Source organism: Enterococcus sp. AZ095b (genome assembly GCF_051714725.1).
GTDB lineage: Bacteria > Bacillota > Bacilli > Lactobacillales > Enterococcaceae > Enterococcus_B > Enterococcus_B pernyi.
The window spans coordinates 2,579,460-2,680,000 of record NZ_JBIOSL010000001.1 but is presented as its reverse complement, the minus strand read 5'-3'; the positions used below and the strand labels follow the sequence as shown (position 1 = coordinate 2,680,000).

Here is a 100,541-nt window from a genome sequence, read left to right as displayed (position 1 = left end):
AGGTCATACAAAAAAAGAAGAGCCTGCGACTTCAATAGTTTTAGTTGAACTTCAAGGAGCATCTTGTCGAACAACACCTATAAAAGTTGCAGAAGTTTATTGGAAACGTCAGCAAATTTCTCTCAGAGAAGTGAAACAAACGACGGATGTATTGAAGAAAATCCAGCAAGAATTAGTTGAACCCAATAAGATGACTCTCATTGAATTTGAGATCATTGATTATGAACACTTAGATCAGGAAGTGTTGGATCGTATTTATTCTGGAGAATTATTAGATTATTTGAAGGAAGAAACAAACAGGAAATTTTCGAATTTAGTTATTTGGCGCATCTCTACTTTAGAAAGAGATAACAAGGTAAAAATTTCTTTGTCTGCTTCCACATTGATGTTTGAACAACTATTCGAAAATTACCAAACAAAAGAAGATTTTCAGCATATATTACATGAAGCCTACACAAATCAAGAGGCAATCAAAGTGTTGGATCTGCTACCGGACTTTCAAGAATCTACGATACAAAAGGCCCAAGAAATTATTCGGCAAGACTTTTTGTTTGAGGGGGGTACTGAATGAATATTTTAAAAATCGAAATAGCAGCTTTTGGAAAGTGGCGTCAGCAAACCTTTGATTTTACCTCTGGCAATCAGTTGATTTACGGTGAAAATGAAGCGGGAAAGTCAACAATTTATCAATTTATTCAAGCAATCCTTTTTGGTTTTCCATCAAAAGGGAAGAAAAAGAAAGATTACACACCGAGAGACGGTTCTGCATATGGTGGGAAATTATGGCTGAATCATCCTGTACATGGAGAAATTTATGTTGAGAGATATAAACAACAAAATAGAGGTAAATCGAAGGTCACATGTAATGGCCAAAGTGGAAGTGATGAACTCTTAGAAAAACTACTTTCACCTTTGACGAAAGAGTTATTCCAGCAGGTTTTTACATTTCAACAAGAACAACTGAGTGAACTTGCTCATTTAACAGAAAAAGAATTACATGATGCGCTGATTTCATTAGGAATCACTGGGAGTTCTCATGTCTTTCAAAAAAGACAAGAATATTATCAATCAGCTGATAAGTTGTTTAAAAGAAAAGGTCAAAAATTAGTGATTAATCAGCGACTAAATGAATGGAAACAACTACAAGAAAAGATTCATCAAAAGCAAGAACAAGAGGCGATCTATAGTGAATGGATCATGGAGGAACAACGACTAGCAGAACAACAACAGCTCTTATTGCATGATATCGAACAAATCAATCAAAAACTTACGCTGTATCATCAACAAGAATTGAATTTCTCTTTATATGAAGAGTGGCAATCACTGAAAAAAAATATGCTAGCTGAAGTACCGGATGAATCACTAATACAAGATTTAGAAGTATTTACCAAACGTTATCAACAAATGAACGAACGTCTGGAAGAACTTGAGGCTTCGTTAGAGCGACATAGTGGGATGGATCAACAGTCTGCACGTTATTATTTTTATTTAGAACAAGAACAAGAGTTGAAAGCACTACAGCAAAAGCAATTTTCAACTGAGCAATTAATGGATGAGTGGCAAAGACTGCAAGTAGAGACAAGGGAAACAGCGTCAGAATTGAAAATCTTAGAACAACGTTGGCGCTGGGATCGATTGCAACGACCACAGGAATTTATTGATGATCCAGAGTGGCGTTCTTTGTATACGATGGCGCAACAATTAAATGATGAACACAGTCAGTTAGCGATTCGTTTTGATATTGTGAAGGAACAGCAACAAACACTAGAAGCAGAGATCAATGAATTAGAACTAGCCCATCCAACGCTGATCCAAACAAGACCGACCCAGGATGTTCCAGAAAAACAATCCTTTTTCAAATTTTACGTTAGTGCGTTAGTGTTAGCTGTGATTGGTTTAATCTTACCTATGCCTGGAAAAATATTGGGGCCATTGCTTGCTTTGGGAGTGGTTGGCTATACGTTGACTCGTAGAAAACCTAAGAACACTACAAACCAAAATTTGCCAGAAATCAAAGGGAAATGGCAAGAGAAACTAGGACAACTGGATATTGTATTGGCACAATTAGAAGAGATTACTCAAACAATCAATGAGAATAAACGAAAGCAACAAAAAATGGAACAATCAGTGGCTGATTTTGCCTATCATCACTCATTAGGAATAATGAACACGCTTGAAACGATGAAAAATGAGGGCCAAGAAGTAACAGATTATCAAAAGCTTTATGCTGTTTTCCAAAAAAAGCAACAACGAGAACGTGAGATACAGGAACAACTCTTACAGATAGATGGGGAACTTGACCTAGCAAAAGAATGGCTACCTCTCCAACATAAATCTCTCTCGGAAAAAATGGCGCTATTAACCACGTTCATCCAAGAGATGGAACAAATGAAATATGCTAGAAGTTATCAACAGAATACTTTATTGAAACAAGAAATCAACGCATTGAAAAAGAAACAAAAAATGTGGTTGGAGGAATACAAAGAACAATTTACTAGAGCAGAACTTTCTTACCCATCAGAAGTACCGATTTTTTTACAAAAGGTGGAGCAAACGAAGCAACAACAAGCGCGTTTTGAAGAATTGACGCATATTCTTTCCCCAATTTTTAAAACTGTCATTACTTATAGCCAGTTGCAGACTCAGATTGCTCATGAATCCGAACGATTGCAAGAACTAAAGAGGGAAGAAAGTAGGAAGAGTGAGCAACGTCAACGTTTGCAGTTGCAAATTGAGGGATTACAACAAGACGGGACATTAGATGAATTATATCAACAGGAAAGTCTACAAAAAGCACAACTACAAACTTTATTTGAAGAGTGGGGAGGCTTAGTGATTGCTGGGACATTTTTAGGTGATCTTTCGACAGAATTAAGTGAACGGCAATTACCACAGTTACTCAAATTAGCTGGAGACTATCTAAGTATCCTAACTGATCGACAGTACCAAGAAATACAATTGAAAAACGATACATTGACATTAACAAATGGTACAGATGAGTTTCCAATTTATGAACTATCGACAGGGACAAAGGATCAGATGATTATGGCGATGCGTTTTGCATATCTTGCTTTGGAAGCGAAACGTTCGATCTGTCCAGTGATCATTGATGATGGCTGGCTACACTACGACCATAAGAGAAAATACCGTTTAGCTAAACTACTAGCTGAATTTAGCAAAACCTATCAAGTAATCTGCTTGTCTTCTGATCAAGAAATGGTAAGCTATTATCATGAGCTAGAACAATCTGTGAGAAAGTTAGAAGGTGCAAATAGTGAAAAAAATACGTGAATTAGTCGTTGATGAACAATTCGAACAATTCGTTTTGATCAAAAATGCAGATGTAAGAATTGCTAAGAACGGTAAGAAATTTATCGCTTTTACATTTCAAGATACATCAGGAACAATTGATGGCAAATATTGGGATGCATCAGAGGACGAGATCAAAAAATTTACACCGGGAACAGTTGTCTTTTTAAATGGTAAACGCGAGGTCTATCAAGGAAACCCTCAAGTTAAAATCTTGCATATGCGTTTAACAAAAGTTGATGAACCGAGTGATCCCAGTTTGTACATGGAAAGAGCACCATTGAGAAAAGAAGAAATGGAAGAAGAAATCAACCAATTGCTATTTGAGATCACCAATGCACATTGGAATCGAATCGTACGTTATTTACTCAATAAATACCAAAAACAATTTTTTGAATATCCAGCAGCAAAACGAAATCATCACGCATTTGCTAGTGGATTGGCTTATCATACAGTATCGATGTTACACTTAGGTAAAGCGATTGCTGATGAATACCCTGAATTGAATCGCCCGCTACTTTATGCGGGAATTATCTTACATGATTTAGGGAAAGTAATCGAGTTGTCTGGCTCAATGGCAACAGAATACACATTAGCAGGTAATTTAGTAGGGCATTTAGTTTTAATTGATGAAGAAATAACAAAAGCTTGTTTAGCGTTGAAAATCAGTGAGGAAGAAGAAGATGTGCTGATCTTACGTCATATGGTTCTATCACATCATGGATTATTAGAATATGGTTCGCCTGTTCGACCTCGAATCATGGAAGCTGAAGTCTTACACCAAATCGACACGATCGATGCTTCAATGCAAATGATGACTACTGCGATTCGTCAAACAGAGCCAGGGAAATATACAGATCGAATATTTGGGTTAGATAATCGTAGTTTTTATGTACCTAAACAGAAATGATGGTAATTGTTCGATAGACAATGAAAGATACGTAACAATTTATTGATAGCATCTCACTAGTTTTAAAGAGGGCAAGACGGAAGTATTTAGCCTCGATAAATAAGACGACATCCACGAAAATTGTTTTTCAAACTTTTGTGGATGTCGCTTTATTTCCGAAGAGGGAACTTTTGTTCCCAACATTTATTCGCTTTTAGTTGGTTCAAAGAGAACTATGTCCCTAAACATTTTTTTATGAACCCAAAGAATGTTTTACTTTCCGTTAGCAGAGATGAATAATGAGAACTTATCGTATTCAAAAAAGTGGTTTAGGAAGAATTTTCTCTTCCTAAACCATTTTTTAAATACTTTCTAGCATTTATTTTTAATGTGTAGAAGCGTATAGTATTTATTCGTTTGTTGATTCAGTCGTGCTTTGCTCTGTTTCTGATGTTTCAGTAGAATCAGTTGATTTTGTTTCAGAACTCTTTGTTTCTGAGCTTTCTGTTGCTGAGTCTTCAGTTGAAGATGTACTTGTTGTAGCTGAAGTAAATGGTGTCAAGATGTTCTGGAATGCGTCATCTTTGATTTTTACATTCGCTTCTTTTAGTTCTTCACCGATTACTTTTGTTGTAAATTCGCTGTCATTCACTTTTGCTTGAGTCGCAATTTCTTCTAATTGATCTTTGAATTTATCCATGTCATTTCCTTTATCTTGGTTTTTCACCATTTTAACGACATAGTATTCTGTTGCATAAGTAGAAGGATTTGTTGCAGTGATCACATCTGAGATCTCACCGTCTTTAAGTTTGAAAGCAGCTTCTTTTACTTCAGATGGAACAGTTTGTGTTTCTGAATCAAACTTGATATTACCACCATCGTCTTTAGTTGTATCTGTTGATTTTTCTTTCGCTAGTTCTTCGAAATCTTTGCCGTCATCAGCTGATTTCTTAACTTCTTTTGCTTCGTCTTCACTAGCAACTTTAATGATTTGTGCTTCTACTTCTGGATGGAATGTTTCCCACGTTTTCTTCAAGTCTTCATCTGTCAATTTCACATGAGATTCGATCCCAGCTTTAAAGACAAGATTATTACGAAGGAATTCTTTGTAGCTTTCTTCTGTAAATCCTGCAGATTCTAATTGTGTCTCGAAGCTGTCACCATAAGTTTCTTTTGTTTTATTATATTCAGCATCTACTTCTTTATCTGAAACTTTATCATTGTATTTGCTATTGAATACATCATAGATCACCATTTGTTGAAGTAATTGTTGGTTAGCGGATTCAGATTTTGCTTTTTCATAAAAATCAGCAACTGTGATTGTGCCGCCTTTCATGGTTACGATATCCTTGTTTGTATCCCCGCCACCAGAACAAGCTGCTAGTGTTAGAATAGCTAACGCACTTGTCGCAGCTAAAATTATTTTTTTCTTTTTCATTTAAGTTTTGCACTCCTGTAATTTATTATTGGTTTTCACAAATATTACTATACCATATCTATGAGCGAATAAAAACGTTCTGACTGATAGTTTCAAACAAAATTCAAATTTTTGTCACATTCCATACATCTAGGCACATGAAAAAGACATATAGTTATCAAAAGCGCTTGATTTTTGATCATTATTGCACGTCTGTCAAGCTTTCAGGTAAATGTGCCGAAAGTTTTTCTACTTGTTCTTGGATTTGTGTAACTCGTGGTTCTGCTTGGAATTTGAAATTTTCAAGGTCTTTTTCGATTGATTCTTGAAAAGGTGGAATAACAGTTTCAGCTGTTTTTTTTGTTTCAGATAGCGCGTGTTTAAAATGATTCAAACTGTTATTTAATTCGTTGGTTAATTCAGTTGCTTCATCTAATTCTGCAATCAATTTCTCTCTGGTCTCATTTCCACTACGTGGTGCAAATAATAATCCTGCTGCTGCACCGGTAACAGCACCGAATACTAATCCTTTTAGAAAATTTTTAACCATGAATCGTCACCTGCTCTTTGATTTTTTCTTGGATAGCAGTCATTTCTTCCGTTGTATAATCTGCTTGATGGTTTCCAAAGTGAATGGAGAAGTCATCTTGTTTACTATAACGCGGAATTAAATGGATATGGGAATGAAATACAGTTTGATAGGCTAGTTCTCGATTATTATTGATAATATTTAAACCTTCCATTTCCGGAAATGCTTTTTCGATGGAACGAGCGATTTTTGGGATACGGGCAAAGACATCACTGGCTAATTCCTCGTTGTAATCAAAGATATCAGTTACGTGTTCTTTAGGAATGATCAATGTGTGTCCTTTAGTTGATTGAGAGATATCTAAGAACGCATAGATTTTCTCGTCTTCATAGATTTTATAGCTAGGGATCTCTTGATTGATGATTTTACAAAAAATACAATTGTCCATATAAAAACACCTTTCTTCTATTCAAATTTCGTTACCTCAACTTTAACATAAGTTCGTGAGAATGCACGTAAAAAATAATTGGACGTGATTTGCTTCGTGGTATAATGAAGATAATATAATAACGGAGGAAGAAATATGAGTTTAAAAATCGAACATGTTACAGGTGGCTATGGTCATTTACCTGTTTTGAAAGATATCAGTTTTAACGTTCAACCTGGAGAAATGGTTGGGTTGATTGGTTTGAATGGAGCAGGAAAAAGTACAACGATCAAACATATTATCGGTTTGCTTGAACCAACGAAAGGCAAAATCGAGATCAATCAATTATCCCTTAAAAAGGATGTAGAAAATTATCGTAAACAAATTGGTTATATTCCAGAAACACCTTCATTATATGAAGAACTTACGTTAAAAGAACACATTGAAGTAACGGCGATGGCTTATAACATTCCAATGGATATCGCGATGAAACGGGCAGAAAAGTTGTTACACACGTTTCGTTTGTCCAATCGGTTAGAGTGGTTTCCAGCGAATTTTTCAAAAGGGATGAAACAAAAAGTAATGATTTTGTGTGCTTTTTTGATTGAACCATCTTTGTATATCATTGACGAACCTTTTCTAGGGCTAGATCCGTTGGCAATCAATGCTTTGTTGGAATTAATGGTCGAGATGAAAAATGAAGGATCGGGTATTTTGATGTCTACGCATATTTTAGCCACTGCTGAAAAATATTGTGACCGTTTTGTTGTTCTTCATGAAGGAGAAATCAGAGCAGATGGCACGTTAGCAGAGTTGCAAACTGCTTTTCGAATGCCGGAAGCATCCCTAGATGAAATCTACATCGCATTGACGAAGGAGCAAGGTTATGAATGATTTTTTTCAAAAAAGACTAGCAAAACATCATAAAAAAATGATGAAATATTTACGCTATGTATTCAACGACCATTTTGTATTAGTCTGTTTATTTTTGATTGGGGGTCTAGGCCTTTATTATTCTAACTGGCTAAAAACACTTGAAGCTCCTTTTTCGATGGGAGGTATCATCGTCTCATTGATTTGGATGATTTGCTTGATCGTTGGGAAAATCGCGACTTTTGCGGAGCCGGCAGATTTAGTTTTTCTTTTACCGAAAGAAAAAGAAATGAAAGGCTATTTGCAACGAGCTTTTCGTTATTCTTGTATTTTTCCTATGGTTTTTCTAGGATTAGTGTGTGGATTTGCGATGCCGTTAGTTGTGGTTTCAACGCAACAACCATTTTCGCTATTTTTTGTTTATCTACTTATACTATGGAGTTTGAAGTCTAGTCATTTACAAGTGAAGCGAGTAGATTTTTATCGTATGGAAGAAACACGTAAAAACCTGTTTAAATATGGTTGGTGGGTCTCGTCATTTGGGATCTTACTTCTTTCTTTTTATGGGAATATTTGGTTGGGCTTGATTCTTTCATCTGTTCAAGCTGGGATCTATTATGGGTTCTTATGGAAAAAACTGTCCGCTCATTTGGACTGGGAAAAAATGATCAAATTAGAAAAACAACGTTTGCACCAAATCTATCAGTTCATCAATTTGTTTACAGATGTGCCGGAGATCACCGCGAAAGTCAAAAGGCGCCGTTATCTTGATCCGGTGTTACGAGGAATCAAGAAAGAAACGAAAAACACGTATTTTTATTTATTTGTTCGACGTTTTGCTAGAGGGTCAGACTTTATTGGTTTGTACGTACGTTTGACAGTGATTGGCTCGATCATTATCGCCGGAATCAACGATCTATACTTTACTTTAGGTATTGGCTCATTATTTCTATATTTGATTGGCTTTCAGTTATTACCGTTATACAGTCAGTTTCGCTATATGATCTTGGTCCAATTGTATCCTATCCCACAGAGTCAAAAAAGTGGAGCACTCCAACGTCTTTTGACGTGGTTATTGACTTTTGTTGCTGTTTTATTTGGAGTGATCGCTGCTGTTGTTCTTGATGGAAATGAGAGATGGCTACCTATCTTAGTCTATCTTGTTGTCAACGGACTCTTGATCAAATGGTACGTGCCATCGCGGCTCAAGAAGGTTGCGGAGTAGCCTTGAGAAATCAAGCAGAAAAATTTTATTATTTTACGAGAATAGATCACAAGAATTGTGGGGAAGTCCGAAATTACTTTATGTTTTTTCGAACTTTCCTATTTTTTTCCATGGTCAAAAAAGGATGTATTAAACCTTATTAATAGGAAGAAATCACTAGGGACTTTTTTTATTTTGATAAAAGTTGGTTTTTTAGAAGGCAAAACATAGAAAAAGAACGTATATGTGCTTGACGTTCAAGACTTGGGCGACTAGAATAATAGATACTGCAAACATATAGTAGAGGACGGGAGAATGCGCGATGGAGTTTCAGTTAGACCAAGAGTGGCGGTTACGCCCCATCAAAGGTGACACAGGAAAAACATACATAGGCATGCGTGATAAAGACAAAGTTTTTATCAAGAGGAACACAACGCCAATGCTCGCTGCACTCTCTCGTGAAGGCATTACGCCTAAATTAGTGTGGACTAAGCGAACAGGAGATGGCGATACCTTGACCGCACAAGAATGGCTGGAAGGCCGCTTGTTGACGCCTAGTGAGATTGGCCAAAGAAATGATGTCATTGATGTACTTTATCATCTACATCATTCAACGTCTTTAAAAACCATGCTTTCTCGAATTGGTGGTAGAGTATTGACACCCCAGAAAATGCTGCAATATTATGAACAAGATTTGCCGGATAGCTTAAAAAACAATCAATTTTTACAACTCGTTTATCGCTATTTGTGCCAACAAGTTCCTTCGGTAGACAAGGAAAAATTAGCGGTCGTGCATGGAGATGTCAATCATCGGAATTGGTTAGTCTGTAAAAATTATTTATATTTAGTTGATTGGGATTCAATCATGTTCGCTGATCCAGCGGTAGATATCGCGACTATTTTAGGAAATTACGTGCCATTGTCTAGTTGGAATCAGTGGTTGATCAGCTACGGTATCCGACCAACAGATGAAATTTTAGAAAAACTACATTGGTATGCGGTGATGAACCTATTACAAGAAATCACACGCTACTGCAAACGTGAAGATTATCGACGAATGAATGAAGAGATTTTACAACTCAAACGAATTTTTAGTGGTTAAGCTCGGATATTCAGTTGATTTTTTTATTTTTAGGGGTAATACCAATAGCGGTTTACAATAAATTCAGTGAAATACAAGGAACAATCTTTTATAGGAATAGAGAGGAAGAAAAAGATGCGTGTTCGCAACCGACCAAATGCAGCAGAAATGCTAGCCGCTCATCCAGAGATCGTCATCAGTGAGCCAACAAAATGGCGTGGAAAATGGAAAGAATTATTTGGCAATGATCAACCAATCCATATTGAGATCGGCATGGGAAAAGGACAGTTTATTACTGGGATGGCCAAAGCTCATCCAGAAATCAATTATATTGGGATCGAAATGCAAGTAAGTGTCGTGTCTATTGCTTTAGATAAAGTATTGGAGGAACCATTACCTAATTTAAGATTATTGCACGTGGACGGTTCTGCTTTGACTGAGTACTTTTCAGAGAATGAGATCGATCAGATTTATTTGAATTTTTCAGATCCATGGCCTAAAAAGAGACATGAAAAACGGCGCTTGACGTATCGTACATTTTTAGCTGTTGACGAAGAGATCCTAAAACCAAATGGCGAAATTCATTTCAAAACAGATAATCAAGGATTGTTTGAATATTCGTTGGCTAGTTTTTCACAATACGGGATGCGTCTAAAAAAAGTCTGGCTTGATTTACATCAAAGTGATTTTGAAGACAATATCATGACAGAATATGAAGAGAAGTTTTCTTCTCGAGGACAACGGATCTATCGTGTGGAAGCACAGTTTGTGGACAAAACCAAATAGAAAAAAGAAGAGAGTAGGAACTGTAAGTTCTTGTCTCTTCTTTTTTATTTTTTTAGTCTTGTTGATCACAGACGGGAATCAAGTCAAATTTTGAAAAAGAGAAGAGCCCCATATCAGTGATTTTCAATTCAGGAATAACTGATAACGTTAAAAATGAAAGTGTCAAGAATGGATCGAATGCTTCACTTGCGCCTAAATGATGTGCTTGGTCAGTCAAGTTCAGTAATTGCTGATTAACTGTTTCATAAGATTCGAGTGACATCAAACCGCCAATAGGTAATGGTAAACAAGCTAATTCAGTTTGTTGATCTACAACAATCATCCCGCCGCCTTTTTGGATTAATTGTTCAGCAGCGTAGCACATATCTTCATCATTTGTTCCTACAACGACGATATTATGTGAATCGTGAGCCACCGTAGTAGCTAAGGCCCCCCTTTTTAGTTGGAATCCTTTTACAATTCCTAGACCAATATTTCCTGTAGCATGATGTCGTTCGATGACAGCAATCTTTAGTTGATCATCTGCCACTGAAGGAGTGAAAGAACCATTATCGACTTGAACTTGCTCCAATAAATCGTTGGTCAACAAACTATTTGGAATGATTTCTATGACATGAGCGGTTGATGAAGATAAAGCTAGTTCTAAAGAGTGTGGACCAAATGGTGCAACTGTCATTTTTGGTAATGCATCAATCGCTGGCTGAATTTTTAATTTTGTAACTTCAGGGACCAACTGTCCATCTATCACAACCGTTTCTCCTTGATAGAACACGGTATTGATCGGCAACTTTTTCAAGTCATCTGTTAAGAAAAAGTCTGCCTGATAGCCTGGCGCAACTGCCCCTAAATGTTGTAAGCCAAAACATTCTGCCGCATTCAATGAAGCCATTTGGATGGCTTGTAGTGGGTCCATGCCCGCCAAGATGGCTTCACGGACGATATGATCGATGGAACCTTCTGTTACAAGATCATTGATCAATTTGTCATCAGTCACGAATAAACAGCGACGTGAATTGTCTGGTGTGATAGCAGGTAAGAGTGCCTGGAGATCTTTTGCTACGGTTCCTTCTCGAACCATCAAATACATTCCTAGCGCTAAACGCTCCTCCGCTTCTTGGGCGGTCGTTGCTTCGTGGTCTGTTCGAATGCCCGCAGTTAAATAAACGTTTAAGTCGTCTCCGTTTATTCCTGCGGCGTGGCCATCGATTTTTTTGTTCTTTTGATGCATCAGCTGTAATTTATCGATAATCGTTTGCTCATTTGAAGCGACTGACTGATAGTTCATTACTTCAGCTAGACCAAGTACTTCAGGATACTCAAGAAAAGGAGCAAGTGCTTTTGCATCTAAGACAGCGCCACTTGTTTCAAATGGTGTGACAGGCACACATGAAGGTAGCATGATGAATATATTCATTGGTGTCTCTCTTGCATCTGCCAGCATAAATTCAAGGCCCACATTTCCGGCGACATTACCGATTTCGTGAGGATCAGTTACTACTGTTGTCACACCATGTAATAGAGAGATTTTCGCAAACTCTTTAGGTGCTAATAGAGAACTTTCGATATGCACATGACCATCGATCAGACCAGGAACTAAATACTGTCCTTTTGCATCATAGATAGTCGTACCTTCGTATTCCCCAATACCTACGATTCTTCCGTCGCAGACAGCGACATCACCCTCCATGATTGTTTTCGTAAAGACGTTGACGATTTTTGCATGTTTGATAACTAAATCAGCGGGTTGTTTTTTTCCTGCAACTGCAATGTGTTTGTTTAAGTGCGAATCCACTCTGAAACCTCCCCAAATAAATTTTTACTAGTATAACATAAATTCGGATTTAACCTATGATTTTCATTAAATTTTGTAAAAATAAACGATTCATCTTAAAAAGACGTATATTTTCTTGGAGGGCAAAGAAATGAAGATAAAAGATTTAGCAAATGAGATCATTTATGGAGGAGCTAAAAATAAAGTGCAAGATATCTATATTTTGCCATATGTAGAAGATTTTAAGGTTTATTTTCGTACAGGTAAAAGACGAACATTCCAAAAATCGATCTCCCTTGAGATTGGACAACAATTGATCGCTAGTTTTAAGTACCTGGGACAAATGGATATCGGTGAAAGAAGAAAAGCACAACTAGGCTCACTGACTTATTTAGTGGATCAACGAATGATAAGATTAAGACTCTCGTCCGTAGGTGATTATTTACAAAGAGAGAGCTTAGTCATCCGGATACTCTATGCATTGAATGAAAAAAGTTTTCGCTGTTTTGTCCCCAAAGACTTGCAAGTTATTGAGCGGAGTACGAACAACCGTGGATTGTTTTTGTTTAGTGGACCGGTCGGTTCTGGTAAAACGTCATTGATGTATCACCTTGCTCGTAGGAATGAGGAACAAGTGATCACGATCGAGGACCCAGTAGAAATTGAAGAGCCATTGTTTTTACAGTTACAAGTCAATGAAAAAATCGATCAGACTTATGATCAGCTATTAAAACTAGCCTTACGTCATCGTCCTGATTTATTGATTGTCGGTGAAATCAGAGATAAGAAGACAGCAGATGCAGCGATTCGGGCAGCGTTGACGGGCCATCGTGTATTTGCTACCGTCCATGCACGAGATCTCAAGGGGACTGTGGCAAGGATGAAAGAACTAACGAGAAACGATGGATTTGACGAATGTTTGTCCGGCGTTATCTATCAAGAGTTGCTGCCTGATTTTAATGAACAACTGACAGCATTGTGGTCTTATTGTTTTTCTGACAATGAAATCGAAAGAAAAGAATGGAGAGCTAGCTATGAAGAGGCACAAAAAAATGTTTGGCAATCCTATCCATTTTAAAAAGATGGATCACAAACAACAAACTCGTTTTATCCAAACGATCGGTGAGTTACTCTTGAATGGCTTTAGTTTACAGCAAGCAATTGATTTATTGGAATTACTGCAACTGATACCACAAGTTTATGTCCATTTCGCTAAAAGAAATCTTCAAGCTGGCGAATCTTTTCATTTTGTCCTTCAGCAATTGGGATTTAAGCAAGAGCAACTCGTACAGGTGGAACTGGCAGAAGTCCATGGAAATTTAGTCGAAACTTTAAAGGGCATCGCTGAACAATTTCGATTGATTGAACAATTTCGAAGAGACTTAAAAAAGGTCATCAGCTATCCACTGGTATTGTTGGTCTTTTTAGTCGGCATTTTAGTCAGTCTAAGTGAGTTCGTCTTGCCACAATTGCTTCAGACCGACATGGTCACCACGACACATTGGGGGATTCGATTGCTTCAAACAAGTCCTTGGCTATTCTTAGGTGCCGTTGGTAGTAGTATTTTTTGTGGTTCAATGATTTTTTTTCGCTTGAAAAAGTTGGAAGTTGTCAAGAGAAGTGAGTGGATAAGTAAGCAATGGATGATAGGAAAGATCTATCGTTCCTATCAATCAGCTTATCTAGCACTAGAAATAGGCAAACTATTTTATGAAGGCCTCGACTTGAAACAAATTATTCGCTGTTTGAAAGAAACTAAAGAAGGAAGTTTGGTTCAGTCTTTAGCGTATCAATTAATGGAAGGGCTCGAACTAGGTATTCCTTTGGCGCAACAATTTGAGCAATACGGTTTTTTGACGACCGAGTTTAGTCGAATCGTACTACAAGGAGAAGCCAAAGGAAATTTAGGTAAAGAATTATTGTTTTACAGTGATTTGACACGTGAAGAATTTTTTCAAAAAATCCATCGTTGGTTGCACTGGGTCCAACCAGTCCTTTTTTTAGGGATTGCTGTATTGATTTTGCTGATTTATGTGGCTATCTTGTTGCCAGTATATGGAAATATCGAGGAGGTTCTAAAATGAAGAATAGAAAAAGAATGGCTCGTCTAAAAGGTTTTACACTGATTGAAATGTTGATCGTCTTACTCGTCATTAGTGCGTTAGTTTTACTATTTATCCCCAATATTTCTCGTTATCGTGATCATGTCAATAAGGAAGGTCGTGAAGCAGTTATGCAACTGATTGATGCTCAAAGTGAACTTTACGCATTACAAAATGATGGAAAGATCCCAAGTATTGATGAACTATTACGAGAAGGATACATCAAACAGGAACATGCCGATGCGTATCGCAAGAACTAATAAATACCTCACCGAAGCTTACACTTTAGCAGAAACGATTATTGTCTTGATTGTCTCCCTTGCTTTCTTTATCTTTCCTGTCCTCTCATTCCATTCTTTAGAAAAAGAACAATCGATCCATCGTTTTTTTGATCAGCTAGAAAAAAGGATCGATCTCGTACAACAAAGTGCTATTATCCATCAACAAGTTACTCGTTTTTATTATGATCCAAAGCGTCATAGTCTTTTATTTGAGGTGCCTCCTTACTCATCAATGGAGTGGCAAGTGTTGCCGATCCCTGAAGCTTTGACCATCCAACATCATGCACCGATTACTTATGCTGCGAAGACAGGGAACGAAAGCTCGTTGAAGGCGTATGAATTTTATTGGCCAGAAAAGAAACAAAGAATCATTTACCAATTCCAACTAGGAGGTGGTCGTTATATCAAAAGAATCCAATCTAGCTAGCTTTGTACTGCTTGAATCATTAACCGCGCTAATGATCACAGCCATGAGTATTTATATTATGAGTTCTGGTAATTTGTTCTTGATCCAACAAGAACAAACCAAAGACCGAGAAATTCTTCTATTGAGGACATTGTATGAAGACGTGAGAAACTATCGTAGATATGGAGAGTTGCCGACAAGACCAGCAGAGTGGGAGCGGGGAACTACAGTAATCGATACGCAAAGCCAGAGAATAAGAAAAGTTTCAATCAATGATGGAAATGAAGTGATCGCCATTGAACGGAAGAAATAAAGTATCTGCTTTTACAATGATTGAATGTCTGATTGCATTACTTATTCTAAATACGATTCTTTTATCATTTGGTCTCTTTATTCGACAAAGCGAAAAGTTGAATACATTTTTTCAAAAAGACGAACAAACAGAATGGTTAATTTTCTTAGCTCAATTCGAAAACGAACTTGCTTCAAGTCAACGTATTTCGATCATTGAGAATCGCTTATATTATGAAAACGAGAAAACGTTCGTCATAGAAGGCTATCAGCAAATGATCAGAAAACGTGGAACTGCTGGTGGCCATCAGCCTATGCTGACAGGTGTTAAGCATGTCCAATTCAAAGAAGAAGATCGAGTGATTTTACTGCATGTTGAATTTATGAATGGAGATAACAAGTATGGTATTTGGACAAAGCAAAAAACATAAGCGGTTAAAAGGAAATGTGTTGTTTTCGAGCTTGGCTCTTTTTCTATTATGTATATTCTTCATGCAAGGATTACTTGAAAGTTATCGTCTAAAAATAGACAGTTATTTACGCATAAAAAAATATTACCAAGCAAAGATCATCAAGCAAATGTTTCTGATGGAATCCAATCAGTTGGAAGAGCAAGGCAAAGGGGAGTATGATTACAATGTAGGTACGGTCCAGTATACAGTCAAACAGGACCTAGTGGAGCTAGTAATAACTGTTTCACCTTTCCAATTTGAATTTACAGAGCGAATCATTGATACAGAAAATACTACAGATTAAGAGGTTCCAAAGCAATAACCGTTCTTTTCTATAATACAGCTGTTTTGAAGGTGTTGAATGTTCGCTATTTCACAAAGAAAAAGGATGAAAACGATTGAAATTTTAGTGATTGTTCGTTAGAATTAAACAGGTAAAATAATTGTTATAATATATCTAGAAATGAGGCGCACGATGTTACCAGAAAAAATGGAACAAGGGTTTGAGCAAAACCTGGAAGCTATTCAGCTTTTACAAAACGCATTGGGAACTTCTTTTTTAGAAGCTTATGTTGAAAATGCCGAAAATTTAAGAGACAACTATCAAGTACGTGTAGTAGATGGTGTACCAAATGAAAAGACAACCCAACAGATCTCAGAACTTTATCAAAAACTGAGTGAATTATCATTTGAACCGGAAGAGTGGCGTCGTTTATCGCAGTTGCTTTTGTTAAAGGGAAGTCAAACCGAGCACTTACAAGCAAACCATCAATTGACACCAGATAGTATTGGTTTCTTGTTTGTTTTCTTGATCGAACAACTATTCCCTGATCATAAAGGAAAAATCGGTGTCTTGGATATTTCAGCAGGAATGGGCAATTTGTTATTAACAGTTCTTTTAAACCTAAACATTGCTGGATACCATACAGAAGGTTTTGGTGTGGATATCGATGATACACTACTCTCTGTCGCGGCTTCTACAAGTGAGTTGGCGCAAGCGAGTGTTCAATACTTTCACCAAGATGGATTACAAGAATTATTGATCGAACCAGTTGATGTCGCTATCAGTGACTTGCCAATCGGCTTTTATCCGAATGATCAAAAAGCGCAAGACTTTTTGACAAGCGCGACAGAAGGTCACAGTTATGCTCATCATCTTTTATTGGAACAGGCAATGAAATACGTCAAGCCAGATGGTTTCGGTTTATTCTTGATGCCAAGCAATTTCTTGGAGACAGAGCAAAGCGAGGACATTAAAAAATGGTTTAAAGAAGAAGGCTATCTTCAAGGTATGATCCAATTGCCGGATGAGTTGTTCCGAAATAAGCAATCACAAAAAAGTATTTTGATTTTACAGAAAAAAGGCAAACAAGCAAAACAAACCAAGGAAGTACTGCTTGTTAAACTTGATTCACTAAAAGAGCCAGAGAAGGTGACGAAGTTTTTTAACGAATTTAAAAACTGGAAATCAGCTTCCTTATAACTATTTACCAAAAAGGAGAGTAACATGTCAAAAACAATTGCAATCAATGCTGGAAGTTCAAGTTTAAAATGGCAGTTATACCAAATGCCAGAAGAAACTGTAGTCGCTAAAGGAATCGTTGAAAGAATTGGATTAAATGATTCAATTTTTACAATCAAATATGGTGAAGGCCAAAAATTTGAACAAATCTTAGATATTGATGATCATGAAGTTGCTGTAAAAATGTTATTAGACCAATTGATCGAATTAAATATTTTAGGCGCATATGATGAAATCACAGGTGTCGGACATCGTGTCGTTCACGGTGGAGAAACTTATGGTGACTCTGTAGTCATTGATGAAGAAGTAATGGCACGCATCCAAGAATTAGCAGAATTTGCGCCATTGCATAATCCTGCCAACTTAATGGGAATCAAAGCATTTAAGAAAATTTTGCCAGATATCCAAAGTGTAGCTGTCTTTGACACGTCTTTCCATGCGACTATGCCAAAACACAATTACTTGTACAGCTTACCAATCGCTTACTATGAAGATTTTAAAGTGAGAAAATATGGGTTCCACGGAACAAGTCACCGTTATGTTTCTGAACGTGCGGCAGACATGTTAGGTAAACCAATCGAAGACTTAAAAATCATTACTTGTCATTTAGGAAATGGTGCTTCAATTACTGCTGTTGACGGTGGTAAATCTGTTGATACATCAATGGGCTTCACGCCATTAGCAGGTGTAACGATGGGTACTCGTTCTGGTGATATCGATCCAGCGATCTTACCTTATCTAATGGAAAAATTATCGATCGATATCAATGAAATGGTTGATATCTTAAACAAAAAATCTGGTCTTTTAGGGTTAACAAATCTATCTAGTGATATGCGTGACCTTGAAAACAATTACGATAAAGAAGAAATCCGTTTGGCTTATGATGTGTTTGTTGACCGTATCCGTAAATATATTGGTGGCTATGTAACAACAATGAACGGCGTTGACGCAATCGTATTTACTGCGGGTATCGGAGAAAATGATGGTCATGTGCGTAACGAAGTGATCAAAGGTATGACATGGTTTGGTTGTGAAATCGATCCAGAATTGAACAAATTACGTGGTGAAGAGTTAGACATCTCAACAAAAGACTCAAAAGTCAAAGTATTAGTCATCCCAACAGATGAAGAATTAATGATTGCACGTGATGTAGAACGCTTGCGTTAATTTGGATGACGCTAAGAAATTAGTCAGATTAACATAAGGGTTCTAAAAAAAGAGTTGGACATTGTCCAGCTCTTTTTGGTTTTTTGCCTAATTTAAATCAGCTGAACGAAGCTAGAAGCAACGCCTAAGAAAAGTATATCTTCTAGTAATAGGAAAATAGAAGATATACTTTCATTCAAATCGCTGATTGTTTCATGTCGTGCTTCCTTGAATCAATTTCACTGGCAACACATAGTTGGATTCAAGTGGTTTCTCTGGATCTTGGATCCGTTGGAGCATTAGGTCGACTAAGATGTCAGCAATATCTGTAATTGGTTGTGCGATGGTCGAGAGCTGTGGGAAATAATTTTGAATCATTTTTGTTCCATCATACCCGATGATTTTTATTTCTTCAGGAATTTTAATATGCAACTCTTGACAGAGATTATAGGCTAAAATAGCAGTTAAATCGTCTGTACAAAATAAACCATCAATTGTTTCCATTTCTAAAATCCGTTTGATCTCTAAATTTTTTAAAGCAGTTGAGCGGGCAGTAGAATGAAAATGAAACACGTGCGGCTCTAACTGGAATTCTTCCATAAATGCCAAATATCCATTCAATCGTTGATTGGTCGGTGAATTTGATTCTTGGGAGCCAGTTAAGATGGCAATGTTTCTGGCACCTTTTAAATAAAGGTTTTCGGTAGCTAAGTATCCACCACGTAAATTGTCACTACTGATAATTGGAATTCCTTCTGCTAAATAGCGGTCGAAGGAGACAATGGGTAGTTCAATATTTTCGTATTCTTGGATACCCAGATTATGCGCTCCAGCAAGGATACCATCTACTTTGTTTGCAGCTAACATGTTGAGGTAGTTTCGTTCTTTTTCTTTATTGTTTGCACTATCGCATAATATTGAACGGTATCCTAAATCAAATAGCTTACTTTCTAATTGTTCGACTAATTCACCAAAGAAAGGGTTGGCAACTGTAGGAAAAATCAAGCCAATCAATTGGGTGTTTTTTCCTTGAAGAGAACGAGCCAATGAATTGGGTTGATAATTTAATTCTTTCATTGCTTGATTTACTTTATCGATTGTTTTTTGGCTCAATGAGCCGTAGTTATTGATGACACGTGATACAGTGGTTGGTGAGACTCCAGCCTTTTTGGCTACATCGGTTAATTTAACAACCATTTAACTTACCCTCTATTCATTCATTTTACGTAACTTCCAAAGCGTTCCTGAGAAGGCATGGTCACATTCGATCAAGAGTGTGGTCTGTTCGCTTGAAGGGAAAATTCGGGCAGTAGCCGTTTGTTTACCGTCATTGATAAAGATTTCGACTACAGAAATATCAACAAAGATTTGTAAAGACAAAGGTTCTTGTGAAATTGTAAATTCTCTTGTGACACCATAATCTTCTGCAAATACTTCTCCTGATAAGCTACGATCTATTTTCATTTTACCATGCCTGCGATCGAAAGAGAGGATCAATCCGTTATTTCCCATGGGATCACTACATAAATGAATTTTTCCACTTTGATTTTCTTTAAACTCTAAGTTGATTTCGTAGCGATTTTGCTCGGTATTTATCTGTGAGACTGAATGATTCAAAGAACATGGCGGATCAATCCGTAATTGACTCATTTCTTTTACAGGACGTTGATGGAGTGTCCCATTTTCAATCGTCAACTCTTTGACGATACTTAAACAATGAGCCCAGCCAAATGGATCAGTCGGATAACTGATTTCAGGCAACCCGATCCAACTAACTGCTAAGGCACGACCATCAGGAGCGTTGAATGCTTGAGTAGCATAAAGATCAAAGCCTTCGTCAAGGTTTTTAAGGGTTGAAGGTTGGGTAAGTTGATTCGTTTCGATGTCATAGGCTTCTCCGATGATGTAAGCATTCGGGTATATATTTTGATACTCCAAAATTGACTGTTCTAAGCCTTGTGGACAAAAGAGCAATAGCGCTTTTCCGTCAATGAATACTAAGTTAGGACACTCGATCATAAATCCCATCGATTGTTGCGTAAATTGTAAAGGACCTGCGTAAGACCAAGTGTCTAGATCGGGACTACGGTAAACTAAAATTTCCCCTTGTTTATTTTGATTTTGTGCACCCAACAATAACAAATATTCGTCTTTATAAAAAATCACTTGAGGATCTCGAAATTCTTGTGTATAGCCGTAAGGTGGCTTAGAAATCAGTGGGGTGGTTAATTTGGATAGTTCGCCATTAGGTTGCATCCATGCACCCAACTGATACGAAGTGCGTGCCCAATTTTCATCACGGACATTGCCTGTATAGGCCAAAAATAATTTGTCATTAACCGGAAGTGCTGAACCGGAATAGACGCCATGACTATCATATGATGTGCTGGGTAGAAGTTTCAATCCTTCCTCTTGCCAATCGACTAAATTCTTAGAAGTCAAGTGGTACCAAGATTTTAACCCATGAACAGCGCCCATCGGATAAGCTTGGTAAAATAAGTGCCATTTGCCGTTGAAAAAAGAAAAACCATTTGGGTCGTTCAACAAACCAGAAGGTGGCTGAATGTGGTAATCCAAACGCCAAGGAGAATGAGCTACTTGTTCCTTTAACAGTGTTTGATACTCTTGAGGCCACGCCTGATAAGCTTGATAACGTAGTTGACGTGTCCATTTAAAATTATTATTCATAAGTACGACTCCTTGTAAACGTATTCTATTATAGAATAGCTCGAACCAGCATTAATGTCAAACGCATATCATTATTGTTGTTTGTTTTATCATTCTCTCTAGTTATTTATTATAAAATATAAGCTTTATTTTTGATAAACGTTTGACAATTATGAAGTGTCGTGGCATACTCAAGCTAGGATAACGGTTACAAAAAATTGATGTTTAGATTATATAGGGGGGACAAAAAGTGGATTATAAAAAAGTGGCAAAAGAAATCAATGACGCACTAGGGGAAAATAATATCCAAGCTGCCGCACATTGTGCAACTCGTTTGCGTTTAGTATTAAAAGATCAAGCGAAAGTGAATCAAAAGGCACTAGATGCCATTGATGAAGTAAAAGGAACCTTTGAAGCAAACCATCAATTCCAAATCATTATAGGCGCAGGTGATGTGAATAATGTTTACGACGAACTTATCCAGCTGACCGGTACAAAAGAAGCATCGACTGACGATTTGAAAGCGGTAGCACAATCAGGGAAGAAACAGAATCCTTTTATGTCCTTGATCAAAGTACTGTCTGATATATTCGTACCAATTGTTCCTGCTTTAGTCGCAGGTGGGTTATTGATGGCAATCAATAATGTTTTGACCGCACAAGATCTATTCGGACCACAATCAGTGATTGAGATGTATCCTAATTTAAAAGATGTGACTAGCATTATTAATTTACTGGCTTCTGCTCCATTTGCATTTCTCCCGATCCTAGTAGGTTTTTCAGCAACGCGAAGATTTGGTGGCAATCCTTATCTAGGAGCAGCAATGGCAATGGCGATGGTGATGCCGGAGCTGGTCAATGGGTACAGCGTAGCAAATGCTGTGGCAGAAGGAACAATGCCTTATTGGAATATTTTTGGGTTAAACATTGCTCAAGCAGGTTACCAAGGATCGGTCTTACCAGTTTTAGCTGTTTCATGGATTTTGGCGAATTTAGAGAAATTTTTCCATAAACGTTTACTTAATGCATTTGATTATACATTTACACCGATGTTAGCAATTATCATTACAGGTTTTTTGACATTCGTTGTGGTTGGTCCAGTGATGCAAACAGTCGGAGACAGCTTAACAGCAGGATTGAGTTGGTTGTATCAAACAACCGGAGCAATCGGTTTAGGGATTTTTGGTTTGTTCTATTCACCAATCGTGATCACTGGTCTTCATCAAAGTTTTCCAGCAATTGAAACATCTTTATTGGCTGATGTGGCTCGAACGGGAGGAACATTTATTTTCCCAGTTGCTTCAATGGCAAACGTTGGACAGGGGGCAGCAACACTTGCCATCATGTTATTGACTAAAAATACAAAGCAAAAAAGTTTAGCAACTTCTGCTAGCATCTCTGCTTTACTAGGAATTACAGAGCCAGCAATTTTTGGTGTCAATCTAAAATTAAAGTTTCCATTTATTTGTGGAATGATTGCTGCCGGGATTTCCTCCATGTTCATCGGTTTTTTCCATGTACTTGCTATTGCTTTAGGTCCCGCCAGCGTCATCGGCTTTATTTCAATTACGCCTAATCAGATTCCTTTTTTCATGATAGGTATCCTGATCAGTTTACTCGTTGGTTTCACTACAACATATCTTTATGGGAAAAAACATGCATACCTACTTGCTAGTGAAGAACCGGAAACAGCAGATGTACCGAGTGATGCAAAAGAAGAGGAGGAACGTGTGATAGAAGAAGTAATCGTCGCTCCTGTTTCTGGTGAACTGATATCACTGCAAGCAGTAAATGACCCTGTGTTTTCTCAAGAAATGATGGGGAAAGGAATAGCAATCAGACCAACGGAAGGACTTTTATTTGCTCCAGCCGATGGTGAACTGACTGTTGTTTATGAATCGAAACATGCCTATGGGTTGAAAACAGATGCTGGTGGAGAAATTTTGATCCATATCGGTATTGATACAGTTGAATTAAATGGTCAAGGGTTTTCGACAGAATTTCAGGTAGGAGATAAGGTAAAGAAAGGCCAGTTGTTGGGAAGATTTGATCAGCAAAAGCTCAAGCAAGCCGGCTATGATGATACGGTAATGGTGATTATTACCAATTCTTTATCGTATGAATCAATTACTCTTGTTACAGAAGGCACAGTAGATAGCAAAGAAAGATTGCTCATGCTACGTTCAAAGACAGAATCTAACTAATAAAAAGCATTGAGAAATTTTTATTTCTCAATGCTTTTTATGAAATAATTACTTATCTTCTTTTTTTGGTAATTGATTTTCTAAGTTTGTACGTACGACTAGAACATCACATGCTGCATTGCGAATAACGTATTCTGAAACAGAACCGATAAATAGACGTTCGACTGCGTTGAGTCCAGTTGCACCTAAAAGGATCAAGTCCACTTCATGGTCTTCAGGGATTTCTTTAGCAATGATATGCTTTGGAGAACCGTATTCTACCACAGTTGTCACTTGATGTAATCCAGCTTTTTTAGCTTTCATCTCATAATCGGCTAGTGTTTGCTTGGCCATTTCTGTTGCTTGTTCTGCCAACATGCCATCAAAGGATGAAACAGTTTGGAAAGATCGTGTGTCAATGACATGAGCTAATAAAAGCTCGCTGTTATTTCTTAAAGCAACGTTTACTGCTTTTTTAAACGCTAATTCGGCTTCTTCAGAACCGTCGACCGCAACCATGATTTTTCTATATTGTTGTAACATCAGCATTCACTCCTTCAAAAAAGATACTTGGTTTACAATTCTATTGTAAAGCAAATTCAAAGAAATGAGAATTATTTACTGTCAGGTTTCGTCATTTTTTTGGCAAAACCGATGCTGAAGACAGAGGCAACAGTAATTACGATGACTAAATAAAGTAATGCAAAAAAACGATGATTGATTGCTACGACAACGAGTCCTAGAAGTCCTAAAAATGCGTAGATCGAACCGAAAATACTTAGAAAATCTTGATTCTTTTTATTCTGTTCGATAAGAACGAAAAAAATCGTTTGTTTTTTAAATAAGTAATAACTGACAAATAATAGCAATAAGGCGGCAATCGCCATCAATAAACGAATCATTGTATCCACTCCTACTTTTTCTAAAACCAATCATACCATAAAAGAGGCAGCACCGATAAATCGGTACTGCCTCTTAATAGGTAAAAAAATGGTAATCTCCGTTAATGCCGTTGTTTGTCCTGTAGTATTGATCCCGCGAATTCAAGCAGGTGGGTCCCATGGTCGTCGCATCGAACTACCAAATGATAAGGCATGTTACCAGCTGTGACACAAGACAGGTCCCAAGATATCAATAAAAATGTTCGGTCAACACACAAAGAGGACAATTCGAACATCACAGATTTCCCACTTCTATAGTAGCACATGGATTTAAAAAGAGCAATGTGGGCGCTCAATAATTTTGAACGCTTTCAATGACGGTGGTTATTGTGTTTTTTTCTGCCATTCTTTAATGCGCTGATATTGCTGTCCTAAGGCTTGTTCGTACTTCCCAGTATTTTTAGGTTGATAATACTGTGTATGTTTCAGTTTATCAGGTAGATATTGTTGATCGACCCAAGCATTTTCGTAGCTATGAGGATATTGATAGTCTACACCTCGATTCAATGACTTGGCCCCTTGATAATGGCTATCTTTTAAGTGATCAGGAACTTCGCCTGCCTTTCCTGCTCTTATGTCTGCAATGGCTGTATCTAATGCGGTATAGGCAGAATTGGATTTTGGTGAAAGGCAAAGATCGACGACTGCATCAGCTAAAGGGATACGACCTTCTGGTAGACCTAAACGTTCGGCAGCTAGCACAGCGTTGACTGTTCGAGCCGCAGCAGCAGGGTTGCCTAAGCCAATATCTTCGTAGCCAATCACCATCAGGCGACGACAAATACTTGCTAAATCCCCAGCTTCGACTAAACGCGCCAAGTAATGTAATGCAGCATCCACGTCGCTCCCACGAATGGATTTTTGAAATGCGGAGATCACATCATAGTGAGCATCCCCATTTTTATCATGCGTCAATGCTTTTCGCTGGATACACTCTTCGATAATCGCGAGGGTGAGATGAATTGTACCGTCTTCTTGTTTTTTAGTGGAACGTACAGCAAGTTCCAAGCCATTAAGTGCGCTTCTCAAATCACCGTTAGTGGCACGAGATAGATGAAGCAAGGCATTTTCATCTATTTTAATCGATGATTCTCCTAAGCCATTTTCTTTATCGGACAATGCACGATGAATTGCTAATTGGATATCTTCTTCGTCTAACGGTTTTACCTCAAAGATCTGTGTCCGACTACGGATTGCTGGATTAATCGTGATATAAGGATTTTCAGTGGTTGCCCCAATCAAGATGATACGACCGTTTTCTAAATGCGGAAGTAAAAAATCTTGCTTTGTTTTATCTAATCGATGGACTTCATCAAGTAAAAGAATCACAGTACCGCTCATTCTAGCTTCTTCGGCGACAACTTGTAGATCTTTTTTAGAATCGGTCGCGGCATTCAACATCCGAAAGGCAAAATTAGTTGAGCCAGCAATGGCACTAGCGATACTTGTCTTTCCTGTGCCGGGTGGTCCATATAAAATCATGGAAGATAACATTTCTGCATCAACCATTCGGCGAATGATTTTACCTTCACCAACTAAATGGCGTTGGCCAACGACTTCATCGATATTTTTCGGACGCATCCGATAGGCTAATGGTTGTTGCATCAGTCTGCCTCCTTTAGATTATTCGTTCGTTTATTATAACATATCTCATAGGATAAAGGGGCGCAAAAGGCGGAGGAATAGTCAGAATAGGGCGAGAAGCTAGAAATAGGTTTCTCTAGTTCAGCAATGGTAATCGCCAACTCGTTGACCCGCTTTTTTCATAGCTTCTTTGCCTAATATTGTGTATGATAAAGGTGGTGAAGCAAATGACAAATCAAAAACAATTAGATGAACTTTTATTAAATAAAACAACGGCAGAAGTGGCAAAAGATTTACTAGGAATGTATCTGGAATATGAAACACCAAATGGGCGCTTAGGGGGCTATATCGTAGATGCAGAAGCTTACTTAGGTCCGGAAGATCTGGCTGCTCACAGTTATGGTATGCGGCGTACGCCTCGAGTGCGTGCAATGTATGAAGAACCAGGAACGATCTATCTCTACACGATGCACACCCACTTGATTTTAAATATCATCACACAACCTGAAGGAGTACCACAAGGAGTGATGATCCGTGCTATTGAGCCTGTGGAGGGGATTGAGCAAATGAGCCTGAATCGCAAAGGGAAGGCGGGTCCTGATATTAGTAATGGTCCAGGGAAATTAGTGGCAGCCTTAGGTCTATCACCAGATTTATATGGACAGTCGATTCGTGATAGCTCGTTGCGTTTGGTTTTTGAGAAAAAACGGCTACCAAAAAAAATATTGGCGTTGCCTAGAATCGGTATACCGAATAAAGGAGAATGGACGGAAAAACCATTGCGTTTTGTCGTTGCTGGAAATCCGTATCTTTCATTACAAAAAAAGAACCAAGTCGATGAAGACTGGGGTTGGAGGAAACAAAATGAAGAAAACAACAATATTGGATTACCTTGATACAGCCATTGAAAAGAAGATCACAGACTATGATGTGGCGTTAGATTGGGACACAAAAAACCATACGATTGAGATCGTGGTACGTTTATTTGCAGAAAATCAGGCACATTTTGAATTAGATGATGCCCAAGGTGTTGTCTCGGAAGAAGAAATCATTGAATTTGAAGATGGTGTCTTATTATTCAACCCAGAAAAATCTATATTTGATGAGCAAGATTATCTGGCAGTGATCCCTTATGAAGGAAAGAAAGGGTTAGCGAGTTCTGTAGCCGATGCACTGATTGACTACTTGAATGATGTATTAGCACAAGGTCAAAGTGATCTTTTAGATTTTTTAGATGCAGAAGACGAAACGGCTGTCTTTGAATTGAAATGGGACAACCATGTGTTCACACGTTTAGTCGAAGAAAAACAACAAAATGAAAAAGATGTATATCTACCCTATCCCAGCTATTAAGGAGCAACGTATATGAAATGGAATGAAGTCAAAATCGAAACGGCGAGTGAAGCGGTTGAAGCAGTCGCAAATATTTTAATGGAAGCAGGAGCGAGTGGTGTCGCGATCGAAGATTCATTGGACGTCGAAAATTTTAAATCTGATCCTTATGGAGAAATCCTGACAAAAGAAGATTTTACAACGATTGAAGAGGGTGCCATCGTGATGGCTTATTTCCCTGAAACGATCTTTTTACCGGAAATTTTACCCTTTATCAAAGAACGTGTGACAAAATTACCCGAATTTGGATTAGCGATCGGTAAGAACATTGTGACGGTGAGTGAAGTCGAAGAAAGCAATTGGGCAACGGCTTGGAAAAAATATTATCATCCGGTTCGGATCACACGTCTACTAACTGTCGTACCAAGTTGGGAAAGTTATCAAACGACTGATCCATTAGAAAAAATCATTACATTAGATCCAGGGATGGCGTTTGGAACAGGTACGCATCCAACGACTTCTTTGACATTACAAGCACTGGAGTCGACCTTGCGAGGTGGAGAAACGCTTTTAGATGTCGGTACTGGTTCCGGAGTGTTGAGTATTGCGGCGAAGCATTTAGGGGCAAAAGAAGTCTATGCGTATGATCTCGATGAAGTGGCAGTACGTTCAGCAAAAGAAAATATGGACCTAAATGAAGTAGCAAAAGATGTGCATGTGTCAGCCAATGACCTATTAAAAGGCATCGAGAGCGAGAGCGATGTGATCGTAGCTAATATTTTGGCAGATATCATTTTGTTGATGATTCCTGATGCGTGGCGTTTACTAAAACAAACTGGGACGTTGATCGTTTCTGGAATCATTGAAGAGAAGAAAGAAATGGTTCTTACGGCGATGGAAGAACAAGGTTTTGTTGTCGATCAAGTGTTCCAACAAAAAGATTGGTATGCCATTATGCTAAAAAAGCCTGAGGTGGATTAAATGCAACGATATTTTCTAGATGAGCCTTATCGACCACAAGAGCGTTTTGTAATAGAGGGTGAAGCCTATCACCATATGGTAAGAGTTATGCGAATGGCAGTGAAAGATCAGGTCTATTTAGCATTTAACGACCAGATCGCGATCATTGCAGAAATCAGTGAAATGAAGGAGAATGAAGTCTTCTTAGTCGAAGTGGCGAAAGAAAGTGTTCAAAAAGAATTACCCTGCAAGATCACGATTGCTAGCGGATATCCTAAAGGGGATAAGTTGGATTGGATCGTACAAAAAGGGACAGAGCTAGGCGCTCACGGGTTTGTGGGATTTCCTGCTGCTGCTTCTGTCGTTAAATGGGATACCAAAAAACGCAAAAAGCGACAAGAGCGGTTGGTCAAGATTGCACAGGAAGCGGCGGAACAGTCGCATCGCCAAGTCGTACCGCAAGTATCTTTAATGGAGACAGAAAAGCAATTTTATGAGACGCTCAGTTCGTATGATGTCCTTCTGGTTGCATATGAAGAATCAGCAAAACAAGGGGAAGCCGCTAATTTAGCCAAAATACTGCAATCTGTTTTACCAGGTACTCGGATCCTTGCAGTGTTTGGCCCAGAAGGCGGATTATCACCTCAAGAAATCGCTCATTTCGAATCACAAGGTGGCATTCTTTGTGGTCTTGGTCCAAGAATCCTACGAACAGAAACTGCGCCATTGTATTTGTTAAGTGCCGCAAGTTTCCAACTTGAATTACAAGCACTTAGCAAGTAATAGGCGAGTTAATCGTTAGGGATAACGATCTTCTACAAAACAAATGTATGAATTTTCCTATTTTCTTGATCCCTCAAAGTGAAAGTGGGATTTTGCCTTTTGTACGGAATTGAAAATCATTGACACAATCGGTATAATAAGAACAATTATTTAATCCTAAGCTATAAAAAAATGCTTTCTCACGACAAAAAATATCTGTTTTGATTATGAATAGAAAGGGGGATGTTTCCCATGCCAAAAGAAGAAATATTAACAGGGCCTGATGTCATTAAGATGGTTAGCCAATACATGGGACCTGAACATGTCGCTTTTGTGCAAAAAGCATGTGACTACGCGACCACTGCACATGAGGGACAATTTCGTAAATCAGGAGAACCTTATATCATCCATCCGATCCAAGTTGCAGGGATTCTTGCAGATCTACGAATGGACCCCCATACGGTTGCCACTGGTTTTTTACATGATGTGGTAGAAGATACAGAAGTAACCTTAGAAGATTTAAGAGAAGCCTTCGGGAACGACGTGGCAATGTTGGTGGACGGAGTGACGAAGTTAGGGAAAATCAAATACAAATCCCACGAAGAACAACTAGCGGAAAATCACCGCAAAATGTTATTAGCTATGGCTCAAGATTTACGTGTAATCATGGTGAAGTTAGCCGATCGTTTACATAACATGCGTACGTTAAAGCATTTGCGGGAAGATAAACAACGACGCATTGCGCAAGAAACATTGGAAATATACGCACCGCTTGCTCATCGTTTAGGGATCAGTCGAATCAAATGGGAATTAGAGGATACGGCGCTGCGTTATCTCAATCCAAAGCAATATTATCGAATCGTTCACTTGATGCAAACAAAACGAGAAGAACGTGAAAATTATGTCAGTGGTACAGTGGAGGATATCCGTTTAGCAACGGAAGAATTGGGGATTTTTGCAGAGATCTATGGTCGCCCGAAACACATCTATTCGATTTACCGTAAGATGAAAGACCAAAAGAAGCAATTCAATGAAATCTATGATCTACTGGCAATCCGAGTGATCGTGGATTCGATCAAAGATTGTTATGCAGTACTAGGAGCGATCCATACGAAATGGAAACCTATGCCAGGTAGATTCAAAGATTATATCGCGATGCCTAAAGCGAATATGTATCAATCGTTGCATACAACTGTTATCGGACCAGCTGGCAACCCTGTCGAGATTCAGATCCGTACCCAAGAAATGCACGAAATCGCTGAGTTTGGGGTAGCTGCTCACTGGGCATATAAAGAAGGAAAAGGCGACAAAGTTGAACCCGATGGGATGACAAAACAGTTAAGTTGGTTCCATGAGATCATCGAATTGCAAGATGAAAGTTACGATGCTTCTGAATTCATGGAGGGTGTGAAAGGCGATATCTTTAGTGATAAAGTCTATGTGTTCACTCCTAAAGGCGATGTGACTGAACTTCCTAAAGGATCAGGACCGTTAGACTTTGCTTATAGCATCCATACAGATATCGGGAACAAAACGACTGGTGCCAAAATCAATGGGAAAATGGTCCAATTAGATTACAAATTGAAGAATGGTGATATCATCGAGATTCTGACTTCGCCAAATTCATTTGGACCAAGTCGTGATTGGCTGAAATTAGTAGCCACAAGTAAAGCGAGAAATAAAATCAAGCGTTTCTTCAAAGGGCAAGATCGAGACGAAAATGTGACGAAGGGCCATGAAGCTTTAGTGAAGTGTATTATGGATCTTGGTTTTGTACCAAAGGAGATTCTTTCAAAAAATAAATTACACGACGCATTAGAACGCTTGAATTTTCAAACAGAAGAAGATATGTATGCTGCGATTGGTTATGGCGAAGTAAGTCCATTGACGATGGCTAATCGCTTGACTGAAAAAGAGCGGAAAGAACAAAAAATCGAGCAACAAAAACAAGAAGCAGAAGAGTTGATGAATCAACCTAAAAAAGAGCCTGAAAAAATGAAGGTTCGTCATGAAGGTGGCGTCGTCATCCAAGGTGTTGAAAACTTGTTGATCCGGATCAGCCGTTGTTGCAATCCTGTACCAGGGGATGACATCGTGGGCTATATCACCAAAGGACGTGGTATCTCGATCCATCGCAAAGACTGTCCGAATGTCCAACCGGATAAACCAAACGTGGAAGAACGGTTGATTGACGTTGAATGGGAAGACACTTCAAATACGAACAAAGAGTATGATGCTGATTTAGAGATCTATGGCTATAATCGTTCGGGCATGTTAAATGACGTCTTGCAGACAGTGAATGCGATGACTAAAAATCTAAACAGTGTCGAAGCACGAACGAATAAAGACAAAATGGCGACGATCCATTTGACAGTAGGGATACGTAACTTGTCACACTTGAAAAGTATTGTCGATAAAATCAAGACTGTACCGGATGTATATAGCGTACGCCGGATGAATGGCTAGGAGGTAGTACTTTGCGCGCAGTGATCCAACGAGTGAGTCAAGCAGCTGTGTCGATCAACGAACGAGAAGTGGGGCGTATCGATCATGGCTTGTTGATTTTGCTAGGTGTTCATGATACAGATACGCAAAAAGACGTCGATTATTTGATCAAAAAAATTGCCCAGATGCGTATCTTTGAAGATGAACAAGGAAAAATGAATTTAAGTATTGAAGATGTCAAAGGAGCGCTGTTGAGTATTTCTCAATTCACTCTTTTTGCAGACACAAAAAAAGGCAATCGACCAAGTTTTATCGCAGCAGCACGTCCGGAAACAGCGATTCCTTTATATGAAGCATTTAACGAAGGGCTAAGACAACGAGGAATCACAGTTGAAACAGGAGAATTTGGTGCAGATATGGCGGTTTCTCTTGTGAATGATGGCCCAGTGACGATCATTATTGATTCTCAAAATAAATGATAAATGAATAAAAAAGATCAGTCTGATTTTGATGAAGTTTCTCAAAATCAGACTTTTTTTATTCTCCCTCATTTTGGCAGCCATTTTTATTTTTTGTTCGTTAGTATTACTGAGATGAGAGAAATCAGACAACGATAGACGAGATACTTTCCCGCCGCTATGATAATGGCTTTGATTACTGGGCAATACCAGACAAAAAATTGATCAAAGAAGCCCCTTTCACTACTTTAGAATGCCATTATATCTTTTAGTTGCAAGTAAAATATTCCTTTAGAAGCTATAATTTATTTTATGATGTCTATGTTTTGTCTTTTTACAAACATGCTAGAAAAGACGTGCGGTTCAAAGAGGCATTTCACGAGTTGACTACAAAGCTAGACGAAGGAATGAGGTGAATGACAGAGTCACAGAACGTTATAATGAAATCTTATTAGTGATGAGGAAGCCTTTTATTCGAGGTTAGGCAGCTCAAGAGAAATAAATGGTATGGCTTTGTCTCAAACACTTCTTTTGTCAGTTTTATTGTACAAGGAGTATCCTAATAATATCTAAAGTTATTTATTAGGAGGAGCAAAAAATATGCAAGAAATTCCCGTGGTCGATATCAAAATGACCGAAATCAAAAAATACTATAACGAGGGCTACAAAATGCTTGGAAAGCTAAGAGAAGAAGCCCAATCACCTGTTGTGAAAGCAAAGATATTCAATAAGGAAGCTGTGATCATCTATGGAGAAGAGGCAGCGAAACATTTTTATGATCCAAGAAATTTCAAACGAGAAGGCGCAATGCCTAAAATGGTCCAAAAAACATTATTTGGAAAGGACGGTGTGCAGTCTTTAGATGGCGCGGAGCATCATCACCGTAAAGCAATTTTTATGGATTTGATGACACCAGAGCGAATGGAAGACTATCATCAAATATTGGATCGAGTATTGGCACATGAATTGGAACAACAACATGGTACTTTTGAGTTATTTGACCTGAGTAAAAAAGTACTTTTTACCGCCATCTGTGAATGGTCAGGAATCAACTTAGCGGATTATTCAGAAGAAGAGATCAACCAACTGGCAGATTATCAGATCTCTATGATCAGTGGGACAGTCACTTCGCCACTCGATCATTTTAAAGGTGTAGAAAATCGGAAAAAATCAGAAAAATGGGCACAAGAGTTGTTGGAAGAAGCACGAGAAAATCCAGTAGCCGGAAAAGAAAATGTAGCGCTTTATGCTTTTGCGAATGCGACTGACCTTAAAGGTAATCTTTTGCCTTTGGATATTGCGTCGGTAGAATTATTGAATATCATTCGGCCGACCGTGGCATTGACCGTATGGGCGGCGTTGATGGGGCATGCTCTTTTCAGCCGACCAGATCTCTATCAACAACTAAAAAACGATTTTAAGGAACTGCAAGATCCTTTTATTCAGGAGATGCGTCGGTATTACCCATTTTTCCCAATGTTACCCGCCTTTGCTTTGCAAGATGTAGAAGTAGACGGCTATCGCATCCCTAAAGACAGTTGGGTGATCTTAGATTTGTATGGAACAAATCATGATGAACGGACAGTGGATTCACCAGAGGCATTTTTGATCAAACGGTATATTGGTAAAGCGAAAAAAATCTCTTATGAAGAAGAGTATGAGATGATTGCACAAGGTGGCGGTGACTTCCGAAAAATGCACCGATGCGCAGGTGAATGGATCACGTTGCATAGTTTACGCGTTTTTTCCGATCAATTAGTGAATCGTTTTGCCTTTTCTGTGCCAGAACAAGACTGGACGATTCCATTCAATCAATTTCCGACTTATCCAAATAGTCGAGGATTGTTATATAAAGAGTAACGTGGGGGCAATACAGTATTTTATTGACAGTTGTATACATTTGTATTACGATATAGATATGTAATACAAATGTATACAGGAGGTGTCAAGGTATGAGTAATATTACGTTTCGTGTATCAGACGAAGAAAAAGCATTTATGTTAGCAATGGCTGATTTGAATGGAATGACCGTTTCAGAATTGGCAAGGACAACTTTATTAGAAACGCTAGAAGATCAGATTGATATGGATATCTATAATAAAGCGATGAAAGATCATAAGAGTCTTGATGAAAGTATCTCGCATGAAGAAATGAAAAGAGAACTAGGATTATGAGGAAGCAATATCTTGTCCGTTATGAAAAAGGTGCACAAAAAGCATTGAAAAAAATGGATAAATTTCAAGCTTCTTTGATACTATCATGGATAGAAAAAAATCTTATCAATACAGATAACCCCAGACAATATGGTAAAGGGTTAGTAGCGAATAGGAGTGGCGAATGGCGTTATAGAGTGGGGAATTATCGGATCATTGCAGATATAGATGATGAAGTGATAACGATTTTGATCGTACAAATTGGTCATCGAAATGACATCTATAAATAGTGTTTTATGTATAGATTTGATTAATTTGAATGGAAGTTATTCAACCAAAAATTAACTTCTTTCAACCAATTTTAGCCCTATTCAAATAGTCGAGGCTTACTGTATCATTTATAAAAAAACAGCTACATCATTTTCTTGATGTGGCTGTTTTTGAGTATTATTTAAACTCTCGGAATAACTGATCGATTGTTTGGGCATCTTCTAAAGATAAATGAATATCCAAAGCTTTGGCATTGTCTGCGACTTGTTCGGGTTTCTTTGCGCCAGGAATGACAAATGAAATCCGCGGGTGCGCGATATACCAAGCTAAGACTAATTGAGCAGTAGTTGCTTGGTACTTTTCAGCAAGCGGTTTGAGTTGATCGACCGCTGTGATGATTTGTTCATATCGTTCACCTTGAAAGTTTGGTTTGTTCTTTCTAGGATCATCTTCAGAAAAATGTTTTGGACTTTCTAGATCATACTTGCCAGTCAATAAACCTGAAGCAAGTGGGAAATAAGGCACAAAACCAATCTCGTTAGCTTCGAGGTAAGGGAATAATTCTTTTTCCGCTGTGCGATGGATCAAACTGAATTGATCTTGTACGATATCGACATAGCCGTCTTGGTTGGCTTCTTTCAATTGCTCTAAAGTGAAATTAGACACACCGATAGCACGGATCTTCCCTGCTTCTTTTAGTTCGTGTAAAGCGGCAACTGCTTCATTTTTAGGTGTTGCTTCATCTGGAAAATGGATATAAAAAATATCGATATAATCTGTTTGCAGACGTTCTAACGCTTCATCGACTGATTTCTTCAAAAATTCAGGAGAGTTATCAAATTTTTTCGGTTGATCTGGAAGATGTGCTGCTTTGGTGGCAATAATAATACGGGAACGATCATAAGCCGGTTCTTGCAAGACTTCTCCAATCAATTGTTCCGAACGACCTTCGCCATAAATATAAGCAGTATCAATAAGGTTCAAGCCATTATCTAAGGCAGCTCTGACGACTTCTTTTCCAGTTTCATCCGCTAATCCTGAAAAAAGATTGTGCCCTCCGACGGCATTTGCACCTAAGCCGATTGCTTCGGCATATACTTGAGAATGACCAATTTTTACTTCTGACATTTTTTTACCTCCTTTTTTATTTAGTCTAAATCAAAAAGAAAAAAAGCTAAATCAAAATGACTTTAAAAAAGAAATCAATAAGAATCTACTTGACTTTGCGCTGTGTTTTTAGTAGGTTATAATTAATATCTAAATATCGATGAAAGAGCGAGTAAGTAACTAAATGCTTTATAAGAGAGGATCGTCGTGGCTGAGAGCGATCTAAAACAAGTAGTTTCTGAAAGACACTCTGGAGATGGACGCGTGCAAAGCCGTCCCGTAAACGAGCGTTAATCGTGAGAGGAAAGAGCAATCTTTCAAATATAGGTGGTACCGTGTATGAAATAATCATTCACCCTTGTTCATGGCGAACAAGGGTGTTTTTTGTTTGCATTGATTACATAGCGTGAAGAAAAGGAGAGAAAAAGATGAGCTTCCAAAGACCAAAAGGAACAAATGATATTTTACCTGGAGAATCTGAAAAATGGCAATTTGTTGAAGAAACTGCCCGTTTATTATTTAAAGATTATCAATATAATGAGATCCGCACGCCGATTTTTGAGCATTATGAAGTGATTGCTCGTAGTGTAGGGGATACGACTGATATCGTTTCAAAAGAAATGTATGATTTTTATGACAAAGGCGAGCGTCATGTTACGCTTCGTCCAGAAGGAACTGCACCAATCGTTCGTTCATTTGTTGAGAATAAATTATTTGGACCAGAATATACAAAACCTTACAAAACATTTTATATGGGACCAATGTTTCGTTATGAGCGCCCGCAAAAAGGTCGTTTACGTCAATTCCATCAAATCGGTGTCGAAGCATTTGGCTCAGACAATCCTGCGACGGATGTTGAAAGCATGGTGATGGCATTAGACTTCTTCGAACAATTAGGAATCAGTCAAATCCGTTTAGTGATCAACTCTTTAGGCGATCAAGAAACGCGACAAGCGTATCGTCAAGCGTTGATCGATTACCTTGTACCGTTTGAAGCAGAATTAAGCGAAGATTCACAACGTCGTTTACATGAAAATCCATTGCGTGTATTGGATAGTAAAGACAAACGTGATCAAAAATTCGTAGCAGAAGCGCCTTCAATCTTAGATTATTTAAGTGAAACAGCAAAAGCACATTTTGATACAGTGATTGCCATGTTGGATGCGTTAGATGTACCTTATGAAATCGACAGCAATATGGTTCGTGGGTTAGATTATTATACGCATACGATTTTTGAAGTGATGAGTGACGCACCTAAAATGGGCGCACAAGCAACGATTTGTGCGGGTGGCCGTTATGACAACTTGGTCAAAGAACTAGGCGGACCAGCGACACCAGGATTTGGTTTTGCGATGGGGATCGAACGTATTTTATTAACGATGGAGGCAGAAGAAGTAGCTGTCCCTGTAATGAATACATTAGATGCCTATGTGGTGGCACTAGGCGAAGAAACAAATATCGAAGCGTTGAAAATCGTTCAAGCAATCCGTGATTTTGGTTTTTCCGCAGATCGTGATTTTATGGGACGTAAAGCCAAAGCACAATTTAAGACAGCAGACAAAGCCGATGCGAAGTTGGTCTTGGTGATTGGTGCGGATGAACTAGCAAATCAAACGATCAACGTCAAATCAATGGCTAATCGTACAGAGAAAAGCTTTGCACTAGAAGATATTTATGAACACTTTGATAAAGTCTATGATGAAATGACATTATCTACTGAACAGGAGGAAAAATGATGGCACAACGAACAGTTTACTGTGGACTGGTTTCAGAAAAGCAGTTAGGACAAACAGTTACATTAAAAGGTTGGGTACAAAAAAGACGTGACTTAGGTGGCGTGATCTTTATCGATTTACGTGATCGTGAAGGGATCGTTCAACTTGTCTTTAATCCAGAAATCAATAAAGAAGCATGGGAAATCGCAGATAAATGCCGTAGTGAATATGTCATTGAAGTGACAGGTACAGTAAAAAATCGGGATGAATTGGCAATCAATCCTAAAATGGCAACGGGTGAATTTGAGATCATCGCGGATGAAATCATTATCTTGAATCAAGCCAAAACACCACCTTTCTTGATTGAGGATGAACAAACGATCAGTGATGAGATTCGTTTGAAGTATCGTTATCTTGATTTACGTCGTCCAAAAATGACGAACAATATCAAATTGCGCAACGACACAACGAAAGCAATCCGTCATTACTTGGATGACCATGATTTCTTGGATATTGAAACACCTTATTTGGGCAAATCAACACCAGAAGGCGCGAGAGATTACTTAGTACCTTCTCGTATCCATGCAGGGCATTTCTATGCTTTACCACAGTCACCACAGTTGTTCAAACAATTATTGATGAATGCTGGATTTGATCGTTACTATCAAATCGTTCGTTGTTTCCGTGATGAAGATTTACGTGGCGACCGTCAACCAGAATTTACACAAGTCGATATTGAAACGACTTTCTTGACCGCTGAAGAAATCCAAACCTATACAGAAGGATTGATTGCTAAAGTGATGAAAGAGGTACGTGGTATCGAAGTCACTTTACCATTCCCTCGTATGACATATGATGAAGCAATGAGCCGTTATGGAAGTGACAAACCTGATACACGTTTTGACATGGAATTGATCGACTTGAGCACGGTTGTGAAAGACGTTGAATTTAAAGTCTTCCAAATGGCACTTGAAAATGGCGGAGTGGTCAAAGCGCTGAATGCGAAAAATGCAGCAAGCAAGTATTCACGTAAAGATTTAGATAATCTTGGACAATATGCCACTCAGTTTGGCGCAAAAGGACTAGCTTGGTTAAAAGTAGAAGAAGATGGCTTGAAAGGGCCTATTGCGAAATTTATGGGCGAGGCATCTGAAGCATTGATCCAAGCAACAAACGCTGAAGTTGGAGATATTTTATTGTTTGGTGCAGACAAAGAAGAAATCGTTGCAGCCACTCTTGGAGCGATTCGTTCTCGCTTAGGAAAAGAATTAGACTTGATCGACGAATCAAAATTCAATTTCTTATGGGTGACAGAATGGCCACAATTTGAATATTCAGCAGAAGAAGGCCGCTATGTTTCCGCGCATCATCCGTTTACGATGCCTAAAGCATCCGATGTCGAGTTATTGGAAACTGATCCGGCAAAAGTCTACGCAGAAGCGTATGACATCGTCTTGAACGGCTATGAATTAGGTGGGGGATCGTTACGTATCCATACAAGAGAATTACAAGAAAAAGTATTAAAAACACTAGGCTTTTCTGAAGAAGAAATGGAAGAGCAATTTGGTTTCTTATTAAGTGCATTAGACTATGGCTTCCCACCACATGGAGGAATTGCCTTGGGACTTGATCGCTTTGTGATGTTGCTTGCAGGTGAAGAAAACATTCGTGAAGTGATTGCTTTCCCTAAAAATGGTAAAGCAGCTGATGTCATGAGTGATGCGCCAAGTACTGTTTCTGATCTTCAATTATTTGAATTGAACATCGATGTTACAGATGTTGAATAACAAATAAGAAAGAGAAGTTATTTTCATAGGAATACCAAGGTTGTGAAGGAGTCACTGATAAGTCGCGATTGATTCGTGCTAGTGACACTGGAGCAACCTTTTTTTCTCTTATATTGGAATTTCCAATCTTTTTTTCAAAGAAGTCTCTTGATTATATTCTAAAAGATCATATAATAAGGGCATACCAGATAAAGCGAGGCTTTTTTCATGAAAAAAACTTTCGAAAATTGGGCGTATCATGATTATACGACCAAACTTTCGGTGTCGATCGTCTATGCTCTGATTGCTTCAGTTGCATTGAACTTTTTTTATCAACCAGGAAACATCTATTCAAGTGGGATAACCGGTCTTGCACAAATCTTAACGACCCTTTCTAAATCAGTGATTGGTTTTGAAATCCCTGTTTCAACCACATTATATTTATTGAATATCCCGTTATTTTTTTTAGCTTGGTTTAAACTTGGAAAGAAATTTACGATTTTTACATTTATCACTGTGACATTAACCTCGCTTAGTATCCATCTTTTGCCACAAACGATTCTTTCGACTGATCCGATCATTTGTGCGATATTCGGTGGTGCCGTCAATGGGGTTGGTATTGGTTTAGCATTAAAAAATGGTTTGTCTTCTGGCGGATTAGATATCGTGAGTATTACGATCCGTAAAAAAACAGGTCGATCCATCGGTTCGATTTCCATTTATTTCAATGCACTGATTGTTTTCGTAGCGGGCTTGCTCTTCGGCTGGCAGTATATGTTTTATAGTGCTTTGTCGATTTTTGTGAGTGGTAAAGTGACGGATGTCGTCTATACGAAACAAAAAAAGATGCAAGTCATGATCGTGACTAAACATCCTGAAGCAGTGATCGAAGCCATCCAAAAATGTATGCGTCGTGGGATCACGATCATCAATGAAGCAGAAGGTGCGTACAAGCACGATAAACAAACAGTCTTAATGACGATCGTTACTCGCTATGAGCTTCCTTTGTTACGTGAAGCAATGAAATCTTCTGACCCGCAAGCATTTGTCAGTATTGCGGAAAATGTTCAAATTCTCGGACGTTTTTATGAAGATGGGATTTAGATTTTAGTAAACTAGTTAGATAAAACACAGTGGATAACTGAATGGTTATCGCTGTGTTTTTTTGATCTTCTTGTCGCTAGAATACCAGAAATGATTGTTGCGATTAAGGAATTGAAAATAATCATTTATGCTATCGATATTTCAACAGACAAAAGGCGTCTTCTTTCATAAGATTTATGAAGTATGATCATATGAAGCACTTACCTGATCTTAGATAGCCACAATGCAATTCAAATTGGATTAGTAGAATTGGCTAGTGATGATGTAGGCCTAACGACGATTGGTAATTTCCTTGACTATGTACCTGTTCAAGACGGGTTAGAAAAAATTCCTCCTAGCTTGGTTGCTAAACATATGCAAGAAGATATCTTAAAACAAGTGACAATAATTGATTGATACAAAAATGATAAATGAGTGCAATAACATAACCAAAGAACTACAAAAAGATAAGATATTGAACGAAACCGAAGTTTACGATTTTACAATTAGAAAATCAAAAAGCGAACTTCCTTTATTGAAGTCTTTAAATTTTATGATCAACCATTTGACTACCTACAAGCTTAAAAAATAAAGATATTTTAGAGCATGCTGACTTTGTAAAATACTTTGTTAAAATGCAAATTGACATATTAAACAAAGAGCTGAATCCCGTTTCTGGGGAGCAACGAGCAGAATATAATTTTCACAGAAAAATAGAAGATTCACTCAAATAGGATCTACTTCTTATTGATGAGCCTGAGTCTTCTTTTGATAATATGTTTTTAAACAACAGAATAAATACTGTCCTACAAGATATTTCTAAACGTATTCCTGTTTTTGTCTCAACACATAATAATAGAATCGGCGCATCTAACGACAGTTCCGTTAGCAATCTGTCTGTGCAATTGAATTGTCTTGAAGCCGGCGAACGAACCTCCAAAACAAGGAGAGATACTTATTAAATACTTGGAAATTGATCAAATCATTAAAGAGGATATCTTCGAATTAATTTCTCTAGCCTTTTAATCAAAAGACGGTACTACATTTGAAAGGGATGGATTTTCAGAGGAAATGCTACAACCTGGAGTTCATAAAATTGAAATGGCAACACTTATTTTGAAAAAAGTTAAAAAGTGTAGTTTTTTTCTCTTACTTCGGTAGCCACTTGTAGAATAATGACACTAAAACTATCAGTGGCAACACTAAAATTTGTATTTTCAGTTATGGTATAATAATTGTGCTGTCTGCTACCCCGGCCTATTCTGGCAAGGGGAGGAGGTTATAGCTATGAAGTTTCTTCTTGATTTTACTTTTGCAATCATAGCAGAGGTAGCTGCACACTACTTCTGTCAATGGCTTGATTGTAAAATTGCCAAAAAAGACAGTAAGCCTACCCGTTAATTCGTATAGAAACGTAAAAGAAAACCACTAGCCTGCACGCTAGTGGTTTTTGATTATAGCTATGAGAATTCTTCTTTGTAGCTAAATTATATCATAAATAATATTAATTTCAATGAATAACTAGCCTTTCATATTAATTGGAAACCAAAAAAATGTGATTCGATCTGCTGATATGAATAGTGCATAAACAAACTACTATGCAATCTAGTTTATTTTTCATTTTAACGTTGCTGATTCTCCCTCCCCACTTATTTTAAATATACAATTAAACACAAAGTATTTTTATTCGTGTGCTGCGATTAGGAATGCAGAATGTCATAAGAATTATTATTAAAAAAATTTCTGGCGTTTTTCGTAACTTTGAAGAAGACGACATGGGAAATAACAAGTTGAAATTATAGATATTGACTAGTATTACATAATAGGATGTGCTCACTTTAAAAATAATTTAAGAGAATTTTTATTTTCGTTGAAGCTATAGTTTGCAACTTTACAGTACGCCCAGTACGTATTATTATATAATAGTCAAGAGGTATGTGCAATGCCCATGACAATCAGAGAAGCAGAAAAGCTACTGAAAGATGCTGGCTTTGTTGAAGTGAAAGGTGGGAAGGGCTCACATAGGAAATTCACTAAAAAGGATCATCCTAGACCTGTTATCCTTACTAGCCATTCAAAAGAGTTATCTAGAAGAGTAGAAGATTCTGTTCGAAAAGCAGTGGGCATTTAAGCCCGCTGTGCTGTTACGAAAGAAGGGGAGATGAATGAAAAAAGTTTATCCAGCTATTTTTGAAAAGGATCCTGTTGGATATGGAATTTATTTTCCTGATATCGAAGGAGCAGTGACACAATCAAAAGATATTATCGAGGGGTTAGAAGTTGCATCGGATGCTTTAGGGATCATGCTCGGTGATTTAGTTGAGAATAATAAACCTTTGCCAAAGCCAACTAATATCAATGATCTTTCGATTGATTCTGAGCGTGAATTTGCTACTTTGATTTCTGTGGATCTAAATGATTACTTAAAAGATGTCCAACTAGATAAAAAGACAATAAAAATTCCTCATTGGTTAAATGTGCGCGCAACAAATGAAGGGATAAATTTTTCAAAAACAATGTCTGAAGCTTTGGTTCAAAAATTAAATATATGATACGAAAGAGAACGATCATCTGTCTGCTAAAGGACAGGTGATGTTTTTTTGTAATAATTAGGAATGAGTTATTAAAGTGATCATAGAAAAGGAGTGACAGAGTGCTTGCAACCAAGGAGTATAGATGTTTATCCTTGTTAAGAGTAGATATCATTCAATTATTTCTCGCCCATCAACGAAAAATAATAGAAAATAATGAAACCCTATCCAAGCAACAATTAGCCAACTTGTTATATTTGAAATTTTGTTAAAGTTACTTAAAAATGTGTTCTTTTTTGATGAACTATGGGATTATAGTATAAAGTGGCAACTTTTATGAAGTTTTTGCTTGCTATTTTTTGGTAATGCACGTATATTACGAATGAAAAAAGTTTATGAAAAGTTGGAATATTGAATGGAAAAACAAAAAAGATTAAAAAATAGCCGGTATATCACGGGCTTCGATGGGATTCGTTCATTAGCGGTCATCGGGGTTATTTTATACCACTTGTTGCCAACAAGTATGAAGGGTGGTTACCTCGGAGTTCCGATATTTTTTGTCGTTTCAGGTTATCTTATTACCGATCTCTTACGACAAGAGTGGGAACAAAATGGAAAAATCAATATTTGGCAATTTTACGTTCGGCGAATGAAACGACTGTATCCTGGGCTCGTTTTCTTGCTTATTACTGCATCAGCATATATTACGCTATTCCAGCGAGGATTGTTGAATAATCTTCGGGGCGTTGTACTCAGCAGTTTATTCTATGTCAATAACTGGTGGCAGATCAATAATGGATTATCCTATTTTGATCGTTTTGCAAATGAGTCGCCATTTACCCATATTTGGTCCTTAGCAGTAGAGGCGCAGAACTATCTGATCTGGCCGATCATTTTTGTATTACTCATGGTATTTGTCCGTAAGAAAAAAAATATTTTTTATGTCATTATGGGCACAGCCATTGCTTCAGCGATTTTGATGATGGTGTTGTACTCGCCAAATGGCGATCCTACCCGTGTGTATTATGGGACAGATACTCGCTTGTTCTCGATTTGGATGGGGAGTGCATTGGCTTTTGTTTGGCCAAGTACGCGATTGAAGAAAAATATCCCTAAACAAGCAAAGAAAGTATTGAATTTAGCGGGTTTTAGTTCGTTGATCATTTTGATCCTCTTTTTCTTTTTCTTAGATGACCATTTGAGCTTTATCTATTATGGCGGGTTCTTTTTAGTCAGTCTTTTATGTATGGTTCTTGTGGCAGTCACAGCGCATCCCGGTGCGAGCTTGAATCGCTGGTTGACGAATCCGGTCTTTAGTTGGATCGGTAAACGAAGTTATGGGATCTACTTGTACCAATTTCCGGTAATGATTTTTTACGAAGCGAAAGTATCAGGTATCGCTGATCATGTGTTGTTACACACGGTCATTGAAATCACATTGATTTTATTGATCAGTGAACTGTCGTACCGCTTTATCGAACGTCCATTGGCACGCTTTGATTATAGCCAAACGTTTCGCGTCGTCAAAGGCTGGTTCACCAAACCTATTTTCAGTTGGAAAAAGCCATGGGTGGTCCCTGGAACCTTAGTCGTAGCGATTGCCTTAGTCGGGTTCGTCACTGCACCTAAAAATGCTGTGACAGCGGACCAAGAGCAATTACAAAAGAATATTGCTGAAAGTAAAAAACTAGCTGAAAAAAGTCAGAATAATCAAGGCAATAATGTAGCACCTATTGACCAAGCGATTTTGGATAAATATGATTTGACCAAAGCGCAAGGGGAAAAAGCCCAACAACTAGAGCTGACTGCATTTGGTGATTCAGTCATGTTAGATGCTGCGGCAGATTTAAAAGAACTATATCCGCAAGTAGTCGTAGATGGCGATGTCGGTCGTCAACTCTACACAAGCCTTCCTTATATCGAAGAATTGAAAAATAGGGATCTATTGAAAGATACGGTATTAATTGGGTTAGGAACAAATGGCTCTTTTTCTGAGGCGCAATTTGATAGCTTGATGAACGCGATCGGGGATCGCAAAGTTTACTGGGTCAATGTTCGCGTACCAACGAAGCGCTGGCAAAATGAAGTCAACGCCATGCTCACAGAAATGGAAAAGAAATATGATAACATGACAGTGATTGATTGGTACGGTTATAGTAACGGTCACAGTGAATGGTTCTATGACGATCAAGTCCATCCAAATCCAGATGGTATGTTGAATTATATCCATCTAGTCAGTGAAGCACTATTAGGTGGAACAAAAGAATCAGAGACAAGTAAAACGAGTGAGACTGCTTCGACTAGTACGAGCGACACTCTATCTGATAGTACTCAAGTAAGTGAATAAAAACTGGGGTTGTGACAGCAATGTTTTGACCTGAGCAGTAGGATAACTCTTATAAAAAAGTGCCTCAACGAAAATCGTTCTCCGATCTTTCGTTGAGGCATTCTTTTTCTCTAAAATTTTTTTACTCCGTTTGATCAGGTAAAGAAAGAGAAGGGTGTGTCTTCAAATAGGTTTCTTTTTGCCGACGTGTTTGTTTTTTGAACGCGGCTTCGGCTTTTGTGGCTTCACTTCTTGTAGCGTATCCTTCTGCATGGATCATTTTTACAGGACGTCTTTTTTGCAAACGTGTGTATTTCGCACCTGTGCCATTATTATGTTCTTGTAAACGACGAGCCAAATCGGTGGTATATCCTCCATAGAACGTATTATCTTGGCAGTGCAACACATAAAAGTAATGGTTATTCTCCATAAAGCATCTCACGGAGTTCAGGGGTATACTCACCTTGCGTATCGTAGGTGAACAAAGGTGGAGACACTTTGAAACCATCGGCTTTTCCTTGCTTGATTCCTTCAATCAATAAAATATTTGCTTCTTTGCCTACTTTAGGATAAACAAACTGAACACGTTTCGGTGCAATCTGATAGGTTTGCATAAGGGTCAAAATCTCTAAGAAACGTTCTGGGCGATGTACAAGAGCTAAGCGACCATTTGTTTTTAATAACTTGCCGGAGATTTGGATCACTTCTTCCAACGTTGTATGGATCTCATGTCGGGCAATTGCTAGATGCTCATTTGGATTTTTTTTGTTTGTAGGTAAGCCTTTAAAGTAAGGGGGGTTACAGACGACTAAGTCACAAGAGTTGTGTCTGACAACCGATAAACTTTCTTTTAAGTCAATCGTATGCACGGTCATTTGTTGTTCTAAATGATTCAAGGAAATGCTCCGTCGAGCCATGTCAGCTAAGCGTGGCTGTAGTTCGATTGCATCGATCTTTGCCTGTGTTTGTTTGCTTAAAAATAGTCCGACAGCACCATTCCCTGAACAAAGGTCAACGATTTGACCGGTTTTTGGCGCACGAGCAAAATGAGCAAGCAATACAGCATCTAAAGAAAAGGAAAAAACTTGGGAACTTTGGATAATCTTAATATCTTTTGCATATAATTGGTCAATACGTTCATGTTCGTGAAGCATCTAATTCCCTCCAAATGAAAAAACTAATCGTATGTAGTATACTATTTTTGTTCAAAAGAACCAAGAGAACTTGTCAAATCGGTCTTTTTTAGGCATACTATAGGAACGAGAAGTAAAGAAAGGAAGAGGATATGTTCTATCGATTTATGCGCGGGCTCGTTAAAGTGATTTTAGCTGTCATCAATGGCAATGCCCGTTATGAAAATAAAGAAGTCTTACCAAAAGACGAGAATTACATACTTGTTGCACCACACCGCACTTGGTGGGACCCGTTGTATCTCGCTGTTGCTGCATCACCTAAATCGTTTAGTTTTATGGCGAAAGAAGAATTGTTCAAAAACCCTGTTTTACGATTTATCTTAACACGCTCGAATGCTTTTCCAGTCAAAAGAGACAATCCGGGACCAAGTGTGATCAAGACACCTGTCAAGATTCTAAAATCAACCGATCTAGGATTGATCATGTTTCCAAGTGGGACAAGACATGCGACTGAGTTGAAAGGTGGAATGGCGTTAATTGCCAAAATGGCCAAAGTAAAAATCGTTCCAGCTGTGTATCAAGGACCTCTCACGTTAGGTGATCTATTCAAACGCAAACGAGTGATTGTTCGCTTTGGTGAACCGATCGACTTGTCAGATATCAAAAAAACTGACAAGGAAGGAATGGCAGAAATCGAGCGACGCACACAAGCCGCATTTGATAAACTAGACAAGGAAGTAAATCCTGATTTTAAATATGAGATCATAAAAAAGAATGAAACAGAATAATTGTTCTTTATTCGATGAGCGATAAAAGAAACGGATTGTCTAAGACACCGCTTCTTTATCGCTTTTTTTGTTATAAAATCCCCTTTTTGTAATTGATTCTAGCTGTCATGTCCTTGATGGAAGTGTTATAATAGTAAGAAGGATATTTTTTTGAGGTGATGAGATGCGTTTTTTACATACAGCTGATTGGCATATAGGGAAAAAATTGCAGGGCTACGATTTACTTAAAGAGCAAGAACATGTACTATCTGAGATTTTAACGATTGCGAAAAAGGAAAAAGTGGATGCGATCGTTATTGCAGGTGATCTCTATGATCGAAGTATTCCGGCCGTAGAAGCCGTAGAGATATTCAATCGATTGATGATCGACTGGAACCTGAACGAAAAATTCCCGATTTTCGCTATCTCAGGAAACCATGATAGCAGTGTTCGATTATCTGCTGGAACTGAATGGTTCAGCCAAACAAAATTCTTTTTACACACCCGATTTGCTGAAGCTTTCCAACCTATCGACTATCAAAATACTCAATTTTTCTTATTGCCTTATTTTGAACCAATCTCTGCTAGAAGTTATTTTGAAGATGATACGATCCGCACGGTCCAACAAGCAATGGAAAAAGTAGTTGACCAGATGCAACTCGCTTTTGATCCTGAAAAAAAACAGGTGCTGGTCAGCCACTTTTTTGTGACGGGTAGTAAGAAATCAGATTCAGAAACAAAAATCGAAGTGGGCGGACTAGATGCGATTCCAGGTAGTTTATTGGAGCCATTTGATTATGTCGCTTTAGGACATCTTCATAATCAAGCAGCCTTGCAACAAGAAAATGCTAGATACAGTGGTTCGCCACTTAAATTCTCACTTTCAGAGATCAATCAGAAAAAAGGTGTTTGGATCGTTGATCTAACTGACACCTTGGTGTTGGATTTTCAAGAAATCACACCTTTGTATGATATCGCTGAAGTAACTGCTAGTTTTAAAGAATTATTAGACCCAAGTTTTTACCATACGATCAACCGAGAAAATTATTTGCAGATTTATTTAAAAGATCGCGCAGTTATTCCTAACATGATGAACCAACTACGAGCAATCTATCCTCGAATACTTGGTGTCGAACGTGTCAATGGACGGCATCGTTCCACAAGCAAACGACAGACACTTGAAATCAAGCAACCAAAGAAACTCGCGGAAACATTCTTTACCGAAATGGTGGATGAACCGATGACAGAACAACAAATGAGCTGGTTAGAAGAAACGTTGCAAGAACTCACAGAAACGGAATGATCAAGTATGAAACCACAGACGTTACGATTGAAAAATTTTGGCCCATTTATTGATGAAACGATTGATTTCTCAAAATTGACCCAAGCGGCCTTGTTTTTGATTACAGGAAAAACAGGGGCTGGCAAAACAACGATTTTTGATGGCATGACTTATGCGCTTTTTGGAGAAACATCTGGAAGGTTGCGGTCTGGCAAAGAGATGCGGTCATTATTTGCGACACCAGAAGACGAAACGAGTGTCTTTTTTTCGTTTGAACATCAACAGTTGCGTTATGAAGTCGAACGTAAGCCTGAACAATTGTTAGCTAAACGCAAGGGTGAGGGCATGAGAAAACAGGCGGCAAAAGTCAGTTTAACGATCTTTGATGAAAAAGGAAAAGAAATTCGACAATTAACAAAACGTAGTGAAGTCGATCAAGAAATCAAAGAACTATTGAATTTAGATGCGAAACAATTTTCACAGATCGTCTTACTGCCGCAAGGAGAATTTCGGAATTTCTTGATTTCCTCTAGTAGTGAAAAAGAAACAGTTTTACGTAACTTATTCGGCACACAATTCTTTCAACGATTCACCGAACAATTGAAAGAAAAAGCCAAGAACAAGCAAAAAGAACTGGATCATTTAGAGCAAGAATTAGTCTTATTGCAAAGGCAATTTAGTTCCTATGAGGAGAAGCAACCGGCTGGTCTACAATCTTTTGAGACAGTGATCAATGAGTGGAAAGAGTATCAAGATCAAGTTTCAACAAGGCTCGCCTCAGAGCAAGAAGTATTAGAGCAACTGAAAGAAGAACAAAAAATCAGCGAGACGGATTACTACCACGGGAAAAATCAAAAATCTGCTTATGAAGAAAAGCAACAATTATTAGCAGAACAACAAGTGCTCAATGAGCAACAACAAGTGATCGAGGAGCACCAAAGATGGATTTCCCATTATGAAGTTGCTCAGCAATTGCGCACACCGCTTGAACGTAGCCAAGAATATCAAGAATCACTTACCACACAGGAAAGTGAGAAACAGCAACTAATTATTGCGTGCAATAAGGTGACAAGTGATTTACAGAAATGGCAAGAACAGGCGGACGTACGAGAAAATCTCGAACAAAAAATAGCAAAAATGAGTCAAACGCTCCAAGAAAAGCAACGATTGATCCCAGTGGCCGATACTTTCAGAGAAAAACAATCGGAACTTTCCGTAATGGAAAAAAAAGTCAGTGAGTTACAGCAAGAAATCCAACAACTGGCAGATCAGCAATTGATCCTTCAAGAAAGACAACAAACGAGTCAAACCGTTTTAGCAACCCAAGGGGAACTACAAGAAAAACAGTTGGTTTATGAACGTTTACGTTTAGAAGGGGAACGTTACTGTGAACAACAGCAACACCTTGATCACCTTGACAAAGAACTAGTAAAAAATCATCAGTACTTTGAACAAACAACAGAGCAATTGGTAGAAAAACAACGATTACTTGAACAACAAACACACGAGTTCAATCAATGTAAAAGCGACTGGGCAAAGCAACAAATTACTTATTTACAAACCCTATTGATACCTGGTGAACCTTGCCCAGTATGTGGTGCAACGGAGCATCCATTGACACCGGATAATCGTGAATCAGTGCAGGAAAACTTAGCTGTGCTTGAAGAAAAAATGGTCCAAGCAGAACAATCGATCGAAAAAACGCATCAAGAAATTGGTCGAAAAGAAGCAGAAATCGAAGAAATCAACCAACAGCTTGCTCGTTTAAGCCAGCAACAAGTGGAAATGAGTCAACAGTTGGATCAACAAGCAATTTATTTGAACACAGAGTTAAAAGCCACCTTCCAAATAGATGTCCAAGAAGATATTGTTCAAGGGTTGGCGGAAATAGAGAAAACCCTCAATGCTCGTTTAAAGGAAATCAAAAAAGCAGAAGAAGCACAAGTAAGGGTCATGGAAGAACTAGCCAGCAACAAAGAACAAAGTGAACAGATCAAAGCTCAACAAATGCTCCATAATGAAAAAATCCAACGACTCCAAGGTGAGATGGCAGGATTGAGTCAACAATTAGGAGCAGAAGACCTTGATACTTTAGTAAAAGAAGCTGATCAATTAGCCGAACAGTCGAGCAAGAGCAAGCAAGAATTGGAAGAGCAAATGGCCCAAGGTGAGAAACTCCAGCAAGAATCAGCTGTTTTGACGACTAAAATCGAAGCGTTGACTGAACAAATCGAAAAGACAATTGCTCAATATGAAAAAGAACAACGGAAAATCTCTAGTTTCTTAGAGCAACACACTGATTTTTCTTCGCAAGAAGCAATAGCAGCGTTGTTAAAAGAAACAGTCACATACGAAAATAGAAAAACAACGATCAAGGATTATCAAACGAAACAGTTGGTTCTTTCCACTCGCTTAGAACAATTGGCACATGTCACTTATGATGAAAAATCCCAAGATTTGACAGTGTTGAGTGAACGAATCGAAAAAATCAAACAACACATTGAAGAGCAACAACAATTGATCTATCACTTACAACAAGAGTATAAAACCAATCAGAAAGTGATCATGGAATTTACTACAAGTTATCAAAATAGTCAGGAACAACTAGATGAATTGATCCAGTTGCAACAATTATCACAGACAATGAATGGCGAAAATCCTAAAAAAACAAGTATTGAACGTTATGTCTTGCAAGTTTATTTACAAGAAGTCTTGCAAGTCGCTAATGAACATCTGATACGATTGACAAAAAGCCGCTATCAGTTTGAATTAGATGAAGAAGTTGGTAGCTACCGCGGAAAGACTGGCCTGGAGATCAACGTGTACGATGATGAAGCAGGAACGACCAGAGGATCGCATACTTTATCCGGAGGCGAAAGCTTTATTGCTGCATTATCATTAGCTTTAGCCTTGGCAGAAGTGATTCAAGCGCAAGCTGGTGGAATCACGATCGAAGCATTGTTTATTGACGAAGGGTTTGGTTCACTGGATGAAGAAGCCTTGGAAATGGCGATGGAAGCATTAGAAACAGTTGAAAGCGAAGGCAGGATGATCGGGATCATCAGCCATGTACGTGAGTTGAAAGAACGTGTCTTGCAACAAATACGAATTGATACAAAAGGTAGTGGACAGAGTGAAATACACTACCATTTTGGTTAAGAAGGGAGATTGATAACAATGAAATGGAGTATTCCGGAAAAAGTCATTGCAAGAGGGCGTCAATATTTGCAAGAAGACCGTGTGTTATCGGTTGTCCCAGATCAAGAAGATAATGTGTGGCATGCAGAGGTTTTAGGTAGCGAGCTGTATTTAGTTGATTTAGATGGTACAGCAAAAGAAATCGACTACTGTCAATGCCCATACTGGGAAGAACATCATTATTGCAAGCACACTGTTGCAGTAGAACTTTATTTACGATCGAAACAACTTTCTCGTATCATGCAGAAAGATCAAAAAATGATCGAACCAACGAAAAAGACCAGTGAAGGAGAACTATTGACAAAAGGATTTGCCCGATTAAAAGGGAAGACTTCTACTAAATCCTTGCAACCCTTAGTGATCGATTATCATGTCGAACAGATCGAAACCAATCAATACCATCCAGAACTTTCTATTTTGGCGGTTTATCTACGTGTGGGCTTTCTAGAAACACCTAAGAAGACATACATCGTAAAAAATATTTATGAATTTCTACAGGCGTATACAGAAGAAGAAAACTATACGGTCAATAAACAGTATCAATTCCGTTTAGAGCACCGAGTTTTCCAACAAGAAGATCAACAACTAATGGAGCTATTCGCAGGTATTGCACAGACACAAACATTATTAGGCGCAAACGGTGTCTTGGTAAAAGGGAAATTAGACAAGCGTTACTTACTTTTGCCAATCGATCAATCGAAATCTTTGTTAGAGCGTATGAATCAATCGACACGTTTGAAACTACAGATCAATGATCAAACTTATCATGGCATCCAGTTTTCAGATGATACGAAACCGCTAAGTTTTCAAGTCAAGAAGAGAGAAACACAGTATCAATTGACTGCCGTAAGTGACTTTGATTTGTTCTTGTCTCACTATCAGTGGGGGATCAGACAAGGTACTATCTATCATTTGACTAAACAGCAACAGACGATCTATTTGACTTGGAAACAACTGATGAAACGTTTTGAAGAGCCAGAAGTTGCCTTTCATAAGAAAGAATTGTCTTCTTTATTTAAAGAAATTTTACCGCTTTTAGATCAGATAGGAACCGTTGCTATTGATGATGAAGTGACAGCAGAAGTCGCAGATATTCCAGTAGAGTTTGTCTTTGTTTTTAAAAAAATGAAAGGGCAAATTCAAGCAAGGATCGATTTTGTATATGGAGATGTTGTGTTCTCCACAGATGAACGACATGAAACGCTTGCTGAGCAAACTACCGAAATATTGAGAGATACGGCGCAAGAACAGCGGGTCCTTGATTTGTTTCGTATGTACCGTTACCGGAAAAATAAAACGGGCTACGAACGTCCATTACCTGAAGGTGAAGCTTTGTATCAGTTTTTCCGGACAGAATTAGCTGTTTTTCGTCAATTTGGAGAAGTCCGTATAGGAAAAAAATTACGGGAATTATATCTAGATGCACAAAAACACCAACCACAGATCGAAGTAGAAGAAACAGGATCATGGCTAGATATCCGCTTTGATGTGACAGGAATCAACGAGCATGAAATCGACAATGTTTTGCAGAGTTTGTTAAGAAATGATTCATTTTATACCTTAGAAAGTGGACAGGTATTATCGTTTGATTCAGAAGAATTCCAACAAACAAGCAAAATCCTACAACAATTCAGAGATACGATCCGTTCAGACGATGGCGTTATCCAAGTGCCAAAAAATCAAGGATTGATGATCAAAGAACAATTTACAGGAAGTAATGCTAGTTTTGGCGATTCTTTCCAACAAATGACTCAAGACTTGATCGATCCTACGAATTACAAAGCCACTTTACCAAAGAATTTGCAAGCAGAGCTTAGAGACTATCAGAAGCAAGGCTTCCAATGGTTGAAAATGTTAGGTCATTATCAATTTGGTGGCATTTTAGCTGATGAAATGGGTCTAGGGAAAACGTTGCAGACTATTGCTTTTCTGCTTTCGGAGAAAGAAGAAAAAGGTGCGTTGGACGCCTTGATCGTAGCACCGGCGAGTTTGATCTATAACTGGCAAGCCGAAGTGAAAAAGTTTGCACCCTCATTGAGTGTCCAAGTGATCAATGGCAATAAGAAAGAGCGAGAAACTTTGTTAGCTGAAAAAGTAGATATTCGTGTTACTTCTTATGCGAGCTTACGTCAGGATCTTTCTGAATATCAATCATCGACGATTAATTATTTAGTCTTAGATGAAGCGCAAATGGTGAAAAATAGCAGCACAAAGACTGCTCAAGCTTTACGAGAGTTGCATATTCCACAGCGCTTTGCTTTAAGTGGGACACCAATCGAAAATAGCCTTGAAGAACTATGGTCACTATTTGCTACGATCATGCCGGGATTCTTTCCGAATCGGACACGTTTTAGAGAATTGACGACAGATGAAATCGCGCAAATGATCCGACCTTTTGTTTTAAGACGAGATAAGCAAACAGTTCTCAAAGATTTACCAGAAAAAACTGAAATGAATCTTTATTCTGCGTTGACGGAAGAACAAAAAACAGTGTACCTTGCTTATTTAAGACAAATGCGTGAAGAAGTATCAGCTATGGATTCAGAGTCGTTCAAAAAGAATCGGATCGGCATCTTGGCAGGACTGACACGTTTACGTCAAATTTGTTGTGATCCTCGCTTGTTTGTAGAAGACTACCAAGGTGGATCAGGTAAGTTAGAACAAGTAAAAGATTTATTACTAGCTGCAAAAGAAAATAACCGTCGTGTCTTGTTGTTCTCCCAATTTACGGGTATGCTGACGATCCTTCAAGAGGAATTAGCTGAATTAGGGCTAAGTACCTTTTATTTACGAGGAAGTACAAAGGCACAAGATCGTTTAACCATGGTCGATGCTTTCAACGCGGGTGAAAAAGATGTCTTTCTTATTTCACTTAAAGCAGGAGGGACTGGGTTAAATCTAACTGGCGCAGATACAGTCATCCTTTATGATTTATGGTGGAACCCAGCGATCGAAGAACAAGCTGCTGGAAGAGCCCATCGTATTGGACAAAAAAATGTTGTTGAAGTATGGCGAATGATTGCTGAAGGAACAATCGAAGAACGAATGGATTCCTTACAGCAAGAAAAACGAGAATTGTTCCAAAAAGTAATCCAAGGAAACGAAGAACAATTGACGAAACTAACAGAAGACGATATTCGTTTGATTCTAAGTATTGGTGAAAATGACGAATAAAGCGTAAAGATCATTTATTGAGTAATTACTCTCTTATACAGGAAACAGTAAATAAGCCAAGGAAGATAGCCACGCAAATCTGCGCAGTGATCTTCCTTGGTTTTTCTTGTTTATTTATTCGCAAATGCTTATTTGATCAGACAAGCTGAGCTTCTCCTACAGCAGTTTTTATAGCGGATAGCAGTTGATCGAACTCGTTGATCTCTACATCACACACTGGACGCTCGTTGATGGAACGTTTGCGGTGATTGAACCATAACGTCTGCCAATTGGCACTCTTAGCACCTAACACATCGTTTTCGTAATTATCGCCAACGTATAGTGTTTCATTAGGTGACATATTGAAAGTTTTCTCGGCTAATTGGAAGATTTCCTTTTCTGGTTTTTGAAAGCCAGTTGCTTGAGAAACTAGCATACAATCAGCAGGAATCCAATTTGTTAATTGAAGTTGATTTAATTTTTTTGTTTGATGATCAGTTGGTCCATTGGTGATGATCCCTAATGGAATATTTTTTTCTTTAAGAAAATCAAGTGTTTTTTTTACTTCAGGATGAAGAGAGATATTTGCTAGTTCCTCTTCGTAGACTTCTTGGAAAACTAAGCATTTTTCATCAGAGATAGGTGAATAACCTAGATCGATCAAGGACTGACTAATGCGGTGTGCACGCATATAATCGAGTGTCCATTCTCCAGCCATGACTTTTGGGAAATTCTCATCGCTGTGATGGCGGAAACGGATATATAATCCATGCATATCTTCTTCTGCTACTTGAGGTACCACGCTTTGAACTGAATTCTTAAATGGTTGTTGCTGATCATACATTGTATCGTCAACATCAAATACAACTGATTTAATCAAATTATTACACGCCTTTCAATATTCTATCTTTTCACAAATCCTCGCTTATTGTATCAAAAAAAAGGTGATAAAAACGTTGAGATTTAAAGGTTTTTATTACTATATTTCTTATTAGTTGACAGAATAAGGTTTGTGTATTTTAGTTTTTTTAACTAAAAATAATTAATTTTATTATAAAGAAATCAACAAATCTATTTTCCACTTTGTCAAATGGATTATAATAGTAAAAATAAATAAAACAAAAGATAACTTGTTTTTTTAATACAGAAAAAATAAAATTAGCAAAATATAAAATAACGTTAACTAGCAAGCTGGCTAGTAGGTTTTAACTTTTCCGTTGAACGCATCTGCTACTTCAATTTTATAGTGGCGTTAAAATCAACATTTTTTTAGTTTTTTTTATTTTCTGAGTTTTAAATTTTTTTTGTTATTAAATAAATAAAAAACATTACATGTGAAAAAAACGCTATCATTTTTAAAGTTTTCAAAAAGACTAGTACAGATTTTTGTGCTGTGTTATGTGTTTTTTGTATTGTAAAAGTATTTGAAAACTCTAATTTTTTTACTCAAAATTAAGTAGAAACCTTGGTTTAACTGTATATCTGTCTTAGATAACTTTCATTTTTTTAAAAAATAATTTAAAAAAAAGCTAGCTATTTAAATGTTGATTAGGTATAATAGAAACAGATGGAAGATATTCAGGATCTTCTGTTACAAAAATGTGGCTATAATCACAAAAAGGAGTGATGCACGTTGTTAACACTATATACTTCCCCAAGTTGTACTTCCTGCAGAAAGGCTCGTGCGTGGTTGCAAGAGCATCAGATTCCATTTGTAGAGCGAAATATTTTTTCAGAACCTCTTAATAGCTCTGAATTAAAAGCAATTTTACAAATGACGGAAGACGGAACAGAAGAAATTATTTCTACCCGTTCAAAAGTTTTCCAAAAATTAAACATGGATCTTGATGAGTTACCATTACAAGAACTTTTAGAGCTCGTACAAAACAATCCTGGTTTGTTACGTAGACCAATTATGATCGATAACAAACGTCTACAAGTCGGCTTTAATGAAGATGAAATTCGTCGTTTCTTACCACGAGATGTTCGTCAATTAGAATTACGTCAAGCCCAGCTAATGGCTGGTTTATAGAAAACACAGAATGAAACTTAGGAGGATGTGATGTCTTTCTAAGTTTTTTTTTATTAAAAATAAATTGTGTTTTTTTAGGACTTAATGATTTTTTCTTTACATTTATTCTTATTTCGCTACAATTAATCTATATGGATAGTTGGGATAAAGTGAGGTGTAGCATATGGAAATGGAACATATCAATGAGAATACGATTCGTGTAATGATTGGTCATGATGACCTAGAAGAACGTGGGGTCTCATTTTTAGATTTATTAGGTAACCACAGAGAAATTGAAAACTTTTTTTATAGTATCTTAGAAGAAGTGGATATTGAAGAGGAGTTCCAAAGTAGCGAAGCTGTCACTTTCCAAGTTTTGCCAAAAGGGGATGGCCTAGAGCTGTTTATCAGTAAGAATATGCCAGACGAAGAGATCGGTCAAAACAATGAATCGACGTTGAATAGCGCAGATGTTAGTGAGTTTCTTCAAGGTCAAATGCTTGCAAATGAAGAGGAAAGCGACTTAACAGAATCAACTACTGCAAGTGAACAACGAGCAATCTTTGTATTCAATGACTTTGAGCAAGTGATCCAGCTTGCCAATGATGTTCAGTTAGAATCAGCTTGGACAGATCTATACCAATTAGAAGAACGTTATTATTTAGTTGTTCACTTTTGGATGGAAAATCTAAATCAAACCGATGTTGAAAATCAATATGCACGTATTTTAGAATTCGCTGAGAAAAGTACACGAACAGCTGAAGCATTGAATGAATATGGGCAGCAATTGATGGAACGTAATGCTCTGGAACGAGTAAAATTTTATTTTGAATAAAGCATAGGATAGGCTAACACAGCGATAGTTGACATTGCTAGGTATGCTTTGTCGAGGGTCTCAACATTTGTTGAGACCTTTTTTCGTTGGCGTATTTATCTAATGAAAGGAAGTGAGTCGATGTTACTCGCCAAAGACAAAGAAGGGTCTATTTTTTTAGCAACTGATGCAACAAAAGAGTGCGACTACTATTGTCCAAACTGTGGGAATCAAGTGTTTTTAAAAAGAGGAATGAAGAGAATCGCCCATTTTTTCCATCATGATACTTCGGACTGCCAAGTATTTAGTGAGGCGGAATCTGAAGAGCATCTTAATCTAAAAAGACAATGTTTCCGATGGTTGAAAAAAAGCTATCCAAGAGTAGAAATGGAAGGATATCTATCACAACTGATGCAACGTCCGGATATCTTGGTTGGTCATCATGCGTTTGAGATCCAATGTTCTCCATTGTCTTATGAGCGAATGATCGAAAGGACGATCAATTACAAAGCAAATGGGTATGTTGTTTGGTGGCTATTAGGAATGAAATTTTTCAAAAGGAACGATTGCTTAAGATTAGAAAAAAAGTTTTGCTACTACGACGATTTACGACAGCTCCACTTTTGGCAAATCGACTGGTCTACGCAAAGGGTTTACTTATATAGTCAGATCTTCACAGACTTATCGGGGAAAATCAGGTTTGAACAATCTTCTTGGTCCTTTTTTGAGAAAGAGCTATTAACAGTATTAGAAGTCGAAAGTGGCTCATTGCGAAAAATACCAAGTTCTTCTTCCGTGAAAACAAAAGACTGGATAGCAAAACAAATCATTCGAAAAAATAAAAAAGTATTAGGAGTACAAGAACAGTGCTATCTAAGAAAGAAGCATGTGCTTTATCTTGAATCGTGGTTCTATGAAGGAAGTGATTTCTTTTGCTTTTTTTCTGAACAAGTATTCTTTTATCGGTTGCTGTTTTCACAGATGAAATGCAAAGAGAATGATAAGAAAACAAGTTCTTTCGATAAATGGTATCAGGAAATCAAGGAATATAAAAATGAGTGGTTATTTCCTTTGATTGATGAACAAAAAATTTATCGATTGTTTTATGAAGAGTGTAAACGTTTAGTACAAAAATAATAATCAGAGAAGAATTCCATATACAAAACATGAAAGAGTTATGATAAACTCAAAAGAGTAAGTAAAAAGTAACTATTATTTTTTATTCAGAAAAGCATAGTTGCAAAGATGAACAAAAGGAGTGGAACAGATGAGCGAAACAACGAAGTTACCAAATAGAGAAGATTTGCCTGAAAAATTGACATGGGACCTAACACCAATCTTTTCAAGCGATCAAGAATTTGATAAAAAGTACGAAGAATTGACTGAAGAATTAAAAAATTCTGAGCATTATAAAGGAACATTAGGTAATGGAGCAACAGCATTTTTGGAGGCGCTTGAATTTGTCTTAACAATGTATCGTAAAGTTGAGCTTATTTATGTCTATTCCCATTTAAAAAATGACCAAGATACGACAAATACGACATATCAAGCATTGTATGCTCGTGCTGGAAGTTTACTTTCAAAAGTGAGTGAAGCAATTGCTTGGTATGAGCCAGAAGTATTGCAACTTTCTGATGAGCAAATTTGGCAATATTTTGAAGAAGAACCAAAATTAGAAGTTTATCGTCATTATGTCAAACAAATGGTTGATAACCGCGCACACATCTTGTCAGCAGATCAGGAAGCATTACTTGCTGGAGCCGGAGAAATCTTTGGTGCTTCAAGTGGTACATTTGCAGTATTGAATAATGCTGATTTAGAGTTCCCAACAATCACTGGCGAGAATGGTGAAAAGATCCAATTATCGCATGGTGTATATGGTCAATTATTAGAAAGTACCAATCGTGAAGTACGTGAAGCGGCGTTCAAAGGACTATACAGCGTATATGCACAATTTAGAAACACTTTTGCTTCCACACTTGGGACGCATATCAAAGGGCACAACTTCAAAGCCAAAGCACGTCGATACGCTTCTGCCAGAGAAGCTGCACTAAGCAATAACCATATTCCTGAAAGTGTGTATGATACTTTAGTTACTGTTGTGAACAAACATTTGCCGTTATTGCATCGATATATGGAACTACGGAAACGACTATTAAACGTAGATACATTGCATATGTATGATCTGTATACGCCAGTATTAGGTGAAGCACCAATCAAATTTACGTATGAAGAAGCAGTAGAAAAAGCCATTGAATCACTTGCGCCAATGGGAGAAGAATATCTGGCTGTCGTAAAAGAAGCATTTTCAAACCGTTGGATCGATGTAGTCGAGAATAAAGGGAAACGCAGTGGCGCTTATTCTTCTGGTAGTTATGATACCAACCCTTACATTCTGATGAACTGGCATGATACGTTGGATCAACTGTTCACCTTGGTCCATGAAATGGGACATAGTGTCCACAGCTATTTCACACGTTCGAACCAACCTTTCGTCTATGGTGATTATTCAATCTTTTTAGCCGAGATCGCGTCAACAACAAATGAAAATATTTTGACCGAACATTTATTAGCGACCGAAGAAGATCCTCGGGTTCGTGCCTATGTCTTGAATCATTATTTAGATGGTTTTAAAGGAACAATTTTCCGTCAAACACAATTTGCAGAGTTTGAACACTTCATGCATCAAGAAGATGCAAAAGGAACACCTTTGACGAGTGAGTACCTAAGTGAAAGCTATGGCGAATTAAATGCTAAGTATTATGGTCCAGCTGTTGAAAAAGATCCAGAAATCAAAGATGAATGGGCGCGTATCCCACATTTCTACTATAATTATTATGTCTATCAATACTCAACAGGATTTTCTGCTGCATCTGCTTTAGCGAAGAAAATCTGGGAGAAAGAACCAGGCGCATTAGATGCTTACCTAACGTATCTAAAAGCAGGAAACAGCGATTATCCAGTAGAAGTAATGAAGAAAGCTGGTGTGGACATGACCCAAGCAGCTTATATTGAAGATGCAATGGCCGTGTTTGAACAACGATTAAATGAATTAGAAGCATTAGTGGAAGAATTATAGAAATCATGTGTTGAGTGATCTATTGATTGGATCTTTCTAGGTCCGTTCTGATCCTGCCAAAAACCGGAAAAGTGTGTGAGTTTCTCGCTCAACACTTTTCCGGTTTTTACTGTTAAAAATAACATGAGAATTTAAAAATTAAGGTTTGGATTTTCGGTTTATAGTATACTGACAGGGATAGTAAAGTTGATGCGGTGGCTAGCCTTTAGAAAAGAGGTGATGCCTATGTTGATCTGTGGCTTTCTCCTAGAAAGGAATAAGCATGTCTGTGTTTGAGGCATTGATGTTTGCATTGTCGTTTGCAACATTGGTCTTGATCGTCAGCGACAAAGACAACAAAAAATAACCGCTCCTTAAACTTTGGCGAGTTTAACGGTTATTTTTTGTAAATATCTAGACTAGCCATTGCTTTAAACGATGCTGTCTAAAGCGGAGTTGTTGACGCAATTCCGCTTTTCAACGCTATGATACCATAGTGAGTACATAAAAGCGAGTTCATTTTCTTTTGTTCTGATAGAGAAATAAAAGAGATAAAAATAGCAATACAATAAATAACAAAAAAATCTAAAAATTCAGGTTTAAATTTTCGGTTTATAGTATACTGACAGGGATAGTAAAGTTGATGCGGTGGCTAACCTTAAGAAAAGAGGTGATGCCTATGTTGATCTGTGGCTTTCTCCTAGAAAGGAATAAGCATGTCTGTGTTTGAGGCATTGATGTTTGCATTGTCGTTTGCAACATTGGTCTTGATCGTCAGCGACAAAGACAACAAAAAATAACCGCTCCTTAAACTTTGGCGAGTTTAACGGTTATTTTCTGTAACTAACCAAGCTAGCCACCAGTAAAACGGTGCTATCTGAAGAGAGGGTTGTTGATACAACGCTCTCTTTTCAGAGTTATGATACCATAACGAGTATATAAAAGCGAGTTCATTTTCTTCCGGCTTATTGGAAAAAGACTGGCTATAATTGTTTTTATTTGACTTGGAGTTGACTCAAGGGGATATACTAGAAGCAATTAATCTAAGGAGTGGAAGCTATGAAAGCAACAGTATTTTTAGAGCCAGGGAAAATGGCTATCAAAGAAATGCCTAAGCCAGAATTGAATCAAGAGAACGAAGCAATCATTCGTGTGGTACGTGCAAGTGTATGTGGTTCTGATTTATGGTGGTATCGTGGTATCTCTAAAAAAGAAGCAGGATCTGCTGCGGGACATGAAGCGATTGGTATCGTAGAAGAAGTAGCAGAAGATGTTACAAACGTTGAACCGGGTGATTTTGTTATTGTGCCTTTTACCCATGGTTGTGGGGAATGTGAGGCCTGTTTAGCTGGGTTTGATGGTGATTGTTTATCAGATACTTCAGGTTCAACAGGGTATCAGGCAGAGTATATTCGCTATCGCAATGCGAATTGGGGGTTAGTAAAAATCCCTGGTAAACCAGAAGATTATTCCGATGATATGTTAAATTCTTTTGTTACGTTGGCAGATGTTATGGCAACGGGCTATCATGCAGCAGTGAGTGCTGAGGTGAAAGAAGGAGATACAGTTGTTGTGATCGGAGATGGAGCTGTAGGGTTATGTGGAGTCATTGGAGCAAAATTGTTAGGCGCATCAAAAATCATTGCGATGAGTCGACATGAAGACCGTCAACAGCTAGCTTTGACATTTGGAGCAACGGATATCATTGCGGCTCGTGGAGAAGAAGCAATCGCTGAGGTCATGAAATTAACAGGTGCCGGCGCAGATGCAGTGTTAGAATGTGTAGGGACACAACAAGCAGTTGAAACGGCTGTAAAAGTAGGCCGACCAGGTGCGGTTGTTGGACGTGTTGGCGTCCCTCACGTAGATGAGTTGGATACGAACGCTTTGTTTTATCGTAATATCGGTTTACGTGGAGGGATTGCGGCTGTGACGACTCACGACCGAGCTGCACTATTAGAAGCAGTCTTATCAAATAAAATCGAACCAGGTAAAGTCTTTACGCAACAATTCGAGTTAGATCAAGTTCAAGCTGCTTATGAGGCAATGGATGAACGAAAAGCAATCAAATCACTGTTGGTCATCACATAGTTCTTGAGTTTGAATAGATCAGAGGTCAAGAAGCAATGCTACCATCTAATTACTCAATATAGTATCTTTCATTAACCTTGAAACCGTTTGTCAAACGGTTTCAATCATGATAAAATAAATGTAATTAGAGAAAAGGAGCGATGTGCCATGTGGTTGTTTTATTTGGATCAAGTATTTTTAAACAATTAATTGAATCGTTTAAAAATAACTTGTAAATGACAATTCACGGGAACTTTGCTTTTTTTCTATGCTTTTTTAGTATGGACAAAATTCTTGAAGAAGCAGTCTTTCACAGGCTGCTTCTTTTTTGTGTTTCCGTTAGAAGGATGTTCATTTGCACAAAAGGAGTGCAAACAATGGAAGCATTAGCAATGCTATTAAAAGAGATTGAGATTACGTATAACGGAAAAGAAGTATTAACAATCAATGAGCAAGCGATTTATGAGAATGCGCGGATCGGTATCGTCGGAGATAATGGTAGCGGGAAATCGACGTTACTTAAATTATTAGCTGGAGAAATCCTACCAGAAAAAGGAAGAGTAGATCGAAGGATTGATTTTAAATATTTTGCACAGATCGATACCGTTGGTCAGCATCTAGTCGAAGAAATCGATTTTGAGTTACTCAGCCGTTTCCGAGTTCCCAATCAAATGGCTCACTTTAGTGGTGGTGAAGAAACGAAATATCGTTTGGCACAAGTATTATCTACGTACACGACAGGTTTGTTGTTAGATGAACCAACCACTCATTTAGATCAACGAAGCGTGCAAATGTTGATTGAAGAACTTCGGTATTATTATGGAACCTTAGTTTTTGTTAGCCATGATCGCTTATTTCTCAATGAATTAGCTGACAAAATATGGGAAGTATCGGGACATACGATCAAAGAATATACAGGGAATTATGATGATTATGTAAAGCAAAAAGAACAAGAAGTAATTGCTCAAGAAAGAGCGCATGATGACTATTTGAGAGAACGTAAAAAATTAGAAAATAGCATGATCAAAAAAGAGCAACAAGCCAAAAAAATGGCACAATCTTCCAATCAAAAAAGCAGAAGTAATAAAAACAGTCGGAAACCTGATCGTTTGTCAGGAACAAAACAAAAAGAAAGTGGTCAAAAAGAGATAATGAAAGCGGCGAAGTCAATGGAGAAACGTTTAGAAAAATTAACGGAAGTCGCAAGAGTACAAAAAAAGCATCCGATTGATTTCCCGCAGTCAGAAACAACTGTTTTACACAATAAGTTCCCAGTCGTAGGTGAATCAGTGACGATCCATTATGATGAAAAAATCCTGCTTGATGAAGTTAACTTTGCCTTCGCACTAGGGAAAAATATCGCGATTATTGGATCGAATGGCAGTGGGAAATCTAGTTTATTACGACACATCTTACAGCAAAAAAATGGAGTGAAGCTTAGTCCCAAAGTTACTTTTGCTGTCTATGAGCAAAGGGATTATCACTATGTTGAGGATCTGACCGTCCTACAGTATTTGATGCGTCAGACCGAATATCCAGAAAGTTTGATCCGAAGTATGCTACACCATTTAAGCTTTTCACCGGAGGCTATCCAACAATCAGTTTGTTCGTTAAGTGGAGGAGAAGCTACACGGCTGTCACTAGCAACCTTGTTTGCTAAGCCTTCCAACGTATTGATTCTAGATGAACCGACTAATTTTATTGATCTGCGGACAATGAATGCGCTAGAGTATTTTTTGAAACAATATCATGGAACTGTTTTGTTTACCTCGCATGACCCTTATTTTGTTCAACAAGTGGCAGATCAAGTCTATGAAATAAAGGATCGAAAACTGATTCGACGAGATTGAATCAGCGTAAAACGAGCTTGCTATTGTTGCTAAGTGAGAGTTAAAGGGAGTGCCAAAATAGGCAACTGAATAAGCAGTGAAATCCGGAAATCGTTTTTCCTATTTTGGGATTTCGCTGTTTCTTTTTGCAAGATTTTTTTCTGGTGACTTACTTTTTTTATTTTAATTTTAATACACGGCTGCGTCGTTGACTCTGTTCGGTCCATCAAAATGGAAAAAGCACGAGTCAAATTGGGCTGAAGTGTGATAGCGTTTCCAGTAAAAAGTCATTATAGTTGAAATGGGGGGACGGGAATGATCAATTACCGCTTGAGTTATCTGTTTGAGGAAACGAACAGACAAAAATTGATAAGACTGACGAACTTGGAGGAAGAGACTCTAAAAATAGAATTAACAAAAATCAATCATTTTTGTGAAAAAAAGCTAGGGCAAAAAATAAATATCTCTGGAGAGGAGATACTGGTTCCAGAGGCGATTCGACGACGATGGTCTGAAGTCCTCTTCGAAGTGTCAAAACAGGAACTATATTTTTCTGAAGAGGAAAGACAAGCCATGATTTATCTTCTTGCTTTTTCGATGGTTGATGACTTATCTGTTTATTATTTTCAAGAATTATTCAATGTAAGTAAGAATACAGTTTTAAAAGATGTCAGAAATTTAAGAATAAAACTCCAAGAGGAAGACATTCGACTGATTTATTCGAGAAAAAAAGGCTTCTACATAGATGGCGCTGAACTTGATGTTCGCCGCGTAGCTTATTCAACTGTGGGAGTACTAACAGACACCAAGAACGGCCACTGGTTACTTTTTGAAGGGATCTATGGCATTTCTAGAACGAATTATGTTGTGGTGAGAGACCGCCTGCTTCGTATTTTAGAGGAATTTGATTTAATCATCGTTCCTAGTCGTTTTGAGGAAATGTTGTATTTTATTAGTTTTTTATTGTCACGGATCACAAAAAAAGCAGTTTTTCTAACTGAAAAAGACAAAGAGATGCTGACCTCTTTGAATGTCTATCAAGCAAGCAAAAAATTTTTAACAGATTTTGGTCAAATCAAAAATCAAGTAGAAGAAGAATGCTATTTGACTGTGCTGTTAAAAACTGTTTTACAAGGCGATATCGAGGATCACTCTGTAGAATTTTTATTGGAATGTGCAAGAGAGGTCATCCATGAGATGGAACGTTTATCCGCTGTCCGGTTTGTTGACTATCGGAAATTATTGATGAATTTCTTTTATCATCTTGTTCCCGCTTATTTTCGTATCCGCTATCGATTCACATTGAATAATGTGTTGATCGATGAAATCAAAACCCAATATCGAGAATTATTTGAATTGACTCGTTTAGCGCTTTATCCACTCAAACAATTAGTTGGCGAGATTCCGGATACAGAAATTGGTTATTTTACGATTTTATTTGGTGGAGAGATCAGAAAACAAAAGGAGCGACATCATTACCAACGATTAAAGGCGATGATCGTCTGCCCGAGTGGCATCAGCTCTGGCTTGATCATGGAATCGGAATTACAAGAGCTATTTCCACAAATCGAATTTTTGCCAGCACGATCAACAGAAGAATATCAGATGCTTCGTTTTTCGGAAGACATTGATATGGTGTTTTCCAGTGTCCCACTAAAAACACCGGTGACCAGTTATGTTGTGAAACCCATCATGACTCCTTTAGAAAAAAATGAATTAGTTAAAAAGGTCCAACAAGCATTTTATGTTTCAGAAAGAGGTGTGCATTCGATCGAAGAAATTTTGGAAGTGATTTTTCCATATATTGATTTGAAAGAGGGAATGACAAAGAGGAAACTGCGACAGATCGTCGAGAGAAAAATAAACAAAGAATTGAACAGAAGGGAAGATCAACGGCCGATGTTATCAGAATTATTAACAAAAGAAACCATACAATTTACGGACAAACAACTGACATGGCAAGAAGCCATCACCGAGGCAGCTCAGCCTTTGTTAACGACCAATAAAATCGAAGAAAAGTATGTGGGGGCGATGATCGAAAAGGTCATGGAACATGGGCCCTTTATCCATATCGGAAAAGGAATTGCTTTGCCTCATGCACGACCAGAAGATGGAGTGAAAGAAATTGGGATGTCATTACTGAAGGTAACTGATCCAGTCTTATTGAGCGACGATGAAAAGCATCCCATCCAATTATTTATCTGTTTAGCAGCAGTGGACAACGAGATGCACTTGAAAGCTTTAGCTAGCTTGACGAAAATTTTGTCGAATAAAGAACGTTTAGCGTCATTACTCGAAGCGAAAGATGTAGAAGAAATCATCCATGTAATCAAAGAAGGGGAAGATGAAAAATGAAATTTGCAGCAGTATGTGGTTCAGGATTAGGATCCAGTTTTATGGTGGAGATGAATATCAATTCAGTATTAAATGATCTAGGGGTAAGTGGAGTGGAAGTTGCTCATTACGATCTAGGAAGTGCAGCACCAGAATTAGCAGATGTCTTTTTTATCGGTAGAGATTTAGCAGATAGCGCACAACATTTAGGTGAAATCGTCGTGTTGGAGAGTATCATCGATCTAGATGAATTGAAAGAAAAAGTAGCGGAGACATGTAGACAAAAAGGATTACTATAAAAAATTTTTTTGGGGGAGGAAAAATAAATGAATAGTATTTTAGATCTATTGATCGATATTGCGAGTACACCAGCAATCTTAGTGGCATTGATTGCTGTATTGGGGAATATGTTGCAGAAAAAAGATGTGGCAACGACTGTTAAAGGCGGAATCAAGACCTTTGTAGGATTTCTGGTTGTGACAGCTGGTGCAGGGGTCATAGAAAGTTCGTTGGCGCCATTTGGAGAAATGTTTCAAGTCGCATTCAATATGCAAGGAGTTGTTCCTAATAACGAAGCGATAGTAGCGTTAGCTCTAACTACCTATGGAACATATACAGCACTTATTATGTTAGCGGGGATGGCATTCAATATTTTGATTGCGAGAATCACTCGGTACAAATACATTTATTTGACAGGGCATGCAACGTTATACATGGCATGTATGATTGCAGTCATTTTAAGTGTAACAGGAATGAGTACGTTTAGTCTGATTTTATTCGGTGGGTTAGCGCTAGGCATCTGTAATACGATTTTTCCAGCAATCGCACAACCGTTTACACGTCAAATCACAAAAAATGACTCTGTAGCTTTAGGTCATACAGGGAACTTTGGCTACGCATTGAGTGGCTTGATCGGTAAATATGTTGGAAATAAAGAAAAATCAACAGAAGACATCAATTTTCCTAAAGGGTTAGCTTTTTTACGTGACTCAACAGTAAGTATCACGATTACGATGGCAATCGTCTATGTGATCGTTGCGTTGTTTGCCGGAAGTGACTATATTACTACCACATTGAGCGATGGCACGAATTATATTATTTATGCGTTACAACAAGCGGGTTCATTTGCCGCAGGTGTTTTTGTGATCTTAGCCGGTGTACGTTTGATTTTAGCTGAAATCGTTCCTGCATTTAAAGGAATTTCTGAAAAATTAGTACCGAATTCGATTCCAGCGTTGGATTGTCCAATCGTGTTCCCTTATGCACCAAATGCCGTATTGATTGGCTTTTTAACAAGTTTTGTTGGTGGATTAGTTAGTTTAGTGATTATGGTCTTTACCGGGACAACAGTGATCATTCCTGGCGTAGTTCCTCATTTCTTCTGTGGCGCGACAGCCGGTGTTTATGGAAATGCCACTGGGGGCGTACGTGGCGCGGTCATCGGTTCCTTTATCCACGGGATCATCATTAGTTTCATGCCGATCTTGTTGATGCCAGTAATGGGCGATCTCGGGTTCCAAGGTTCGACTTTCTCAGATACAGATTATGGTGTTTCAGGAATCTTTTTAGGAAACTTAGCAAATATGGGCGGACAAATTGCAGTTATTTCTGGTGTGGTCGCTGTGCTTGCTGTTTTGATCGGTTTGACACTTTTAAAGAAAAGTAAAAAATCAGATACAGTCGCAGAGTAAGGGGGGATCATTTTGACCATCAAGGAAGAGCAGCTAAAAGAACTGGAATTATTAGCAACTAAAATACGATTAGATACATTAATCAGTATCAAACATATGGGGCAAGGGCATTTAGGTGGTTCATTTTCGATCGTTGAGTTGTTAGCCGTCTTATACGGTAAGCAGATGAAGGTCGATCCTAAAAATCCACAATGGGAAGAACGCGATCGGTTGGTCTTATCTAAAGGACACGCAGGAGCTGGGTTATACAGTGCTTTAGCAAATGTTGGTTATTTTGACAAAGAATGGTTACTGACGATCAATGAAGGTGGAACAAGACTGCCTTCTCATCCGGATCGCCAAAAAACACCTGGTGTTGATGCAACTACGGGTTCTTTAGGTCAAGGGACTTCAATAGCTGCGGGGATCGCTACAGGTTTTAAGCAGGCTAACAAAGACAACTATGTGTACTTGATCGTGGGAGATGGAGAGTTGAATGAAGGCCAGTGTTGGGAAGCATTCCAATATATCGCTCATTTTAAATTAAATCATTGTATCGTGATCATCGATGATAATAAAAAGCAATTAGATGGAGAAACAAAGGACATCCTTGACCCGTTCGATTTACAGAAAAAAATGGAAGCATTCGGTTTCTATACCTTAAAAGTAAAAGGTTCCGATATACAAGCGATTGATGCTGCAATCAACAAATGTAAAGAAGTGACTGATCAAGCAGTTTGTCTTGTACTTGATAGCGTGAAGGGACAAGGGGTTCCATATTTTGAAACTTTAGGCGCGAATCATTCCGTAAAATTCAATACGGAAAAAGTCAATCAAGCAGCAGATCAAGCAATCCGAACATTAGAAGAAAAAATCGAGAGGATGCGATAAGGGATGTTCCATTTAACTAAATCGACAGCGATCGAAAAAGAATTACGAACTTGTGTCGTGGAAACCATCAATGAATTGATGGAAAAAGACGAGAAAGTCATTGCGTTAGATGCTGATCTAGGATCTGCAAGTGGTTGGACAGCGATTGGAAAGGAACACCCTGACCGCTTTATCAATATGGGAATTGCCGAAGCCAATATGGTTGGCGTCGCAGCAGGATTAAGTTTGACGGGGTACACACCATTTATCCATACTTTTGGTCCATTTGCGACACGCCGGGTATTTGATCAACTGTTTATTTCAGGTGGCTACGGCGGGAATACCATCAATATTTATGGTTCAGATCCGGGATTTGCTGCAGGGCACAATGGGGGAACTCATACGACTTGGGAGGACGTGGCCTTAATGAAAGCCATCCCTCATTCCGTAGTATGTGATGCGGCAGATGACGTACAAATGGCATGGATCATCAAAGAATTTCATCAAATGTCAGGAATCCATTATGTACGAGGAAATCGTAAAGGCGTCACGCCTGTTTATGAGAAAGGTTCAACATTTGTATTAGGCAAAGGAAATGTTTTGCGTAAAGGGACGGATTATCTGCTGATTGCAACAGGGCAACTCGTTTCTGAAACATTGCAAGTAGCCGAACAATTGATGGAAGAAGGAATCAGCTGTGAAGTGATCGATATGTTTACCATCAAACCGATTGATCGAGAGTTGATCCTCAGTGAAGCAATTGGTAAGAAAAAAATCGTAACCATTGAGAATCACTCGATTACTGGCGGTTTAGGTAGTTCAGTCGCTGAAGTTCTTGCAGAAGAAGGGATTGGCGTTCCTCTGAAACGAATCGGTGTCAATGAACGTTTTGGTCAAGTTGGCACACCAGATTTCTTGCAACAAGAATTTGGGTTGGATGTTGCGGGGATCAAAAAGCAGATGATGGAATAAGTCAGCGTATTGACTACGATTATTTGATAGCGAAAAGGAGTAATGAGAGGGTAACCCTTTTTTACTCCTTTTTTGAGTGGGTGATCTATTAGTAGTACAATGGATTTTTATAGGATAAATATGTTGTCTTATGTTATAAATGTGAGGAGATGAAGAATGTTGATTAACGAATTAGGAGATGATATATGAATGTCTACAGCTTTTCTAATTAGAAAGAAACATGTACATATTTTTTATGATTTGTTATTTAAAGATAAAATGGATTTCTAGTTAGAGCAAAGAAATTTTTATTGATCGATTATGGAAACAAAAAGAGAAATCCGATCAATAAACACTAGATGGAGGAACAGAAATTGTCGAAATCAATAAAAAATATCCTTATAGTAGGAGTAGGTGTGGCTATGTATTTATTTACTGCATATGTCTATCGCCATGTGAGCGTGTTTGCAGAGCCTTTGGATCAAATTGTATCAATCGGATTCTACCATTGTTCAAGGGTTTGCTAATTTGATGATCTTCCTATTATTTACTCCTGCACTGAGAATCATTAGTCTTCTTATCTGCTTGGTTTTACTAGTTGTTGTCAATAAAAAAAGAAAGAAGGATCAGTCTGCTGTTTAAGGAAATTAGTCCGGCAGTGTGTATCATTTATAATTTAACAGAAATAATTAGAGAATTGTAGGTGTTTCAAGTAACCGATGATTCTCTTTTTTATACAGTTGAAAAACAATATATTTTTATGTTTAATAATAAAAATAAAAAACATGAAAAAATTCATAGTAAATTTACTTTTCATTGTGCGTGAAAAAGCAAGAAAGCCTATAAAATAAGTGCTTTTTATTATAATTAACGCACTTATTAAATAAAAAATAAATAGTGTTGTATTACCACTCAAAATAAATTTACTAAATAAAAACATGGCATACTGTGTTCAACAAATCGATTTGTATCAAACAAAAAAACAAAAAGGGGAACAAAAAAATGAAAGTGTTCACAAAATTATTTTTAGGAGCATTTGTAGCAACGGCGTTAGGAGTAGTCGGAGGAAGTCAAACAGTCTCGGCAGATTTGGATCAAAACATACCAGGTTCTAATGTTGCGGACACCTTTAAAAATCAAGTGGTGAGAATTGAAAGTGCAATGGATTTGGGAAGGGCGTTGGATTGGGATCAATCTAATCTTGACCAAGTAATCATGTACAATAATACTGGCTCATGGAATCAAAAATGGAATATGTTTTATGATTCTAGTGCTGATACATATACTATCTCAACTGATCCTCACCAGATCAACGGCTATATCAGATCAGCAGAATTGGCTGTATCTGACAAAGTTTTTGATAGTCAAGGAAATCCAAAGATTGCTACGACTGGATTAAAAGTAAATTGGAAACTGTACAGAGTAGGCGATGCTGTGGGTGCTGGTGTTTATGTTTTAAAAAAATGCTGAATCAGGTAAAGTATTGGATCTGGAAAATGGTAGCCCGTACGACACGAAAGGCCTAGTCGCACGTGAAGGATAGGGTACTGGAACTGCTAGTCAACGATTTATTCTTAGAGTAGTAGGTAACCTTTGATCCTTCGCTAGCTGTATTTCATTTAAATCGAAGAAAAACGAAAAAAGACAAAAACAAAAAAGGGGAATAAAAAATGAAAGTGTTCACAAAGTTAATGGTAGGAGCGTTTGTAGTAACGACATTAGGAGTAGTAGGAGGAACCAAACAGTCTCGGCAGGCATAGAAGAAAATATACCAGGATCTAATGTTGCTAACTACTTTAACAACAAAGTTGTAAAGATTCAAAGTGAAATGAATAGAGGAATGGTATTGGATTGGGATCAAAGCAATTTAGACCAAGTGATTATATATAATAGTGCTAACTCATGGAATCAAAAATGGAATATGTTTTATAATTTTGCTACTGAGACGTACACTCTCTCAACTGATCCTCATCAGTTCAACGGGTTTATCAAATCAGCCATCCTTATCTGTATCCGAAAAATCTTTTGATAGCAAAGGAAATCCAAGAATTGCAACGACAGGTCTAAATTCAAATTGGCGATTGTATAAAGTAGGTGTAGATGAACTTTTAGGTGATGGACTTTTTGTATTACAAAATACTGAAACAGGTAAAGTACTGGATATTGAAAATGGGGCTCCTTCACAAGGTCAGAAATTAGTTGCTACCGAAGGAGAGGGTCGTGGTACGTCAAGTCAAAGGTTCCGTATTCATATTGTAGGAAATGTTTAACCATATACAATATATTTGATTTGAAAAAATAGTAAAAAAGACATAAAACAGTTTACCTTGTTTTGTGTCTTTTTATTTTGTGTGATACACACATCTATTATTTAATTTGAAAGCAAAGATAAATGGCTATTTCCGGAATGAAGTTGTGGATTCGTTGCTTGCAATGGATGGCTTTCAAACAGCTGATAGCTGTCTTCTTTTCCTTGACAGATCGCCATGATTTGGCGAACACTGTTCATGCCTTCAACTAATACTCCAAAATTTTGTTCACGATTATAATTATAAACAACAGCAGATGGATGTTTCTTTATTCCCATTTCACGGGCCATTTTTTGGTCTGAGAAAAATGCTTCTTTGACAAATTCAGATTGGCGATCTTCTTTGAACATGTTTAGATCTCCAATTTCTGAAAAAATCGATTCAGAAAGCTGTTGAGAATATGGAATTTTTTTACAACTGACTGCTTCTTGTAAACGGCTAAGAAATTGTCTTCCTTTTTTCTTTCCTTGAAAATGCGCAGCTTTGCAATCTAATGCGGCTGAATAAGTAATGGAAAATAGTTTGTTGCGCTCTTCAAGATTAGTTTGAGAAATCCCGTTAGTCTGCATGACATCCCCGATTGTCTGCAAGTTAACTAGTGGTAGAAAACGAAATTGTACTTTGTCTTTCGGCTTCTTTCCATATTCCTCATCAATAAATTGAACGAGCTGTTGCTCTAAATGAAAGCAGTTTTTCCCCAATGGATTAACAAAAAAATAGATTTCGATCATACGAATCTCCCCCAAATTAGATTCTATGCAAATCATGAATAATATTCACAACGTATAACTTACCAGAAAATCCCGAAAAAATGAACTCATGAGCCTTATGAAAATGATAGAGTTCTAATTTTTGGCCTCAAACATTCGTTGGATTTTATTTTTTGAAGGATGATAAGGAATTCCTTGACGTTGAAGGAAGCGCTCAAATGCTACTTTTCCACTGGCAGCATCAGTGACTTCTAATTCTAATTCATAGTCGTGAAGTTGTTCCCCCCAACTTTCGTCAATGGCTAACAAGCCTTCATCAATAGGAAATTCAACACGCTTAGTCGTCAGTTCTCCGATTTCGAACAATTGATTGGAGTCGATCGATAGCTCATGAAGTTTTTCTAAAACAGCGCCCGTTCGTGGCAGTGTCTGATCCTCGATCATTTTAGTGGCTTCTTGGAGCGTATAGGTGTCTGTTGTTTCCAATTTTCCTTCTGCAGCTGGCGTTTTTAACGTGTACTCCGCATAGGTATCTAATAAGCGGATACGTAAGCCACAACCACGCTGTTTTAATTGGAAATCAGGCGTGTCATAATAAATATTGGTTTGGATATGGAAGGATTCCGTTGTAAGTTGATAGTGCGAAAGCAAACGCGTGTAATCTTCCTTAGCTAGCAATGTTTTAAATTCGATCTCTAACATTTCAGTCATTGGCTTCGCCCCTTTTCTTTTATTTTGCCTAATTTTTTGTTTTTGGTCAACTTCAAAGACAGAAGGTGCAAAAAAACTATGTTTATATGTTAGAATATCTATGAATGTTAACAAAGTAGAGGTATAGATTATGGAACGAGACTGGGAAGAGTTTTTAGCACCTTACGAACAAACAGTATCAGAATTAAAAGTAAAACTAAGAGGAATACGTAAACAATTTAGAGAACAAAATCGCCATGTCCCAATCGAGTTTGTGACGGGGCGGGTCAAACCGGTAGAAAGCATCGTTACCAAGTCTCAATTGCGTCATATCCCAATGGCGCGTTTAGAGGAAGAAATGTCAGACATTGCTGGGCTAAGAATCATGTGTCAATTTGTAGAAGATATCCATCAGGTGGTTGAGATCATCCGTAACCGAAAAGACATGAAAGTATTACAAGAGCGAGATTATATCACCAATAAAAAAGCGAGTGGGTATCGCTCGTATCATTTAGTGATCGAATATCCAGTCCAATTGATCAGTGGTGAAAAGAAAATTTTAGCAGAAATTCAAATTCGAACGTTAGCGATGAACTTTTGGGCAACAATCGAACATTCGTTGAATTATAAATATCAAGGTGTATTTCCGGAAGAAATGAGTGAACGATTACAACGTGCAGCGGAAGCCGCGTATCAACTCGACGAAGAAATGTCGAATATTCGTGAAGAAATCCAAGAAGCACAACGGTTATTCTCACATGGCAGAGGCAAATCTGAAGATGCCTATTATCGCTCATTGATCAATCAAGAGAATAAACATGAGGAGGCAAAAGATGAAGGTAGCGATCGTTCATAACAAGGAGCCCAAAACATTAGCAGTCACCGAACGATTGAAAAATCTTTTGGCTCAAGCAAATATCAAAATCGACGATCAACAGCCAGAGTTAGTGATTTCAGTTGGTGGGGATGGGACGCTATTAGCAGCGTTCCATCAATTTAGCCATGCTTTGAACGATGTGCGTTTTTTAGGCGTCCATACAGGGCATCTAGGCTTTTATACGGACTGGCGGGACTATGAATTAGAAGAACTAGTCGATAGCCTGAAAACTAATCGTGAGCAAAGTGTCAGCTACCCGTTGCTGGACGTTCGAATCAGCTATTTAGATGATAAGCCTGATCAACATTTTTTTGCTTTGAACGAGTCGACAATCAAGCGTTCTAACCGAACGATGGTAGCAGATGTGTATATCAAAAACGAACTATTTGAAAGCTTCCGTGGTGATGGTTTGGCATTATCTACGCCTACCGGATCGACTGCTTATAATAAGAGTGTTGGTGGGGCTGTGATCCATCCAAGTATCAATGCATTTCAATTAGCAGAGATTGCTTCATTGAATAACCGCGTTTTTCGTACGCTAGGTGCGCCGATGGTCATTGCTCAAGATGAATGGGTGGAAATTCGTTTAGAGAATACCGCAGATTATTTGGTGACGATTGATCAATTGGACGTTTCAAAAAATAATATACGAGCCATTTATTATCGGATTGCAGAAGAAAGAATCCACTTTGCTTCTTATCGACATATGCATTTTTGGCACCGTGTGAAAGATGCCTTTATTGGTGAGGTTTAGCAATGGAGTTTACATGGATCTATGAAAAAGAGCAAGCGCAACAAGTAAAATATTTTTTAAAAGAAAAAGGGATCTCCAAAGGGCTACTAGCGAAAATCAAGTTTCAAGGCGGCACGATCATGGTCAATGATCAGGTTGAGAACGTCTTGTTTTCTTTGGCTCAAAATGATAAGGTAACCATTGTGATTCCAGCAGAAGGCGAGCATGAAACGGTTCTTTTAGACGAAACACCGATCGAGATCGTTTATGAAGATGAACACCTCTTAGTCGTCAATAAACCAGCTGGAGTATCCTCGATACCGGCACAATACCATCCTACCGGTACGATGGCGAATCGAGTGAAAGCTTATTATAAACAACAAGGCTATGAAAATCAGGTGATCCACGTAGTGACTAGACTAGATCGAGATACTTCAGGATTGATGCTTTTTGCAAAGCATGGTTTTGCGCATGCAAAATTGGACGTACAGCTTCGCGAAAAGAAGTTCGTCAAAAAATATCAAGCCTTGGTCAGTGGCGATGTGGCTACGTTGAAAGCGCATGGGCAGATCGATTTACCAATTGCTCGTGATATGACATCATTATTAAAACGTAAAGTTTCTTCTACGGGGAAAAGTGCGCAAACGGAATACTGGTTAGAAAACAGATCAGCAGAGATTGCACTCGTTGATATCCAATTGCATACGGGGCGCACGCATCAGATCAGAGTGCATTTTTCTGCGATCGGGTGTCCTCTTTTAGGCGATGACATGTATGGGGGAAGGATGGATCAAGACATAGCTAGACAGGCGTTGCATTGTTATGACTTACAGTTCTATCATCCGTTTACAGAAAAATTATTAGCATTCAAACAGCCTTTAGCAAAAGATATGGCAACAATAGTGAAACGATTTGAAGATTAAGGTGAGGTGAGATTGGTTTGGACGAAAATCAAGAATTAGAGGAAAGATTTGCCCAGTTAGCTCAAGATCTAAGAGAAAACAATATTCAAGATTTTAGAAATAACTTCTTGGAGATGCATATCTACGAACAGGGGCAATTCTATCAATCCCTTAAGGAAGCAGATCGTCAACAGATTTATACCTATCTTTCGCCAAAGGAATTGGCGGATATGTTCGATGTCATTGAAGAAGATAACGAATATATGAAGGAATATTTAGCAGAAATGCGTCCTAGTTATGCTGCGGAAATGCTCTCAGAGATGTATACCGATAACGCGGTCGATTTGTTGAATACATTAGATAAGAAACAAGTGGCGAAATATCTTAGCTTGATGGCAGCAGAAGATGCGAGCGAGATCAAAGACCTCTTGCATTATGAAGATGAAACGGCTGGGGCGATCATGACGACCGAATTTATTTCGATCGTTGCGAACCAAACCGTTCGTTCGGCGATGTATGTCTTGAAAAATGAAGCAGATGTGGCAGAAACGATCTATTACATTTATGTAGTCAATCAGGACAATCAACTTGTTGGGGTTATCTCGTTGCGTGATTTGATCGTCAATGATGATGATGCGATGATCTCTGATTTGATGAGTGAACGAGTATTATCTGTTCACGTAGGCGATGACCAAGAAGATGTGGCACAAACTTTCCGTGACTACGACTTTCTTGCGTTGCCTGTCACGGATTATGATGATCATTTATTAGGGATCGTGACTGTCGATGATATCATTGACGTTATCGATGATGAAGCCGCGAGTGACTATTCTGGATTGGCGGGGGTCAACGTCGAAGAAATCAATGAGAATCCAGTAAAATCAGCTTCTCGCCGCTTACCTTGGTTGATCACTTTATTATTTTTAGGTATGTCAACTGCCTCTTTGATCAGTCATTATGAAGAATTGGTCAGTGAAGCAAGTATTTTAGCTGTCTTTATTTCTTTGATCACAGGGACGGCTGGAAACGCCGGTACACAATCGTTAGCGGTCGCTGTACGTCGCCTAGCGATTTCAGATGAAAAAGATCAGGGCTTTGTTCGGTTGATCGTGGCGGAAGTATTGACGGGTTTAGTGACCGGCGCTGTGACTGGCCTAACGATCTTCTTGATCGTAGGATTTTGGAAGCAGAACTTTATTCTAGGCTTTGTTATTGGTATTGCGATGCTATTTGCGATCACAGTGGCAAATCTTGCGGGAAGTTTGATCCCGATGTTGATGGATCGTTTAGGCTTTGACCCTGCCGTTGCCAGCGGGCCATTTATTACGACCTTGAGTGACTTGACCAGTGTATTGATCTATTTCAATATCGCTTCGTTGTTTATGGGGTATTTTATGTAAGATAATAGAGCTAAAATAGTGTCTGGGACATTAGTCCTCTGTACCACCTAAAACCGAATAAACGGCGGGAACAGAAGTAACCTCTTCGGAAATAAGGCGCCATCCACAAAAATTTGAAGAACAATTTTCGTGGATGGCGCCTTATTTCTCGAGGCTGAACACTTCTGTCCCGACCTCTTATTTTTGTTTATTCAGATAAAGGAACGATTTTGGTGCCGTGGACTTCGTGGACTCCTAAAGCATCAGCAACTACTTGTGCATTTTCTGAAGTGATACCACCACCAGGTAAAATGATGATTCGACCGTCTGCATGAGCGATCAACTGTTTTAAGTGTGCAAAATTATCTTCGATGTTTGTACCGGCAACACCGCCATGTGTCAAGATACGATGAACGCCATGTTCAACCAACCAATCGATGGCTTCGTATTGACGTTCTTGAGGAATCGCATCAAACGCCATGTGGAAGGTGATCTGTAGGCCTTCTGCGGAGTCGATCAAGACTTCCAGTGCTTCTTCATCTAACCAACCAGAAGGAGTCAAGCAACCGATCACTACACCATCAGTTCCTAGTTTTTTGGCTTCAATCAAGTCAGTGTGCATGATTTTCAATTCGATATCATTATAAACAAAATCGCCACCACGTGGTCGGATGATCGTCATGACAGGTACACTTTTTTCATTAGCGTAGCTCAATACTTCTTCAATGACACCAGTACTTGGTGTAGTGCCACCTACTGCTAGGTTGTCACATAATTCGATCCGATTGGCTCCATTTGCGATGGCTAACGGGATCGATGTATAATTCTCCGCACAAAATTCTTTGATCATATTCTTGCTCCTTTATTATGTCTACTTTTGTTGAAATTATACCATAGTTTTTACAGTTGCTAAAGCGCTCTTCAAACGGTAAGATGAAGGGGATAGCATGATAGGCAACATCGGATAACGAATGTTTTTAAAGAAAGTTTTTTATCTTTATATGACTATCTCACTACGTATTTTAAAGGAATGAATAATCACTATGTTAAAGAAAATAGACCAGAGTCGACTATTTTTATCAGAGAATGCCCAAATGTTCCGCTGTCCGTTATGTCAAGCATCCTTTTTATCGACCACGAATGGGCTTATTTGCCAAAAGAATCATCGTTTTGATTTATCTAAAAAGGGAACGTTGTATTTTTTATCTCACGCAATCAAAACCGAATATGATCAAGGTATGTTTGCTCCAAGAAGACGAATGATCCAATCAGGTATGTATCAACCATTGATCGAACAGTTAGCTAAGCATCTACCAAGTGATGCGACTGTTCTAGATGTCGGTTGTGGAGAAGGGAGCTTTTTGGCGGCCATCGATCAATTACAACCATTAAAACAAGCAATTGGCTTTGATATCGCGAAAGAAGGTGTCTATGCAGCCACTGAACAGCCGATGCAAGCATTTTGGTGTGTCGCGGATTTAACGAATTTGCCTTTTGCGGATCAACAATTTTCGACGATATTGAATATTTTCTCGCCTTCTCACTATCAAGAGTTTCAGCGAGTACTTGCAGATGACGGCATGGTATTAAAAGTCGTTCCACAATCAGGCTATTTAAAAGAATTACGCCAAGCTTTTTATCCAGATCAGCCAGAAAAACACCATTATTCTAACGAACGTGTTGTTGACAAATTCATGGAATCAATGGCGTCAGTGGAACGTCAACGTGTGACGTATGAATTTACGATTCCTGAAGAAAATCGCCGTGATCTCTTGGCAATGTCGCCACTGGAATGGCAAGTAGCAAAAGAAATAAAAGAGGCTCTGATGGAAGAACCCCTTAGAAAAATTACAATTGACGTAGAATTGTTAAAAGGAAATAAGAGAAAACGATTCCAATAAGAATATTATAGAGTTAAGGTTGCAAAAAGCGTTTAATGGTGATATAGTAGCAACAAGTTGTTTTTTCATTGGTTTTTATCAGGTTCCTGTTCTGATAAAAGATAGTGAAAAGAGCTTCACTAACGTAACGACTCGCAGTGACTGACACCGAGTTGATACGTTTTTTTTTATGCAAAAATCAAGATTTAGTCTAAAATGGATTTCACATATACATGAGAGGATGAATAGTATGAACCACATCGTTTTATTTGAACCTTTGATTCCTGCAAACACAGGAAACATTGCACGAACATGTGCAGCGACCAACACACCGTTACACTTGATCGAACCACTAGGATTTTCAACAGATGATAAACAGCTGAAACGAGCGGGGCTTGATTATTGGCATGATGTGGATATCACGTATCATGCAGATCTACCAGCATTTATGGCTTACTTAGGTGATAGAAAGTTACATTTGATCTCCAAATTTGCGAATAAAGTATACAGTGATGAAAACTTTGCAGATGGCGAAGAGCATTTCTTTTTGTTTGGGAAAGAAACAACTGGATTACCGGAACCCTTTATGCGCGAGCATGAAGAAAAATGCTTACGTATCCCTATGAATGATACACACGTCCGTTCATTGAATCTATCGAATACAGCGGCAATGATCGTGTATGAGGCATTGCGTCAACAAGGTTTCCCAAATTTAGAGTTAACACATCATTACGAAAATGATAAGCTAGACTAAAGGTTGTAAAGAGAGGTTTCGCTCCTATTAAGAAGACGAAGTTGAGAAAATAGTTTCTCTTGCTGCTCAACCTTCGTTTTGATAGAGTAGGAGCTTCCTTTTGCATTTCCTTGATCGAGGGTGTGGATGAAGTATATTTCGTGAACATCGCTGATCGAAAACAAGACTACATAAACGATAGCACAGTTTTTTTACAGTCGATTTTTAGCGATATTCAATTGGCGAAAGCCTCTATTTTTTAGAAACAAGCTTTTCTACACGGTCCAACAGGAAAATCCTATATGATAGTATATATATACAAGTACGGAGTGAGGAGTCTAACATCTATGGAACTATACTTTACAAGACATGGTAAAACGGAATGGAATCTTGAAAGACGCTTTCAAGGAAGCCAAGGAGACTCACCGTTGTTACCTCAAAGCTATGAGGAGATCAAGACATTCGGCCAAATGGTCAAGTCTGTTCCTTTTGAAGCTATTTATTGCAGTACGGCAAAACGTGCAAGAGATACAGCAAAAGGGATCAATCAAGAATTGGACCATCCGACAGAAATCATTTATACAGATAAATTAAGAGAATTAGGTTTAGGAAAACTGGAAGGACAGTCGATCGAAGAGATGTACAAAAAATTTCCAGAGAACTTACCTAATTTACGAAATCATTTAGATAAATATGATCCAACACCTTTTGAAGGAGAGCCGATCACCGAAGCAATCACGCGGATCGAAGCCGTTGTTGCGGATGCAGTCTGTCAACATCAAGGGCCTATTCTATTTGTAGGGCATGGTGCCTCTTTAACTGCTGCGATCCAGTGGATGACTGGTAAAGAATTAGGTCAGTTACGAGAAATGGGCGGTTTATTCAATAGTAGCTTGACGATTTTAGAAACAGGAGAACCAAACAATCTGTTACCATATGACCTTAAAGTATGGAATCAGGTGGATTTTTTAGGTAATGGACAGCCAGAGCCTTTACTATAAATAAAGGAGGCGGCCTCGATGGAGCCAGAAGAAATGCCTTATTTTGTCGGCACAGTTGCCGCTATCTTTTTTCAAAATCCTAGTAATTTTTATAAAGTATTGCTCATCCAAGTCAGTGAAACAAGTGTTGATTATCGGGAAAAAGAAATTGTCGCAACTGGTAGTTTTGGCGATATCCAAGAGAACGAAGTGTATCGTTTTTATGGTGAGCTAGTTGATCATCCTAAATATGGCAGACAGTTGAAGGTAGAGCGTTACGAACAGGAAAAGCCGACGACAGCCAACGGGATCGTCAACTACCTATCAAGTGACAAGTTTCCCGGTATCGGAAAAAAAACCGCAGAGAAAATCGTGGAACTGCTTGGTGAAGATGCGATTGAAAAAATCATCGAAGATCCTGCGCAATTGCAACAGATTTCAGGTTTAACGAAGCCAAAAAGAGAAATGATTGCTGAAACGATCCGTTTGAATCATGGAATGGATCAAGTGATCATGGGGTTGAACCGTTACGGATTTGGGAGTCAATTAGCCTTTAGTATCTATCAAGCTTACAAAAATGAAGCGTTGGATATCATTCAAGAAAATCCTTACCAATTAGTCGAAGAGATTGAAGGAATCGGCTTTAAACGTGCAGATAACTTAGCTGAACAAATCGGCATTGCTGCTGACTCGCCACGACGCATCAGAGCAGCGATCTTGCACCAGATTTTCCAACAGGCGATCCAAACCGGTGATACCTATGTGCCTGCTGAATCTTTATTGCAGCAGACGATCAAAATCTTGGAATCAAGTCGTCCAATCGAAATCGAACCGGATCAAGTAGCGACTGTCATTATTCAGTTAGTGGAAGAGGGAAAGATCCAACAAGAAGAAACGAATCTATATGAAAATAGTTTGTATTTTTCTGAATGGGGGATTGGCAATTCGATCCAACGCTTGTTGAGTCGAAAAAAGGAAATCAAGTACGAACCAAAAGAAATTAAAAAGAATATTCGACGAATTGAGAAAATGTTTGGTATCCAGTATGGGGATTCACAAGAAGAAGCGATTTCTGAAGCGATTCGCTCACCACTATTTATCTTGACTGGTGGTCCAGGAACTGGAAAAACTACAGTGATCAATGGCATCGTTCATCTGTTTGCAGAGTTAAACGGCTTAGATCTTGATCCGACGAAATATACACAAGAGATTTTTCCGATCCTCTTAGCTGCACCCACAGGACGGGCTGCTAAACGGATGAATGAAACGACTGGCTTGCCAGCTAGTACGATCCACCGGCTTTTAGGTTTGAATGGTCGTGAAAAAACCCCTTCAATCAGCACGAAGGAATTAGACGGTGGCTTATTGATCGTCGATGAAATGTCGATGGTTGATACATGGTTGGCCAATACACTGTTCAAGGCGATCCCTACGAATATGCAAGTGATCTTAGTAGGGGACAAGGATCAGCTACCATCAGTAGGTCCTGGGCAAGTCTTGCATGATCTATTAGAAATCGATCAAATCCCTAAAATCGAATTGAATCAGATCTATCGTCAAGGCGATGGCTCAAGTATCATTCCTTTGGCTCATGAGATCAAAGAAGGAAGATTGCCAGCAGATTTTACGAAAAATCAAAAGGATCGCTCTTTCTTTGCAAGTGATGCGTATCAAATCGAACCATTGATTTCTAAAATCGTGGAAAAGGCGAAAAACAAAGGATTTACTGCACAAGATATTCAGGTGTTGGCACCGATGTATCGCGGTGCAGCTGGTATCGATGCCTTGAATAAAATGATGCAAAATATTTTCAATCCAGGCGGTGGGAATCGGAAAGAAGTTCACTGGAATGATACAGTTTATCGAATCGGGGATAAAGTACTCCATTTGGTCAATACGCCAGAATTAAATGTGTTCAATGGTGACATGGGGGTAATCACGGGAATTGTTTTAGCAAAAGATTCGGAAGATAAGGTGGACGAACTCGTCATCCAATTTGATGCCAATGAAGTGAGTTACAAACGAAATGAATGGAATAAGATCACCCTGTCTTATTGTTGCTCGATCCATAAATCCCAAGGTAGCGAGTTTAAGATGGTGATTTTGCCGATGGTTCATCAATACCAACGAATGCTCCAAAGGAATCTGTTGTATACAGCGGTTACTCGTAGTAAGGAATTATTGATTTTGTTAGGGGAAGAGCAAGCATATTTGACATGTGCAAAAAACGAATCCGCTGTTCGATTGACGACACTGAAGAAGCGGATCGAAGATAACGAAATGACTCTTAATCTGCGTACGAAATTAGCCGCTTATGAAGATTCCTTGACAGGTGATGATCCATTTGAAGAAGGAACGTATTCGGCAGCCATTGAACAAGTGTCTGAGCCAACAAAACAAATAGAGGACCGTAAAGAGGCAACTGACCAAGCGCAGGAAGTTTCGCTTTTTGCCATCGAAGAAGAAAAAAATGAAGTGAAAGAAGCTGAAACGCCAAAATTACCTGATAATTACATTCTCACAACCGAAGCTGTGGAACAGCAATGGATTGATCCAATGATCGGTATGGAGAACATCCGACCATAAACAGGCAACATCAGTTGGAAGTGTGAAGTATCAGCCCAGAAAAGACACCCGAAACGCTAACGTTTCGGGTGTCTTTTCATTGGAAAGGTAGATGCTCCATCTGAAGAACTTCCACAGATCAAGAGGCTGACTGTTCCTCCCTCATTACTATTTTTTCACACCACAATAACTGTGTTTTATTTGTTAGTTGTAAATCAAACGATTGTTTTTCTAAATCTTCCCCATCTTCTTGACCATATTGGGGAATAGTAGAAACAATTCGAAGTTTGCTTGTTGTATAGTGATGGAAATACTTCGAGTGCATTTGTTTCTTCTGTAATAATAAAAGAAGCAACCAAGCGATTTTAAATAGATTTACTCGTTCAACAACCACGAAGTCGATAGTTGGCTTGGTCACATCTGCAGTAGGAACAATCGATACTCCTCCACCAAAATAAGGATGATTAGTTGCCGTACATAGAAAGGCTTTTTTAAAATTCACACGTTTCCCACCAATATCTACAAGAATCGGAAAGCCTTTTTGTGAGAAAAGAACATATAGTAAAGAAAAAATATAAGAAAGCGAGCCTAAATTATACTTATTCAATCGTTTTTTTGCATTGGAATGATTCGTAGTATGAACGATTGCTGCATCTAAACCAATCCCAAAATTATTGAGTGCCAGCCCTTCGCGATCGTTTACTTTTTCTTCATAATGCAACACATTTATTTTTTGTGGTTCTTTGGTTGCTAAAATCGTTTCTAAAGCTTTTTCTGGATCTCTACTTAACCCAATTCCACGAGCAAAGTCATTGCCTGAGCCGGCTGGTATGAAGCCGACAGGAAAAGATACACATAAATGATGAAACGTATTCAGGACTTGATGAAGCGTACCATCTCCTCCAATGACGATGAGAAGTGGGTACCATCCGATAGTATCAGCATCGATATCCTCTTCCCATTCAATGAGGGTATCTTCGGCTAAATGTTCCGCTATAAGGGCATCGTGCCCTTTATATTCACTATAGTGAACCGTATAGGAAAGTTTCTTTTGATCCAAAATTGGTAAAATCTTATCCGCTGTTTTCTTTCCGTTTCCGCTACCAGCAGCTTGGTTGATTAATAGGTGATAATGAAAATTCATTTTTTCCTCCTGGAATGCACCAAAGTATCGTGTACCTGAGTTGAGAAAACAAGTCTTGTCGGGCTCCTTCATGAGTTCTCATTAACATACGATAGCAAGGTGACATAGTCAAAAGGAGAGCAAGCAGTGTCAGATTTAATCAACAGCTGTGAATACTTGTGGTTTTAGTCATGTAAATAGATCAACGATGCTTTACTAAATCGTCTCACCCTGAGTAAGCAGTGGTTGAATAATAGAGTCAACCACTGAAGGTTCAACAAAGCATCTCGTCATTATTGTCAAAAGAATTACAATCTTGGTTATTATAGCAGAGGTTTGGGGAAATGAAAAAGAAGTTAAGTTAGAAAATACAATAAAGAACAAACGAAAAAACGTAGGTAAAAGATAGAAACAAAGAATTGTCTGGAGAGTATTAGTCAACAGCGACACTCATTTTTTTGATAAGAAGAGTGCGATTCCTTTATCTATCAAGCCTCAATCTCTCAATGAGGCTGTTCAATAAGGTCTTGCGCTAACTACTCGAGGTGTCTTGCTTGTTTTTATTTCTTTTATTTTTTATAACAATCTTTTCAGGGTAAGGTAAAAATGCTGAAATGGTGGGGTGGAAGGAAGGTTGTAATCTAGAATTGTTATGTTATAATACGCCTTGCGGTTCATCAACCATCCCGCATTAACAAAACTAGGAGAAATGAGGAATAGAATATGGAGAGAACAAAGAGTAGGCAACGACTGATGGTAGTCGTTATTAATGGGTTGATCATGGCCTTATATCTAGCGTTAACGATTTTGGTAGCACCTGTGTCTTCGGGGCCAATCCAATTTCGTATTTCAGAAAGTTTGAATCATTTAGTTGTATTCAATCGAAAATTATTATGGGGTGTCTTAGGTGGCGTGATTGTTTATAATGCCATTTATGGTTTTGGTGTCATGGATGTGATTTTCGGTGGTGGTCAAACACTACTTGCATTAGGACTAACGGCACTTATCCAAAATAAAGTGAAAAATGTCAAAGTGCGCTTAGCATTAAATACAGTGTTCTTTACAATCAGTATGTTTATGATTGCTTATATGTTAGTACCAACTGGCGGTCAAGCGTTTTGGACAACGTATGGTACACTTGCGTTAAGTGAATTTATCGTGATGGCTGTTTCTGCGCCATTGATGTATTATCTAGACCAAGCAGTGAAATTCAACGATCGTGTATGATTGTTTTTAATCGAGTAAAAAAGCCAGGAATTCCAAAAGTCGTAAATGATTTTGGGATTTCTGGCTTTTTTGAAATATGATTTTTCGAAAAATAGTTAGTAAATATCAACCACTAAACAGGTTTTTATTTATCAGTATCTTGTAAATTTTCAATTTCGATCACTTTGTAATTTTTCTTTTCTAAGTGATTGACGATCGAATCACAGACACTTTTTTCTGTATGAGCTGGTAGAGTGATCAAGGTACGACGGATGTATTCATCTTTTTCGATATCCAAAGTGATACAACTAGCAATGCTACTATATTTTGCGATGATTTTTGAAATCGCCGCTAAGTCACCTTGTTTACCTGTCGAAGCAATCGTCAAGACGTAGCTTCCTTGTTCTACGCTCCAAGACTGAGACAACATACCAAGTAAGGTACTGTGTGTCAAAATCCCATAGAAATGGTTTTGGCTATCAAGTACAGCAATGTATGGAAGCTCTTTGATCGTAAAGAATACTTTAAAGAAAGAAGTATCTAAATAAATGAATTTTGTTGCGTTTTTCAATAGATGAGTGACTGGTAAAGTCATATCGCCGCCATTTGCTTTGTGACGATAGATGTGCATTTTATAAATATTCCCACGGAAAATATTTCCGGAAGTATCAAGAATCGGTACACAACGGTAACCGGATGTTTCTAAAATTTCTAGTGCTTCTTCCAAGTTGCTTGTCTCAGAGACGGTAGTCAAATCTTTTTTCTTGTAAACAAGAGTTTTTAATAGCATAGTCATACCTCCAGATTGTTCATTTTTAAAATCCTTTAAGTAATCATATCATAACTAAAATAAAAACAGTAGAGCGTATGATCACTAATTGACATAAAATAATTTACATGATAATGTAGTATGGTATAAATTTGGTTTTCAGTGAGGAGGGGAAACGGATGGCAAAGAAAAAAGCGGCATTAGCATGTTCCGTTTGTGGTTCTCGAAACTATACTAAGTCGATTAGTGAAGGAAAAAGCGGCGAGCGTTTGGAAATCAACAAATTTTGTAAATATTGTAATCAATACACATTACATAAAGAGACAAAATAACAAGGAGGAGGCTTACGATGAAATTTCTTAAAAGTGTAAAAGATGAAATGAAACAAGTGACTTGGTCAAGTAAAAAACAATTACGTAAAGATACACTAGTCGTTATCGAAACGTCGATCATCTTCGGACTAATGTTTTTCGTGATGGATACAGCGATCCAAAGTCTGTTTGCATGGATCTTGCAATAATTCAATAAGTTTATCTAAATAAAAGGCGAGCTATCCATGATTATCAATCAATTGGAAGCTCTATTTTTTTTGATAGTAACCGTGAAATTTCAACAAGTTTTTTGTGAATTATTGATCATTCTTTTGCTTTGCTAGTTGATAAGTAAGGAGGAACATATGGAAGTTCATGAATTATTAAAAAAATGCGTGTTGACAGAGGCATCTCTCAAAAAAAGCTAGCCGATGGAATTGTTTCGCGGGAAACGTTAGCTAAATATGAGAATGGGAAAAATCATTTACCATTATTAGTCTTTTTAGAATTATTAGAACGCTTGAATATGACGATCGATGAATTCATGTTTTATCTTGATGGAGATAAAGTATCTCAAAAAAATTTGAGTTTGAAGAAAATATTCCGGAATCTAGAAAAAAAATAGTGGTGCAATCAATTATCAATTAAAAAAACTAGCCCAAGAAGTAGAATACTCAGATGATTTAGTCGTCATAAGAAATTATCTTGCTGTCAAAACTTATAAGTGGTATGAGGGAATCGGTGGTGTAAAAAAATTAAATAAAAAAGATACTAACTATCTGAAAAGATTATCTGATTATTTAGAGAAAATCGATGAGTGGGGAAGATTTGAAATGACGACTTTTGCTACTCTCATCTATTTATTTGAAACAAGTTACATCAAACAGCGATTGAAAGAAGTAGAAAAGAATGTGATGAAAAAAGGAGAGTTGGAGAGCTTCCATTCCATATTATCAGGTATTTATAATAATGTGTTTTTACTGATGATTGAAAGAGAAGAGCTAAAATTAGCTAAGTATTATTTGGAAAAACTATGTGAGACTCGACGTAGAATTATTTTTCAGCGAGAAACTGAAATATATCATCGGTTTTATCAACTTGTACTTGCGCACATCGAAGGAGAGGCTGTCAGTAATAAAATAAAGGATTTTATTATGGGATTAGAATTGATTGGAGCGAGCAAGTTGAAGAATGAATTTTTAGCTGATTTACATAGATTTGAAACACAATACGAGATTGAACATATTTTTAATATATGAGGCTAAAAGAGATTTCTTGTTTGCTTATTTAGGGAGAGTTTGAACTGATCGGACTATCTGAAAATGTAGATATGTATTGATTCATACAACATGACTCTTATTTTGAATGGTTTTCAAAAGTATCCTTTAGTATTTTTACTTCTTTTTCTAAAGATGAGACTTTTAAACTTAAAAAGAAAACAGTGAGACAGGAGAGAATCAAGGCGAGAGAATCTAACCAATCAAAAACCGTTGCAATGAGTTGTCTAATTGTTTCCATGGGGATACCTCCTCTCGTAAAGTTCTTTAAAGCTCAATAAGATGCCTTATGACTATAATTGTACATTGTAGGAATAAATAATATTGACATGGGTATGTATTTTCCTATGCCTTTTCGCTGAATAACAAAAAATAAAAAAATTTATTGATTCATCTTTATAAAATAAGCTTTTTAAGGAATTATTTTTTTTCAAAAAAACAGTAGATAATATAATTTCTGCACCAAAATAAGAATAAATAACGCTTTTTAAATTACTAGAGAACTAAAAATAAGTCACTAGTAAAAACCAGCAAACGGTGCTATAATCAAAGAGAGGAAAAGCTTCGGGGAACTGAGGTTTTTTTATTTTACAAATGAAATGAGGAGCCTTCAATGGAATCTTTTGAAAAAAATTGGTATGTATTGCATACATACTCTGGATACGAAAACAAAGTAAAAGCAAATATCGAGTCACGTGCGCAAAGTATGAAAATGGCTGATTTTATTTTCCGTGTCGTTGTTCCTGAAGAAACAGAAACTGAAGTGAAAAATGGGAAAGAAAAAGAAATCGTTCATAAAACATTCCCTGGATATGTCTTAGTAGAAATGATCATGTCAGATGCTTCATGGTATGTTGTCCGTAACACACCGGGCGTTACAGGTTTTGTTGGTTCTCACGGAGCAGGAAGTAAGCCTGCACCTTTATTACCGGAAGAAGTAAATCATATCTTACGTTCAATCGGTATGAGTTTACGTCAAAACGAACTGAAAGTAGAAGTTGGCGAAGTTGTTAAGATCATCGAAGGAGCTTTTGCTGGATTAGAAGGTCAAGTGACAGAAGTCGATGAAGAAAAAGAAAAACTAAAAGTAAACATTGACATGTTCGGTCGTGAAACAAGTACAGAGCTTGATTTTGATCAAGTAGATAAAATCGACTAAACAGTGATCAGAATAATGGAGGAGTTGGGATGCCTAGTCATCTCAGCTCTTTTTTGTCTTGAATGAAAGGAGTGAGAAAAGTGATAAAACAAAATGAAGTGAATTTTAATCGGGTGCTAAGTGGCATGGTGTTGCTGGTACTGCTAATCCTCTCTGGTTGTCAAACGCAAGAAAACAAGAGCCAAAAAGAAACTGCCTCTACTGAAACAACGAGGACAAGCCAAGTAGAATCCGTAGAAAAGGGGAGTGTGCCTACCTTATTTGTTCACGGATATAAAGGAACAGTGAATTCATTCAAAGGAATGATCGATCGGTTAGAAGGAGAAAGCAAAGGGCAACAAGAATTGACATTGACTGTAGATACTAATGGGAACGTTCAAGCGCAAGGGGAGTTATCAAAAGAAGCAACCAATCCAATGATCCAAGTGCTTTTCGAAGACAATGAAAATAATGAGTGGAATCAAGCAGAATGGATTCGTGCATGTCTGGTTTATTTGCAGACAACTGATCAAATCAACAAAGTGAACATTGTCGGACATTCGATGGGTGGAGTCAGCGGCCTCCGTTATCTAGTCACGTATGGCCAAGAAACAACTTTACCGCAAGTTGAAAAGTTTGTAGCACTAGGCGCACCGTTCAATGACTTTGTGGATGATAGCGGTCAGAATTTAGCTGATTTACTCGAAAATGGGCCAACAGTGGTGTCTTCAAGGTATCAAGATTATCAAACAATGATAGGGAATCTCCCTACCGACACACAATTTTTATTAGTTGCAGGGCAGTTGAGTGAAGTAGAGCTAAGTGATGGAACTGTTCCGCTGAATAGTGCATTGGCAGTTTACGCCTTATTGAAACAACATGGTAACCCTGTAATGGAAAAGGTCGAAGAAGGTGAAGGTGCTTCACATAGTATGCTTCATGAAAATGAAGAAGTGGATCGAGAAGTTAGTCAGTTTTTATGGAATAGTTGAGTCGAATAAAAAGAGTAATTAACGAACGTTTTTGGGTGAATGTTCGGTAATTGCTCTTTTTGGGTTTCCAGAAAACCGATTTTCTGTTTCGTATGAGATGTATTCCTCGACACTTTTGATAATTAACTCGCATTAATTACTAATAATCGTTTGGCGGATAAACATAGATAACTAAAAAAAATAAAATGAATACGAGTATTTTTTGTATAAAACGGATAAACGCAGGTTTTTTACGATGTTTTTCATATAACTCATGTTTTTTTCTGAATATATTACAAAGTTTTCTTGAAAATGTTCGTATTTTTTCTTATAATGAGACAGAACACGAATGAGGGGGAGAACAATGAGGAAGAATGTTCCGTATTTGATCATTGCGCCAGGAACGATCTTATTACTATTTTTTATGATTTTGCCATTGGTCAATATTATATGGCCAACTATTTTTACTGAAACAGGTGCTAGTCTAAGTGCTTACACCAGTTTTTTGACAGATGATTTCAATTTGAAGATTTTTCTTCGAACAATTCGCGTTTCTGTCATTGTGACGTTGATTTCTGCCGTTTTAGGTATTCCAACTGCTTATTTTATTGCAGGTGTGGGTAAAAAGTGGAAAAGTTTATTGATGGCAATGACGATGTTTCCATTATTGACCAATTCAGTCATCCGTAGTTTTGCTTGGATCAACATTTTAGGAAGGACAGGAGTAATCAATAATTTCTTGATTCGCATAGGACTGATCGAACAACCCATCGCCTTACTATATACGGAGTTTGCAATTATTATCGGGTCTGTCTATTTATTCTTACCTACCATGGTCATGACACTTGTTGGCGTGATGGAAAATATTGAGAAAGAAACACTGGAAGCTGCCGAAACGTTAGGTGCGAGTCCGTTTAAAACGTTCTATAAAATTGTCATGCCGCTTTGTATACCTGGAGTGATCGTTGGCAGTATTTTAGTATTTACAGGCACATTGACGGCTTATACGACACCACAACTTTTAGGTGGGAACCAAAATATGATGATGGCGACTTTCTTATACCAGAAAGCATCGACTTTAGGTGATTGGACTTCAGCAAGTGTCATTGCATTGATCATGATCATCACGACTCTGATGGTGAATAAAGGATTGAATATGATTGCTGCACGTTTAGATCGGAGGGAAATGAATCATGCGTAAGCAAAAAGGGATGACGATCATCGCAGTATTAGTTTTTGCGTTTTTGTTTTTACCATTAGTGATTATTGTTGTAACGTCTTTTGGACAATCATCGACGATACAATTTCCGATTGATGGATTCTCATTAGAATGGTACAAGAAAGCACTAAGTTCTGAAACATTTATGAATAGCTTTAAATTGAGTTTAAGTATTGGCGTAGGGGCTACTCTGTTAGCTTTATTAGTAGGCGTGCCGACTTCTTACGCACTTTCTCGTTACCACATGAAGAGTAAACAGCTTTTTAAAAATTTCTTTTTGTCACCAACGATGATTCCGGGTATCGTTGTCGGCTATTCCTTGTTCCAATACATTGTGATCAAGTTTAACTTGCCGGTGATCCAAGCTTTATTGATTGGTCATTTTTTGATCAGCCTACCGTATATCATTCGCGTCGTAGGTTCAAGCATGGAGCAATTAGATTTTTCGATTGAAGAAGTTGCCTGGACGTTGGGTTGTACCAAAACCCGCGCTTTTATGCAAGTCGTCTTACCAAATGTTTCTTCTGGAATATTTGCGGCGTTTATGCTGGCTTTTGTCAACTCATTCAATAATGTACCAGTTTCAATGTTTTTATCTGGACCAGGAGTAACGATGTTGCCCACTTCATTGTTGAGCTACATTGAATATACGTATGACCCGACTGTGTCGGCGATTTCAGTAATGATCATGGTATTAACCGTTTTCTTGATGTTTATTATTGAGAAAACGTTAGGATTGGCTTCAATCGCTTAACTATTGAGTGAAGAAATCGAACCGTACTTGAGAATGACTGGAAACTATGAGGGGGAGAACCGTGAGTTTTGTAAATTTGAACAATATCCGTGTGAGTTATGACGGAAAACAAAATATATTAGAAGATTTGTCTATTTCAATGGAAAAAGGAGAGCTAGTTTCTTTATTAGGCCCCAGTGGTTGCGGTAAAACAACGACGCTACGTGTGATTGCTGGATTGATTTCGCCGAATGAGGGCTCTTTTGTTCTGGAAAATCAAGAATTAGTGAAAGTTCCTGTGCATAAACGTAATTTTGGTATGGTATTTCAGAGCTATGCGTTGTTTCCTCATCTAACGATTGCTGAGAATGTTGCTTTCGGTTTGAAATTGCGTAAAGAAAATAAAGCGGATATCGCCAAGAAAGTAGCAGATATGTTAGCAATCTGTGGCTTAGAACAGTTGGGTGATCGTTACCCGAAACAACTATCAGGTGGGCAACGTCAACGAGTGGCATTGGCTCGAGCATTGGTTATTGAACCTAAGTTACTACTCTTAGACGAACCATTAAGTAATTTAGACGCTAAACTACGTGTCCAAATGCGGATCGAGATCAAACGTATTCAACAACAACTTGGTATCACAACAGTTTTTGTGACCCACGATCAAGAAGAATGCTTTTCGATCTCGGATAAAGTCGCGGTCATGAATAATGGCGTTATCGAGCAATATGATACACCGGAAACAATCTATCGGCATCCCAAAACTCGTTTTGTTGCACATTTTATCGGTTTTGAAAATTTCTTTCCAGTTGAACCAATCGAAGGCATCCGCTATCAAGCAGCAGGGAATGTCATTGAGACACCTTATGAGCAACCGATAGCAGAACGATTAGTAGCGACGATCCGTCCCGAAGATATCGAGATTGCCTCTGATGCGACACATAACGTTGTAAAAGGTGAAGTGAAAGTCAGAACATTTTTAGGGAAAAGTTACCAGTATGAAGTGACAACGGCTTTAGGTAAGTTCTTAGTAAACGGTACGGATAAACAAATTTACCAAGCAGGGGATCAAATCAACCTGTATTTCCCAAAAGATAAAATCGTTCTTTTGGAAGATAAATAAGCAAAGAAAAGGGGAAAAATCAGTGAAAAAAGGCTTTCTAGTAAGTTCAGTAGTTTTAGCGAGTATGTTTGTATTGACAGCTTGCGGTGGAGGATCTGAAACTAATTCATCCGAAGCGAAAGAGTCAAAAGATCTAGTTGTATCAACATTTGGTTTAAGTGAAGATATCGTGAAAAGCGATGTAATGGATCCTTTTGAAAAAGAATTCGATGCGAAGATCACAATGGATCTAGGGAACAGTGGCGATCGCTTCAACAAATTAATCAGTAATCCTAGAGGAATCGACGTGATTGAGTTAGCGCAAGCGAACTCAGCGGATGGCGCTTCTCAAGAATTATTTGAAAAACTAGATGAATCAAAAATCCCGAATTTAGCGGACTTAACTGAAGGAGCGAAGGAAGTCTTTGATAGTGGTGCGGGTGTTCCGATTGCTGTAAACAGTGTAGGTATCGTTTACGACAGAGAAAAAGTTGGAAAAGAAATTACTAGCTGGTCAGATCTTTGGGATTCAGCATTAGAAGGAAAAATCTCGATCCCGGAAATTACTACGACTGCCGGTCCTTTGATGATGTATATTGCAAGTGATCATGCGGGTGTAGCGATTGAAGATGACAATGGTGAGGCAGCATTTGAAGCCTTAGAAGAATTGAAACCAAATATCGTTAAGACCTATGCAAGATCTTCTGACTTAGCAAACATGTTCCAAGCAGGAGAAATCGAAGCAGCGATCGTGATGGATTTTGCTTATGATATCGTCAAAGGAGATTCTGATACGATCGAGTATGTTGTACCAGAAAGTGGCACATATGCGAACTACAACACGATCAATATTCCAAAAGAAGCAGCGAATAAAGAATTGGCTTACTCATTCATCAACTATAGAATTAGCGAAGAATCACAAAAAACAAAGGCACTTTCATTAAATGAAGCACCGACGAATGATAAAGTGGAGTTGAGTGAAGAAGAAGCTGGTAATATGACGTATGGGGCAGTTGCTGATCGCGCAAAAAATATTGACTTTGATTTCGTGAATAGTCAAATGACTGACTGGATCGATCGTTGGAATCGTTTGATCAACCAATAAACATTTTCCTATAACGGGAAATCATTGAAAAAATAAACATTGGGGTGGTTGTGTCGGAAGCGCACAGCCCCCTATTCTTGTCTAAGGACAATAAAAGTGAGGGAAAAATGTGAAGATTGACTTACTGATTAGAGATGCACAAGTGTATAACACAGCCAAACAATGTTTTGAGAAGAAACATGTCACAGTCAGCGGTGAAAAATTTTATTACATCACAACAAAGGATCTGAGTCACTTGGAGATCCTTCAAGAAATTGATGGCCGAGGGAAATACATGATTCCTGGCTTGATTGACAGCCACATGCACATTGAGAGTTCAATGACTACGCCAAGTATTTTTTCAAAGGCCGTTTTACCATTTGGTGTGACTACAGTGATTGCGGATGCGCATGAGATGGCAAATGTTTTTGGGCTTGAAGGGTTGACTGAATTTATGGCTGCAGAAACGGAATTAGATATTTTCCATGCAATCCCATCGTCCGTTCCTTCCACTACACCTGAACTAGAAACTACCGGTGGCATCATTGGGTTAGCTGAAACAGAAAAGTTGTTAGACAATCCAAAAGTGATTTGTTTAGGCGAAGCCATGAATTTTCACGGCATTGCCCATGAACCAACTTCGCTGATTCGCCAAATTATTGACCTATGTAAAGAAAAACGTCCGACCATGCCGTTAGAAGGACATTGTCCTAAAATTTACGAAGAAGAATTGGCAGCATTTATGTATAGCGGGATTTCTTCTGATCATACGCATCAGTTTCCGGAATCCTTAGCAGAAAAAATTGAGAACGGCATGTTCATCCAATTCCAAAACAAGTCGATCACACCGGAAAATATGGCGGTGATCACAGAAAATGAATATTATGACTATGCTTGTCTCATCACTGATGATGTGATGGCAGACGATTTACTCACTGGTCACTTAAATGAAAATTTGAAAAAGGCAGTAGAGGCGGGGGTGCCGATCGAACAAGCGATCTATATGACGACTTATACGCCTGCACGTAGAATGGGTTTGAATGATCGTGGATTGATTGGACCTGGACGAATGGCTGATTTTATTTTGTTAGATGATTTATCCACATTCGCTATTTCTGCGGTCTTTAAATCGGGCAAAGAAGTCTACAGGCAAGGTAAGGCGATCACTTATCCAGAAAAAATCGAACAATTTCCTACTTCATACAGTCAAACGGTCCATTGTAAAAAGCTTTCTTTAGACGATCTAAGGTTGCCAGTCAAAACGGATTTGGCAAGTGTTCGTTGTAATGTTATTCGTAAACATGAGGTTGGTACATTTACAGAACGGATCACGAAGAAAATTCCGGTGAAAGATGGGTACCTCGATTGGGAAAATTCAGATTGCGCCTTATTGCTCGTGATGGAACGTTATGGAAAGAATGGCAATGTGGCGTATGCTTTGATGGAAGAACCCATTTCAAAACCAGGAAGTATTGCGACGACTTGGGCGCATGATCATCATAACGTGATGGTGATGGGGAATAACTGCCAAGACATTCTGCTGGCTCAGCAAAAATTGTTGAAATTACAAGGTGGCTATGTGGTAGTTAAAGAGGGCAAATTAACAGCAACTTGCCCGCTACCGATTGGCGGGATCGTTTCACAAGCGCCAATTGAAGAGTTAGGCCAAGACTTAAAAACTGTGCGTAGAGAAATGCAAAATCTAGGCTATAAAAACATGAATGAGATCATGTCGTTTTCTACGTTGTCACTACCAGTTTCACCTGCAATCAAAATGACAGATAAAGGAATGATGAATACGAAAACACAGGAATTTTATCCGCTGGTTTTTCCAAGTGATGGTGTTTTGTTATGAGTACACTGATAAAAAATGTCCACGTTCTAACGATGGATGATCAACTGACTGAATACAAAAACGGGTATGTACGGATTGAAGAAAATCGTATCATTGAGATAGGAGAATGGCAGGAAGGGATAGCTTCTGCGGAGGAAGTCATCGATGGAGCAGGCGGCATCTTGTTGCCAGGTTTTGTGAATACACATACCCATGCTGGGATGATTACTTTTCGATCTTTAGGAGACGATGTGCCAGATCGGTTACGACGGTTCTTATTTCCATTAGAAGCGTTCATGACGCCAGAGCTAGTGGCAGCAAGTACAGCATATGCAATTAGTGAAATGTTGCTTAGTGGTGTGACAGCTTTTTGTGACATGTATTATTTTGAAGATCAAGTCGCGCAAGTATGTGATCAGTTTAAGATTCGTGCGATTCTTGGTGAAACGATCATTGATATGCCTGTGTGTGATAATGTAGAGCCTTCTGGCGGCTTGACTTATTGTGAGACATTCCTGCCAAAGTGGAAAGATCATCCATTGATTACGCCTGCGTTGGCTCCTCATGCGCCGAATACCAATACCTATGAAGGGCTGAAGCGGACAGTTGAATTGAGTGAACGATTCGATGTGCCGATCACCTTGCATGTGGCAGAAATGGACTATGAAATGCAGGAATTAGTGAAGCAGTATCAACAAACGCCATTCGAGTTATTAAAAGACTTAGGTTTTATGAACAGACCGTTGATCATGGCCCATTGTATCCATATGACAGAAGCAGATATTGCCTTGGTCGCTACAGCAGGAGAGCAAGTCGGAATTGCGCACTGTATCGGCGCGAACACAAAATCAGCGAAAGGTATAGCACCAGTTAAAGCCATGCTGTCTGCGGGGTTAACTGTCGGGTTAGGTACAGACGGTCCAAGTAGTGGCAACACTTTAGACCTCTTTGCACAAATGAAGCTCTTTGCCAATTTCCATAAAACCTTTGAAAAAGATCGTGCGCTTTTCCCAGCGAAGGAAATTGTCCGTTTAGCCACTAGAGGTGGGGCGGAATTGTTAGATTTTAAAGAGACTGGTCAGCTTGTTGTAGGGAACAAGGCAGATTTTATTGTAGTTGAGACGCAGTCTGTGAATATGTTTCCGATTTTTGATCCATATTCTGCCTTAGTTTATTCAGCGAATGCTTCCAATGTGGCCCATGTATGGGTGGATGGCAGACAACTCGTACGTGATCATCAGTTAGTCCATCATGATTTTAAACAAATCAAAGCGGATCTCTATGAACAAATGGGGCAATTTGTGTTTGAAGCAAAGCAGAGGATGTAAGAAACAAACCGAATAACCATGGCAGCAAATTTGCTGCCATGGTTATTCGGCATATCTTTGGCGATAACGAATTTTTGTGCATTGTCTGATTCAGCTTTTGATATAAGAAGTAACTATGATTGTTTTTCTAAGATTTCTTTAGTTAGTCGTTTCGCGGTAGGTGTCACTGCAAGTCCGCCTTCTGCTGTTTCTTTGAAAATCGAAGGCATTTGTCTGCCCACTTGGTACATGGCAGCGACTACTTCATCAGGTGGGATCACGCTTTCGATGCCAGCTAAAGCCATATCAGCTGAGATGAATGCTTGTGACGAACCTAAAGCATTTCTTTTAACGCAAGGGACTTCGACGAGACCAGCTACAGGATCGCAGATCAAACCCATCATATTTTTAAGCGTGATTGCCACCGCTTGGGCGGCTTGGTGAGCTGTGCCGTTTTTCGCACAAACCAAGGCAGCCGAAGCCATCGCACTCGCCGATCCAACTTCTGCCTGACAGCCACCTTCAGCCCCGCTGATTGATGCGTTGTTTGCAATGACCAAGCCAAAAGCGCCAGCTGTAAATAAGAAGTCGAGTTGTTGTTCATGGGTTAATTGCAAACGATCACGTACGGCCATCAAGACACCTGGGACAACTCCTGCGCTGCCCGCAGTAGGCGTTGCGCAGATCAATCCCATTTTGGCATTGACTTCGTTCACAGCAATCGCATTACGAACCGCGGTCAAGATTGTTTCGCCACTAAGAAAATCAGCGTTAGAAAGATAGTTGTCCATCTTTTTGGCATCGCCGCCAGTAATTCCTGTGACAGAAGTTACGCCGGCATTTCCTTCTGCGATAGATTGTTCCATCACGAGTAGATTCTTTTCCATGATCTTGATGATCTGCTCACGAGAACGACCGCTCATCTCCATCTCAACTGCGATCATCAATTCGGCAACGCTAGGGTAGTCTTGTGCTTGTTGGACTAATTCTTCAATTGATAAAAACATACCTCGTCTGCTCCTTTACTCGAAATAATTGACACTGTCAATATTTGGTAACTGTTTTAGTTTTTTTACGGTATCTTCTACTTGAGGATCGTCCACTTCCATGATCATAATGGCATTTTCGCCTTTTGACTCACGAGTAACTGTCATTGTACCGATATTGGTGTTGGTTTCTGAAAGAATATTGGTGACTTTAGCAATCATGCCAGGAACGTCTTGGTGGACGATGATCAAGGTAGGTGTTCCCATGCTTAATGAAATCTTGAAGCCGTTCAATTCAGAAATCTGGATGTTACCCCCACCAATTGAGATGCCTGTAACCGAAAGCTTTCGACTGCCTTTTTTCAACAACATTTTGACGGAATTAGGATGATCGGCTTTTTCACTTTTAGGTACGAATAATACTTCCATACCTGCTTCATGAGCCAACCTTAACGAATCTGCTAAACGAGAATCATCAGGTTCCATGCCTAATAATCCTCCAACTAAGGCAATATCAGTACCATGTCCACGATAGGTTTTGGCAAAAGACTCATATAGGTAGATGTCAACAGAATCTGGTTGATCACCAAAAATACTACGGACGATCTTTCCGATTCTTGCTGCTCCAGCAGTATGCGAACTGCTCGGTCCAATCATGACAGGACCAATAATATCAAATACACTTCTGTATTTTAGATCTTTCATTATTTCACCTCATTAGAATAGAAGAACTTATTTGTTATATATAATATGTATTAGGTTCATACAGGCGTAAGTTTAGCATAAATAAGCGATTTATAAAGAGATTTCTTCACGTTTTAACCAGATATTTAGCTTTTTTTTGGATAAAGGTGAAAATAATCAGAAAAAATTGTTGAAAAAAGAGAAAAATTTGCTATACTGTATCAGTGTGCATTCGTTATGTACATGATATGTCAATTGGTTTTAAGATCAACTGACAATACGTGGGAGGAGAAATATGCATCTCCAATTAACCACATCACGGACTTAAGGAGGTATGTCTCGTGGCAAAGAAAGTAGAAAAAATCGTTAAATTGCAAATTCCTGCAGGTAAAGCAACTCCAGCTCCCCCAGTAGGTCCTGCACTAGGTCAAGCGGGTATCAATATCATGGGATTCACAAAAGAATTCAATGCTCGTACAGCTGATCAAGCAGGTTTGATCATTCCAGTTGTGATTTCTGTATACGAAGACCGTTCATTCACATTCGTTACAAAAACACCACCAGCTGCAGTATTATTGAAAAAAGCAGCGAAAATCGAAAAAGGTTCAGGCGAACCAAACAAAAATAAAGTTGCTAAAGTTTCTAGCGATCAAGTAAAAGAAATCGCTGAATTAAAAATGGAAGACCTAAACGCAGCTAACGTTGAAGCAGCAATGCGCATGGTTGAAGGAACTGCACGAAGCATGGGGATCACTGTAGAATAATCTACACCCTAAGAAAGTAGCTTCTCAGTTGGCCCTGTATTGAAAGGTATAGGACACGTGGGAGGTACAACCGTTATAACCACAATCAAGGAGGAACCAAAATGGCTAAAAAGAGCAAAAAAATGCAAGAAGCATTGAAAAAAGTGGATTCAAGTAAAGTTTATTCTGTCGCTGAAGCAGTAGCATTAGCGAAAGAAACAAACATTGCAAAATTTGATGCAACAGTTGAAGTTGCATACCGTCTAAACGTAGACCCTAAAAAAGCAGACCAACAAATTCGTGGAGCTGTTGTATTACCAAACGGAACTGGTAAAACACAAACTGTTTTAGTATTTGCTAAAGGAGACAAAGCAAAAGAAGCTGAAGC

General features: G+C 38.3%; 93 protein-coding genes, 1 other RNA gene, 1 pseudogene and 1 other annotated feature (2 of these 96 cut by a window edge). Of the genes and pseudogenes, 73 read left to right on the top strand and 22 right to left on the bottom strand.

Going from position 1 to position 100,541, the window contains the following annotated elements; all coding sequences use genetic code 11:
* The 3 genes in view from IGJ99_RS12830 to IGJ99_RS12820 are tightly spaced (each overlapping or abutting the next) and all read left to right on the top strand, a layout consistent with a single transcriptional unit that may run on beyond the window.
* Positions 1 to 571 carry the final stretch of a metallophosphoesterase family protein gene (locus tag IGJ99_RS12830; RefSeq protein ID WP_438770872.1) on the top strand. 644 nt of this gene lie to the left of the window's left edge, so the window shows 571 of its 1,215 coding nt (coding positions 645-1,215); its start codon lies off the left edge, out of view; it ends in the stop codon at positions 569 to 571.
* Positions 568 to 3,291, top strand: a complete 2,724-nt coding sequence (locus tag IGJ99_RS12825) for an ATP-binding protein (protein WP_375152529.1) — start codon at positions 568 to 570, stop codon at positions 3,289 to 3,291. Before IGJ99_RS12830 ends, IGJ99_RS12825 begins: the two co-directional genes overlap by 4 nt.
* On the top strand, positions 3,275 to 4,219 hold the full coding sequence (locus tag IGJ99_RS12820; RefSeq protein ID WP_010734187.1) for a 3'-5' exoribonuclease YhaM family protein: 945 nt from the start codon (positions 3,275 to 3,277) through the stop codon (positions 4,217 to 4,219). The genes IGJ99_RS12825 and IGJ99_RS12820 overlap by 17 nt, the downstream gene beginning before the upstream one ends.
* A gap of 388 nt (positions 4,220 to 4,607) precedes the next feature.
* Here IGJ99_RS12820 and IGJ99_RS12815 read toward each other — a convergent pair whose 3' ends face one another.
* From IGJ99_RS12815 to IGJ99_RS12805, 3 genes are all read right to left on the bottom strand, one after another.
* Positions 4,608 to 5,636: a peptidylprolyl isomerase gene (locus IGJ99_RS12815; RefSeq protein WP_153830548.1), complete on the bottom strand. Its 1,029-nt coding sequence runs from the start codon at positions 5,634 to 5,636 to the stop codon at positions 4,608 to 4,610.
* Between the two features lie 181 nt (positions 5,637 to 5,817).
* Positions 5,818 to 6,165 (bottom strand): YtxH domain-containing protein, encoded by a 348-nt coding sequence (locus IGJ99_RS12810; RefSeq protein ID WP_010734189.1) that lies wholly within the window; start codon positions 6,163 to 6,165, stop codon positions 5,818 to 5,820.
* The gene (locus IGJ99_RS12805; protein ID WP_010734190.1) at positions 6,158 to 6,592 is read right to left on the bottom strand and encodes an HIT family protein; all 435 of its coding nucleotides are present in this window, start codon (positions 6,590 to 6,592) and stop codon (positions 6,158 to 6,160) included. Before IGJ99_RS12805 ends, IGJ99_RS12810 begins: the two co-directional genes overlap by 8 nt.
* Positions 6,593 to 6,727: 135 nt before the next feature.
* On the opposite strand from IGJ99_RS12805, the gene IGJ99_RS12800 reads away from it, so the two are divergent.
* The 4 genes from IGJ99_RS12800 to trmB all read left to right on the top strand — a co-directional run bounded on the left by IGJ99_RS12800 (position 6,728) and on the right by trmB (position 10,515).
* Positions 6,728 to 7,465: an ABC transporter ATP-binding protein gene (locus IGJ99_RS12800; RefSeq protein ID WP_010734191.1), complete on the top strand. Its 738-nt coding sequence runs from the start codon at positions 6,728 to 6,730 to the stop codon at positions 7,463 to 7,465.
* On the top strand, positions 7,458 to 8,669 hold the full coding sequence (locus tag IGJ99_RS12795; RefSeq protein WP_409173626.1) for an ABC transporter permease: 1,212 nt from the start codon (positions 7,458 to 7,460) through the stop codon (positions 8,667 to 8,669). Before IGJ99_RS12800 ends, IGJ99_RS12795 begins: the two co-directional genes overlap by 8 nt.
* A gap of 301 nt (positions 8,670 to 8,970) precedes the next feature.
* Positions 8,971 to 9,750, top strand: coding sequence for a phosphotransferase family protein (locus IGJ99_RS12790; RefSeq protein WP_010734193.1), 780 nt, complete (start codon positions 8,971 to 8,973; stop codon positions 9,748 to 9,750).
* A gap of 114 nt (positions 9,751 to 9,864) precedes the next feature.
* Positions 9,865 to 10,515: a tRNA (guanosine(46)-N7)-methyltransferase TrmB gene (gene trmB, locus IGJ99_RS12785; protein WP_010734194.1), complete on the top strand. Its 651-nt coding sequence runs from the start codon at positions 9,865 to 9,867 to the stop codon at positions 10,513 to 10,515.
* Between the two features lie 52 nt (positions 10,516 to 10,567).
* On the opposite strand, the gene ade is transcribed toward trmB, so the two are convergent.
* Positions 10,568 to 12,307, bottom strand: coding sequence for an adenine deaminase (gene ade / locus IGJ99_RS12780; protein ID WP_224434270.1), 1,740 nt, complete (start codon positions 12,305 to 12,307; stop codon positions 10,568 to 10,570).
* A 130-nt stretch (positions 12,308 to 12,437) separates the two neighbouring features.
* On the opposite strand from ade, the gene comGA reads away from it, so the two are divergent.
* The 9 genes from comGA to IGJ99_RS12735 all read left to right on the top strand — a co-directional run bounded on the left by comGA (position 12,438) and on the right by IGJ99_RS12735 (position 18,507).
* On the top strand, positions 12,438 to 13,364 hold the full coding sequence (gene comGA, locus IGJ99_RS12775) for a competence type IV pilus ATPase ComGA (protein WP_062806102.1): 927 nt from the start codon (positions 12,438 to 12,440) through the stop codon (positions 13,362 to 13,364).
* Entirely contained in the window at positions 13,321 to 14,370 is a 1,050-nt protein-coding gene (comGB, locus tag IGJ99_RS12770; RefSeq protein ID WP_438770871.1) for a competence type IV pilus assembly protein ComGB, read from the top strand. The genes comGA and comGB overlap by 44 nt, the downstream gene beginning before the upstream one ends.
* Positions 14,367 to 14,648, top strand: a complete 282-nt coding sequence (comGC, locus tag IGJ99_RS12765) for a competence type IV pilus major pilin ComGC (RefSeq protein ID WP_010734198.1) — start codon at positions 14,367 to 14,369, stop codon at positions 14,646 to 14,648. The genes comGB and comGC overlap by 4 nt, the downstream gene beginning before the upstream one ends.
* Positions 14,629 to 15,096: a competence type IV pilus minor pilin ComGD gene (comGD, locus tag IGJ99_RS12760; protein WP_438770870.1), complete on the top strand. Its 468-nt coding sequence runs from the start codon at positions 14,629 to 14,631 to the stop codon at positions 15,094 to 15,096. The genes comGC and comGD overlap by 20 nt, the downstream gene beginning before the upstream one ends.
* The gene (locus tag IGJ99_RS12755) at positions 15,062 to 15,388 is read left to right on the top strand and encodes a hypothetical protein (protein WP_010734200.1); all 327 of its coding nucleotides are present in this window, start codon (positions 15,062 to 15,064) and stop codon (positions 15,386 to 15,388) included. Before comGD ends, IGJ99_RS12755 begins: the two co-directional genes overlap by 35 nt.
* Positions 15,372 to 15,797, top strand: coding sequence for a competence type IV pilus minor pilin ComGF (comGF, locus tag IGJ99_RS12750; RefSeq protein WP_023520442.1), 426 nt, complete (start codon positions 15,372 to 15,374; stop codon positions 15,795 to 15,797). The genes IGJ99_RS12755 and comGF overlap by 17 nt, the downstream gene beginning before the upstream one ends.
* Positions 15,754 to 16,122 (top strand): competence type IV pilus minor pilin ComGG, encoded by a 369-nt coding sequence (comGG, locus tag IGJ99_RS12745; RefSeq protein ID WP_438770869.1) that lies wholly within the window; start codon positions 15,754 to 15,756, stop codon positions 16,120 to 16,122. The genes comGF and comGG overlap by 44 nt, the downstream gene beginning before the upstream one ends.
* Positions 16,123 to 16,293: 171 nt before the next feature.
* A complete protein-coding gene (locus tag IGJ99_RS12740; protein WP_224434269.1) occupies positions 16,294 to 17,301 on the top strand; it encodes a class I SAM-dependent methyltransferase in 1,008 nt (335 codons plus the stop codon).
* Positions 17,302 to 17,325: 24 nt separating this feature from the next.
* Positions 17,326 to 18,507 (top strand): acetate/propionate family kinase, encoded by a 1,182-nt coding sequence (locus IGJ99_RS12735; protein WP_062806107.1) that lies wholly within the window; start codon positions 17,326 to 17,328, stop codon positions 18,505 to 18,507.
* A gap of 192 nt (positions 18,508 to 18,699) precedes the next feature.
* Here the strand turns inward: IGJ99_RS12735 and IGJ99_RS12730 are convergent, their stop codons facing one another.
* Positions 18,700 to 19,683, bottom strand: coding sequence for a LacI family DNA-binding transcriptional regulator (locus IGJ99_RS12730; protein ID WP_010734212.1), 984 nt, complete (start codon positions 19,681 to 19,683; stop codon positions 18,700 to 18,702).
* Between the two features lie 12 nt (positions 19,684 to 19,695).
* Positions 19,696 to 21,174 carry a sucrose-6-phosphate hydrolase gene (locus IGJ99_RS12725; protein WP_137072871.1) on the bottom strand — a complete coding sequence of 493 codons (1,479 nt, stop codon included), beginning with the start codon at positions 21,172 to 21,174 and terminating at the stop codon, positions 19,696 to 19,698.
* A 229-nt stretch (positions 21,175 to 21,403) separates the two neighbouring features.
* Between IGJ99_RS12725 and IGJ99_RS12720 the strand changes: the two genes are divergently transcribed.
* Positions 21,404 to 23,356: a sucrose-specific PTS transporter subunit IIBC gene (locus tag IGJ99_RS12720; RefSeq protein WP_023520431.1), complete on the top strand. Its 1,953-nt coding sequence runs from the start codon at positions 21,404 to 21,406 to the stop codon at positions 23,354 to 23,356.
* Positions 23,357 to 23,404: 48 nt separating this feature from the next.
* On the opposite strand, the gene IGJ99_RS12715 is transcribed toward IGJ99_RS12720, so the two are convergent.
* The 4 genes from IGJ99_RS12715 to IGJ99_RS12700 form a co-directional block, all read right to left on the bottom strand.
* Positions 23,405 to 23,878, bottom strand: coding sequence for a universal stress protein (locus IGJ99_RS12715; protein WP_010734215.1), 474 nt, complete (start codon positions 23,876 to 23,878; stop codon positions 23,405 to 23,407).
* 71 nt (positions 23,879 to 23,949) lie between these two features.
* A complete protein-coding gene (locus IGJ99_RS12710) occupies positions 23,950 to 24,237 on the bottom strand; it encodes a hypothetical protein (RefSeq protein ID WP_349520351.1) in 288 nt (95 codons plus the stop codon).
* A 91-nt stretch (positions 24,238 to 24,328) separates the two neighbouring features.
* Positions 24,329 to 24,523, bottom strand: a non-coding RNA gene (ssrS, locus tag IGJ99_RS12705) — 6S RNA.
* A gap of 77 nt (positions 24,524 to 24,600) precedes the next feature.
* Positions 24,601 to 25,881 carry a replication-associated recombination protein A gene (locus IGJ99_RS12700; RefSeq protein ID WP_010734217.1) on the bottom strand — a complete coding sequence of 427 codons (1,281 nt, stop codon included), beginning with the start codon at positions 25,879 to 25,881 and terminating at the stop codon, positions 24,601 to 24,603.
* A gap of 206 nt (positions 25,882 to 26,087) precedes the next feature.
* Here IGJ99_RS12700 and IGJ99_RS12695 point away from each other — a divergent pair, with 206 nt between their 5' ends.
* The 9 genes from IGJ99_RS12695 to IGJ99_RS12655 all read left to right on the top strand — a co-directional run bounded on the left by IGJ99_RS12695 (position 26,088) and on the right by IGJ99_RS12655 (position 34,260).
* The gene (locus tag IGJ99_RS12695) at positions 26,088 to 26,756 is read left to right on the top strand and encodes a DNA-3-methyladenine glycosylase (RefSeq protein ID WP_023520430.1); all 669 of its coding nucleotides are present in this window, start codon (positions 26,088 to 26,090) and stop codon (positions 26,754 to 26,756) included.
* Positions 26,725 to 27,213: a DUF3013 family protein gene (locus IGJ99_RS12690; RefSeq protein WP_010734219.1), complete on the top strand. Its 489-nt coding sequence runs from the start codon at positions 26,725 to 26,727 to the stop codon at positions 27,211 to 27,213. Before IGJ99_RS12695 ends, IGJ99_RS12690 begins: the two co-directional genes overlap by 32 nt.
* 12 nt (positions 27,214 to 27,225) lie before the next feature.
* Positions 27,226 to 28,173, top strand: a complete 948-nt coding sequence (prmA, locus tag IGJ99_RS12685) for a 50S ribosomal protein L11 methyltransferase (protein WP_010734220.1) — start codon at positions 27,226 to 27,228, stop codon at positions 28,171 to 28,173.
* The gene (locus tag IGJ99_RS12680) at positions 28,174 to 28,935 is read left to right on the top strand and encodes a 16S rRNA (uracil(1498)-N(3))-methyltransferase (protein ID WP_375152521.1); all 762 of its coding nucleotides are present in this window, start codon (positions 28,174 to 28,176) and stop codon (positions 28,933 to 28,935) included.
* 231 nt (positions 28,936 to 29,166) lie between these two features.
* Complete coding sequence (locus tag IGJ99_RS12675) at positions 29,167 to 31,380, top strand: RelA/SpoT family protein (RefSeq protein WP_010734222.1); 2,214 nt, start codon at positions 29,167 to 29,169, stop codon at positions 31,378 to 31,380.
* Positions 31,381 to 31,391: 11 nt separating this feature from the next.
* Positions 31,392 to 31,838: a D-aminoacyl-tRNA deacylase gene (gene dtd, locus IGJ99_RS12670; protein ID WP_010734223.1), complete on the top strand. Its 447-nt coding sequence runs from the start codon at positions 31,392 to 31,394 to the stop codon at positions 31,836 to 31,838.
* Positions 31,839 to 32,417: 579 nt separating this feature from the next.
* A complete protein-coding gene (locus IGJ99_RS12665; RefSeq protein WP_010734224.1) occupies positions 32,418 to 33,677 on the top strand; it encodes a cytochrome P450 in 1,260 nt (419 codons plus the stop codon).
* Positions 33,678 to 33,769: 92 nt separating this feature from the next.
* Positions 33,770 to 33,991, top strand: coding sequence for a type II toxin-antitoxin system RelB family antitoxin (gene relB / locus IGJ99_RS12660; protein WP_010734225.1), 222 nt, complete (start codon positions 33,770 to 33,772; stop codon positions 33,989 to 33,991).
* Positions 33,988 to 34,260, top strand: coding sequence for a type II toxin-antitoxin system RelE family toxin (locus IGJ99_RS12655; RefSeq protein WP_010734226.1), 273 nt, complete (start codon positions 33,988 to 33,990; stop codon positions 34,258 to 34,260). The genes relB and IGJ99_RS12655 overlap by 4 nt, the downstream gene beginning before the upstream one ends.
* Before the next feature lie 157 nt (positions 34,261 to 34,417).
* Here IGJ99_RS12655 and IGJ99_RS12650 read toward each other — a convergent pair whose 3' ends face one another.
* Positions 34,418 to 35,368 carry an aldo/keto reductase gene (locus tag IGJ99_RS12650; RefSeq protein ID WP_023520427.1) on the bottom strand — a complete coding sequence of 317 codons (951 nt, stop codon included), beginning with the start codon at positions 35,366 to 35,368 and terminating at the stop codon, positions 34,418 to 34,420.
* A gap of 130 nt (positions 35,369 to 35,498) precedes the next feature.
* Positions 35,499 to 35,710: a binding site (T-box leader), on the top strand.
* Between the two features lie 65 nt (positions 35,711 to 35,775).
* Here IGJ99_RS12650 and hisS point away from each other — a divergent pair.
* The 7 genes from hisS (at position 35,776) to IGJ99_RS12615 (ending at position 44,789) form a co-directional block, all read left to right on the top strand.
* On the top strand, positions 35,776 to 37,083 hold the full coding sequence (hisS, locus tag IGJ99_RS12645) for a histidine--tRNA ligase (RefSeq protein ID WP_438770868.1): 1,308 nt from the start codon (positions 35,776 to 35,778) through the stop codon (positions 37,081 to 37,083).
* Positions 37,083 to 38,849, top strand: coding sequence for an aspartate--tRNA ligase (gene aspS, locus IGJ99_RS12640; protein ID WP_010734229.1), 1,767 nt, complete (start codon positions 37,083 to 37,085; stop codon positions 38,847 to 38,849). The genes hisS and aspS overlap by 1 nt, the downstream gene beginning before the upstream one ends.
* A 207-nt stretch (positions 38,850 to 39,056) precedes the next feature.
* The gene (locus IGJ99_RS12635) at positions 39,057 to 39,932 is read left to right on the top strand and encodes a YitT family protein (RefSeq protein ID WP_010734230.1); all 876 of its coding nucleotides are present in this window, start codon (positions 39,057 to 39,059) and stop codon (positions 39,930 to 39,932) included.
* A 249-nt stretch (positions 39,933 to 40,181) separates the two neighbouring features.
* A complete protein-coding gene (locus tag IGJ99_RS12630; protein WP_155237725.1) occupies positions 40,182 to 40,328 on the top strand; it encodes a hypothetical protein in 147 nt (48 codons plus the stop codon).
* Between the two features lie 1,525 nt (positions 40,329 to 41,853).
* A complete protein-coding gene (locus IGJ99_RS12625; protein ID WP_010734231.1) occupies positions 41,854 to 42,042 on the top strand; it encodes a type II toxin-antitoxin system HicA family toxin in 189 nt (62 codons plus the stop codon).
* A 34-nt stretch (positions 42,043 to 42,076) separates the two neighbouring features.
* Positions 42,077 to 42,463 (top strand): type II toxin-antitoxin system HicB family antitoxin, encoded by a 387-nt coding sequence (locus tag IGJ99_RS12620; RefSeq protein ID WP_010734232.1) that lies wholly within the window; start codon positions 42,077 to 42,079, stop codon positions 42,461 to 42,463.
* Positions 42,464 to 42,857: 394 nt separating this feature from the next.
* Positions 42,858 to 44,789, top strand: a complete 1,932-nt coding sequence (locus IGJ99_RS12615; protein ID WP_010734233.1) for an acyltransferase family protein — start codon at positions 42,858 to 42,860, stop codon at positions 44,787 to 44,789.
* A 121-nt stretch (positions 44,790 to 44,910) separates the two neighbouring features.
* Here IGJ99_RS12615 and IGJ99_RS12610 read toward each other — a convergent pair whose 3' ends face one another.
* On the bottom strand, positions 44,911 to 45,198 hold the full coding sequence (locus IGJ99_RS12610) for a GIY-YIG nuclease family protein (protein WP_010734234.1): 288 nt from the start codon (positions 45,196 to 45,198) through the stop codon (positions 44,911 to 44,913).
* Positions 45,188 to 45,922, bottom strand: coding sequence for a tRNA1(Val) (adenine(37)-N6)-methyltransferase (locus IGJ99_RS12605; RefSeq protein WP_010734235.1), 735 nt, complete (start codon positions 45,920 to 45,922; stop codon positions 45,188 to 45,190). The genes IGJ99_RS12610 and IGJ99_RS12605 overlap by 11 nt, the downstream gene beginning before the upstream one ends.
* A 131-nt stretch (positions 45,923 to 46,053) precedes the next feature.
* Between IGJ99_RS12605 and IGJ99_RS12600 the strand changes: the two genes are divergently transcribed.
* The 4 genes from IGJ99_RS12600 (at position 46,054) to IGJ99_RS12585 (ending at position 54,322) form a co-directional block, all read left to right on the top strand.
* On the top strand, positions 46,054 to 46,689 hold the full coding sequence (locus tag IGJ99_RS12600) for a lysophospholipid acyltransferase family protein (RefSeq protein ID WP_010734236.1): 636 nt from the start codon (positions 46,054 to 46,056) through the stop codon (positions 46,687 to 46,689).
* Positions 46,690 to 46,852: 163 nt separating this feature from the next.
* Positions 46,853 to 47,971 (top strand): exonuclease SbcCD subunit D, encoded by a 1,119-nt coding sequence (locus IGJ99_RS12595; RefSeq protein ID WP_019723019.1) that lies wholly within the window; start codon positions 46,853 to 46,855, stop codon positions 47,969 to 47,971.
* 6 nt (positions 47,972 to 47,977) lie between these two features.
* A complete protein-coding gene (locus tag IGJ99_RS12590) occupies positions 47,978 to 51,109 on the top strand; it encodes an AAA family ATPase (protein WP_178946525.1) in 3,132 nt (1,043 codons plus the stop codon).
* A gap of 18 nt (positions 51,110 to 51,127) precedes the next feature.
* Positions 51,128 to 54,322 (top strand): DEAD/DEAH box helicase, encoded by a 3,195-nt coding sequence (locus IGJ99_RS12585; RefSeq protein WP_178946524.1) that lies wholly within the window; start codon positions 51,128 to 51,130, stop codon positions 54,320 to 54,322.
* Between the two features lie 136 nt (positions 54,323 to 54,458).
* On the opposite strand, the gene IGJ99_RS12580 is transcribed toward IGJ99_RS12585, so the two are convergent.
* Positions 54,459 to 55,181 carry an HAD family hydrolase gene (locus tag IGJ99_RS12580; RefSeq protein ID WP_010734240.1) on the bottom strand — a complete coding sequence of 241 codons (723 nt, stop codon included), beginning with the start codon at positions 55,179 to 55,181 and terminating at the stop codon, positions 54,459 to 54,461.
* Between the two features lie 753 nt (positions 55,182 to 55,934).
* Between IGJ99_RS12580 and spxA the strand changes: the two genes are divergently transcribed.
* The 13 genes from spxA (at position 55,935) to IGJ99_RS12515 (ending at position 72,178) form a co-directional block, all read left to right on the top strand.
* Positions 55,935 to 56,333, top strand: a complete 399-nt coding sequence (gene spxA, locus IGJ99_RS12575) for a transcriptional regulator SpxA (RefSeq protein WP_019723016.1) — start codon at positions 55,935 to 55,937, stop codon at positions 56,331 to 56,333.
* Between the two features lie 163 nt (positions 56,334 to 56,496).
* A complete protein-coding gene (locus IGJ99_RS12570) occupies positions 56,497 to 57,147 on the top strand; it encodes an adaptor protein MecA (protein WP_010734242.1) in 651 nt (216 codons plus the stop codon).
* A 102-nt stretch (positions 57,148 to 57,249) separates the two neighbouring features.
* On the top strand, positions 57,250 to 58,263 hold the full coding sequence (locus tag IGJ99_RS12565) for a competence protein CoiA (RefSeq protein WP_438770867.1): 1,014 nt from the start codon (positions 57,250 to 57,252) through the stop codon (positions 58,261 to 58,263).
* A 130-nt stretch (positions 58,264 to 58,393) separates the two neighbouring features.
* Complete coding sequence (gene pepF, locus IGJ99_RS12560; RefSeq protein WP_010734244.1) at positions 58,394 to 60,205, top strand: oligoendopeptidase F; 1,812 nt, start codon at positions 58,394 to 58,396, stop codon at positions 60,203 to 60,205.
* Positions 60,206 to 61,243: 1,038 nt separating this feature from the next.
* Positions 61,244 to 62,275 (top strand): zinc-binding dehydrogenase, encoded by a 1,032-nt coding sequence (locus IGJ99_RS12555; RefSeq protein WP_023520418.1) that lies wholly within the window; start codon positions 61,244 to 61,246, stop codon positions 62,273 to 62,275.
* 356 nt (positions 62,276 to 62,631) lie between these two features.
* On the top strand, positions 62,632 to 64,104 hold the full coding sequence (gene abc-f, locus IGJ99_RS12550) for a ribosomal protection-like ABC-F family protein (RefSeq protein ID WP_438770866.1): 1,473 nt from the start codon (positions 62,632 to 62,634) through the stop codon (positions 64,102 to 64,104).
* 294 nt (positions 64,105 to 64,398) lie between these two features.
* Positions 64,399 to 66,438 carry a BglG family transcription antiterminator gene (locus IGJ99_RS12545; protein ID WP_409173619.1) on the top strand — a complete coding sequence of 680 codons (2,040 nt, stop codon included), beginning with the start codon at positions 64,399 to 64,401 and terminating at the stop codon, positions 66,436 to 66,438.
* The gene (locus tag IGJ99_RS12540; protein ID WP_010734248.1) at positions 66,435 to 66,716 is read left to right on the top strand and encodes a PTS sugar transporter subunit IIB; all 282 of its coding nucleotides are present in this window, start codon (positions 66,435 to 66,437) and stop codon (positions 66,714 to 66,716) included. Before IGJ99_RS12545 ends, IGJ99_RS12540 begins: the two co-directional genes overlap by 4 nt.
* Before the next feature lie 27 nt (positions 66,717 to 66,743).
* Positions 66,744 to 68,108 carry a PTS ascorbate transporter subunit IIC gene (locus IGJ99_RS12535; protein ID WP_010734249.1) on the top strand — a complete coding sequence of 455 codons (1,365 nt, stop codon included), beginning with the start codon at positions 66,744 to 66,746 and terminating at the stop codon, positions 68,106 to 68,108.
* A 12-nt stretch (positions 68,109 to 68,120) separates the two neighbouring features.
* Positions 68,121 to 68,978, top strand: coding sequence for a transketolase (locus IGJ99_RS12530; RefSeq protein WP_438770865.1), 858 nt, complete (start codon positions 68,121 to 68,123; stop codon positions 68,976 to 68,978).
* Positions 68,979 to 68,981: 3 nt separating this feature from the next.
* Entirely contained in the window at positions 68,982 to 69,929 is a 948-nt protein-coding gene (locus IGJ99_RS12525; protein WP_023520416.1) for a transketolase family protein, read from the top strand.
* Between the two features lie 981 nt (positions 69,930 to 70,910).
* A complete protein-coding gene (locus IGJ99_RS12520) occupies positions 70,911 to 71,378 on the top strand; it encodes a hypothetical protein (RefSeq protein ID WP_438770864.1) in 468 nt (155 codons plus the stop codon).
* 422 nt (positions 71,379 to 71,800) lie between these two features.
* Positions 71,801 to 72,178 (top strand): RICIN domain-containing protein, encoded by a 378-nt coding sequence (locus IGJ99_RS12515; RefSeq protein ID WP_438770863.1) that lies wholly within the window; start codon positions 71,801 to 71,803, stop codon positions 72,176 to 72,178.
* Between the two features lie 101 nt (positions 72,179 to 72,279).
* Here IGJ99_RS12515 and IGJ99_RS12510 read toward each other — a convergent pair whose 3' ends face one another.
* Both IGJ99_RS12510 and IGJ99_RS12505 read right to left on the bottom strand, forming a co-directional pair.
* Positions 72,280 to 72,948, bottom strand: a complete 669-nt coding sequence (locus IGJ99_RS12510; RefSeq protein WP_023520411.1) for a DsbA family protein — start codon at positions 72,946 to 72,948, stop codon at positions 72,280 to 72,282.
* 114 nt (positions 72,949 to 73,062) lie between these two features.
* Positions 73,063 to 73,638 carry a CYTH domain-containing protein gene (locus IGJ99_RS12505; RefSeq protein ID WP_010734256.1) on the bottom strand — a complete coding sequence of 192 codons (576 nt, stop codon included), beginning with the start codon at positions 73,636 to 73,638 and terminating at the stop codon, positions 73,063 to 73,065.
* 130 nt (positions 73,639 to 73,768) lie between these two features.
* Between IGJ99_RS12505 and IGJ99_RS12500 the strand changes: the two genes are divergently transcribed.
* Genes IGJ99_RS12500 through mgtE form a run of 4 tightly spaced genes read left to right on the top strand, consistent with a single transcriptional unit; the run spans position 73,769 to position 77,529 of the window.
* A complete protein-coding gene (locus tag IGJ99_RS12500) occupies positions 73,769 to 74,473 on the top strand; it encodes a GTP pyrophosphokinase (protein ID WP_019722324.1) in 705 nt (234 codons plus the stop codon).
* Positions 74,451 to 75,248 carry an NAD kinase gene (locus IGJ99_RS12495; RefSeq protein ID WP_010734258.1) on the top strand — a complete coding sequence of 266 codons (798 nt, stop codon included), beginning with the start codon at positions 74,451 to 74,453 and terminating at the stop codon, positions 75,246 to 75,248. Before IGJ99_RS12500 ends, IGJ99_RS12495 begins: the two co-directional genes overlap by 23 nt.
* Positions 75,249 to 75,250: 2 nt before the next feature.
* Positions 75,251 to 76,150, top strand: a complete 900-nt coding sequence (locus IGJ99_RS12490; RefSeq protein WP_010734259.1) for an RluA family pseudouridine synthase — start codon at positions 75,251 to 75,253, stop codon at positions 76,148 to 76,150.
* Between the two features lie 17 nt (positions 76,151 to 76,167).
* Positions 76,168 to 77,529, top strand: coding sequence for a magnesium transporter (mgtE, locus tag IGJ99_RS12485; RefSeq protein ID WP_010734260.1), 1,362 nt, complete (start codon positions 76,168 to 76,170; stop codon positions 77,527 to 77,529).
* Positions 77,530 to 77,716: 187 nt separating this feature from the next.
* Here the strand turns inward: mgtE and IGJ99_RS12480 are convergent, their stop codons facing one another.
* Complete coding sequence (locus tag IGJ99_RS12480; protein ID WP_023520410.1) at positions 77,717 to 78,358, bottom strand: copper homeostasis protein CutC; 642 nt, start codon at positions 78,356 to 78,358, stop codon at positions 77,717 to 77,719.
* 193 nt (positions 78,359 to 78,551) lie between these two features.
* Between IGJ99_RS12480 and IGJ99_RS12475 the strand changes: the two genes are divergently transcribed.
* The 4 genes and pseudogenes from IGJ99_RS12475 to recD2 all read left to right on the top strand — a co-directional run.
* A complete protein-coding gene (locus IGJ99_RS12475; RefSeq protein ID WP_041684305.1) occupies positions 78,552 to 79,409 on the top strand; it encodes a methyltransferase domain-containing protein in 858 nt (285 codons plus the stop codon).
* 229 nt (positions 79,410 to 79,638) lie between these two features.
* Positions 79,639 to 80,142 (top strand): tRNA (cytidine(34)-2'-O)-methyltransferase, encoded by a 504-nt coding sequence (locus IGJ99_RS12470; protein ID WP_010734263.1) that lies wholly within the window; start codon positions 79,639 to 79,641, stop codon positions 80,140 to 80,142.
* 326 nt (positions 80,143 to 80,468) lie between these two features.
* On the top strand, positions 80,469 to 81,122 hold the full coding sequence (locus IGJ99_RS12465; RefSeq protein WP_010734264.1) for a histidine phosphatase family protein: 654 nt from the start codon (positions 80,469 to 80,471) through the stop codon (positions 81,120 to 81,122).
* A gap of 18 nt (positions 81,123 to 81,140) precedes the next feature.
* Positions 81,141 to 83,463: pseudogene (gene recD2, locus IGJ99_RS12460) on the top strand (SF1B family DNA helicase RecD2); the annotation flags it as partial.
* Between the two features lie 342 nt (positions 83,464 to 83,805).
* On the opposite strand, the gene IGJ99_RS12455 reads toward recD2, so the two are convergent.
* The gene (locus tag IGJ99_RS12455) at positions 83,806 to 84,810 is read right to left on the bottom strand and encodes a diacylglycerol/lipid kinase family protein (protein ID WP_010734266.1); all 1,005 of its coding nucleotides are present in this window, start codon (positions 84,808 to 84,810) and stop codon (positions 83,806 to 83,808) included.
* Positions 84,811 to 85,512: 702 nt separating this feature from the next.
* On the opposite strand from IGJ99_RS12455, the gene IGJ99_RS12450 reads away from it, so the two are divergent.
* A complete protein-coding gene (locus IGJ99_RS12450) occupies positions 85,513 to 86,016 on the top strand; it encodes a QueT transporter family protein (RefSeq protein ID WP_438770862.1) in 504 nt (167 codons plus the stop codon).
* A 124-nt stretch (positions 86,017 to 86,140) separates the two neighbouring features.
* On the opposite strand, the gene cbpA is transcribed toward IGJ99_RS12450, so the two are convergent.
* Positions 86,141 to 86,785, bottom strand: a complete 645-nt coding sequence (gene cbpA, locus IGJ99_RS12445) for a cyclic di-AMP binding protein CbpA (protein ID WP_010734268.1) — start codon at positions 86,783 to 86,785, stop codon at positions 86,141 to 86,143.
* 158 nt (positions 86,786 to 86,943) lie between these two features.
* On the opposite strand from cbpA, the gene rpmG reads away from it, so the two are divergent.
* From rpmG to IGJ99_RS12425, 4 genes are all read left to right on the top strand, one after another.
* Positions 86,944 to 87,096: a 50S ribosomal protein L33 gene (gene rpmG / locus IGJ99_RS12440; protein ID WP_005878997.1), complete on the top strand. Its 153-nt coding sequence runs from the start codon at positions 86,944 to 86,946 to the stop codon at positions 87,094 to 87,096.
* Between the two features lie 17 nt (positions 87,097 to 87,113).
* Positions 87,114 to 87,284, top strand: coding sequence for a preprotein translocase subunit SecE (gene secE, locus IGJ99_RS12435; RefSeq protein ID WP_010734269.1), 171 nt, complete (start codon positions 87,114 to 87,116; stop codon positions 87,282 to 87,284).
* Positions 87,285 to 87,466: 182 nt separating this feature from the next.
* Complete coding sequence (locus IGJ99_RS12430) at positions 87,467 to 87,700, top strand: helix-turn-helix domain-containing protein (protein ID WP_023520407.1); 234 nt, start codon at positions 87,467 to 87,469, stop codon at positions 87,698 to 87,700.
* A gap of 7 nt (positions 87,701 to 87,707) precedes the next feature.
* On the top strand, positions 87,708 to 88,334 hold the full coding sequence (locus IGJ99_RS12425; protein WP_306795957.1) for a MutR family transcriptional regulator: 627 nt from the start codon (positions 87,708 to 87,710) through the stop codon (positions 88,332 to 88,334).
* Between the two features lie 97 nt (positions 88,335 to 88,431).
* Here the strand turns inward: IGJ99_RS12425 and IGJ99_RS12420 are convergent, their stop codons facing one another.
* A complete protein-coding gene (locus tag IGJ99_RS12420; RefSeq protein ID WP_010734271.1) occupies positions 88,432 to 88,593 on the bottom strand; it encodes a hypothetical protein in 162 nt (53 codons plus the stop codon).
* Between the two features lie 372 nt (positions 88,594 to 88,965).
* Between IGJ99_RS12420 and nusG the strand changes: the two genes are divergently transcribed.
* The 8 genes from nusG to IGJ99_RS12380 all read left to right on the top strand — a co-directional run bounded on the left by nusG (position 88,966) and on the right by IGJ99_RS12380 (position 97,761).
* Complete coding sequence (gene nusG / locus IGJ99_RS12415) at positions 88,966 to 89,511, top strand: transcription termination/antitermination protein NusG (protein ID WP_010734272.1); 546 nt, start codon at positions 88,966 to 88,968, stop codon at positions 89,509 to 89,511.
* Positions 89,512 to 89,636: 125 nt separating this feature from the next.
* Complete coding sequence (locus IGJ99_RS12410) at positions 89,637 to 90,482, top strand: alpha/beta fold hydrolase (protein WP_153830555.1); 846 nt, start codon at positions 89,637 to 89,639, stop codon at positions 90,480 to 90,482.
* Between the two features lie 343 nt (positions 90,483 to 90,825).
* The gene (locus tag IGJ99_RS12405; RefSeq protein ID WP_023520405.1) at positions 90,826 to 91,662 is read left to right on the top strand and encodes an ABC transporter permease; all 837 of its coding nucleotides are present in this window, start codon (positions 90,826 to 90,828) and stop codon (positions 91,660 to 91,662) included.
* Entirely contained in the window at positions 91,655 to 92,434 is a 780-nt protein-coding gene (locus IGJ99_RS12400) for an ABC transporter permease (protein WP_010734275.1), read from the top strand. The genes IGJ99_RS12405 and IGJ99_RS12400 overlap by 8 nt, the downstream gene beginning before the upstream one ends.
* 61 nt (positions 92,435 to 92,495) lie before the next feature.
* Positions 92,496 to 93,536 (top strand): ABC transporter ATP-binding protein, encoded by a 1,041-nt coding sequence (locus tag IGJ99_RS12395; protein ID WP_010734276.1) that lies wholly within the window; start codon positions 92,496 to 92,498, stop codon positions 93,534 to 93,536.
* A 22-nt stretch (positions 93,537 to 93,558) separates the two neighbouring features.
* A complete protein-coding gene (locus IGJ99_RS12390; RefSeq protein WP_023520403.1) occupies positions 93,559 to 94,620 on the top strand; it encodes an ABC transporter substrate-binding protein in 1,062 nt (353 codons plus the stop codon).
* Positions 94,621 to 94,729: 109 nt separating this feature from the next.
* Entirely contained in the window at positions 94,730 to 96,454 is a 1,725-nt protein-coding gene (locus IGJ99_RS12385) for an adenine deaminase C-terminal domain-containing protein (RefSeq protein ID WP_438748690.1), read from the top strand.
* Complete coding sequence (locus IGJ99_RS12380; protein ID WP_438770861.1) at positions 96,451 to 97,761, top strand: amidohydrolase; 1,311 nt, start codon at positions 96,451 to 96,453, stop codon at positions 97,759 to 97,761. Before IGJ99_RS12385 ends, IGJ99_RS12380 begins: the two co-directional genes overlap by 4 nt.
* 113 nt (positions 97,762 to 97,874) lie before the next feature.
* Here IGJ99_RS12380 and sdaAA read toward each other — a convergent pair whose 3' ends face one another.
* Together sdaAA and sdaAB are read right to left on the bottom strand one after the other, a co-directional pair.
* Positions 97,875 to 98,747, bottom strand: a complete 873-nt coding sequence (gene sdaAA, locus IGJ99_RS12375) for an L-serine ammonia-lyase, iron-sulfur-dependent, subunit alpha (RefSeq protein WP_023520400.1) — start codon at positions 98,745 to 98,747, stop codon at positions 97,875 to 97,877.
* Between the two features lie 15 nt (positions 98,748 to 98,762).
* Positions 98,763 to 99,431, bottom strand: a complete 669-nt coding sequence (gene sdaAB, locus IGJ99_RS12370) for an L-serine ammonia-lyase, iron-sulfur-dependent subunit beta (RefSeq protein WP_010734281.1) — start codon at positions 99,429 to 99,431, stop codon at positions 98,763 to 98,765.
* A gap of 320 nt (positions 99,432 to 99,751) precedes the next feature.
* Here sdaAB and rplK point away from each other — a divergent pair, with 320 nt between their 5' ends.
* The gene (gene rplK, locus IGJ99_RS12365; RefSeq protein ID WP_010734282.1) at positions 99,752 to 100,174 is read left to right on the top strand and encodes a 50S ribosomal protein L11; all 423 of its coding nucleotides are present in this window, start codon (positions 99,752 to 99,754) and stop codon (positions 100,172 to 100,174) included.
* Between the two features lie 101 nt (positions 100,175 to 100,275).
* A protein-coding gene (rplA, locus tag IGJ99_RS12360; RefSeq protein ID WP_010734283.1) for a 50S ribosomal protein L1 crosses the window boundary here: on the top strand, positions 100,276 to 100,541 show its 5' end (the start). The gene runs 424 nt beyond the window's last position; 266 of the gene's 690 nt are visible here — the first part of the coding sequence; its start codon is at positions 100,276 to 100,278; its stop codon lies beyond the right edge, outside the window.

Bases quoted from the DNA above. Each gene is read 5' to 3' on its own strand.
- aspS (WP_010734229.1), top strand. From the start codon at position 37,083: ATGGCACAACGAACAGTTTACTGTGGACTGGTTTCAGAAAAGCAGTTA.
- IGJ99_RS12700 (WP_010734217.1), bottom strand. From the start codon at position 25,881: ATGCAACAACCATTAGCCTATCGGATGCGTCCGAAAAATATCGATGAA.
- IGJ99_RS12810 (WP_010734189.1), bottom strand. From the start codon at position 6,165: ATGGTTAAAAATTTTCTAAAAGGATTAGTATTCGGTGCTGTTACCGGT.
- IGJ99_RS12590 (WP_178946525.1), top strand. From the start codon at position 47,978: ATGAAACCACAGACGTTACGATTGAAAAATTTTGGCCCATTTATTGAT.
- rpmG (WP_005878997.1), top strand. From the start codon at position 86,944: ATGGCAAAGAAAAAAGCGGCATTAGCATGTTCCGTTTGTGGTTCTCGA.
- IGJ99_RS12465 (WP_010734264.1), top strand. From the start codon at position 80,469: ATGGAACTATACTTTACAAGACATGGTAAAACGGAATGGAATCTTGAA.
- IGJ99_RS12605 (WP_010734235.1), bottom strand. From the start codon at position 45,922: ATGCTTCACGAACATGAACGTATTGACCAATTATATGCAAAAGATATT.
- IGJ99_RS12815 (WP_153830548.1), bottom strand. From the start codon at position 5,636: ATGAAAAAGAAAAAAATAATTTTAGCTGCGACAAGTGCGTTAGCTATT.
- IGJ99_RS12555 (WP_023520418.1), top strand. From the start codon at position 61,244: ATGAAAGCAACAGTATTTTTAGAGCCAGGGAAAATGGCTATCAAAGAA.
- cbpA (WP_010734268.1), bottom strand. From the start codon at position 86,785: ATGCTATTAAAAACTCTTGTTTACAAGAAAAAAGATTTGACTACCGTC.
- IGJ99_RS12695 (WP_023520430.1), top strand. From the start codon at position 26,088: ATGACAAATCAAAAACAATTAGATGAACTTTTATTAAATAAAACAACG.
- IGJ99_RS12735 (WP_062806107.1), top strand. From the start codon at position 17,326: ATGTCAAAAACAATTGCAATCAATGCTGGAAGTTCAAGTTTAAAATGG.
- IGJ99_RS12535 (WP_010734249.1), top strand. From the start codon at position 66,744: ATGAATAGTATTTTAGATCTATTGATCGATATTGCGAGTACACCAGCA.
- IGJ99_RS12825 (WP_375152529.1), top strand. From the start codon at position 568: ATGAATATTTTAAAAATCGAAATAGCAGCTTTTGGAAAGTGGCGTCAG.
- IGJ99_RS12510 (WP_023520411.1), bottom strand. From the start codon at position 72,948: ATGATCGAAATCTATTTTTTTGTTAATCCATTGGGGAAAAACTGCTTT.
- relB (WP_010734225.1), top strand. From the start codon at position 33,770: ATGAGTAATATTACGTTTCGTGTATCAGACGAAGAAAAAGCATTTATG.
- IGJ99_RS12620 (WP_010734232.1), top strand. From the start codon at position 42,077: ATGAAAAAAGTTTATCCAGCTATTTTTGAAAAGGATCCTGTTGGATAT.
- comGA (WP_062806102.1), top strand. From the start codon at position 12,438: ATGAAGATAAAAGATTTAGCAAATGAGATCATTTATGGAGGAGCTAAA.
- prmA (WP_010734220.1), top strand. From the start codon at position 27,226: ATGAAATGGAATGAAGTCAAAATCGAAACGGCGAGTGAAGCGGTTGAA.
- IGJ99_RS12730 (WP_010734212.1), bottom strand. From the start codon at position 19,683: ATGGTTGTTAAATTAACCGATGTAGCCAAAAAGGCTGGAGTCTCACCA.
- IGJ99_RS12715 (WP_010734215.1), bottom strand. From the start codon at position 23,878: ATGTTACAACAATATAGAAAAATCATGGTTGCGGTCGACGGTTCTGAA.
- IGJ99_RS12740 (WP_224434269.1), top strand. From the start codon at position 16,294: ATGTTACCAGAAAAAATGGAACAAGGGTTTGAGCAAAACCTGGAAGCT.
- comGG (WP_438770869.1), top strand. From the start codon at position 15,754: ATGGAGATAACAAGTATGGTATTTGGACAAAGCAAAAAACATAAGCGG.
- IGJ99_RS12520 (WP_438770864.1), top strand. From the start codon at position 70,911: ATGAAAGTGTTCACAAAATTATTTTTAGGAGCATTTGTAGCAACGGCG.
- IGJ99_RS12795 (WP_409173626.1), top strand. From the start codon at position 7,458: ATGAATGATTTTTTTCAAAAAAGACTAGCAAAACATCATAAAAAAATG.
- nusG (WP_010734272.1), top strand. From the start codon at position 88,966: ATGGAATCTTTTGAAAAAAATTGGTATGTATTGCATACATACTCTGGA.
- sdaAB (WP_010734281.1), bottom strand. From the start codon at position 99,431: ATGAAAGATCTAAAATACAGAAGTGTATTTGATATTATTGGTCCTGTC.
- IGJ99_RS12490 (WP_010734259.1), top strand. From the start codon at position 75,251: ATGGAGTTTACATGGATCTATGAAAAAGAGCAAGCGCAACAAGTAAAA.
- IGJ99_RS12805 (WP_010734190.1), bottom strand. From the start codon at position 6,592: ATGGACAATTGTATTTTTTGTAAAATCATCAATCAAGAGATCCCTAGC.
- IGJ99_RS12525 (WP_023520416.1), top strand. From the start codon at position 68,982: ATGTTCCATTTAACTAAATCGACAGCGATCGAAAAAGAATTACGAACT.
- IGJ99_RS12600 (WP_010734236.1), top strand. From the start codon at position 46,054: ATGTTCTATCGATTTATGCGCGGGCTCGTTAAAGTGATTTTAGCTGTC.
- IGJ99_RS12610 (WP_010734234.1), bottom strand. From the start codon at position 45,198: ATGGAGAATAACCATTACTTTTATGTGTTGCACTGCCAAGATAATACG.
- IGJ99_RS12480 (WP_023520410.1), bottom strand. From the start codon at position 78,358: ATGATCAAAGAATTTTGTGCGGAGAATTATACATCGATCCCGTTAGCC.
- IGJ99_RS12680 (WP_375152521.1), top strand. From the start codon at position 28,174: ATGCAACGATATTTTCTAGATGAGCCTTATCGACCACAAGAGCGTTTT.
- IGJ99_RS12615 (WP_010734233.1), top strand. From the start codon at position 42,858: ATGGAAAAACAAAAAAGATTAAAAAATAGCCGGTATATCACGGGCTTC.
- comGB (WP_438770871.1), top strand. From the start codon at position 13,321: ATGAAGAGGCACAAAAAAATGTTTGGCAATCCTATCCATTTTAAAAAG.
- IGJ99_RS12450 (WP_438770862.1), top strand. From the start codon at position 85,513: ATGGAGAGAACAAAGAGTAGGCAACGACTGATGGTAGTCGTTATTAAT.
- IGJ99_RS12710 (WP_349520351.1), bottom strand. From the start codon at position 24,237: ATGATTCGTTTATTGATGGCGATTGCCGCCTTATTGCTATTATTTGTC.
- IGJ99_RS12635 (WP_010734230.1), top strand. From the start codon at position 39,057: ATGAAAAAAACTTTCGAAAATTGGGCGTATCATGATTATACGACCAAA.
- IGJ99_RS12505 (WP_010734256.1), bottom strand. From the start codon at position 73,638: ATGACTGAAATGTTAGAGATCGAATTTAAAACATTGCTAGCTAAGGAA.
- IGJ99_RS12495 (WP_010734258.1), top strand. From the start codon at position 74,451: ATGAAGGTAGCGATCGTTCATAACAAGGAGCCCAAAACATTAGCAGTC.
- IGJ99_RS12725 (WP_137072871.1), bottom strand. From the start codon at position 21,174: ATGAATAATAATTTTAAATGGACACGTCAACTACGTTATCAAGCTTAT.
- IGJ99_RS12690 (WP_010734219.1), top strand. From the start codon at position 26,725: ATGAAGAAAACAACAATATTGGATTACCTTGATACAGCCATTGAAAAG.
- IGJ99_RS12430 (WP_023520407.1), top strand. From the start codon at position 87,467: ATGCGTGTTGACAGAGGCATCTCTCAAAAAAAGCTAGCCGATGGAATT.
- sdaAA (WP_023520400.1), bottom strand. From the start codon at position 98,747: ATGTTTTTATCAATTGAAGAATTAGTCCAACAAGCACAAGACTACCCT.
- IGJ99_RS12500 (WP_019722324.1), top strand. From the start codon at position 73,769: ATGGAACGAGACTGGGAAGAGTTTTTAGCACCTTACGAACAAACAGTA.
- IGJ99_RS12595 (WP_019723019.1), top strand. From the start codon at position 46,853: ATGCGTTTTTTACATACAGCTGATTGGCATATAGGGAAAAAATTGCAG.
- IGJ99_RS12570 (WP_010734242.1), top strand. From the start codon at position 56,497: ATGGAAATGGAACATATCAATGAGAATACGATTCGTGTAATGATTGGT.
- IGJ99_RS12790 (WP_010734193.1), top strand. From the start codon at position 8,971: ATGGAGTTTCAGTTAGACCAAGAGTGGCGGTTACGCCCCATCAAAGGT.
- IGJ99_RS12675 (WP_010734222.1), top strand. From the start codon at position 29,167: ATGCCAAAAGAAGAAATATTAACAGGGCCTGATGTCATTAAGATGGTT.
- IGJ99_RS12665 (WP_010734224.1), top strand. From the start codon at position 32,418: ATGCAAGAAATTCCCGTGGTCGATATCAAAATGACCGAAATCAAAAAA.
- secE (WP_010734269.1), top strand. From the start codon at position 87,114: ATGAAATTTCTTAAAAGTGTAAAAGATGAAATGAAACAAGTGACTTGG.
- IGJ99_RS12625 (WP_010734231.1), top strand. From the start codon at position 41,854: ATGCCCATGACAATCAGAGAAGCAGAAAAGCTACTGAAAGATGCTGGC.
- IGJ99_RS12410 (WP_153830555.1), top strand. From the start codon at position 89,637: ATGGTGTTGCTGGTACTGCTAATCCTCTCTGGTTGTCAAACGCAAGAA.
- comGD (WP_438770870.1), top strand. From the start codon at position 14,629: ATGCGTATCGCAAGAACTAATAAATACCTCACCGAAGCTTACACTTTA.
- IGJ99_RS12565 (WP_438770867.1), top strand. From the start codon at position 57,250: ATGAAAGGAAGTGAGTCGATGTTACTCGCCAAAGACAAAGAAGGGTCT.
- IGJ99_RS12540 (WP_010734248.1), top strand. From the start codon at position 66,435: ATGAAATTTGCAGCAGTATGTGGTTCAGGATTAGGATCCAGTTTTATG.
- trmB (WP_010734194.1), top strand. From the start codon at position 9,865: ATGCGTGTTCGCAACCGACCAAATGCAGCAGAAATGCTAGCCGCTCAT.
- IGJ99_RS12655 (WP_010734226.1), top strand. From the start codon at position 33,988: ATGAGGAAGCAATATCTTGTCCGTTATGAAAAAGGTGCACAAAAAGCA.
- IGJ99_RS12405 (WP_023520405.1), top strand. From the start codon at position 90,826: ATGAGGAAGAATGTTCCGTATTTGATCATTGCGCCAGGAACGATCTTA.
- abc-f (WP_438770866.1), top strand. From the start codon at position 62,632: ATGGAAGCATTAGCAATGCTATTAAAAGAGATTGAGATTACGTATAAC.
- IGJ99_RS12470 (WP_010734263.1), top strand. From the start codon at position 79,639: ATGAACCACATCGTTTTATTTGAACCTTTGATTCCTGCAAACACAGGA.
- IGJ99_RS12800 (WP_010734191.1), top strand. From the start codon at position 6,728: ATGAGTTTAAAAATCGAACATGTTACAGGTGGCTATGGTCATTTACCT.
- pepF (WP_010734244.1), top strand. From the start codon at position 58,394: ATGAGCGAAACAACGAAGTTACCAAATAGAGAAGATTTGCCTGAAAAA.
- IGJ99_RS12420 (WP_010734271.1), bottom strand. From the start codon at position 88,593: ATGGAAACAATTAGACAACTCATTGCAACGGTTTTTGATTGGTTAGAT.
- IGJ99_RS12650 (WP_023520427.1), bottom strand. From the start codon at position 35,368: ATGTCAGAAGTAAAAATTGGTCATTCTCAAGTATATGCCGAAGCAATC.
- IGJ99_RS12455 (WP_010734266.1), bottom strand. From the start codon at position 84,810: ATGAATTTTCATTATCACCTATTAATCAACCAAGCTGCTGGTAGCGGA.
- IGJ99_RS12400 (WP_010734275.1), top strand. From the start codon at position 91,655: ATGCGTAAGCAAAAAGGGATGACGATCATCGCAGTATTAGTTTTTGCG.
- IGJ99_RS12380 (WP_438770861.1), top strand. From the start codon at position 96,451: ATGAGTACACTGATAAAAAATGTCCACGTTCTAACGATGGATGATCAA.
- IGJ99_RS12545 (WP_409173619.1), top strand. From the start codon at position 64,399: ATGATCAATTACCGCTTGAGTTATCTGTTTGAGGAAACGAACAGACAA.
- comGC (WP_010734198.1), top strand. From the start codon at position 14,367: ATGAAGAATAGAAAAAGAATGGCTCGTCTAAAAGGTTTTACACTGATT.
- IGJ99_RS12475 (WP_041684305.1), top strand. From the start codon at position 78,552: ATGTTAAAGAAAATAGACCAGAGTCGACTATTTTTATCAGAGAATGCC.
- hisS (WP_438770868.1), top strand. From the start codon at position 35,776: ATGAGCTTCCAAAGACCAAAAGGAACAAATGATATTTTACCTGGAGAA.
- IGJ99_RS12585 (WP_178946524.1), top strand. From the start codon at position 51,128: ATGAAATGGAGTATTCCGGAAAAAGTCATTGCAAGAGGGCGTCAATAT.